Here is a 115,343-nt window from a genome sequence, read left to right on the forward strand (position 1 = left end):
TGGAATTCGCCTATGCGGGCGAAGCGCATATTGCGCGCCCTGCCGATCCATCGACGCTTTCCGATGATCAATGGCGCGATTTCCTGTTCACGCGCTCCAATCCGCGCGGCACCCATTATGAACGCTGGCGGCATATCAACGGCTGCGGACGCTTCTTTAATGCGGTGCGTGACACGGTGAGCGACAAGTTTGTCACCACCTACAAGGCGGGTGAACCCCGTCCTGCCTTGGCAGAAACTCCGGCCGCGGAGACAAAATAATGACCGATATGCGTATTCATAACAAAGGCCGTGTTAACAAGGCCAAGTCCGTTCGCTTCACCTTCAACGGCAAATCCTATTCCGGTTTTGAAGGCGATACGCTGGCATCGGCCCTGCTTGCCAATGGTGAGCATCTCGCCGGTCGTTCGTTCAAATATCACCGTCCGCGCGGCATTCTTTCCGCCGGCTCCGAAGAGCCGAATGCGTTGATGGGCGTTTCGCGCGGACCGGGCCGGTTTGAGCCCAACACCCGCGCAACGGTTCTCGAACTTTATGACGGCCTGAAGGCTGAAACCCAGAACCATTGGCCGTCGCTCAAGCACGATGTCGGCGCGATCAATGATGCGTTCTATATGTTTTTTTCGGCGGGCTTTTACTACAAGACCTTCATGTGGCCGAAAAGCTTCTGGAACAAGGTCTATGAGCCTTTTATCCGTGGCGCGGCCGGTCTTGGCAAATCGCCATCCGAGCCTGATCCCGACACCTATGCCAGCCGTTATGCTTTCTGCGATGTGCTGATCGCTGGCGGCGGACCCGCTGGTCTGGCCGCAGCGTTAGAGGCTGCAAAAAGCGGTGCCAAGGTTATCCTCGTTGACGAGCAGGCAGAATTTGGCGGCTCGCTTCTCTCAGAACCAGAGCCGGTCATCAATGGCCGTGCAAGCTGGGACTGGCTGAGCGAAACCATAGAAGCGCTCAAGGCCAATTCCAATGTCACGCTTCTGCCGCGCACAACGGCAATCGGCTATTACCACCAGAACATGGTCGGTCTTTGCGAGCGTCTGACGGATCATTTGGCGAAGCCAGCGACCAATGCGCCGCGTGAACGTATGTGGCGCGTGCGCGCAAAGCAGGTGGTGCTGGCACAGGGCGCGATTGAAAAGCCGCTGGTTTTTGCAGGCAATGACCGTCCGGGCGTGATGCTGGCTTCCGCCGCACGAACCTATCTCAATCGCTATGGCGTCAAGGTCGGCAATCAGGCTGTTGTCGTCACCTCGCATGACAGCGCATGGCTGGCGGCCTTTGATCTGGCTGTTGCTGGCGTCAAGGTTCCGGCCATCATCGATGTGCGTGAAAAGGTGGCCGACAGCCTCATCAATCGCGCAAAGATGCTTGGCATTGAAACACTGACCGGATGGACCGTGACCGATACAGGTGGACGCCATCGCGTGTCATCCGTACGCGCCAATCCGGTTTCCAATGGCGCGGTCGGTGCTGCACGCATGATTTCCTGCGATGTGCTGCTAATGTCTGGCGGCTGGAATCCGAGCGTGCATCTGTTCTCGCACACGAAAGGCTCTCTTGTCTGGGATGAGGCGCGTCAGATCTATCTGCCGGGCGAACCCACCGAGGAGAGCCGTTGTGCGGGTGCTGGCAATGGCAATTTCGACCTGCAGGCCGCTCTGCGTGAGGGGGCGGAAGCAGGCGCTGCCGCCGCCAGAGATGCGGGACACAAGGCCAAGGCATCTGAATATGCGGTCGCCGGTGATTTCGTTTGCTATGGCGTGAGCTGCCGTGAGTTGCCGACCGATCGCGATCCGGGCAAGGCCAAGGCTTTCATCGATTTCCAGAATGATGTGACCGCCAAGGATATTCGTCTGGCCGTGCGCGAGGGCTTCCACTCCATCGAGCACGTCAAGCGCTATACCACCAACGGTATGGCGACCGATCAGGGCAAAACCTCGAACATCAACGGTCTGGCCGTTGCAGCGGATGCGTTGAAACGGCCCACGCCGCAGGTGGGGCTCACCACTTTCCGCCCGCCTTATATGCCGACAACCTTCGGGGCCTTCTGCGGTTATAATCGTGGAAAGCTGTTTGATGTCACGCGCAAGACGCCAATTGATAGCTGGGCCGAACAGCATGGCGCCGCTTTTGAGCCTGTCTCGCTTTGGCGCCGCGCATGGTATTTTCCGAAAGCCGGTGAGGATATGCATCAGGCTGTGGCGCGTGAATGTCGTGCTACGCGTGAATCATTGGGTATGTTTGACGCTTCCACGTTGGGTAAGATCGAAGTGGTCGGCCCCGATGCGGCAGAATTCATGAACCGGATGTACACCAACCCATGGACGAAGCTTGGTGTCGGGCGCTGCCGCTACGGTCTGCTGCTTGGCGAAGACGGCTTTATCCGCGATGACGGTGTGGTCGGTCGCCTCACGCAGGACCGCTTCCATGTGACCACCACGACTGGCGGTGCCGCGCGTGTTCTCAACATGATGGAAGACTATCTCCAGACCGAATGGCCGGAACTGAAAGTTTCGTTGACCTCGACCACCGAACAATGGGCCGTGGTGGCGATCAACGGTCCGAATGCGCGCAAGCTCATTGAGCCGATGGTGGAAGGTCTGGACATTTCCGATGAGGCTTTCCCGCATATGTCGGTTGCGGAATGCAAATTCCTTGGCGTGCCGGCGCGTCTCTTCCGCATGAGCTTCACGGGCGAGCTGGGCTATGAAATCAATGTGCCCGCTCGTTATGGTCTCTCACTCTGGAAGGCGCTTTACGAGGCCGGTCAGCAATATCACATCACGCCGTATGGCACCGAAGCCATGCATGTTCTGCGTGCTGAAAAAGGCTATATTATTGTCGGTCAGGATACTGACGGTACGGTCACGCCGGATGATGCAAGCCTTGGCTGGGCGATTGGTAAGCAGAAGCCGGATTTCGTCGGCAAGCGTTCGCTGACACGTCCCGATATGCTGAAAAAGGATCGCAAGCATCTGGTCGGGCTTCTGACCAAAGACCCGAAGCTGGTGCTGGAAGAAGGTGCGCAGATTGTCGCCGACCCAAAGCAGGCCTTGCCGATGACCATGCTTGGCCATGTCACCTCGTCTTATTGGAGCGAGGCGCTTGGCCGGTCTATCGCCATGGCACTGGTGTCAGGCGGCAAGGATCGTATGGGGGAAACGCTTTATATGCCGATGCCGGATGGCAGCGTGCACGAGGCGGTTGTTTCGGGCATGGTTTTCTATGATCCCGAAGGCAAGAAACTGAACGGATAAGGATTGAACCATGCTTGTTGAGACAAAACCTTATTCGAACCGTAAGGTCGTGATTCCGGGTCGTCTGGAAATCCATGCAGCCGACGACACAGCGCGCTTCATCTTGCGCATTGCGCCGGCAAAGCTCGCTTTGGCGGAAGCGGCTCTGGGCGCAAAAATCCCGGCTAGGATCGGCGATCTTAACCGTTCTAATGATATTGCGGTTGCCTGCATCGGGCCGGATGAATGGTATATCTGGGCCGAGGAAGCCAGGGGTGCCGCCATCCTACAGGCTTTCGCCAAGCTCTATGAAACCGAGCCGCACAGCTTGACGGAAGTAAGCCATCGCGAAACCGGCATCGACATTTCCGGCCCAAAGACGGAATGGCTGTTGAATGCCGCATCCCCGCTTGACCTTTCGCAGATGAAGTCTCCCGGTGCTGCCCGCACGATCTTTGATCATGCCCAGATCATTCTATTGAAGTGGGATGCCGACCATTACCGGATCGAAGTGTGGAACTCATTCGCCGATCACGTCTGGACCTTGCTGGAAGTGGCAAGCAACGAAGTCTAACACGCAAGCCCAGAGCGTGTCGCGCTTAATCCTACCCATAGCGCTCGCTCTAGGTTCTTTTCATTGTCTCATGTTCGCGAACGCTCAATGAGTCCATTTAGCTGCGACATGCTTTATTTATCAAATCGGGACTGAGAACGCCGCCCAATCGGGCGGCGTTTTCGCGTTCTGAGCCCAATTTCAGCCTTGCCTTCCATTAATCCATATGTGAAGACTGTATTCACATAAGAAATTCACGAGGAGGGAATTTTCCGATGCCGGAAAGCGAACTGCCGCTGAGCGGGCTGGTCGTTGTTGATATGAGCCAGTTCCTGTCGGGGCCTTATTGCTCGTTGCGCCTGATGGATCTGGGTGCGCGGGTCATCAAGATTGAGCGGCCCGATGGCGGCGATCTCTCGCGCAGGCTTTATCTGAGCGATACGGAAATCGGCGGCGATTCCACGATTTTTCATGCAATCAATCGCGGCAAGGACAGCCTTGCCATCGACCTGAAAAACCCTGACGATCTGGCGGCGCTGAAAAAACTTCTCGCTCAGGCCGACGTGTTGATTCAGAACTTCCGTCCCGGTGTCATCCAGCGTCTTGGTCTTGATTACGACGCCGTTCAGCAAATCAATCCGCGCCTCGTCTATGCATCGATCAGCGGCTATGGCGAGGAGGGGCCATGGGTCGGCCGTCCGGGGCAGGATCTGCTGGCACAGGCGCGCTCCGGCCTCATGTGGCTCAATGGTGATGAAGGGCAGGGGCCGGTGCCATTTGGTCTCGCCGTTGCCGATATGCTGGCAGGCGCGGCAGCAGCGCAGGGTATTCTTGCAGCACTGGTTCGCCGGGGTGTGACGGGCAAGGGCGCGCATGTGGAAACCAGTCTTCTTGAAGCGCTGGTCGATTTCCAGTTTGAGGTGCTGACCACGCATCTCAACGACGGGCGCCGTTTGCCAAAACGTTCGGATTTCCGCAGTGCCCATGCCTATCTTGCAGCACCCTATGGCGTTTATCCGGCAGCGGACGGTTATCTGGCGATTGCCATGATGCCGATTGCGAAACTGGCAGCATTGCTTGAAACCGACACGCTGGCACCTTTTGCGGATGATCCGAAAACAGCCTTTGCCAAGCGTGATGAGATCAAGCGGCTGATCGCTGAGCGCATTGCCGAGAAAACTGTCGATGAATGGCTCGCCATTCTGGAGCCTGCCGATATCTGGTGCGCCCGCGTTCTCAATTGGGAAGAGCTTCTTTCGAGCGAAGGCTTCTCGGTTCTCGATATGCTTCAGACGGTGACACGTGAAGATGATGTTTCCATCACCACCACGCGTTCACCGCTGCGTATCAACGGACAGCGCCCGAAGGTGGCACGCGCCGCACCGCGCATTGGCGAAAACAGCGTTCAGATTCGCGAGGAGTTCGGACTATGAGCACGATCAGGCTTAAGGGCATGACCTGGAGCCATCCGCGCGGCTATGACCCGATGGTTGCGGCCGCCGAACAATGGCTCAAGCAGAAGAACGTCGAGATCGAATGGGAAAAGCGCTCGCTCCAGGATTTTGAAACCTTTCCAGTCGAGGAATTGGCGCGCAATTTCGATATGATCGTGATTGATCATCCGCATGTAGGACAGATCACCAAGGAAGGCTGTCTGTTGCCGCTTGACGTGGCGGGTCGTGAGATCGAACTCAAGGCGCTTGCCGATGGTTCGGTTGGACAATCTTTCCCGAGTTATAACTGGCGGGGGCGGCAATGGGCATTTCCGCTGGATGCCGCGACGCAAGTTCAGGCATGGCGTCCCGATCTGATGGATATGCCTGCAACTTCGTGGGCTGAAGTGCTGCGTCTTGCCCGTGCCGGGAAAGTTCTGCTGCCACTGCGCTCGCCCCATTCGCTGATGAGTTTCTACACACTCGCCGCCAATAACGGTACGCCTTGCTCGGTGGAAGGAGAGCTGATCTTAGTTGAGGATGGCTCACAGGCTTTCGAGCAGTTGCGTGAGCTTGCGTCATTGGTGAAGCCCGAATGTTTTAGCATGGACCCGATTGCCGTGTTTGAGGAAATGGCAAAGCCTGAATCCGGGATTGCCTGTTCGCCGTTGATTTACGGCTATGTGAACTATGCCATGCCCGGTTTCCGTGATCGCCTGATCCGCTTTGCCGATATTCCATTAGGTCCGGCGGGTTTTGCCGGGTCGGCTCTGGGCGGTACGGGCATTGCTGTTTCAACCTTCAGCAAACACCCGCAAGCGGCTATCGACTTTGCTTATTGGGTTGCAGGCGGGGATGTGCAGAAGGGGCTTTATGCGGCGTCCAATGGTCAGCCGGGACACGCGGCAGCCTGGGAAGACGACGGTGTGAATGCGGTGACGTCTGACTTCTATCGCGACACGCGCGCGACGTTGGAAGGCGCATGGGTGCGTCCCCGTCACGATGGCTATATGCCGTTTCAGGAAGCGGCCTCCGAGCGCATCAACAAGGGCTTGCTGGACAATGAGAAGGCAGAAAATGTCGTGGCCGACCTCAATCGGCTTTTCCGCGAAAGCTTCTGATTTATATGGAAAGGCTGGCGGCTTGCCGCCAGCCTGATCAATGTCAAAGTTTCCAAAGACGCGTTGCATTCTCGGAAAGAAGCAGCGCTCTTTCATCTTCGCTGCACCCTTCAAGAAGTGCGTGGGTTGTCGCCACCCATGTCGAAAGCCCGGCATCTACATTGCTTGCTAGTGTGCAGACCGGCCAGTCGCTTCCCCACACAATGCGTTCCCAGCCGAATGAGTGAATAACATGCTCCACATAAGGGCGCACGGTGTCGACGGTCCAGTTTTCAGGATTGGCATAGGCAACCACACCGGAAATCTTTGCCGTTACATTGTCGCGCCGCGAAACTTTGGTAATGCCCATCTTCCAGCTTTCCAATGCGCCTGACTTGATGTCGGGTACGCCGCAGTGATCGAGCACGAATTGCACGTGCGGGGCGAGATCGGCAAGTGCCGTCACCTTGTCGATCTGGTGTGGAAGTGTGCAGAGATCAAAGGTCAGGCCGGTGCCTTCCAGCCGTTTGATATTTTCCCGAAACAACGCGCCTTCTGAAAGTTCATCCGGTACGACGTGCAGCACACGGCGAAAGCCTTTGACGAAAGGATTGCTGCGGCTTTGTTCCAGATATGCGGCAAATCCCGGCTCTTCCGGGCGACAGGAAGCAATGGCACCCTTGATAAAACCGCCCGATCTTCTGGAAATCTCCTGAATGTGGTCCGTTTCAGCCTGAATGGCATCGGTTGCCACATCCACTTCCATATGCAGCGCTGCGTTAATGCCACAGCGTTCAGCCTGTTGTCTGTAGGTCTCAAACAGAAAGTCACGGTTGAGTGCCGGAACGCCGTCAAGCCATGGATAATTGAGCGCGCTTTTGTCGATCAGGTGCAGATGGGTGTCTATAATCATGAATTTCTCCTCGTCTTGATACTTTCAAAAAAGAAGAGAGTTTTCAAATAAGAATTATGGCTTTCGTCTAATCTGTTGCTCCAATGTCTGAGCCGACCAGTTTGGACAGGTCTTTGACCGTCTTTTGCAGCAGATTGATTGTCTGCGTGATGTCTGGTGCCGAGGCCGAGTTTACCAGCGTAACATAAGGGCAAGTCAGTGCTGCGATGCAGGTGCCTTCAGGTCCGAGGATCGGTGCCGAAAGATTGTAAACGCCAGCAACCTGCGCACTCGGCATCATTTCATAGCCGCGCTCGCGGATCTGGTCGAGGCGTTCGTAGAAGCTATCGTCAAGTTTCACGCTTTCGCCGCCTTTTACATATTCCGCAATCATCATCTTGCGTTCTTCCGGTGAGCGAAACGCCAGAAGTATGTGGCCTGACCCCGTATCAAACAGGCTGATATGCGAGCCGACGCGGATTGAAATACCCCAGTAATCCGGCGCTTCCTGCTGCGCAATCACGACGACAGATCCGCGATCAAACACCGCAAGTTGGTTGGCTTGCCTCGAGCGGTCGGCAAGTTCGCGCATGAAAGGTGTCGCGAAAGACGCAAGTCTGCGCACCGGCGCATGAAGATGCGCAAGACCGAACAGTTTGAGTGTCAGCGAATAGCGGTCGCCTTCAAGCTTTGTGACGTAACCGCGCTTCACCAGCCGGTCGAGCATACGGTAAAACTCGTTGGGGCTGCGATCAAGATATTTGGCAATCTCGGCCTGGCTCAAGCCGCCATCGACGCTTGCCAGCAATTCGAGAATATCCAGCCCTTTGTCCAGCGCGGGTGCGCGGTAGCGATCATCCGTTTCCAAGCTGACCCTCCTTTATGAATAACGTACTTCATATACGAACATCGCAGCAGATGAAAGTCATGAACTCAGCGAAAGCGCCTTGACCGACTGTGAATAATATGTTTGCATATAAATACATAATTTACAATTGGGTGCGGACACGGGAGATGTCCGTCATGAGGAGGAAAGTATGAGGTATTTTACGACGTCTGTGCTGGCAGGTTCAGTTCTGCTAGCGCTGGGTATGGTTTCTGCGGGGGCAGCGGACCTTCCGGGTAAATTTGAAGGCGTGACGATAAACGCCAAGCTGATCGGCGGTCAGCAATATGAAGCGCTTTATTCGCGCATTGCCGAATGGGAAAAGGCGACCGGTGCCAAGGTCAATATCCTGTCCAAGAAAAACCACTTCGAACTGGACAAGGAAATCAAGTCGGACATCGCTTCTGGTTCGGTCAACTGGTGTGTTGGCTCCAACCACTCGTCTTTTGCGCCGCAATATCCTGTTCTCTATGCCGACCTGAATGGCTTGCTTCCAAAGGAAGAAATCGAAGGTTTCGTGCCATCGGTGATCAAGGCATCGACACTTAACGACAAGCTGGTCATGCTGCCGCGCGCGCAGTTTGACGTCTCCGCGCTTTACTATCAGAAGAGCCTCTACGAGGATGACGCCAAGAAGGCGGCATTCAAGGAAAAATACGGCTACGATCTGGCGCCGCCAAAGACATGGAAAGAAGTTTCCGATCAGGCTGTGTTCTTTGCGGATCCGCCGAATTTCTACGGTACGCAGTTTGCGGGTAAGGAAGAAGCGATCAATGGCCGCTTCTATGAAATGCTGGTTGCTGAAGGCGGTGAATATCTGGATGGGGAAGGCAGGCCAGCCTTCAATTCGGAAGCCGGTGTGCGTGCGCTGGATTGGTTCGTGAATGTCTATAAGGCCAAGGCTGTCCCTGCCGGTACAACCAATTATCTCTGGGATGAGCTTGGTGCAGGTTTTGCATCGGGTACGATTGCGCTCAATCTGGACTGGCCAGGTTGGGCGAGCTATTTCAACGATCCAAAATCGTCAAAAGTTGCAGGCAATGTCGGTGTTGTCGTGGCCCCTGAAGGTTCGGCTGGCAAGCGCACTGGCTGGTCGGGTCATCATGGTTTCTCGGTGACGGAATCCTGTGACAACAAGGATGCCGCTGCATCGCTCGTCTGGTTCCTGACCAACGAGGATTCGCAGAAGCAGGAATCGGCTGCTGGTACGCTGCCAACCCGCACTGCTGTCTGGGATTATGTCATCGAACAGGCTGCTTCCGACCCATACAAGAAGGAAGTGCTCTCGGTATTCCAGGAAACGGCCAAGACCGCTTTCCCGGTCCCGCAGACCCCGTCCTGGATCGAAATTTCAAACGCTGTCTACCCTGAGCTTCAGGCTGCGATCCTTGGCGACAAGACTTCGCAACAGGGGCTCGACGATGCAGCCAAGAAAGCAACGCAGATTCTCGAGGATGCTGGCGAACTCTAAGCACGCCGTTTGATTTAAACTATGACTTCATGGCCCGCTCTGAACGGGGCGGGCCATTTTGCGCTTATCAACGCACCGCTTCGGAAGAACAATGTTTAAACGAATTTCCCCGCCGGTTCTGCTTTTGCTTCCGGCCTTCATCATTCTCGCGGCGGTGGTCCTGTTTCCCCTCGCGCTGTCGCTTTACTCAAGCTTCACGCCGTTCCGGCTGACGCGACCTGACAGCCTGTTCACCTTCATCGGTCTGCGTAACTATCAGCGCATCATGAGTGATTGGGTGTTTTGGGCAGCATTCATTCGCACGGTGATCTTCCTCACCATTGCGCTCAATCTGGAAATGCTGCTGGGCCTTGGCCTGGCGCTGCTCATCAACAAGGCCACCCACGGCCAGCGCGTTTTGCGTACCTTGATGATGTTCCCGATGATGTTCTCGCCGGTTCTGGTCGGCTTCCAGTTCAAGTTCATGTTCAACGACAATATCGGTCTGGTGAACAATGCGTTGCAATCGCTGGGTATCACCGACACCGCCATTCCATGGCTGATCGACGGCAATCTGGCGCTGTTTGCCATTTTGATGGCGGAAGTCTGGATGTCGACCTCAGTATTTGCGATCCTCATTCTGGGCGGCCTTCTGTCCATGCCGCAGGATCCGGTCGAGGCCGCGCGGGTTGATGGCTGTACGCCGTGGCAGACGTTCCGCTATGTCATCTGGCCCTATCTGATGCCGTTCGCCTTCATCGCAATGACCATTCGTTCGCTTGATGTGGCGCGCGCCTATGACATCGTGAAGATCATGACCGATGGCGGGCCGGCACGGCGAACCGAGCTGATCTGGACGCTGGTCGGCCGTACCGCCTATTCGGATGCGCAGATGGGCTTGGCCAATGCCATGGCCTATGTCGCGATCCTGCTCTCGATCCTCTTTACTGTAATGTTCTTCCGCAAGCTTGCAGCCGCACGCGCGCAAATCGGAGCGGAGTGGTAATCATGGCTTCCAAAACCCTCTCTAATAATCAGCATCGCGTGCTACGCCGCGTCAAGAAACTCGCCTATCTCATCGGCCTGTTTCTCGCGATGACAATCATCTGCCTTCCGGGTTTGTGGATCGTGCTGTCTTCGCTGCGTCCGCCGGTCGAAATCATGGCAAAGCCGCCGGTCTGGATCCCGCAGGAAATCACGCTTGATGCTTATTACGCGATGTTCTCTGGTGCGGGTGGCGGCGGTATCCCGGTATGGGATTATTTCCGCAACTCGCTGATCATCTCGGTCACATCCACCATTATTGCGCTGATCGTCGGCGTGTCGGGCGGCTATGCCTTTGCGCGCTTCCGCTTCTGGGGCAAATCGACAACCTTCCTCGGCCTCATGCTGACACGCTCGGTGCCAGGCATTGCCCTGTCGCTGCCGCTGTTCATGCTCTATTCGCGCATCGGCATCATCGACACGCATTTTGGTCTGATTGTCACCTATGTGGCCCTCAACGTGCCTTTCACCATCTGGCTGATTGACGGCTTCTTCCGTCAGGTGCCCAAGGACCTGGCGGAAGCGGCCCAGATTGACGGCTGCACACGCTGGCAGGCCTTTTGGCAGGTGGAATTTCCACTGGCCGGTCCGGGCATCGCGACCGCAGGCATTTTCGCCTTTCTCACTTCATGGAACGAATATGCGCTGGCTTCCCAGCTTACCCGTTCCGTAAATTCCAAGACCCTTCCTGTCGGTCTTCTCGATTACACCGCTGAATTTACTATCGACTGGCGCGGCATGTGCGCACTGGCGGTTGTGATGATTATTCCAGCACTGACCCTCACATTCATCGTCCAGAAGCATCTTGTTGCTGGTCTGACGTTCGGCGCTGTTAAAGGTTGATATAAAATGGCTCAGCTTTCCATTAAAAATCTCGTCAAGCGTTATGGCACCGTTGAAGTGGTGCATGGCATCAATCTTGAAATCGCCGACAAGGAATTTGTCGCTCTTGTTGGTCCGTCCGGCTGCGGCAAGTCCACGACGCTGCGCATGATTGCGGGTCTTGAGAGCATCTCCGATGGTGCGCTCGAAATCGGCGGCAAAGTGGTGAACGACCTGCCGCCGCGTGATCGCAACATCTCCATGGTGTTCCAGTCCTATGCGCTCTATCCGCATATGTCGGTACGCGAAAACATGGGCTTTTCGCTGAAAATCGCCAAACAGTCACAAGCGGAAATCGACCGTCGCGTCAATGAGGCATCCGCTATTCTCGGTCTCGAAGCACTGATGGAGCGGCGCCCGGCACAGCTTTCGGGTGGTCAGCGCCAGCGCGTTGCCATGGGACGCGCCATTGTGCGTAACCCGGAAGTGTTTCTGTTTGACGAACCGCTTTCCAACCTTGATGCGAAGCTGCGCACACAGATGCGTACCGAGATCAAGAAACTGCACGCCAAGGTGCAGTCCACCGTCGTTTATGTGACGCATGATCAGGTGGAGGCCATGACGCTGGCGGACCGTATTGTCATCATGCGTGACGGTCATATCGAGCAGGTCGGAACGCCCGATGAAGTGTTCAAGCGTCCTGCCACAAAGTTCGTAGCTGGCTTTATCGGTTCGCCGCCGATGAATATGGCTGAAGCAACTGTGCAAGCGTCAGAGCTGGTTTTTGCCAATGGTGAGCGCCTGCCGGTGCCAGCGCAGTTTAAGGCCAAGGTCAGCGAAGGTGCTAAAGTTACATTTGGTCTGCGCCCGGATGATCTGTTCCCGAAAGGCCATGGGCTTTCGTCGGGAGACGCCATTCACGAAGGCAGCTTGCGCGTTTCCATCACCGAGCCACTCGGCAATGAAACACTGGTCTTTGCGGAGTTCGCAGCTAAGGAATGGGTCGCACGTATGCTCAACCCGCGTCACCTGCAACCGGGCGAGACTGTTCTTATGCAATTTGATTTGTCGCAAGCGCATCTCTTTGATGCTGCAAGCGGCAAGAGCTTAGCGGTGTAACTATGGCACGGATTGAAAAAGTCGAACTGCGCATGGTTGACCTTCCGCCGAAGATCAAGCGCACCGATGCGATCCAGAGTTTTGTGAGCCAGGAGACTCCAATCGTCACCATTACTGACAGCGATGGTGCAGTCGGCACGGGCTATAGCTACACCATCGGCACTGGCGGTTCATCTGTCATGCGGTTGTTGAGCGATCATCTGGTGCCATTGATTCTTAATGAGGATGCGGATTGCATCGAGGCGATTTGGCGCAAGCTCGAATTTGCAACCCATGCCACAACCATCGGCGCGATCACCGCTTTGGCGCTCGCTGCCATTGATACGGCCCTTTGGGACTTGCGTGCCAAGAAGCAGAACCTGCCATTGTGGAAACTTGCTGGCGGTGCCAAGGACCGTTGTCCGCTTTACACGACCGAAGGCGGTTGGCTGCATATCGAAAAAGAAGCGCTGGTCGAGGATGCACTGCAAGCCAAGGCCAAGGGCTTCTCCGGCTCCAAGGTGAAGATTGGCAAGCCGCATGGTTCGGAAGATTATGCGCGGCTTTCCGCTGTGCGTGCAGCCGTCGGTGATGGTTTTGAAATCATGACGGACTGCAATCAGGGCTTTAGCGTTGACGAAGCCATTCGTCGCGCAGAACGCTTGAAGGAGATTGATCTTGCCTGGATTGAAGAGCCGCTTCCGGCGGATGATCTTGACGGTCATATCCGCCTGACGCGCTCCACCCCGACGCCAATTGCGGTGGGAGAGTCGATCTATTCAATCCGCCATTTCCGCGAATATATGCAGAAGGGGGCTTGCTCCATCGTGCAGGTGGATGTGGCGCGCATCGGCGGCATCACACCATGGCTGAAAGTGGCGCATGCGGCAGAAGCTTTCGATATTCCGGTCTGCCCGCATTTCCTGATGGAACTGCATGTGAGCCTCACTTGTGCGGTGCAGAACGGGCGCTACGTTGAATATATCCCACAGCTTGATGATCTCACCACGAAGGGAATGGAAATCCGCGACGGCCACGCCATTGCGCCATCAGAGCCGGGCATTGGTATCTCATGGGATTGGGATGCTGTGCGTGCGCGTTCGGTTTCCGAGTTCACCCGCGAGATCGTGAGGTCATAATGGCTCAGAGCCAGAAACAAAGAATGGGGATGGTGATCGGGCTGAAGCCTGAGAAGATCGCAGAGTATAAAAAGCTGCACGCGAGCGTGTGGCCGGAAATTCTGGCGCTCATTTCCGAGTGTAACATCACCAATTACACGATCTTTCTCAAAGAGCCTGAAAACCTGCTGTTTGGCACATGGGAATATGTCGGCACGGACTTTAGAGCTGACATGAAGAAAATGGCCGACGATCCTAAAAATCAGGAATGGTGGTCGGTCTGCATGCCGTGCCAGAAGCCGCTCGAAACCCGCAAAGAGGGCGAGTGGTGGGCCATGATGGAGGAGGTTTTCCATCATGACTGAAGCCTTCGATCCGAAATCCCTGCGCCAGTGGTGGGCCAAGCCCGCACAGCCGAAGCCCATCGTGATTTTCGGCGCGGGCAGCATTGTCGGCGACGCGCATATGCCAGCCTACAAACAGGGTGGTTTTCCGGTTGCCGGCATTTTCGATCCCAATCTGGACAAGGCGTCAGCGCTTGCAGACCAGTGGGGTGTAAAGGCTTTTGCAAGCCTTGAGGAAGCGATTGCGGTTGAAGGCGCTGTCTTCGATCTGGCGACGCCACCGTCGGCCCACATGTCGATCCTGTCGCAATTGCCGGAAGGTTCTGCGTGTCTCATCCAGAAGCCGATGGGCAGCGACCTTGCTGCGGCCACGGAAATTCTGAAGGTCTGCCGTGCGCGCGATCTGAAAGCGGCGGTGAATTTCCAGTTGCGCTTTGCGCCGATGATGCAGGCACTTTACGACGCGGTCGATAAAGGCTTGCTTGGTGAAGTGGTGGATTTCGATGCGTGGCTGGCGCTAGCGACCCCTTGGGGGCTTTGGCCTTTTCTCAAGGGGCTGCCGCGTATTGAGATTGCCATGCATTCGATTCATTATCTGGATTTTGTGCGTGGGCTGCTCGGCAATCCGCAAGGCGTTCATGCCAAGACCATTGGCCATCCCGATCACGAAGTCGCCCAGACCCGCACGGCCGCAATCCTCGATTATGGCGACCGCGTGCGTTGCGCTTTGTCGATCAATCACGACCATGATTTGGGCCGCAAGTTTCAGGCCTGCGAGTTCCGCATCTGCGGTACCGAGGGCGCGGCCTACGTGAAACTTGGCGTCAATCTCGACTATCCGCATGGCGAGCCCGATGAATTGTGGATCAGGCCAAAGGGCGGTGATGACTGGGTGTCCGTGCCGCTGGAAGGCGCATGGTTCCCGGACGCTTTCCTCAATCGTATGGCACAGTTGCAGTGCTTTGCGACCGGCGAAGACGCAGAACTGATCGGCTCCGTTGAAGATGCCTGGCATACCATGGCACTGGTCGAAGCGGCCTATCAGTCAAGTGCAGCGCCCGCCACGCCGCTGGCTGCAAAACCGGAGTTTTGATCATGTCTGAACAGACGATCTATTTTGAAGATTATGAGCTTGAGGCTCAGCGTATTACCTATGGCCGCACGATCACCGAAACGGATTTCGTGGTTCACGCTGGTCATACGGGCGATTTCTTTCCACACCACATGGATGCGGAATTTGCCAAGACATTGCCGGGCGGCCAGCGTATTGCCCACGGCACAATGATCTTTGCAATCGGTGTTGGGCTGACTGCAACGCTGATTAACCCTGTTGCGTTTTCCTATGGCTATGACCGCCTTCGGTTCGTGCGTCCGGTACATATCGGCGATACGATCCGCACACGCGTGACGATCAGCGCTAAGGAAGACGACCCGAAACGCGCAAATATGGGCCGTGTAACCGAACGGTGTGAAGTGCTTAATCAGCGGGACGAAGTGGTGCTGGCATGCGACCACATCCTGCTTGTTGAACGGAAGGCATGAAAATGACGATACGATTTGATGGGAAAACTGCGCTGGTCACAGCCGCAGCGCAAGGCATTGGCCGTGCAAGCGCGCTTGCATTTGCGCAAGCCGGCGCAAAAATCTATGCGACCGACATCAACGAGACAGCCCTCAAAGAGATTGAAGGCATTTCGGGCATCATCACGCGCAAGCTTAACGTGCTGGATGACGCAGCCGTTAAGGCACTCGTCGCCGAAATCGGCCAGGTTGATGTTCTTTTTAATTGCGCGGGCGTAGTCCATGGCGGTTCGATCCTTGAAATGAAGGACGAAGATCTTGATTTTGCGATCAACCTCAACGTGAAGGCGATGATCCGTACCATTCAGGCCGTGCTGCCGGGCATGCTGGAAAGGCAGGATGGTTCGATCGTCAACATGGCGTCTGTTGCTTCGAGCGTCAAAGGCGTGCCGAACCGCTTTGCCTATGGTGTCACCAAGGCTGCCGTTATAGGTCTGACCAAGGCTGTCGCTGCCGACTATGTTGCCAAGGGCATCCGCTGCAACGCGATCTGCCCCGGCACAGTTGAAAGCCCGTCATTGCAGGATCGTCTGCGCGCGCAGGGCGACTATGAAGAACAGCGCGCCGCTTTCATTGCACGCCAGCCAATTGGCCGTATAGGTCAGCCGGAAGAGATCGCCGATCTCGCGGTGTATCTCGCAGGCGCAACTTACACGACGGGTCAAGCGTATAACATCGACGGCGGCTGGACAATTTAGAGTAGTCGATATTCAGGCTCTGGCGGCCTGCAAATGGCGGTTTTCTTCGCTTCCGGTGCTCATGTACCTTTAAGTACACCCCGCTCCGGTTCTCGAAAAACACCATCTTCGGCGCACCACAGGCAGAATCTCGACCACCCTTAGCCCCACTTTTTTCATCCTCACAAGGAGTAAGCGCATGAAATTTCTTCGCTATGGCGACACCGGCCAGGAAAAGCCGGGCCTTCTCGATGCAGACGGCAATATCCGTGATCTCTCTGCCCATGTCAGCGATCTGTCGGGTGCCGTTCTCAGCCCTGAAGCACTCGCCAAGCTCGGTGCGCTGGATGTCAATGCACTGCCAAAGGTCGAAGGCAACCCGCGCCTTGGCCCATGCGTTGCAGGCACCGGCAAGTTCATCTGCATCGGCCTCAACTATGCCGATCACGCAGCAGAATCCGGCATGGCTGTGCCACCGGAGCCGGTCATCTTCATGAAGGCCACCTCGGCCATCGTCGGCCCGAATGATGATCTGCTGATCCCGCGCGGCTCTGAAAAGACCGACTGGGAAGTCGAACTCGGCATCGTTATCGGCAAGACCGCAAAATACGTCTCGGAAGAGGACGCGCTGGATTATGTTGCTGGCTACTGCACGCTGCATGATGTGTCAGAGCGCGCTTTCCAGATCGAGCGCGCCGGTCAGTGGACCAAGGGCAAGTCCTGCGACACGTTTGGCCCAACTGGCCCATGGCTTGTCACGAAGGACGAAGTTGCCGACCCGCAGAACCTCAAAATGTGGCTCACTGTCAATGGCGAAACCATGCAGGACGGCTCGACCAAGACCATGGTCTATGGCGTGCGTTACCTCGTTTCCTATCTCTCGCAGTTCATGTCGCTACAGCCGGGCGATATCATCTCCACCGGCACGCCTCCCGGCGTCGGCATGGGCATGAAGCCACCGCGCTATCTCAAGGCTGGCGACACTGTCGAACTCGGTATTGAAGGTCTCGGTACGCAAAAGCAGAACGTGCGCGCTGACGTTTAATTTTTTTGAGCTTGATCTCTAAAACCGGTCTCCATTTTTGGGGATCATGCTCAGATCACGGAATCAAACATGACGAAAATTACTGATCTGCGCGTCTTCGATCTGCGCTTCCCGACTTCGCAAAGTCTGGACGGTTCTGACGCGATGAATCCCGACCCGGACTATTCAGCGGCTTATGTCATTCTCGATACGGATGACGAGGCGCTGAAGGGCCATGGCCTCACCTTCACCATCGGTCGCGGCAACGACATCTGCTGTCAGGCTATTCTTGCCATGCGCCACCTCGTTGTGGGTGCCTCGCTGGAAGACTTCCGCGCGGCACCTGGAAAATTCTGGCGCTATCTGACCGGCGACAGCCAGTTGCGCTGGATCGGTCCAGACAAGGGCGCTATGCATCTTGCCACCGGCGCTGTCGTCAATGCTTTCTGGGATCTGCTGGCAAAGCAGTCCGGCAAGCCCGTGTGGCGGCTTGTCGGCGACATGTCGCCGGAAGAAATCGCCGATATCGTCGATTATCGCTACCTCACCGATGCGCTGACACGTGACGAGGCTATTGAAATCCTTCGCAAGGCGGAATCCGGCAAGGCCGAACGTATCGCCAAGCTCGAAAGTGAAGGCTATGCCTGCTACACAACTTCGGCTGGCTGGCTCGGCTATGATGACGACAAGCTGCGTCGTCTGTGTCAGGAAGCTATCGACGAGGGCTTCAACCACGTGAAGATGAAGGTTGGCCGTGATCTCGAAGACGATATCCGTCGTCTGACCATCGCTCGCGAAGTGATCGGCCCCGATCGCTATCTGATGATTGATGCCAACCAGGTCTGGGAAGTCGATCAGGCGATTGAGTGGGTCAACAAGCTTGCCTTCTCCAAGCCGTTCTTCATCGAAGAACCAACCAGCCCGGACGATGTTGCAGGCCATCGCAAGATTCGCGAAGCCATTGGCGATGTGAAGGTTGCGACCGGTGAAATGTGCCAGAACCGCATCATGTTCAAGCAGTTTATCGCTGAAGGTGCTATCGACATTGTTCAGATCGACTCGTGCCGTATGGGTGGTTTGAATGAAGTTCTGGCCGTGCTGCTGATTGCTGCTAAGTTTGGCAAGCCGGTTTGGCCACATGCAGGTGGCGTTGGCTTGTGTGAATATGTGCAGCATCTGTCGATGATCGACTATGTCGCCGTTTCAGGCACCAAGGAAGGCCGCGTGATCGAATATGTCGATCATCTGCACGAACACTTCATCGATCCATGTGTTATCAAGGATGCGGCTTATATGCCGCCATCACTGCCGGGCTTCTCAATTGAAATGAAGCCACAGTCGATTGCGGACTATACCTTCAAGGGTTGAGAGCCGGTTTTCGGATGTCTTGAAAGGCCGCGCTGAAAAGTGCGGCCTTTTTGCTTTATAGAAAGCGGATCATAAGCGCGCCGGAAAGCAACAGAACAGCACCGGCAACGCGTCCAGCGGTGATCTCGCGCACGGCAACCCCCATAAAGCCAATACGATCGGCCAGCAAGCCAGCCAGCAGTTGCCCCGCAACGGCAAGGCCCATGACGGCGGCCGCGCCAATGCGAGGGGTCAACAGGATGGACGTCGTCACATAAATGCAACCGAGAGCACCGCCCACGACAAAGAGCCATGTGGGAGGAACATTGAAAGCAGGCAGCGTACCGGTCGCGCGTGCGGTAATTCCGGCGATGATGGCAAGGATGACGGCACCGGAGAGAAATGAAATCGCAGCCGCCGTTACCGGCGATCCCAATCCGCGAGCCAAGGCCGCATTGATCGGCGCCTGAATGGCAATACAGGCACCGGAAAGGATGCCGAACAACGTCCAGAGCATGGAGTTTTCCTCGTGTGGTGGATGGTTTGGTAGGAACTGGTAGAACTTTAGTCCTCGCAGAGGAAAACCGTCAGGTCAATATTTCGACCATCATCACGCGACCGGAGCACATTGCAAAAAGCGTGAAACGGCGTTCGGATAAGATACGCGATAAAACCAATAAACAGAGTATTCCCATGATTTATTGAAAACAGAAAATGCTCTGGAACAACAAGACAAACGCCTGACAAGGCAAACATAATCTCGGCTATTGCTGAAGATAAAGTGGTGCCCGGAGGCGGATTCGAACCACCGACACGCGGATTTTCAATCCGCTGCTCTACCAACTGAGCTATCCGGGCATCCGTAACAAGCGATTTACTTGTTCAGGGCGGTGTTGGTTCCCGCCGGAAGTGGGTGGGTTATAGCATTAAATTTCGCGCTGTCCAGCACCGTATCGCAATTTTTATCAGCTTTTCTCACTTCTTTGATAAATAGAGCATTTCCAGCAAAAGTGCGAAGCGGTTTAGCGTAGGATAATGCGTAAAAACAAGGAGATAGAGCAGCTTCATAGGTCCGGTCAAACGGAACTGCCAGCGCTGATTTTATTGGATGGGTCGCTCTGAGAGAGGTCTAGTTTCCGTCTTCTTCCTCTTCATCAATCGGCTTTCCCGGCAGCACATAACTGCCCGAGAGCCAGCGATTGAGATCGATGCTTTTACAGCGCGGCGAACAGAACGGGTAGGATTCGCGTGACGAAGGCTTGCCACATTCCGGGCAGGGGCGCGTCGGACGCAATGGCGTCACCCGTGCACCTGCGGCTGCCGATATGTCCTTCTTGTCGCTCATGCCTTTTCTCAGACTTTTCCGCTATTCCAGTTAGCGTAAACCGGGTAGTCGACATCGCTCAACAAGCTTATGGTCTCCTGTAGTGGCAGTCCCACGACATTTGTATAAGACCCAACCAGCTTGATGACGAAGCTGCCCGCCAGTCCCTGGATAGCATAGCCGCCCGCTTTACCGCGCCACTCACCAGACGAGAGATAGGCATCCATCTGCTGGCGAGATAACCGTTCAAAACGCAGGCGTGTTTCGACCAGTGTCTGGCGTAAATTCCCATTCGGCAAGACAAGGCTCACGCCGGTGAAAACTTTGTGCGTACGCCCGGAAAGAAGCCGCAGGCATTCTCTCGCCTCGTCGGTAATTTCCGTTTTTGGAAGAATTCGCCGACCAACGGCTACGACGGTGTCGGCGGCAAGAATGAAGGCGCTGCCGTAATTCGCGTCGTCCTTCAACTGTTCCTGTGCCTTGCGTGCCTTCTCCCGCGACAGACGCCGCGCCAGCGAGCGCGGATGTTCGCCACGCTGCGGCGTTTCATCTATATCAGCCGGATGGATGTGGTCCGGTTCGATGCCTGCCTGCCCCAGAAGCTCGATCCTGCGTGGAGAACCGGAGGCAAGAACCAGCTTGTGTTGAGCGCTCATCGAATAGACAGGTCCTGAACGGGAACGGGTTGCTTACTTGAAGCGGTAGGTGATGCGGCCCTTGGTCAGATCGTAAGGGGTCATCTCAACCAGAACCTTGTCACCGGCCAGAACGCGGATGCGATTCTTGCGCATACGGCCCGCCGTATGGGCGATGATTTCATGTTCGTTTTCGAGCTTTACGCGGAACATAGCATTCGGCAGCAGTTCCGTAACAACACCCGGAAATTCGAGGACTTCTTCTTTCGCCATGCGATACCTGTTTCTTTCTCTGATAAAATGCCGCTCTCGAGCGGTCTTTAGGTCGTAATTTGCGCGGAACCTATATGATTAGGCGGCATTTGTGAACAACGGAATTCCGTGAACTTAATGCCGGAGCATTTCCAGCAGAAATGCGAAGCAGATCTGCGTAGGATAATGCGACAAAACAAACAGTTAGAACTGTTCCGTCGATTCCGTACTAGCCGGAACCGTTCTTGTCAAAACGTTGGATGATCTGCCGCTTCAGACGGTCACGCACGTCGCGATAGGCTGCCATGATCTGGCTGCGGCTACCCGTTACCAAAGTTGGGTCCGGGGTCGGCCAGTACTCCACATCAACCGAGAACCCCCGCATCCGCTCCAGAACAGTATGATGGGCGAGCGGCGTCAGCGTTACAATGAGGTCGAAATAGCCGTCCGCAAGTTCTTCGAGGCCGCGCGGCTGTCTGTTATCCAGCGATAAGCCTTCTTCCTGAAGGACAGCATCGACAAACGGATCGCGCTCACCCCGCTTCACGCCAGCGGAAGCCACATAAATATTGGGTGGCAGGGCCTGTCTTGCAAGTAATTCCGCCATGGGTGAACGAATTGCATTCTTGCCGCAAACGAAAAGCAGGGATTTCGGCAAGCGCGATTTATGATCTTCGTCGCCGTCGGCGCTAAAACTCAAGGGAGAGGCATCGGTGATGGTCATCGATGTTCAACCTCTCCAATGCAAGACGCATACAAGTGTAAAAAGCCGCCGGGCTGTGTTGAAATCAACCTCGATCTTACCCTTCAACCGAGCCTGCAGGGTTTGCGACCCCTCATTGTGAAGGCCGCGCCGCCCCATGTCGATTGCTTCGATCTTGCTCGGCGTGGCTGACCGGATCGCCTGATAATAACTTTCGCAAATCATGAAATAATCGCGCACGACACGACGTAACGGCGTAAGCGACAGAATATGGGTCGCTACACCTTCGCCGGTTTCACGGGTGATGGCAAAGATCAGTCGTGATTCCATCAATGAAAGCTTCAGACGATAGGGGCCTCCTGTTTCGTCTCCGATCGGGTGGAAGGAATTTTCTTCTATCAGGTCGAAAATGGCCACCGCGCGTTCATGCTCAACATCAGGCGTCGAGCGCCCGATGGATTCATCGAGCTCGACGTCTACAAGGCGCGCATTTGGAACACCGGTGGTCATGTCACCTCATAGATTCAGCCGGATAGCGACAGACTGCGCGTGTGCGTCAAGACCTTCGGCGCGGGCAATCTCGATTGCCGCAGGTCCGAGCAAACGCAGTTGATCAGGGCCGAGTTTGAGAAGCGACGTGCGTTTCATGTAATCGAGAACAGACAAGCCGGATGAAAAACGCGCCGAGCGTGCCGTCGGCAGAACGTGATTACAGCCACCGACATAATCGCCGATCACCTCCGGCGTATAGCCACCTATGAAGATGGAGCCTGCATTGCGAATTTTGGGCAGCAATGCTTCCGGGTCGGCTGTAGCGATTTCCAGATGCTCGGCTGCAATGCGATTTGCAAGTGGAATGGCTGCCTCGAAATCCTCGACCAGAATAACGGCGCCGAAATCGCGCCAGCTTGCAGCCGCGGTTTCCGCGCGCGGAAGATTACGGAGCTGTCTTTCGACAGCTTCTTCGACAGCCTGAGCGAGACCCTCATCGTTGGTCATGAGGATCGACTGCGCAGCGGTATCGTGCTCCGCCTGGGCAAGGAGGTCAGCGGCGATCCAGTCTGGATTGTTGTCCTTGTCGGCAATGACCAGAACCTCGGAGGGGCCTGCGATCATGTCGATGCCGACTGTACCGAAGACGATGCGTTTTGCCGCCGCAACATAGGCGTTGCCGGGGCCGACGATCTTCGCAACAGGCTTGATTGTTTCGGTGCCATAGGCGAGGGCCGCGATAGCCTGCGCCCCACCGACACGGTAGATTTCCGACACGCCCGCCAGACGGGCTGCAACCAGAACCAGAGGATTGAGAATGCCGTCTGGCGACGGAACCACCATGACGATGCGTTCTACACCTGCCACTTTGGCAGGAACTGCGTTCATCAAGACGGAGCTTGGATAGCTTGCGGTGCCGCCTGGAACATAAAGCCCCACAGCCTCGATAGCGGTCCAGCGCGAGCCAAGCTCAACGCCAAGCGCATCCGTATAGCGGTCGTCCTTCGGCAGTTGCCGCGCGTGGTGCTTCTCAATACGCTCGTGCGCAAGCTTCAGCGCTTCGATTGTTGACGCTGGTGCTGTGTCAAACGCAGCATCAATTTCAGCTTCAGTGACCGCAATTCCGGTTTTATCGAGATCAATCCGGTCAAAGCGACGGGAATAGTCGATGAGCGCGCTATCGCCTTCCCGGCGCACGCGGTCGACGATTTCGCGCGCCGCACGATCAACATCCTCGGATGCTTCGCGTTTGCCTGCCAGAAATGTCGCGAAATTATTCTCGAAATCGGGATCGGTTTGTCTGAGCGTCTTGACCACGCTTCTATTCCTTCAAATATGCTTGCCTGAATGGGGCGCCGGCTGACGAAAGACGGTTTGTGGAACCTTTCAGACGTTATGGCGAGGAAGTGATTCAGTTTCCCATGCCGCGCCGAGGTCCGTCATTTGCGCCTCAATACATTCGACTTCAAGACGGATAGCCGCATTTGCCGAAAAAGTCAGTTCTATTGTTCCGGCCGGTGTTTCGCCAGCAGTGAACTGAATAGCCATCAGGGAAAGCACATCATCCGGCTTCTGACGGTCGATGCCGGTTGCCTTGGCTGCAATCACACGATTGAAATGCAGGGCGGTGCGCCTGCGCTGATACTGCGGCTTGCGCAGGAATTTCGGCTTGCTTTCTTCCCAGACAAAACGGTTTGCCGTCAGGACGAAACGCTTTTCGTTTGCGAGATACTGAAGGTCGGATACTTTTAAAACTGCGTCCTGAAGATGAGCGGACAGGACCTGCAAATCCTCCTCATCCAGCGCCACAAGCTTCAACATATCCATACTCCAGCACCACTTTCCGGTTGTTGGTCCATAACTGCGCCCGGTGGACAGAAAATCAATTGTCCGCTGGGTCAGCCACCAACTTGGCATGTCAAAGCAAAAAAATCGACAGGCTTTTCAAGCCCGTCGCCTTTGAAAAGGAACTTTGACTGTTTTGTTTTAACGCTCAACTTACCCGAAAATCGTTTCACACTTTTCGGGATGCGCTTCAGGCAAGAAAAAACCGGAGCGATGAAATCGCTCCGGCACGGTCATATCAGCCACTGATACGTTCTACTGTCGCTCCGCAGCGCGACAGTTTTTCTTCCAGGCGCTCGAAGCCGCGATCCAGATGATAAACGCGGTTGACCATGGTTTCGCCTTCAGCAGCAAGGCCAGCGATCACGAGCGAAACCGAGGCCCGAAGATCGGTTGCCATCACCTGTGCGCCTTTCAGGCGCTCCACACCTTCGACTGTTGCAGTCTGACCGGACAGAGAGATCTTCGCGCCAAGACGCGCCAGCTCCTGCACGTGCATGAAACGATTCTCGAAAATCGTTTCCGTGATATGCGACGTTCCCTTCGCCTTGGTCATCAAGCCCATGAACTGGGCTTGCAAATCGGTCGGGAAGCCCGGGAAAGGGTCCGTCGTGACATCAACGGGGTGAATACCATGCCCGTTACGCACAACGCGGAGACCGCTATTGGTCTCTGTGATTTCAGCTCCCGCCTGGCGCAAGGTTTCGAGAGCGGCGGAAAGCTGGCTCTCCTGCGCGCCTTCCAGAAGTACATCGCCCCCTGTCATGGCAACAGCCATGGCATAGGTTCCGGCTTCGATACGATCAGGAATAACGCGGACGCGTGCACCAGACAGGCTGGTGACGCCATCAATGTGGATGGTGCTGGTTCCCGCGCCGGTGATCTTGGCGCCCATTGCATTGAGGCAGTCGGCGAGATTGACGACTTCCGGTTCGCGGGCGGCATTCTCGATGATGGTTTCACCCTTTGCAAGGGCTGCTGCCATCAGCATGACATGGGTTGCACCCACGGAGACTTTTGGGAACTTATAACGTGCGCCAACCAGGCCGTTCTTGGCCTTCGCCTTGGCATAGCCGTTTTCGATTTCGATGTCGGCTCCAAGAGCTAACAAAGCTTCAAGCAGAAGGTCGACCGGGCGCGTTCCGATGGCGCAGCCGCCCGGCAGGGAAACATTTGCTTCACCCATGCGCGCGAGAAGAGGTGCGATCACCCAGAAGCTCGCACGCATCTTGGAGACGAGTTCATAAGGTGCAGTGGTGGTGACGATATTGCGGGCAGTGAAATGGATCGTACGAGAATAGGCTCCATCCTGATGCTCGCGACGGCCATTGACCGAATAATCTACCCCATGATTGCTGAGAATACGGATCAATTGCTCGACATCAGCCAAATGCGGTACATTTTCGAGCGTCAGCGTATCGTCGGTCAGGAGCGAGGCGATCATCAATGGCAAAGCGGCGTTTTTTGCACCCGAGATTGGAATGATGCCGTTGAGCTTGTTGCCACCCACGATTTTGATGCGATCCATACTATGTCACCTTCTGGGCCGATACCTTGCCCGATAAATTTCACCAAATCCGGCAGCCGATACGGCGCGGTGGCGTTGCGTCATGAAATTACGAGTCTTGCGGCCAAATTACGTCAAATACGAATCACAATAGGACGACATCGCTGCGAAGAACAGAAATGGGCTTTTACCGCAGAGCCCCCCTATCTTCAAGGAAGGCTTTGTTGTTACGATTTTCAGTCTTTATCGTCGCTGACAGCGGTGATGCCGTCATTTCGTTCATCCGCTTCGCCCGCGCGACGTGATCTTAATTGCGCTTTGCGACGCATCAGATTCGCGCGCAGCTCCTCGGCGCGGCGCCTTTTACGCTGGTCCGATTGGGTTTGTTTCTCTTTGTTGGTCGTATTCTCGCTCATGCTGTCTTCTACTACGGGAGAAAGAGCCGGAAAAGCGGCTTTCGAATGTGGGTCCGGCAGATTTCCACATTATGTGAAAAGAAATGCAATTGCTTGCTTGCGATTTGCGTAATGATGTGGCAGAAGTCCGCCGCACTCAAGAGATTGCTGCGGTAGCTCAGTGGTAGAGCACTCCCTTGGTAAGGGAGAGGTCGAGAGTTCAATCCTCTCTCGCAGCACCATTCTATCTTCTTGAATTGATAGAACTTCCTGAAAAACAAAGACTTTTGGATGGCCTTCTGGTACACAGAGGTGGTCCACATGAGTTTGTCTATGCCTTCACCTGTAAAGCACCCGAAGACTGGAACCTATTACCTCAGACAGAGGGTTCCTGTTGATTTGAAGGAAAAGGCTAAGGGTAAGACCATCGCACTTCCGGTCAACGGGGGCATCAAGTCGATCACGATAGGCGAAAGCGTCAAGATTTCTCTTGCGACGAAAGACCCGGCAGAAGCCAAGGCCCGTTATAGGGAGGCCGATGCAGCCTTGTCGAAATTCTGGGGAGCTTTGCGAAATGGACCGATCAGGCTCACCCAGAAGGAAATTCAGGCCCTTGCCGGGATAGCCTACAAGGCTTGGACCGACGCCCACGACGATGAGCCGGGTAGCCCTGAACTCTGGCAGCGTGTCGTGGAAGACAATTCAGCAGCCATGCGCGGCAACTTTGGGATGTCTCAATTCATCATAGGTGATCCAGAGGACCGGACGTATGCGGCACTGAATAGTCGTTTTGGTGAAGCAGTGGACGGAATGCTTAGAGCAAAGGGCCTTGTCATCGATACGGACAGCCGTGACCGTCTGCTGGTGGCAACAGCGAAAGCCATGAACGAGATGGCACACGTCAACAAGAGGAAAGCCCAAGGCGATTACACGCCAGACACCGAGATACGCCAGCGCTATCCGGAATACCGACCTATCGTGGAATCGGAAGGCGAACCCGAGGCGACACCTAAGAAAGCGAACGAAACGAAGCTCGACCTATTCGACTTGCTCGATCACAAGTTCAAGGACAGGGGAACGTCTAAGACGCACCGGGCTTACCGCAGCGACTTGAAACTGTTTGTCAAATTCATCGGGCACAGTGACGCCCAGCGCGTCACAAAGGACAACGTTCGCGAGTGGAAAGACGCTCTGATCAAGCAAGGCTTGTCTGCCAAGACGATCAATGACAAGAAGCTGTCTGCGGTGAAAGCTACAATTGCCCATGGCGTCAACGAATTTAGCTTAACACAAAACGTTGCGGCTTCGATTCGGGATAAGCGTGAAGCGCCAGCGCCGATCGGTTCTCGCTCATACACTCACGAACAGGCCCTAGCGATTCTTCAAGCAACCTTCCGTGGCACTGAGAAGGACCTCGATTCGCATCACCAAAGGGCGATCTTCTGGGTTCCATGGATTTGCGCCTATACCGGGCTTCGCGTTTCTGAAGCCGCGCAGCTACAAGGTAAGAATGTTCGTATTGAGAAAGGGCATCCGATCTTTTTCATCGACCCAGCAGACGGCGGAACAAAGAGCAAGGCGGCTTGGACTACGGGCATTCATGAGCATCTAATCGAAATGGGCATCCTTGATATGTTCAGGGCTGTAGGTGATGGGCCAGCATTCTATCGAGCTTACCCTGAAGGCACCGACATGCGGGGAATGGAGGAGACCCACAGGGCGAAGTATAGCGGCTCACGTGTTGGAGACTGGACGCAAAGCGTTCTGACCGAACCGGCACCCGGCGGACGACCTAACCACGCATGGCGGCATCTCTTCACGACCCTATCGCGACGCTTCAAGATGACCAAGGAGAACCGGGATTACATGTTGGGCAGTCGAAAGAAGACCGACGCCCGAGAAGGCTACGGCGATTTCACTCCGGATGTTGTCTGTGGTGAAATCAACAAGCTCCCCCGGTTCGACGTGAAAGACACCGAATACCGCCCGACGCTGGAAGTGTTGAAACCTGAACCCGTGAAGGATCGCCCGAGAAAGCCCCAGAAGACAAAGGAGGGGAAGCTAATTCTCGCACCGCCAAGAGGCTAGTGTTCGACAGTTAACATAAAGTTCCACAGCTGGGGAGCAAATTGTGCGCCTCAACGTGGCTCCGGCTTATCGTTCTGGCTTTCATGAGCATCTCTAAGACCTTCATACAGCCTCCCCGGTCCCAAGAGGATATCCTTCAAACCATCGCGTATCTTTTCTGAAGCCAGTGCCTGCTTACTCATCGTCTCATGTGCAGCAAACGCATCCATGATGGCATCCACGATGGCATGCTTGAGATCGGGGGAACTTGCGAACTGCTCCTTGCTATTGTTTCCAGCTTGCTGAACAAGAACAGGCGATTGCAGCAGCTTTCCCTTCAGGACGTTATTCACGTAAACAAGTTGGTCATCGTCGGTGAGATCGCCATCGAACAAATCGTTGATCTTATCGATAATATACTGAAGGAGCGCCTTTTCCTTATCCTGAACAGATCCTGAGCCTGTTTCCGTCACCGGCTGCAATAACGGCTTGTCGCCACCTCCGAGCGTCAACGGCTTCTTTCCAAGATTTTTGAGATTATGATGGGTCAGCACAATCTGAGACAGGTCAACGCCGTCGCGGTCTCTGCCGAACTGGAGAAGAGGGATCAGGCGTTTGTAAAAGATAGAACGGGCCTCGATTGCCGAGTTTCCATAGTCAAATATCTGAGAAAGGAAAGCGTACAGACGCTGAAACGCCTGCATGTCACCCTTGAACAGCAGAAGAGCGTTCATTTCGTCCTTGGCAGCTTCAATGACCTTCTCGTTAGCTTTGCTCTGCGCAGCTTTCAACTCGTCCTGCGCCTGCTTGTACTTCTTCAAGATCCGGTCAGCGACAGGCTCAATTGCCGCGATAAGATCCCCTTGTTTCGACTTGGGATTGAGCTCAACGGCCACGACGCGATCAACTTCAAAATCATCGTAGTAGCCTTGCGCGTCCAGTTTTGCGCGAATATCGAAGATCAGATTCGGGTCTGTCGTGGCGGCCAATTCCGCCGTGTCGAAGTATGTGAGGAATGCATCAAGGATCTCGTCGGCATTGTTCGCAAAATCGAGAACGTAAGTCGTGTCCTTGCCCGGATATGCTCTGTTCAGGCGCGACAGGGTTTGCACCGCCTGAATGCCAGCCAAGCGCCTATCAACATACATTCCACAAAGCAGCGGCTGATCGAAGCCTGTCTGGAACTTATTGGCGACGAGCAGAATCTGATACTCTGGCAGCTTGAACGCTTCCCGTATATCGCGACCTCTCAGATCCGGGTTCAGAGATTTACTCGCCTCGGTGAACGGATCGGGACCGCTCTCGGTATCATCCACCTCGCCCGAGAATGCCACCAGCGTATCCATCTGGTAACCCTTGGACTTGATGTACTTCTTGATCGCTAGTTGCCAGCGGACGGCCTCTAATCGGCTTCCTGTGACGACCATCGCTTTCGCCTTGCCATCCAGCAGCGGTGCTACATTAGCAAGGAAATGCTCCACGACGATTTCAACCTTCTGGCTGATATTGTACGGATGCAGCCTTACCCATTTCATGATGTGTTTGAGGGCAGAACTGGCTTCGACTTCCGTATCGGTGAGTTCCTTTCCGTCGTTAGCGAGTTTGAACGCCAAGCTGTACGGAGTGTAGTTCTGAAGCACGTCGAGGATGAAACCCTCTTCAATTGCCTGCCGCATCGAGTAGACATGAAATGGCGCTGGTAAATTGTGAGGGCCACTTGGCTGCTCTGGCTCAGGTTTGCGTCCGAAGAGTTCCAAGGTCTTGGCCTTGGGTGTTGCCGTAAATGCAACGTAGGTAATCCCTGCATCATCTGCACGGGCACCCATTCTAGCGGCCAAGATGTCCTCAGCGCTCAATTCTGCACCGTCAGCCAAGGCTTGCAATTCATCAGCAGCAAGCAGTTCCTTCAGCTTCGACGCGGCTTCTCCAGTTTGTGAGCTGTGAGCTTCATCAGCAATTACCGCAAAGTGCTTGCCTTGGGTTGCTGTAAGCTTTCGTACGGCTTCAATTGCGTAAGGGAACGTCTGTATCGTGCAGACGATGATTTTCTTCCCTTCATCGAGCGCCTTGGCCAGCGATCCGCTCTTGCTGCCGTCCTCGTTGCGAATTACTGCGACTACGCCCTGTACACGCTGAAAATCGAAGATAGCTTCCTGAAGCTGGGTATCGATCACGTTGCGATCCGAGACAACGATGACGCTGTCAAAGATCTTGTTATGGTTTGTATCATGAAGATCCGCGAGGAAATGCGCTGACCAAGCGATAGAATTGGTTTTTCCTGATCCTGCCGAATGCTGGATGAGGAACTTTCCGCCGACACCCTCGCCAAGAACCGCTGCTTGAAGTTTCCGCGTGGCGTCCAACTGATGATAGCGTGGGTAGATGACTGAGGTGATGTTCTTCTTGGTATCGCGCTTCGTGACCATGTAGCGCCCGAGGATTTCGAGAAAGCTTTCGCGTTCCCAGACCTCTTGCCAGAGATAAGACGTTCGGTGGCCATCTGGGTTCACGGGATTACCCTTGCCGCCGTTGTCACCCTTGTTGAACGGCAGGAAGCGCGTCGACATTCCTTCCAGCTTTGTCGTCATCATCACTTCGGAATTGCTGACCGCGAAGTGTACCAGCGCCCCACTTGGAAAAGTCAGCAGAGGTTCTGAGGATTTACCTTTCGGCTTTGGATCCCGGTCGAACCTGTACTGATCAATCGCATCGGTCACGCTCTGGGTGAAGTTCGTCTTCAGCTCGGTTGTTGCGACAGGGATGCCGTTCAGAAACAAAACAAGGTCGATGCTGTTCTCGTTATGCAGGGAGTACCGGACTTGGCGGACTACCCGGAGACGGTTGGCGTGATACTTCGCCAAGATTTCAGCATTCATTGCCAATGCTGGTTTGAACTGTGCGAGGCTCAGTGGTGCCCGAAGGCCGATCATTTCGACGCCATGACGTAGAACGTCGAGGGTTCCACGGTCGTCAAGCTGTTTGCGCACCCGGTCGAGCAGAACGGTTTCAGCGTTGGGACCGTGGGTCTTCTGAAGGCTGGCCCATGGCTGCGGCTGGGTGTCCCTGAGCCATTCTACGAGATCAGAAGGAAAGAGCGCTCGGGCACGATCATAATGGACGGCATCGCCGGCATTGTAGATCCAGCCGTTCCCAGACAGATGAGTACATATCTCGTCTTCGAAGCTGATTTCCTTGTGAATACTCATTCCCACGCCCCCTCGCTGGAATTATTCGGCAGCCGCTTGATCCGACGTCAGACTGCGCACATCAATCTTGCCGGTTACTGCAGCGGATATCAGAGCTGACCGGCGCTCTCCCAAAATCTGTATAGATCGAATAATGTCATCTATAAGTTTATCAGCGTTCTTGAGCTCTTCGTCGATATAATGGCAAATTTCAATCTGTTCATTCAATGGAGGTAACGCGAATTTTACTGGATTGATATGCTTATTATTTATCTGAGGAACAGTGGAAACATCCGCCAACTCCTCAATTCTGCGTGCTTTGATTGAATAAGCTATAAATCTGAGAAAATTTGTTGGATCAATTTTCCAACCCATCAGATTTGGATCCAAAACACTTAGCGTATTTACTATATTTACCTTATTCAATAAAATTGCAGCCCCTCTTTTTGGGAAAACTATAAAGTCTTTTTTTGGTTTAATGCTTGATAATTTGTCATTATTTACAAACCACTCTAGACTCTTAACTTCAAAATCAAATTCTGACAAAGATGAAACCTTAATGAAGGAGACTTCTCCGTAGTCACACACGTCTTCGTCGCCGATTTGTTCTGATCCGAATAGACTTCCCAACGATCCCGCTTTGCGAATATCCCAATGCTCCGGCACGTCACCCAGCCATTCCACACCGGACGGCTTCATTTTGACATTCGGATCGAGCCCTTTGGTAACCGCATGAGAAATGACCGCTTGGCGCTTCTCCTTGAGGAGTTCGATCAGGCGTTTCTGCTCGTTGACCAAGGCGTCGATTTTGGCTGTCTCACGGTCGAGGAAGGTGGTTATTGCGGTTTGCTCGGGGAACGGGGGAAGCGGTAATATGATGCTCCTCATCTCAGAGTAGTTGGTACTCCAAAGATCCGCTACAATCCCCTTCCCGAACTTATAATACTCCTCTTGAAAAGGCACGCTCCTCAATAAATAATGACTGTAATCTATGGAAATATCATCACTCGGATGTATAACAGTATTAATAAGAGAAACCGATCCATCAAGAACTGATTTCCCAGATGAACCTTTACGGTCAGAGCGGCTATTTATCACAAAATCGCCTATACATACTTTCTTCCTATTATCACCATCATCTGTCTTTGCTGCTGTATCCAATTGAGGGACAACACCATTTTTTGTCACAGATAACGGAGGATAATCTCTATCATTAACTTTTTCTCGCCGCTCAGTGAAGAGAACTCCCAAACGTTTTGCTGCCCAATGCGTAGGAATTGCGCCCATCCAAGTGGCGTCTAGCATCTTATATTCAGCATATTTTCCTATGCTCATGCGTGTAGCCCTCCGATCATCTCAAGGATCCGCCCGGTGACCTGCTTAAGATCAGCGTCGATTTCCTCCAATGAGCGCGGCGGCTCGAACACATAGAAATGCCGATTGAATGGGATCTCGTACCCAACCTTTGTCTTCTCGTGGTCGATCCATGCATCCTTCGCAAAAGGCAGCACTTCACGCTTGAAATAGGTTTCCACGTCTTCTGACAGCGGAACATTCTCGGTATCGCGCAAGGCCGTATCCGGCTGTAGTTTGCCCTTCTGTTTCCCACGAGTACCAAGGATCGGCTTACCAGCGTCATCGACTGCTGGGCGCTCAACGGTGATCGTACGGTACCCAAAGGTCTCATTCGGGAATATCCGAGACATTGGAGCAAACTTTACCTTGCCGCCTTCCGGCGCGACTGGTTCCGGCTCCCCTTCACGCACGACCCGCTTACCGATTTCCTTATCGTCTGCGTCAAATGTCGTTGCCAGCCGTGCTTCCGTGAAGCTCCCAAACAGTTGCGTAACAGCCGTAATGTCGGCTTCGCTCATCTCCTTGCGCTTGGATCCAAGGCTCTTCCGCATCTTCTGCCAAAGGCTCGACGCATCGATCAGCTGAGTCTTGCCCTTGCGATGAGCCGGTTTGCGGTTTGACAGGATCCAGACATAGGTTGAGATGCCGGTGTTGTAGAACATGTCCGTCGGCAGAGCGATGATAGCCTCGACAAGATCGTTCTCGAGCACGTAGCGGCGGATCTCGCTTTCGCCACTTCCTGCCCCGCCAGTGAACAAAGGAGAGCCGTTCAGGACGATGCCAAAGCGACTACCCCCTTCTGACGCTGGTCGCATCTTCGACTACAAATGCATCAGGAACAGGAGCGAACCGTCCGACACCCTTGGCAACCCCGGGCCGAACCTTCCGTTGAACCCTTGAGCCTCATGTTCCTTGCGGACTTCCTTCTCGACCTTCTTCCACTCGACGCCGAACGGAGGATTGGAAAGCATGTAATCGAACTTGGTATTGGGATGGCCATCGTCGGAAAGCGTGTTCCCTGCGATGATATTGCTGACATCCTGCCCCTTGATCAGCATGTCCGCCTTACAGATGGCGTAGCTCTCGTCGTTCAGCTCCTGTCCGTTCATAATCAGACGGGCTTGCGGGTTGTGTTCGCTGAGGTACTCGTCGGCCACGGAAAGCATGCCGCCAGTGCCAGCGGTGGGATCATAGATGCTGCGTACGACTCCGGGCTTGCTGAGAATTTCGTCATCTTCAACAAACAGCAGATGCACCATCAGCCGGATAACTTCACGGGGTGTGAAGTGTTCACCTGCGGTCTCGTTGGACAATTCCGAGAACTTGCGAATGAGCTCCTCGAAGATCAGACCCATCTGCATGTTGCTGACGTTATCAGGATGCAGGTTAATCTTGGCGAATTTCTCGGTGACCTGATAGAGCAGTCCTGCCTTGGCCAGACGATCGATCTGCGTATGGAACTGGAAGCGCTCGAAGATGTCTCGTACAGCTGGAGCGAATGCCTGAATGTAGCTGTAGAGGTTGGCGGCAATATTGTCCTGATCACCCATCAACGTCTTCATGTCGAGCTCGGACGTGTTGTAGAACGTCTGACCGGCTTTACGAAGCAAGAAGGGTTCAGGATTGATATCCAGCTTCTGCTTCTCGGCAAGTTCTGCCAGAACAGCTGCCTTGGTATCGGCAAGAACGCAATCGAGACGACGCAGAACCGTAAATGGCAGGATTACTTTGCCATAGTCTGCCTGCTTGTAATCGCCCCGCAGCAGATCTGCGACCGACCATATAAATGCTGAAAGTCCCTGCTGGTTCATGCGTATGATTATCCCCGATAATGCCTGGATCCAATCTATGGCTGCCGTAGTGGGCATAATCAAGCTGATTTAATGGCTGGTACAACTGCCGCTCTGACTTGACGACAATGACATCTGAGACCGGGTACAGCATGGCTACGAGGTATTATCTCGAACGCTTTCGTTTCACTGATCGGGCCATCAATCGAGCGTCCTTCGAGTGGATTGTAATGAATACCTTAGATCATCCCTACGTATGTAGGTTCTTCCTAAGTATCTTATTACCGAAACCCAAATATAAATATCTATTGAGAAAGATACGGAATTATTAAAAGGCGAATCCGAATGTTGAGTGATCGTAATTCTATCTTCGGATTACCTTCGTTACGAAGACAGACCGAAGGAAAGCTTACGTGCACCTTGCGATGGAAAGACCATATTCTTCGTCGCGAGACGGAGCAAAGCGAACACTCACCTTATTGAACAGGCTCAGGATCGTCTCATGCCAATTGTAAGCTGGTCTTACGACACGATGAGAACAACCTGAGGAACACCCCAATCGATAGTTCTTCGCTTCTCGCTCCGAAGTCTCTTCACCCTAAGGGCATTCTACGTAAATGGGTCTTCAGTCAAGTCGAGCGAAGCGAGGACCAACGAGAGGTTCCACTATAGTTATAGCGGAATGGTTTACGCTGATCCCCGTATATCCGGGTTTTTTTGTCGATAACGCTTTGAGCAGTTACAGCGGGTTGGTTTACGCTGCGATTGGCATTATCGTTTCCTCGTCGCCGTCATCTTTCCATGATCCCCTGATAGGCCAGTCCGTCAATCGGGGTGGCAATTTCGCTAGACGTTTACCCACAGCCTGTTTGCTACACCCAAGCCGATAGCCGATTTCGGACAGTGAAAGCCCCGCCGCTCTTAGCTTCTCGACTTCGGTTTCAGTCTGGTTCGTTGCCTCGAGGTTGGTGACGATGTGCACCATTCCATCGGGCAGAATCAAATCATAGAACAACGTGGGCTGGTCCTTGCGTCGTTTCTGGTAAACTGTCCCATAACACTTCCTGATGGCGGCCTCGGTCAATCTGTGCCGCTCTCCCGTGTGCTCCACGATCCCGAGCAGTTTCAGGCGGCGCATAAGGTCGGCTGTAGTCGTCCCGATCATATTCGCAAAGTCGCTGTAGGACTTAGTGCCGGTGTGCCATCGCCCGGTGTGATCGCGAACTTCACCAAGGACGGTGCTGGCGCAGCGCAAATCATTATTCGTGCGTTTCATGAGCGCACCTCATGCGGAGTTACGGACGCTATCGAACTGCTGCCGCTGACGGACTCCATGTCATCACCAAAGAAAGCTGCTCGTTCACGCTCGGCTCGTGTCCTCTTGGCTTCCAAGGCAGCACTCTTCCGCTTGGCAATTTCCACGCCATAGGAAATGAACCCGGTCGGATAGACGATGTCCCAGAGTGCCCTGATGGTCTTCGGCGGTGTTTCCCTGAAACGGCTGCGTTCCATCTTACCGTTGCGCCACTGGTATTGCGCTTCACGCGGATTGAGGCGCAAAAGCATGCGTATGGTCTGAAACTGGAAACCTTCGTCCAGCCTCCAGAAACGCGGGTTGTCCTGATACCAGAAGCCCATGGCAATCAGCAGCACACCGATGGTCTCGGCGTTCTGTTCACGGTCTAGCGACAGGATGGCCCGATGGGCCTGCATTTCGTAGCTGATAAATGGATGCCCTTGGTTGGCTCGATCAACGAACCGGTGGGCGTCCTTAACGACACGCCCCCAAGCGTCACTGATGACGGCCTGAGCTTTGCCCTGATGGTTGCTCTCTAGAAAAGCGCGAATTTCCCCAATATAGGGCTTCAGGTCGGCCTTCTTGATACCGATCTGGTACGGGTGCCCATGACGGGCGAGATTGCGCTTATGCTTGTCGCAGTACGAGCTATATCCGTGTGCCTGCATGTAGCAGTTGCTGGCTTTGCATTCTCTCATGATGGATTCTGTTCTTCTTCAAATTCATTTTGGTCTCCTTTCAGGCGTCAAGCCTGCTAGCGTTTCCGTACCTAGACCTACAGGCACGGACGTGGTCTTAGTTGAAGGCTTCGGCGTCAGCGTGTCCGAAGCAGGTGGAATGTATGCTCGCGCTTTCAGATTGCAAGTCATTTTTTCAAATGAGCCAACAATATCAGTGGCTTGGTCACTAAATCCGTTAGCGCAAAATAATATAGGTTCTAGTGCGGATGCCTGTATTCTCAGGGTGTTACCGGCGAAATTCCCACACGAATTGTCACATGGTCACAACATCCGTCGGCGTGAAAAAAAAGAAACACGGTCATGCCATTTGTTCGCACATGCTGTCGAATTTCGCTTTACGACCACAACTATGTCGTCTGCTTGGCTCCCATACCCCATTTGGTGAGCATAGTTTCGGCTGCTGCTGGGTCGCTCTTGATCCTGATCACCGTCTGCCGCGTTAATTTCGTCGCTCTCGCAATCTCAGACGTCCCGGCATTATTCGACAGCAGATCCAGAACCAGCATCAGCTGCTTCCTATCATAACTCGGTTTCCGCCCGAGATACGAAAGCGGCTTCTTCGGTTTGTCCTTGGCCGCCAAATCCTTGGCATGGGCAATACCAGCCTTCTGAGCTTCCTTAGTCGCCTCTGCCTGTGCCTGTGCAGTTGCCGCCATGAATGCAATGAGAGCGTCACGCACGGCTTGCTGAACGGGGTCTTGCGTCGAGCCGTCGAATGTCATGTTGTTAATGACGGTACGGATAATAACGCCCTGTCGCATGAAATGCCGAATGGTATCTGTCACGTCCTGATAGTTGCGCCCCAGCCGGTCAACCCAACGGACAACCAGAATGTCACCCTTACGCAGCACGTCAAAGAGGCGCTTACCCTCCGGTCGATTGGTCATTGCCATGTTTACGCCCGACACGCCATGGTCGGCAATTACCTGATCGATAACGAAACCGGCGGCCTCAGCTTGTGTCTTCTGATGGTCAAGGTTCTGGTCCTCGGTTGAAACTCGGGCGTATAGAATGGTCTTCATATCGGGCGTCCATGGGTGTCCGTTTAGGTTGTGACCATATGAATGCATGTCCGTATAACAAAAGTCAACCCGTACGTACAGTAAGACAGGCACCTTCTGATGTGTACGCTGGGCTATAGCCTTACGTACAAAAAAGGCATCCCGAGACATCTCCCTTTTACTCATTCGAAATGCTAGGAACGCAAACCGTCATTGCAAAGGGGGATGTGTTGAGAGTTTATCGTTTGGACCCAAAGACTGGATCAAAGCAGTACGCGCACACAGAGGATGGACATTACGTTCTAGGTGACCCCAAGCACGGGGGCCGAAAGCATACAAAAGCGAATAAAGTACTGGTTCGCACCGAGCAGGAGATGATCGATTTAATCCATCAGGGGTTCTCTGTACGTGTTATTACGGATACAGCCCCTTCTCTTGTTCGGCGCAACATCTTCATTGATAACAAGAAAATTACATAGCCCCCCCGCGTCGCCAAACCAAGGGCGACCGTTCGTCGCCTCAAGCCCTTAAACCACCGGGCTCAAGTCCGGAACGCACGGGATGCCTTGGCCGCTGGGCAGGCATTCTGACTGCATATAGGTGAAGAAGAAGGGGGGCGGGGGGATTGCGAAACTCTATTAAATCAGATGTGGCTGACGTAAATTTCTATTAAAAATTTGGGGTGTCCCTCCGTCCACCTACTTTATTCAAAGCGCGAACGACAATCATTCAGTAGAATTCAGCGCATTGAGAGTTGCGCAGGAGCGATATTTCGAGTTTAGCTTCGAAGCTTGGCATTGTTGGGGGCAGGGCAGTATGGAAAGTGATAAATCAGCGGTATTGAAGAGACTGGTGAATGTGGTTTACTGGGCTTGTTGCATAGCCGCAGCTGTTCTGATTGCAGTCATGCTGTTGCTTTCAACAAAAGAAGGCGCTGGTCCGCTTATCGCGGCTGTATTCTGGGGGCCTTTAATCTACGCGGTCGGCTGGTCCATTCGTTACGTTTCGACCGGGATTACTCGCATCGGACCATAAACGTATGCCGAACGGCAAACTTCAGGCGTTAGCGTCGCGGCTACAGACGTCGGCGTTGCAAAAATACGTAAATCCGTAACGGACACGCGAATAGCCATTGCTTATTGAACTCTCACCAAGCAGGCCGTGGAGGATATCAATAGGACAACGTTCGGCTTGAACGTCGATGCCGCCTCTGCCAGCCTCGTATGATTCCGATGGGTTGTGTTTATGGATGATCCGAACAAGTCTATATGGGTCCACGACTGGACTGACGAAAAAACACGTGAACGCTATCTTTTTCACGTCCGAGAACACTACGAAAAATACAAATCGTACAGAGATGCTTCATTTCAAAACCACGTTGGTTATGCCAAATGGCTCTTAGCGTCCTTGCTAGCGGTACATGGCGGTGCAATCTATGCAATCAGCAGCCTACGAGATACTGTCCGTCCAGATCAAATAGACGGACTCATAACTGGTGCGGGATGGAACTTAATTGGAATTGGTTGCACGCTAATCACGGGTTTCTGCGCTTGGCTCAACTTCCAGTATGCGTGGAGCTCATACGATAAGTGGGCAGATCCAGCGATGTTGTATCGAACTGACCAGTCCCCCAGCTCCAAGAACAGGGAGAGTAAGACGGATATTATTTCGGCTACACTGTATGCTGGCGCCGGGTTTGGCTTGGCGTCAGCTTTCTGCTTTGCAGCCAGTGCAGCTACAATTATTTCCACCCTGAGACTGGCAAAAATTGTGCCCTAATGGGAGCGTTGTGAAAATAGAAGCACATCCAAAGAATTGCCGTTAACGGCTTGTCGTGGAGTCACTTAGGTGGTACACAAGACTTACAACGGTCCCAAAAGGTTCTTTTGTTTTCAAATGGTTATGATTTGAGATGGAAAATTCAATCCTCTCTCGCAGCACCATTATTCCCAATAAAATCTGAAAACTTGTTGGCACGTAGGTCCAATAGTGCGCTCCATTATGGAAAGCGCCGAGCTGTGCCAATTTGATATCCATTCGAGCGGGTGGAATATCATCGGGCCGCTTTTCTTTCGTGACCGGTCTTTTCGATGTATACTGTTTATTGAACCGTCAGACTTTGGTCTGATGAACTGGCGTCACGAAAATCGGACTGACCCGATGACCGTGCGGAAACCAGAAATTGCGTGCAGGCCGTGTCCTGACCGCTGCCCTTGCTGTCAGGACTGCCTAATCCGCAGGAGGAGCGTCATGGCACAGTTTCATGTTATCGCAGGCAGAGACCAATCAGCTTTCTATCCGGAAGTTAAACGCATCCGCATGGCGGATGTTTTGGAGGCCTTGCGTTTGGGCTTCAACGACTTCTGGGCAAAGCCATCGCATTATGTTTTCCTTTGTCTCATATATCCGCTGGCGGGATTGCTCATCACTTATTGGAGTGCGAACGCAAACTTATTGCCACTCTTGTTTCCCTTGATGTCAGGCTTTGCCTTGGTCGGGCCAATTGCTGCGTTGCCGCTCTATGAAATGAGCCGACGTCGTGAGGAGGGGCTGGACCCGTCCTGGAGGCGCGCGCTTGATGTGAGCCATTCTCCGGCATTGCCATCTATCCTGGCCGTTGGTGCTTTTCTCTTCGCAGTTTTCATCGTCTGGCTGCTGGTGGCCCAAAATCTCTATGTCCACTATTTCGGACCAATGCCGCCCGAGAGCTTCTCGATGTTGATGAACCAGGTATTTTCAACGGAAGAAGGACGCAGTCTGATTTTCGCTGGTTGTGGCATTGGCCTGCTATTTGCAATCGTCGTCCTGTGCTCGACGATTGTGGCTTTCCCGATGCTGCTTGATCAGGATTGCGGTGCGGCGGCGGCAATAGCGACTTCGTTGCGTGTGGTCATGCGCAATCCAGTGGAATCCCTGCTCTGGGCCGTAATCGTGACCGCGATGCTCGTCGTCGGCTTTGCCACGATGTTTGCCGGGCTGGCTGTCGCAATACCCATCCTCGGACATGCGACCTGGCATCTGTATCGGAAAACGGTTACGCATCCGGCAACAAGGCGCGCCTGAAGCATGTTTCCCAAAAAGGGAGCCGATATTGCGTAGATACAAAGCGATAGATTGTTCCTGACCGGTCAAATCCCTTTGAAGTAAAGCTTTGACAGGATGATCGGGGTGCTTGATGAAATTTTTCAAACCTTCCAAGATGTGGCGGTATCCCGCCGCACCAGTTCCCCTTGTGCGAACGGTCCCGCTTTTGAGCGCATCCCGAAAATTGTGAAACGATTTTTGGACAAGATGCGCCTCAAAACAAACGGCTAGAGTACCGATCTGATTCAATCAGATCGAAAATCGCTCTGGAAGGGCAATAAGAGATTCGCACGGATGACAATAAATAACAATAAGTTAGCGGGCCTCTCCTCGCAGCGCGTCAATGGGCTCGGTCGGCTTTCGATACATTACAAGGACGGACGTTCCCGCATTTCCAGGCTTTACCAGGAAGGCGCGGCCAAGATTCGCATGCCGCATGTTGGAGGCGATCCACTGGAAGCAATTCTGATCAACACGTCAGGAGGGCTGACCGGTGGTGACCGGCTGCAATGGGATGTGGAGCTTGGCGAAAACGCCTCGGCTGTTATCACCACGCAAGCCTGTGAGCGAATCTATCGCTCAGGAGGCGGAGAGGCACGCATCGCCACTCGTTTGAAAGCGGCAACAGGCACGCATCTTGCATGGCTTCCACAAGAAACCATTCTGTTCAATCAATCCGTGTTGTCGCGGACATTGGATATAGAGCTGGAGGAGGGGGCAGAAATACTGGTGGTGGAGGCGACTATATTCGGACGCCTTGCGATGGGTGAGCGCGTTGACGAGGCAAAGTTCAGCGATCGTTGGCGCGTGCGGCTCGGCGGGCGGCTTGTGCATGCAGAAGAATTCAGGCTTGGTCCAGGCGTTGGAGCCGAATTGCAAGCCCGTCCGGTGACCAATGGGGCTTTTGCCGTCGCCAGCGTGCTTTTGATTTCAGGGGACGCCGGGAAACATCTGGATGCTGCCCGGCAGATCACAGGAGAGGAGGGGGGCGCCAGTTTCTGGCAGGTTGGCGCCGCGAGCAAGTTGATGGTGCGTTTATACGCGGAGGATGGTTATACCTTGCGCAGACGTCTGGGGCCACTGCTTGTCCTGCTTAATGGCAAGGCAGGCCTGCCTAAAGTTTGGACATTTTAAGTGCGCGGCAGTCCTGCCGCTTTTAACACCAGCGGAATGATTACCGCTTTGAAGACATGAAGTTTGGAATGAAGTCATGAATTTGACGCCTAGGGAAAAAGACAAGCTTTTGATCGCCATGGCTGCCATGGTTGCCCGTCGCCGTCTGGAGCGCGGAGTGAAACTCAACCACCCGGAAACTATCGCACTGATCAGCGATTTTGTCGTTGAAGGCGCCCGCGATGGACGAACGGTTGTAGATCTCATGGAAGCGGGCGCCCATGTCGTCACCCGCGAACAGGTGATGGAAGGTGTGGCCGAGATGATCCACGACATTCAGGTCGAAGCGACGTTCCCCGATGGTACGAAGCTCGTCACGGTTCACGAGCCAATCCGCTGATTTTCCGGTTTGCCGAGGCGAACTTGCTTTTTGAAAGGTACGATAATGAAGAAGATTACGGTCCTTGCCGCGGTAGCGATGGCGCTCACCGCAAGCCCTGCCTTTGCTCATCTCAATCCGGCTGAACACGGCTCGTTTGCGGCGGGCTTCACACATCCGCTTTCGGGTGTGGACCATATTCTGGCGATGGTTGCGGTTGGGCTTTGGGCAGCGATGCTGGGCGGGCGGGCTTTTTTCCTTGTGCCAGCAGCGTTTGTCGGCGTGATGTTGCTCGGCTTTGTGGCCGCACTTCTGGGTATGTCTCTGCCCTTCGTTGAACCGGTCATTCTGGCTTCGGTTGTCGTGCTGGGGCTCATGGTGGCGCTCGCTCTCCCTGTCTCTCCGGTTGTTGGTGCGCTTATCGCCGGATTCTTCGCATTTTTTCACGGACATGCTCACGGTGGAGAAATCGGAAGCGCAACTTTCCTTTCCTATGCGGCTGGATTCGCGCTTGCGACCGCATTGCTACATGCCGCTGGCATGGGGGTCGGCCTTGGTGCGGGCCGCCTTATGGCGGGCAAGACGGGTCGTTTCGCCATGCGTGTTGCCGGTGGCGCCACGGCGCTTGGCGGCCTGATGCTGATGGCCGGGTGAGGTGTGACATGATCCCCGGCGAAATTATTACGCAGGACGGCGATATAGAACTCAACCAAGGACAACCGACCATCACGATCAAGGTCGCCAATACCGGCGACCGCCCGATTCAGGTTGGCAGCCATTTTCATTTCTACGAGGTGAATGCAGCGCTTTCCTTTGATCGTGAAAAGGCGCTTGGGCAGCGGCTGGACATTGCGGCGGGCACCGCCGTGCGCTTCGAACCCGGTCAGGAACGCGACGTGACATTGATTCCCGTGGGCGGCAGACGTGAGATCTATGGATTTCGTCAGATGGTCATGGGCAAGCTTTAGAACGGGTGACGGAGATATTTCATGCCAGCCAGAATTAGTCGCGCCACCTATGCGCAGATGTTCGGTCCCACTGTTGGCGACAGGGTGCGCCTTGCCGATACGGAACTTTTTATCGAGGTCGAACGCGATCTTACCACCTATGGTGAAGAGGTGAAGTTCGGTGGAGGGAAAGTTATCCGGGACGGTATGGGGCAAAGCCAATTGTCCCGCGCCGATGGCGCTATGGACACGGTTATCACCAATGCCCTGATCCTCGACCACACCGGTATCTACAAAGCCGATGTGGGACTGCGCGACGGGCGCATTGCCCTTATCGGCAAGGCGGGCAACCCCGACACGCAGCCGGGGGTCTCGATCATCATCGGCCCTGGTACGGAAATCATCGCCGGTGAGGGCAAGATCCTCACCGCGGGTGGTGTCGATACGCATATCCATTTCATCTCGCCGCAACAGGTGGATGAGGCACTCAATGCGGGTATCACCTGCATGGTGGGTGGCGGCACCGGGCCTGCGCATGGCACACTTGCAACCACATGCACGCCCGGTCCCTGGCATATTGCGCGGCTGATCCAGTCGTTTGACGGTCTGCCGATGAACATAGGCGTGTTCGGCAAGGGAAACGCTTCGCTGCCGGGCGCGCTGGAGGAAATGGTCCGTGCAGGTGCGTGCGGCCTGAAACTGCATGAGGACTGGGGGTCGACTCCCGCCGCCATCGACAATTGTCTTTCGGTTGCGGATCGGTTCGATGTTCAGGTCGCGATCCACACCGATACGTTGAATGAAGGCGGCTTCGTTGAAGATACGCTGAATGCATTCAAGGGGCGCACGATCCATTCCTTCCATACCGAAGGTGCGGGCGGTGGCCACGCGCCAGATATTATTCGCGTCTGCCAATACCCGAATGTGTTGCCGGCTTCGACAAATCCGACCAGGCCTTACACGGTCAATACGATTGCAGAGCATCTCGATATGCTGATGGTGTGCCATCATCTGTCCCCGGCAATCCCGGAAGATATTGCCTTTGCCGAAAGCCGCATCAGGAAGGAAACCATCGCTGCGGAAGACATCCTCCACGATATGGGAGCGTTCTCCATCATTTCCTCCGACAGTCAGGCGATGGGCCGTGTCGGCGAAATGATCATTCGCTGCTGGCAAACGGCAGACAAGATGAAGAAGCAGCGCGGCAGTCTTCCAGACGACAAGCCGGGCAATGACAACTACCGCGCCCGGCGTTATATCGCGAAGTACACGATCAACCCTGCCATCGCCCATGGCATGGCGCATGAGATCGGTTCTGTGGAAGTGGGTAAACGCGCTGATCTGGTGCTGTGGAACCCTGCATTCTTCGGCGTCAAGCCAGACATGGTGTTGCTCGGCGGCTGGATCGCGACCGCACCGATGGGTGATCCGAACGGTTCGATTCCAACGCCGCAGCCGATGCATTACCGTCCGATGTTCGGCTCGTTTGGGAAAGCCCGCACCAATACGTCCATTACCTTTGTTTCGCAGGCTGCGATGGATGAAGGGCTTCGAGAGAAGATTGGGGTCGACAAGCAGATGATTGCAGTGGCCAATACCAGAGGCGGTATCGGCAAACATTCCATGATCCTCAACAATGCGATGCCGCAAATGGAAGTTGACCCGGAAACCTATGAGGTGCGAGCCGATGGTGAACTGCTCACCTGCGAGCCTGTTGACGTCGTGCCAATGGCGCAACGCTACTTCATGTTTTGAGCTTGAAAGGCGAACAAATGTTTCGTGCTACTGCCATTCTTCGTGCAGATAAGGTGATCGATGCCGTGCCTGCGGGCCACGCCGTTCTCGAACGCGATGAACGTCATTTGCGGCGCAAGGCCATTGCTCTGGAAGGCGGCGAGAAGGTGCTCGTCGATTTTGCAGAGCCAATTGTGCTCGAACACGGCGACAGGCTTATCCTCGATGACGGACGCGAGATCGAAATCCGTGCCGCCAGCGAGGAACTTTACGAAATTCGTGGACGCGATCCGCTGCACATAGCTGAGCTTGCCTGGCATATCGGCAATCGGCATCTTTCAGCTCAGATCGAGAATGATCGTATCTTCATTCTGCGGGACCATGTCATAAAGGCTATGCTTGAGGGGTTGGGGGCGACGGTTACAGATGTAACGGCAATTTTCAGTCCCCTGCGCGGTGCTTATTCCGGTGCTCATTCGCATCATGACCATCATCATGGTCATCACGAACACGACCATGAACATCATCACCACCACCACGACTGATACCACCACTGCTTTGCTGCGGTTGATGGCGTGGCTGTCGCCCGTCTTTCCGGTGGGGTCGTTCAGTTACAGCCATGGACTGGAGCGGGCGGTCCATGACGGCCTTGTCACGGACATGGCCACGATGAGCGATTGGCTGCGCTGGATTGTGACGCGTGGCTCCGGTTGGAACGATGTCGTGCTTTGCGCTGAAAGCTGGCGGCGTGGGGTTGCCGAAGGCGATCTTGTTGAAATTGCGGAACTGGCCGAAGCACTGGCGGGCTCGCGCGAACGCCATATGGAGACGATGCTGCAAGGCGAGGCATTTCGGGTTGCGGCCCGAAGCTGGCCCAGCTCCGTCTTCGACCGCCTGCCAGTCGATTGTCCCTATCCGGTGGCAGTCGGTGCTATAGCGGGCGGCAACGGAATATCGCTTGGATTGACACTCGCCGCCTTTCTGCAAGCCTTCTGTATCAATCTTTTGCAGGCATCCATCCGTCTTTCGGTCATGGGGCAGAACGGCGTGACTGCGACAATGGCGGACCTGGAACCCGTTCTCGCGGAAACAGCGGCGCGAACAGAAAAAACTTCATTGAGTGACCTTGGTTCCGCGACTTGCATCAGCGACATCATGGCCATGAAACACGAAACCCAACATTCAAGGCTTTTTCGCACATGACACAGAAAAACGGACCCTTGCGTATAGGCATCGGTGGACCGGTGGGATCGGGAAAGACGACGCTGACCGAAAAGCTTTGCAAAGCGCTGCGTGATAAATACTCGGTCGCCGTGATTACCAATGATATCTACACGCAGGAGGACGCCCTTATTCTCGCACGTCGTCAGGCCTTGTCAGAAGACCGGATAATGGGTGTCGAAACGGGCGGATGCCCGCATACGGCAATCCGAGAAGATGCCTCCATCAATCTGCAGGCGATTGCCGAAATGAACCGGCGATTTCCCGATCTGGACATTGTCTTCATTGAATCCGGTGGCGACAATCTCGCTGCCACCTTCTCGCCAGATCTGGCGGATCTGACGCTTTATGTCATCTCTGTTTGTCAGGGTGAAGAAATTCCGCGCAAAGGTGGTCCGGGTATCACGCGGTCAGACTTTCTTGTGATTAACAAGAGCGATCTTGCCCCGCACGTTCATGTCGATCTCGATATTATGCAAGGCGATGCGGCACGCATGCGTGGCAAGCGTCCTTTCGGCTTCACCGACCTTCATCGGGGCAAGGGGGTAGCGGAAATCATCGAATTTATCGTTGAGAATGGCGGGCTGGAATCGCGCTGATTAATCTTCATTGTTAAGCCGCTTGCGCGCTTCGCGTTGCGATGCCTGCAAATCAATGATTGGCTTGGGGTAAGTGCTACCCAGGATGACTCCAGCGCTGGAAAGCACCTCCTTCGGTGCCTCGAACGGCTTGTGTAGCCATTTGCCCGGCAGATTGGACAGTTCCGGCACCCAGTGCCGGACGTAACGCCCATAGGCATCGAATTTCTCGCCTTGCAAGATCGGGTTGAACACCCGGAAATAGGGTGCTGCATCCATGCCGCAGCCTGCTACCCACTGCCAGCTACCCGGATTGCTGGCGACATCACCATCCACGAGTGTGTCCCAGAACCATTCTTCACCTTTCCTCCAGTCAATGAGCAGATTTTTGCTGAGAAAAGAGGCAACAAGCATTCGCACACGATTGTGCATCCACCCCGTGGCCCAAAGCTGACGCATACCGGCATCAATGATGGGAAAGCCCGTCTGCCCGCGACGCCAGGCTTTGAACGCAAATGGATCATCACGCCATCCGATGCCGGATAGTGTGTCACGCATATCGTACCGGCTGATGTCCCGGCGGTGATAGAGCTGGTGGTAATTAAAGTCGCGCCAGATCAGTTCGGATAGAAACTTTTCACCACTCGCCCGCGCCGAATGATGCTCGTCCATAAACGCCAACGTGGCATACCAAGCCTGACGGGCACTGATTTCACCGAACCGCAAATGAGGTGACAGTCTTGAAGTTCCATCAGTGCCGGGAATATCCCGATCCTCGGCGTAAGTTGACAGTGTGCTCTCCAGAAAGCGTGTCAGGCGGTCGCGCGCCGCGTCTTCTCCAATATTCCAAAGCCCGTCGAGTTTTTTGGCCCAAAAAGGAACGCTGGGCGAGTGGCGGGCTTCCAGTGTTGGTTTGATGCCCCATGACCTTCGCGAAAGCGGACGTGGAATATGGTGGTGGCGCAAGGCTTTGGCGAAAGGGGTGAAAACCTGGTAAGGTGTCTCGCTAACCGTCTTGAGCTCCCAGGGTTCAAGAAGAAGGTTGCCGGAAAATGACGTTACATTGGTTCCGCTTTCCTTGAGCTGTGCCTTTAGCTTTGCGTCCAATTCCCGTTCAGCCGGTGCATAGCGACGGTTCCAGAACAACTCCGTGACAGCCAGTTTTGCGGCCAACCGAGGGAGGATGTCCCTCGCGTCGCCAGTCTCAACAAGCAATTCGATACCGCGATCAGCCAGCTGTCTTCCTATCGCTTTCAGGCTTTGATCTAGCCACCAGCGCGCTGCGTCACCGGGCGCGCGAATCTCGGCGCTCGTCTCATGAACGTAAACCGCTGTTGTACGGCCACCTGTTTCAGCGGCTGCGTCGAGTGCCGGATTGTCGTTGATACGAAGATCGTTACGCAGCCAGACAAGCGCGTGATGCTTCATGAGAAAAATTCCACTGCAGAAATGTGATACCGGTATTTCGAACCACATATAGCGGAGAGAGCAGAAACGTCACGAGGCCGAGACAACGCAATTCAGCAAAAAATGCAAAGCAACGCATAGACATGCCCGTCATGCGTTGAAACAAGCTTCTGAACTGTTTTTATCGACTGACACGATATTTGGTCTCTGGGATCAGTTTAACCCATTGAGAATCCTGAGGTTAAATCTGACAGTTGCAGCTAAATGGCCTTTTTGCCACGGCATGTTGTTCTTGAAGAGATCAGGACACCCAAGCGGTGTGCAAGCTTAACTTATTTGTCGCATAGGAGTGACGGAAGTTAGATACTACCGGCGGCGAAGTCTCAAAAGAGGTCATCAACCCGACGACAGGCTGCGCGTATCTCAATGCGTCGTACGATTTTGATGATGATATCGTCTCTGCATAGACGTCTTGCCTGAAGGTAAAAAAGTATAGCTTAGCTAAGAAGCCCGCAACTGCGGGCTTCTTAGTGTTCCCTGATTCAGCTTAATCGAGAAATTCCGTCAGGATCCGTCGAAATTGTCGACTGCATTCAACCGGGGCCATATGGGTTTGCCCTTTGAGGAGCTGCAGCGTAGCGTGGGGGATACCATTTTGGGCGGCCTCCAATGTGCCGTCGCCGAAAAATTGATCGAGTTCCCCTCCAACAATCAATGTCCTTGCTGCGATCGAGCTTAGATCGACTGGCTCAGCCTGCATTATCAATTGAAGATACCGGACAATAACTTCGCCGGAATTCATTTTTTCTGGAAGTTTGTTACGGTCCACCCAGAGATTTATCTTCAGTAACAAATTCAGTAAAGGATTGCGGAATATTGCCGCAAAGTCATTGATCAGCTCGTAGTACTGTTCCTGTTCAGCGAACTGGATTTGTCGATGTATCCTGATTTCGCCATTCTCGCTGAACTTGTGAGCACTCGCCACCAAAATCAGCTTCTTAACCCATCCTTCGCGCGCCATCGCAAGCCTTGTTGCCAGCAATCCGCCATAGGATATCCCCATGAGCGTAAATGCCGGGACATTCATTGGCTCGATCGCGCGCTGAATATCTGACACAATAGTTTCAATTGTCGCCTTTGCATCGGGCTGCTGATCGTAGCCGATCAGGATAAAGCCCTGTCTTGGCGGCAACATACGTGCGACTCGCTTTGCGTCACGCATCATCCTGTCAAAGCTGTGTTTGCGTACAAAGCCTTGCCCGCCATTGATCACGATCACGGGGTCAGTTTGATCTCCCATGCGAATATAGGGAATTCTTCCAAGCAAAAAGCCGGTTTCAAATTTGGTCATGATAATTCCTCAGCAGCAATAGCTGCTTTCGTCAGCACATTAGCTGTTGAGTTATTTATTAGTGATCTGGCGGGCAATAGCTTGCGCTAGAGGTGGCATCGGCAGCTCCATGCGGAGGTAAACACTGCCATCCCGTGTTCTCGATACCAAACCGGCATCACAGATTTCGCGACGCAGCAAGGCGTGATCTCCGAAACTGTGCCAGGATTTCAACAGCGCGTTGACTTCGACTTCCGTGAGATTTTTGCGGGCTGGAAAACGAGACCAGATCACCCATAGAACCGATATCTGATCCGAGCGTTTGCTCGGAAAGCGCGTAAGAACACCATCTTTATCAAAGCAACGGACCACACGCTCCACACTCGCTTGACTGATAACAGGATGTTTTTCTTCCTTCACAGGTTCTTTCGCGCCGCCTCGCATTTGCTGGAAATTTTTGTATCCTGCGCCTTTTGCAAGGATATTCAAAATTTCGACGTGAGAAGGCGGCTTGTCGCGTTCGGAATAGGCATTACGGATACTGCGCGCTAAAGCCGAAATGTCATTGACATGCAATGGTATTAATTCCCGGGGCATAGTCCCTTATCCTTAAAGCGTGCCTGTCAAATTGAGATCGGTGATCGCCGTTCCGACGCGGCACGAACAAGGTGGTCGATGCGTCAAGGAGATAAATAAGCAGGTTTAGCTTGCCCAGAGGGCGGCGATGCCTAGGTGAACTGCGGACCGGCCGCTCGTGTAGCAGAAGGATAAATCGCATTCAAGAGCAATCTGACCTTTCCCCGCCTGTAATCGATGACCATGCGCCGCGCGTTCGTCTCGGTAGCCGCCAATAGCGGGTATGTGGGGCATGCTCTTCAAGACGACGCCCGCTAAACTGCACCTGGCCCGAGCGGCGATGGTAAAGCCGGAAACTTAGTTGGCCGATCTATGCACCAAACTAGGCATCTCTCACTAAACACTTTATTGGTTCGTCGGCCTGAAATGCGAACTTCGACACGATGGTGAATGGCTCTTAAAGCGAAAAAGGTGGCCCGATAATGTACGGTTCAAGAATGCCACAGTTGCCAATTGTTGGTGACATTCACGGGTTCCTCCAAACCTTTGTTGAGCTATTGGATGTTGGATGCCTTGAGTATAGTGTTTTACAATTGGCCGACCTGAGCGGTCGTTCCGGTCTGCGCGGAGACGACCTTCACGATCACTCGTCAACAAAGACGGCATGCGATACGGGCAACTTCGCGAGATCAATGGACGCTCATGCTTGGGAATAGGTTTCAGTTATGGGGGAACTTGATTCGCATCGGCCAACTGATACCTGGAATGAAGCTATTCCGGGATGTTGCGAAATTTACGCCGGCAAGCAGCACGATTTTACTGTATTGACGTACTTGCGCCCAACTCCCTTTGCGAAGAGATATCGGCGTTTTCATTGAGGGCATTTCCCCGTTACATAGCGGCGTTTCCGCATCAGTGCTAAGCTAAGGTTGATCCCACACACTGGAGAGGGAAAAATCGCATAAGCTCTGAGACGCTGTCCCGAAACTTGCGATAGCTATTCTGGTCGGAATACGCGAAACGGTTGGGAACGGTTAGTCGTTCTGACTGCAGGGCAGTATAATTGTCAAAAAGCCTAAATATCGTGTTATTCGACATTTTTGAAAGAATGGCGCACCCGAAAGGATTCGAACCTCTGACCCCCAGATTCGTAGTCTGGTGCTCTATCCAGCTGAGCTACGGGTGCTTGCCTTGTGTGCCGCTCGCTGCGGCGATGGGCGGTTGATAATCGGACATATCGCTAAATGCAAGCGTCTTCTTAGAAAAAAATGTGGTTCTGTGAAGATTTCTTTTCAGGCCTTGCATTTCAGGGGCTTTCCAATCGCAGGCCGATACAATGGCAGATCGCCTAGACGTTTTCTTCTGTGCGCTGGCTGTCGCGGTCGTCCCGTTGCGTTGGCAAATCAGGAATACGAATCTCGAAATGCGCTCCAACCGGACGGTCTTCCCTAAGCTCGATTGTTCCGCCATGTGCGCGGATCAGCTCTTGTGCGATGGCGAGTCCAAGTCCGGTGCCGTCGCTGCGCGTCGATCCCTTGAAAGCCGTGAAAAGGTTGTCACGCGCCTTTTGCGGCAGGCCGGGGCCAGTGTCCTCGACGCCAATGATAGCAGTCGTCCCAATTTTGCCGGCTGAAATCGTGAGGCGTTTCACTGTTGCGTCATCATTGGCCTGATCACGCTCCATCGCCTGAACAGAATTGCGGCATAGATTGCTGAGTACGCGGAATAGCTGTTCCGAATCGACATTCAGCTCGAAATCGTCAGGAACAAGATTCTCGAATTCGATGCTGCTCTCTGAACTTGGACTCAAGGTTTCCTGTACGTCTGAGATAACCGTACGCAGGAGGACCCGGCGCGGACGCGGTGGCGCCTCTTGCGAGCGGCCATAGGCCATGACACTTTCAGAATAGCTGATCGCGCGGCTGAGCGTGCGAATGAGTTTGGGTGCAAACCGCTGCACCATCGGGTCTTCGGTATCGGCTAGTCTATCCGACATCAATTGCGCGGACGCAAGAATATTGCGCATGTCATGGTTGATTTTGGAAACGGCTAGACCGAGATCGGCCAGATGTTTCTGTTCCTTGAGTGTTCGTTGAAGGTCGCTTTGGATATGGGATATCTGGCGCTGGGCAACGCCGAACTCGTCCGTGCGGCTCTCAGGTACGAGGATAAGCGCGGGATTGTCCGGGGATGAGGCGAAATCGATCATGTTGCGGTGCATGATACGCACCGGCCGCAGAAGCATTTCGTGAATGATGAGGTAGATCAGGCTCGCTGCGATCACAGAAATGATAAGGGAGATAAAAGTCACGTTGCGCGCATAGACGAGCATGGCATGACGAAGCGGCGCGTCCGAGGTCACGATTTCAATGATACGACCCGGTGAACTGTTCGGTGAAGCAGAACCATAGATTCGGAGCGTTCTGTCTCCGCCGTTGAACAGCGTTCCGAATGCATCCCATATGGCAGCGGCTTCGCTGATATTGTTAAGATCGATAACCTGATCAATCTTGCCGGGAACTTCCGACATGGCTAGCAGACGCGACGCACCGGCTTCACGCACGGCGATAGCCTCTGTGCCGGTCGCGAGAAGCACCTTGTCCTGAATGTCGCGCGGCACGTCCATGTTGCCGCCAGCGGCGAGAACCTCGCTGACCGCGCCCACTGTATCAAGACGCGAACTCATCCAGCGCACACGCATATTGGCGACGGAGGGGACAAAAATCAGAACCTCGGTGATGAGCACGGCAAGGGCAGTCAGCAGCAGCAGCTTGCTTGAAAGCCGGTTGCGCCATGGTAGTCGTGTGAATTGCGTTGGAGAGGGCCGCTCAATGGTCGCAGCCTGAAAGGCCGCTTCAGGAGACGGCGCGTCCGTATCTGTGGTCTTTTCAACAACCGCCATAGCCTGTTTCCAACTCGAGGCGAACCGGCCCAATTGCCGCGGTGCCTCAACCGGTGTGCCGTCGAAACGCAATTCACAAAGGTAGCTTCCTATATATGGAGCCGGTCGATAAATCCAACAGCCTTTGTTCAATCGGTTAAGAACGCATTCGTTTGTGCGATCTTACAGCGGAGTATTACCGAAATTTAACTCGACGCCTTAAGATCGTGTGTGCAAAGTCTTAGGTGGAAAAATCCATGCATCCTTATGGGATAGGTGATTTGCGCAATGTGAAGGCAATCATCGTTCTGATACTATTTGCTGGCATTTTCCGCGTCCGACATAATGGTTTCGAATATGAGGGCCGTCACGTTGACGGCGAGCCTTGCCGGAGAGCTGAATGAAATCCTGGAAGCAGATTGCCTTGTGCCTGCTCATAGCTGTAGCCGCCGTCGGCGGCTGGTATGCATATAAGAACAAGACCGACGTGGTGAAAGCCGTAGCAACAGGCGAAGAAGCGCCCAAGAGCGGCGGCAGACGGTCGGCGCCACTCGTTGTTGTCGAGGCTGCTGGTGAAGAGACCATCAACAATCGTTTGACAGCCATCGGTTCGGCGCGGGCTCTCAGCACTGTGTCGATAACGCCATATTCCAGTGGTTACATGACGAAGCTCTACGTCAAGGCTGGCGATAGCGTGAAGGAAGGAGATTCGATTGCCGAACTCGATGCCGAGACAGAGAAGATTGCCGTAGCCAAAGCCGAGACCGCTTTGAAAGACGCGCAGACCACCCGGCAGCGTATCGCAAAATTGCGGGCGACGAACACTGCAACAGAAGTACAAGTGGTCGAGACTGAACTGGCGGTTGCCAATGCGCAGCTTGCTTTGCAGGACGCTCAGCTTGCATTGAGCCGACGTACGGTTCGCGCGCCAATCACAGGTATTGTTGGTATCCTTCCTGTCAATGTGGGTAACTACGTTACCGCACAAACATCTATCGGACGTATTGATGACCGATCAAAAGTGTTGATCGATATATGGGTGCCGGAACGTTTTGCACCGCAAATCAAGGTTGGACAGCCGTTGACTGCGGAATCGACCGCTTTCCCGGGTGAAATCTATCAGGGCGAGATCAATGCGGTTGACAACATGCTGGATGAGGCCAGCCGTACGTTACATGTACGCGCAGAGGTGGCGAACCCGCAGGATCGTCTGCGTGCGGGCATGTCGTTTTCCGTCACGGTTCTGTTTCCGGGTGACCGCTATCCTTCGGTTGACCCACTTGCCATTCAGTGGGGAGCGGACGGTTCCTATGTCTGGCGCGTTGAAAACGGTGTTGCCAAGAAAATTGACGCTCGTATCGTTCAGCGCAATTCAACCAATATTCTGATCGATGGTCCGGTGAAGCAGGGCGACATGATCGTTACGCAGGGCGTTCAAACCGTACGGGATGACGCGCCTGTACGCGTCAAGGACGAACAGGGCACGGCCTTGGCTGACCCCGCCTCTGCAAAACCTGCTGCGTGATGAGGTAAGCACGTGACAAGTCACAACTCCTCATCCGGCAATGGCGGATCGACGGCCCTTTTCATCCGACGCCCGGTTTTTGCTTTCGTTATCAATGTTCTGATTGTCGTTGCAGGTCTTGCTGCTTTCACGGGTGTTGATATTCGCGAACTGCCGGACGTTGACCGGCCTGTCGTAACAATCAGCACGGATTTCAGTGGTGCCTCCGCTGAAACCATAGACCGTCAGTTGACCCAGGTTCTCGAGAACGCAGTCGCGCGCGTTTCGGGCGTGAAGTCTATTTCTTCGACTTCGTCGTTTGAGCGCAGCCGTGTCACGGTGGAGTTTAACGATGGTGTAGATCTCAACGTTGCGGCCGCCGATATGCGTGATGCAATATCTCGTGTCGCCAATACTGTGCCTGAAGAGGCCGACCCATCGCGGATCATTAAAGCAGACTCCAATGCCGATCCGGTAATGCGGCTGGCTGTCACCTCCGATACCATGCCGGTAGATGACATGACGGTGCTGGTTGAAGATCAGATTGAAGATGTACTTTCGGCGGTTCCAGGTGTGGCCGACGTGCAGATCTACGGTGATCGAGATAAGATTTTCCGCATTGATATCAATCAGGCCCGATTGGCAAGTTATGGTCTGACGATTGCCGATCTTTCCAACGCACTTTCCTCTATGGGGCTGGATGCTCCGGCGGGTTCGTTGCGCAGCTCGGACCAATCCATTGTAGTTCGTGCTACCGCCAATCTGGAAAAGCCGGAGGACTTTGAAAATGTCTATATCAAAGGCCGTACGCAAATCCGCGATGTCGCGACGGTTACACTTGGACCGGATATAGAGAGCTCGGCAGTCCGATCTAACGGCAAGACGGCAATCGGTCTCGGCATCGTGCGTCAGGCACAGTCAAATACGCTCGATATCTCGGAAGGTATCCGCACGGCAGTCGCCAATTTGCAGAAGACCTTACCTGCGGGCGTCAACATCGCCGTCACCAGTGACGATGCGAATTTCATCAATGGTGCAATCCACGAGGTGGAAATCGCGCTGATTGCATCGGTGATTATCGTTGTTGCAATCATATTCGTGTTCCTGTGGGATCTGCGCGCCACGCTTATTCCAGCTGTATCCATGCCTGTTGCTCTTATCGGCACGATAGCAGCCATTTATCTAGCAGGTTTCTCGGTCAATATTCTCACCCTCCTGGCATTGGTTCTGGCTACCGGTCTTGTCGTCGACGATGCCATTGTGGTGCTGGAAAACGTCGTTCGTCGGCGTAACCAGGGTATGGGACCACGCGCAGCGGCAGTGCTGGGTACGCAGGAAGTCTTCTTCGCCGTGATCGCTACCACGCTGACTTTGGCGGCAGTCTTTGTTCCTATTTCGTTTTTGCCGGGGCAGGCGGGTGGCCTGTTCCGTGAATTCGGCTTCGTGCTGGCGATTGCAGTTCTTCTGTCGTCAGTTGTTGCGCTGACGCTTTGTCCGATGCTTGCCTCGCGCTTCCTCAAGGAAGGAAGTGGCGAAGATGGCGGTCACGGTCCGCTTTTTCTGCGTCGTATCGGCGGCGGGCTCGCGACCTTCTACAAGAAGACTCTGCACGTCTGTCTGTCGGCACCATTCGTTGTTGTGCTCGTCGCCGTAGTTTTCGCAGGCGCATCCTATGTCGGCTACGGTATGATCCGTCAGGAACTGACACCTTCGGAAGACCGTGCCGTGGCGCTGCTGCGTATCAACGGGCCGCAGGGCATCAGTGTGGAGTTTCTGCAGTCGCAACTCGACCAGATTGAAGAGGCGATCAAGCCGCTACGTGATAGCGGGGAAATCACGACTACCTATGCCATCGCGGGCTCTGGCGGATCGTCGAATAACGGTTTTGTTGTCCTGACGCTGGCACCATGGAAAGAACGCGCGCGCAGCCAGCAGGAAATCATGGCTGACATTACCCAGCGTATCAAGGGCATAACGGCGGTGCGCATCTTTACCACTCAGCCGAACAGTCTTGGTATTCGCGGCGCAGGCAACGGCTTGCAGTTTGCCATCGTTGGCAATGACTATGCCAAATTGCAGCCCGCTGCTCAGGCGGTCGTGGCCGCGTTGGAAAAGGATTCGCGCTTTGTCCAGCCGCGCCTTTCGGTAGAGCCGACCCAGCCTCAGCTTTCCGTTGAGATTAATCGCGAGCGGGCCTCTGATCTCGGTATCGATATCACCGGGCTTGCAAATGCCGTCCAGTCGGTTCTCGATGGCCGCAAGATCGGATCGGTCTATGTCGGGGATCGCAGCTTCGATGTGAAACTCGTTTCCACCACAAACCCGATCAATGATCCGACGGACCTTGAGAACATATTCATGAAAACGGCAGACGGTCGGTACGTGCCGATGTCGTCCATCGCGACGGTTGTCGAGAAAGCCGTCCCACCACAGCTCAATCGCGAGACACGCCAGCGTTCTGTTTCGATTACGACAAATCTGCGCGACGATTTTGCCTTGGGCGATGCTTATAAAGCGGCACAGGAAATCGCAGCGCCTTTATTGCTGCCGGGAAGTCATATCATTCCGCTGGCGGAAGCCTCGACGCTCAGCGAAACGTCAAGCGGCCTGGCAATGGTGTTTGGCTTCGCGATCGTCATCATTCTTCTGGTGCTGGCGGCGCAGTTTGAAAGCTTTGTCAGTGCGCTGATCGTGATGGCGACGGTTCCTCTTGGACTTGGTTGTGCCGTGTTCGCCATGCTGCTCACAGGCACGAGCCTGAACGTCTACAGCCAGATCGGTCTCGTGCTTCTGGTGGGCATCATGGCCAAGAACGGCATCTTGATTGTCGAATTCGCCGATCAGTTGCGCGATAAGGGCTTGAGTGTTCGTGAAGCGATCGAGGAAGCATCCAACATTCGTCTTCGCCCTGTTTGCATGACGATGATCTGCGCTGTCCTTGGCGGCGTGCCGCTGGTGCTGGCGAGCGGCGCTGGGGCGGAAGCCCGTGTGGCTCTGGGTTGGGTAATCGTTGGCGGTCTCGGCCTTGCAACGATTGCTACGCTCTATGTAACGCCGGTCGCATATCTTGTGCTGGGACGCTTTACGCAGCCCAAAGCGGAAGAAGAGGCGCGGCTTGAGCGGGAACTCAACCGTGCGCTCCAGGATAAATCGCAAAAAGGCGGTACGGCCGAACCGGCGAAATAGACTGAAAGCAGAAACCGACCTTTGGGGTCGGTTTCTTTTTCTCATTTTTATCGGATTACTTCTTCAGAGCGTCGGTAATCTTCGCAGTCCAAGCGCCTTCCGGCTTCTTGGTGATGACCGGATCAGAACCGCCTCCAAGCAGCGTTTCCACCGTGCGCTCAGCCGCTGCTACGTCAAGAGTCCCATCGGAACCGTCAACCAGCTTCCCGATTTCCTTGACCATACGTTCCTGAACTTCCTTGGTTTGTGCACCGGAAGCATCATTTTCGAGTATGATGTCCGCTGCTTCCCCTGGATTGTCAGAAGCATATTGCCAGCCCTTCATTGAGGCGCGCACAAAACGGGCCAGCTTGTCGACCATCGCCGGATCGTCGAGGCTCTTTTCCAGCACATAGAGCCCGTCTTCCAGCGTTGCGACGCCTTGCTCTTCATATGGGAAGACAACAAGCTGATCGGCGGGAATGCCCGCATCGATCACCTGCCAATATTCATTGTAGGTCATGGTGGAAATGCAATCGGCCTGCTTCTGGATCAGGGGATCAACGTTGAAGCCCTGTTTCAGAACGGTCACACCGTCCTTACCGCCTTCGGTCGGGATTTTCAGGTGGCTCATCCATGACAGAAACGGATATTCATTACCGCCAAACCAGACGCCGAGCGTGCGGCCCCGGAAATCTTCTGGCTTGGTGATATTGGTGTCCTTGCGGCAGGTCAGCATCATGCCTGACTTCTTGAAGGGCTGGGCGATGTTGACGAGCGGGACGCCTTTTTCACGGGTTGCAAGCGCCGACGGCATCCAGTCAACCACAACATCTGCGCCGCCACCGGCAATTACTTGCGGTGGAGCGACGTCCGGTCCGCCCGGCTTGATGTCGACGTCGAGATTTTCTTCCTCATAGAAGCCTTTGTCCTTGGCTACGTAGTAACCGGCAAATTGTCCCTGCGTCACCCATTTGAGCTGCAAGGTCAGCTTGTCGGCCGCCATCGCCGAACTGCTCATGAGCGCGAGCGCCAGTCCGGCTGTTCCAAGGCATAAAGAAATTGCCTTTTTCATTTCAGTTCTCCTCTGGTTCTTTTTTATTGCGCGCATTTTACCCGAAAACCGGTTTCCACTTTTCGGAATGCGCTTTGGTCTACCTTATTTTTGCAGATGCCAAATATTCAGGCTTATGCCCTCCTGTATGAAGGGTGCCAGAATGTCATTCTGCGCTCGATCAGCGCGATCAGCCCGTATGAGAGCGACCCCGCAAGAGCGGCTACGAAGATTTCAGCCCATACCATATCCACATTCATGCGCCCGATTTCCGCGGAGATACGGAATCCCATGCCGACAATCGGCGTGCCGAAAAATTCCGCTACGATCGCTCCGATAAGCGCGAGGGTGGAATTGATCTTGAGAGCGTTGAAGATGAATGGCATGGCCGCTGGAAGACGCAGCTTGAACAATGTCTGCCAGTAGCTTGAGCCGTAGGTTTCCATCATGTCTCGTTCCATCGATCCGGTGCTGGCAAGGCCCGCGACGGTGTTCACAAGCATAGGAAAGAAGGTCATGATGATGACGACTGCGGCCTTCGACTGCCAATCGAAGCCAAACCACATCACCATGATTGGCGCAACACCCACGATGGGAAGTGCCGCAGCCAGATTGCCGAGCGGTAACAGCCCTTTGCGCAGGAAAGGGATACGGTCGGCGATAATGGCGGTTATGAAACCCAGACCGCATCCCGCGACATAGCCGATGATGACGGCCTTCAGAAAGGTCTGCCTGAAATCCGCCCAGAGAATTGGTACGGACGCCGCTATGCGTGCCCAGATTGCCGATGGTGCCGGAAGAAGAACCTGAGGAATGGCGAAAAGCCTTACGGTTACCTCCCAGAGCATCAGCATTGCGATGCCGAAGAGCGCCGGCACTACAATATCCAAAAGCTTTTGGCCCAAAGGGTTACGGGTCTTCAGACCTGCGACCCAGCCCACAAGCAGCCATGAAACTGCTATTAACGCTGCGACGGATAGGATGCCTGTCATCATGTGGCTGCCCTTTCCGGTTTTACGCCCATGCGTCGGTTTACAAGCTGTGCCGCGACGCCTATCAGCGCAACCAGCACCGCAGCCATCAGAGCGGCTGCAACGAGTGCTGCCCATATCTGTACGGTCTGGCCGTAATACGAACCTGCAAGCAACCGGGCACCGAGACCGGCGACTGCGCCGGTTGGCAATTCACCGACAATCGCGCCAACAAGGCTGATCGCGACGGCGATCTGCATCGATGTGAAGAGGAACGGCAAGGCCGCAGGCCAGCGCAGTTTCCAGAACACCTGCGATCTCGATGCATTATAGGTACGCATGAGATCGAGATGCATCACATCAGGCGACCTTAGTCCCTTCACCATCCCCACTGCCACGGGAAAGAAGGAGAGATAGGTCGAGATGATGGCTTTGGGCAGCAAGCCCGATATGCCAATGGCATTCAGGACCACGATAATCATCGGCGCGATGGCGAGGATCGGGATTGTTTGTGAGGTGATGATCCAAGGCATCAAGCTCTTGTCGAGCGTGCGGGAATGCACAATTCCCACGGCGAGAAGAACCCCCAATGCCGATCCCAACACAAAGCCGAGCAGGGTAGACGATAATGTGACCCAGCCGTGATAAATCAGGCTGCGCTTGGAACTTGGCTTCACTCCGAAGACGGTTTTCCAGATTTCTTCAGCTACCTGATGCGGCGCGGGCAGGACCGGACGATCCTGATGCATCGTATTGGCGACAAGTGTCGAGAAGGGGATCTCTGTTCCCGCGCGTGTTGCCTGATCCCGCTCGAACGGCGCGTTGAGTACTACCGCGAGGCCGTACCAAAGCGCAATAATAGCGGCAAGTATGGTTGCCACCGGAATGAATCTGTCGTGCAGAAAGCCTTTCATGGGCGATCTCCACCACGATGTGGTTTCTGAGTATCCTCAATCATGGATATGCCCCAGACGTAACCCCTCACGGACCCGATGGGCAATTTTCAGGAATGCTTCAGATTCGCGAATCTCAAGAGGTCTGTCCGGGCCAAGATCGCAATCGATGATTTCATGAATGCGGCCCGGTCGTGGGCTCATGACAACGATCTTGGTCGAGAGAAACACTGCTTCCGGGATCGAGTGTGTGACGAAAATCACTGTTTTGCGGGTTGCGGCCCAAAGCTTGAGAAGCTGTTCATTGAGATGGTCACGCACGATTTCGTCCAGAGCGCCAAAGGGCTCGTCCATCAGCAGCATGTCCGGGTCGAATGATAACGCACGAGCTATCGATGCGCGCTGTTGCATGCCGCCGGAAAGCTGCCAGGGATATTTCTTGCCGAAGCCTGACAGATTGACGAGCGCGAGGTTCTTTTCAATCCGCTCGCGCCTCTTTGCCTTGGAAAACCCCATGATCTCCAGTGGCAGGCTGATATTGTCTTCGATAGTGCGCCAGGGAAACAGAGCGGCCGCCTGAAACACATAACCGTAGGATCGGTCGAGACGGGCTTGTTTCGGCGTCTTTCCGTTCACCGTCACGGAACCAGATGTCGGCTGTTCCAGGTCGGCCACGACGCGCATCAGTGTCGTCTTGCCGCATCCCGAAGGTCCGATGAAGGAAACGAACTCGCCGCGTTTAACGGCAAGATCAATATTGGACAGCGCATGCACCGGCCCGTCACTCGTCTCGAAGACGAGTGACAAGTCTTTGATGTCGATCACTGTCTGCGCATTTGCCTCACCCCACTCCGGGGCCATGCTGTCATTCAAACTCATGCGCGGTTCCCGAAGCTGGACGATGGCCATGTCTCAGACCCCAATCGGCATATGTTCGGCGCTGCGCTCGACTTTGCGCGGCGCAACAATTTCCTTCCATTGTGACAACGCCCGATTGACAGCGCCATTCGGCTCGCGCTCGATGAAACGTCCGTCGCCGGGCTGTGCCGTGACATGGCCTTTATCGAAAGCGATACGCCCCCGCGAAAGCGTCATCTTGGGCAGGCCTTTGAGTTCAAAGCCTTCAAACACGTTGTAATCAATGGAGGAATGCTGTGTTTTTGCAGAAACTTTCTTTGTGGCTTCTGGATCCCAGATGACAAGATCGGCATCCGCCCCCGGCAGTACTGCGCCTTTTTGCGGGTAGATGTTCAGAATTTTGGCAATGTTTGTCGAGGTGACGGCGACGAACTCATTTGGCGTCAGGCGCCCTGTACGCACACCGCGCGACCACAAGACTGGCATACGTTCTTCGAGCCCACCCGTTCCATTCGGAATCTTGGTGAAGTTTCCGATGCCATGACGTTTCTGCTCGGTGGTGAAAGCGCAATGGTCGGTTGCTACGCATTGCAGGCTTCCGGCCGCAAGACCGGCCCACAGACTATCCTGATTGGCCTTGTCACGGAATGGCGGCGACATCACGCGGCGTGCCGCATAGTCCCAGTCGCGATTGTGATATTCGCTCTCATCCAGCGTCAGGTGCTGGATCAACGGCTCGCCGAACACGCGCATACCCTTTTGCCGGGCGCGGCGGATCGCTTCGTGGCTCTGCTCACAGGAAACGTGCACGACATAAAGCGGAACGCCTGCCTGATCGGCAATCATGATCGCACGGTTGGTTGCTTCCCCTTCCACTTCCGGCGGACGGGAATAGGCGTGGGCTTCCGGCCCGTCATTGCCAGCGGCGAGAAGCTTTGCCTGCAATTGTGCAACAATATCGCCGTTTTCAGCGTGGACGAGCGGCATGGCGCCAAGTTCGGCACAGCGTTGAAATGATGCGAACATCTCGTCATCATTGACCATCAAAGCACCCTTATAGGCCATGAAGTGCTTGAAAGTATTGATGCCGCGTTTCACCACTTCGGCCATTTCGTTAAAAGTGCGCTCATTCCAGCCGGTGATTGCCATGTGGAACGAATAATCTGTGCGCGCCTTGCCTGCCTTCTGGAACCATTCCTGAAGTGCGTCGAGCAGGTTACCTTCCGGTCCGGGCAGAACAAAATCCACAACCATTGTCGTGCCGCCGGAAAGTGCTGCTGCGGTACCGGTGTCGAAATCGTCAGATGAATAGGTGCCCATGAAGGGCATTTGCAGATGCGTATGCGGATCGATGCCGCCGGGCATGATGTAGCAGCCCGAAGCGTTGATTGTTTCATCGCCGGTCAGATTGTCGCCCACAGCAACGATTTTCTCGCCCTCAATGAGAACGTCAGCTTTAAAGGTGCGGTCGGCAGTGATAACTGTGCCGCCCTTGATTACTTTACTGGCCCCAGAACTAACCATGTTCGTCGTTCCCCTTTTTGGTTTTGTTCGAACAGTCAGCAATATTGGCGGGTCTGGAAATTAACTCACAATTTCAGCAGTCTCCAATACGGCATGAAGAAGCACATCAGCACCGGCCGATGCCCATTCCTTTGAAATATCTTCGTCTTCGTTGTGGCTAAGACCGTCCACACATGGGCACATGACCATGGCGGTCGGTGCTACGCGATTGATCCAGCAGGCGTCATGACCTGCACCTGAAACGATGTTGCGATGGCTGTAACCGAGCCGTTCGGCAGCATTGCGGATGGCGGTAACGCAGCCTTCGTCGAAGGTGACGGGATCGAAATGTCCAGCCACTTCAATCTCGATGCCGATGCCAAGTTCTTCAGCGATTTTCGGCGCTTCGGCTTCGAAGCGTTCTTTCATGGCATCAAGCGTTTTCTGATCCGGTGAGCGGAAGTCGACGGTGAAGACGATTTGACCCGGCAGCACATTGCGCGAGTTTGGCGACACTTCAATGTGTCCCACGCCGCCAACGGCATCGGGCTGATGTGACATGGCAATCTCGTTGACGAGTTGCAGCAACTTGCCAAGGCCCACGCTTGCATTCTTGCGCATTTTCATCGGCGTCGAGCCGGTATGCGCTTCTTTGCCGGTCAGCGTGATCTGCAGCCACCACAGTCCCTGGCCATGGGTGACAACGCCAATATCCTTGCTTTCACTTTCGAGGATTGGCCCTTGTTCGATGTGAAGCTCAAACATGGAATGGATCTTGCGCTTGCCGACCGGCTCGTCGCCTTTCCAGCCAATGCGCTCCAGTTCGTCTCCGAATTTCTTGCCTTTGGCGTCTGTGCGCTGATAGGCCCAGTCCTGCTCGTGCACACCGGCAAACACACCGGATGAGAGCATCGCCGGGGCAAATCGCGTGCCTTCTTCATTCGTCCAGTTGACGACGACGATAGGCCGTTTCGTCTTGATATTCATATCGTTGAGCGTTCGCATGACTTCGAGGCCCCCAAGCACGCCCAGTACGCCATCGAATTTGCCGCCTGTTGGCTGCGTGTCGAGGTGGCTGCCCATATAGACCGGATCGGCATCCGCATCTTCGCCGGGGCGAAGGAAAAACATGTTGCCCATCGTGTCAACGGTCATGGACAGTCCAGCTTGCTCACACCATTTCTGGAAAAGTTGGCGGCCTTCTGCGTCTTCATCAGTCAGTGTCTGGCGATTATTGCCACCGCGAATACCAGGACCGACCTTGGCCATGTCCATCAGGCTGTCCCACAGCCTGTCGCCATTGACCTTGAGATTACTGGAGAGCGCCATATGCTCTGCCTCCGCATTATGTATGGGCGTTCAAATTCGGGCCATCATGCTGCTAGCCCGTATCCACCCGCCAATATATGTTCCCACGACCTGGCTCTTTGGCCACAATACTCTTGCCTTGCGAGCAAAAACTTGACTAGTTGGTCAAATTGCAGGCTAGAAGAGCGTTTGAATATGGTCAAGCGCTTTTGAAAAATTCTACACTGCTGAAAGGTGTCAAATGGCCACAGCTCCTTCAGACGCACGGACCGACACGGTCGGAAACGAGAAAATGTCGAACGACAAGTCGGAAGGTGCGACGCGCATCCAGGGCATAAATCGCAGGCTGATCCTCGACGCAGCGCTGGAGGTTTTTTCCGCTTACGGCTTTCGCGGTTCGACGGTTGATCAGATCGCCGAGAAGGCGGGAATGTCCAAGCCGAACCTGCTTTATTATTTTCCACGCAAGCAGAACATTTACGTAACGGTGCTGGAAGATACGCTCGCCACCTGGCTCGAGCCTTTCGAGCAGATTGACCCGGACGGCGATCCTCTGGATGAATTGCGGCGCTACATTGCTGTGAAGCTGGAAATGTCAGCGAGAAAGCCTGAAGCCTCACGTCTTTTCGCCAATGAAATTCTGCATGGCGCCCCGGCGATTTCCAACTTTCTCAAAGGGCACCTGAAACAGTTGGTCGATGAAAAGGCAGCGGTCATTCATCGGTGGATTGCTGAAAAGCGCTTGGCTCCCGTCGATCCATATCATCTGATTTTCACCATATGGGCGGTTACACAGCATTATTCGGACTTTTCCGTGCAAGTTGGGGCCGTTCTTGGACGGCGCTCCGAGGAAGCCGGATTTTATGATGAAACGGCCAAAGCGTTAAGCGCCATCATTCTTGACGGCATTCGCCCGCGAAACGAAACTTAGCCATCATGAAAACGATTCGAATTTCAGCGGCTATTGTCCGCGATGAGGCGGGCCGGTTCCTTCTCGTGCGCAAGCGCGGCAGCGAGATTTTCTTCCAGCCCGGCGGCAAGATTGATGCGGGCGAGCAACCTCAAATCGCGCTCATCCGTGAGATCGAGGAGGAACTCGGCATTCTCATTGATGAGAGCCAGTTGCGCTATGCAGCAAAAATGGCAGCCCCTGCCGCCAACGAAGTCGATGCAACGGTTGAGGCGGAGTTGTTTCACCTCAAGCTGAAAGATGATCAGGTTCCGACTGCATCCAGCGAAATCGAGGAGCTTTTATGGAACGCGCCGGGTGATACAACGCGTCCGGTAGCACTTCTGTCACAGAGCATTCAAGCGCGCTTTGCTGCAGATTATTGAACCACTTGCAGCTCTACACGGTTCCCTTCTCCATCGAAAAGATGAAGGTGTTGTGCCGGGAAACTCACCTGAACTGAACCTTGCGAATGAAGCGCATCGCGGTTCAGTGTGAAAATCTTGAACGGCAGCCCATGCAGGCTGAGATGCAGGATGATGCCGAAACCGGTCGGCTCGACAAGATCGACATCAGCCGTCAGGCCTGCTGAATTCTCGATAAGCACGTGCTCGGGACGAACGCCGAGCGTGGTTTTTGCGCCATGCTTGAGTTTCAAGGGCTGCGGCAATGCGATGAGTGTGCCGTCCTTGAGTTTCAGACGCGGACCACCATCCTGTTCAAGATAGGTCACATCGAGGAAGTTCATGGCGGGTGAGCCGATGAAACCTGCCACGAAGAGATTGGCCGGGCGGTTATAGAGCTCAAGTGGAGAGCCGACCTGCTGTACCACGCCGCCATGCATGGCGACGATACGGTCGGCCAAAGTCATGGCTTCGATCTGGTCATGTGTCACATAGATCGATGTGGCTTTCAGCTCGCCATGCAGTTTCTTGATCTCCGCGCGCATCTGCTCGCGCAGGCGTGCATCGAGGTTGGAAAGCGGCTCGTCAAAAAGGAAGGCCTTGGGCTGGCGCACAATCGCGCGTCCCATGGCAACACGTTGGCGCTGGCCACCGGAGAGCGCCTTGGGGCGACGTTCCAGCAAAGGCTCAAGGCCGAGCTTGGCGGCGGTCGACTTGATGGCGCTTGCGATCTTTTCCTTGGGCGTTTTACGCAGCCGCATGCTGTAGCTCATATTGTCAGCCACACTCATATGCGGATAGAGCGCATAGGACTGGAACACCATTGCGATATCGCGATCTTTGGGTGCCAGTTCGTTGACCCGCTTGCCACTGATCTGCACTTGTCCTGAAGTAATGTCTTCAAGGCCTGCAATCATCCGAAGCAAAGTGGATTTGCCACAGCCCGATGGGCCAACCAGAACGATGAATTCACCGTCTTTGATCTCAAGGTCAACGCCGTGCAGAACAGCATGTTCGCCATAGCTTTTGCGGACTGACTGAATATCGATGGAAGCCATAGGGAAAAGTCCTTTCAGCCTTTGACTGCGCCAGCCGTAAGGCCCTGCACGAGGTATCGTTGAATAAGGAAAAAGAAGAGACAGGCGGGGATCAGAGCGAGCACACCCGCTGCCATCATCTGCCCGAAATCGACCGAGAATTTTGACACGAAGCTTAAAAGCCCGACCGGGAAAGTGGACGAATCATTGCCGGAAATCAGCATCAGTGCGAACAAAAGCTCGCTCCATGCTGCGGTGAAAACAAAGCCGAGCGTTGCAGCAATCCCCGGCAGGGTCAGTGGCAGAATGATCTGGCGGAAAGCCATGAACTGCGTCGCGCCGTCGATTTTGGCGGCTTCTTCGAGATCCTTTGGAATGCCGTCGAAGAAAGACTGCATCAAAAAGGTGGCAAAAGGCACATTGAATGCCGAATAGACGATGATCAGACCGATCAGGCTGTTGGTTAGACCAAGCGGCGCCATGATCTTGTAGATCGGCGCAATCAGCATCACGAGAGGAAACATCTGTGTCAGCAGCATCAGCGCGACAATCCAGTATTTGGCGCGGAAGTTGAAACGTGAGAGCGCATAGCCGGAGAGCGACGCAAGCAGCGTGACAATGATTGCGGTGGAGCCGGACACGATCAGGCTGTTGCGGAAGAACAGCGGAAAGGAGCTGTTGTTCAACACATGGCTGAAGTGATCAAATGTCATGCGCGATGGCCAGAGCCGCACGCCTTCACTGTACAGGAGATCATCGGGTGTGACGGAAACCTTCACCAGCCAGAAGATCGGAAACAGCGCAAACAACACGAACAGAAGAATAGCAACGCGATGTGTGCCAACGAGCAAGAGCTTACGGTTGGTCATGGCCTCAATCCTTGTTCAGAAGCGTCTGGCGCAACAGCACGATCAGCATTGAATAGACCATCAGTAGGACAAGCAGGACCATTGCAATCGCAGAGGCATAGCCAAAATCGAGCCGTTTGAACGCCTGCGTAAAGATGTAGCTGGCGACGATCTGCGTCCGGTCGGCAGGACCACCGCCCGTCATGACGACAATCAGGTCGGCGCTGTTGGCAATCCAGACTGTGCGCAGCAAAATGGTGATGGCCATGGTCGGCGCAAGATAAGGAAGCGTGATGGAGAGAAAACGCTGCACGGGGCCTGCGCCGTCGATCGCCGCTGCTTCGTAAAGATCGCGTGGGATGGCCTGCAAAGCGGCCAGCATGGTGATGGCGAAGAACGGAATGCCCCACCAGACACCAGCGGTGATGATGCCCCATATGGCGAAATTGGGGTCTGACAGGATGTTGTCTGGGGAGCTCAGAATTCCGATTGCATGCAGCCAGTGCGGCAACGGGCCGATCACCGGGTTGAACAGCCACGCCCAGTTAAGACCGGTTAGAAAGGTGGGAACAGCCCATGGCAGGAAGATCAACGCCTGTGCGATGCCGCGTCCGGCAAACGGTTTATCGAGCAGAAGGGCCAGAATAAGTCCAAATACGAATTGCAGCAGCACGGAGCAGCCGGTCCACCAAAGGGTGTTCTTCAAGGAACGATAGAAAGCCTGGTCCGTCGCAAGCTCCCGGAAATGATCAAGCCCGACAAAGCCCCCAGAGAAAGGATTGAGCAACTGGATATCGCGAAAGGCATAGGAGACGCCGAGGATCAGCGGAACCAGCATGATGGCACCGATAAGGATCAGTGCCGGGGCGCTGTAGAGATAAGGTTCGGAGGCTTGGGCAAGTCGCTGCAAAAAGCTGCGGCGGTCCTGTTTTCCACCCGGTACTTCACTTGGCACGTTGTTTCGTACCGGGGCCTTGATGGAAGCGGTGTCGTTCATCATTTTTCCCTTCGCGGGGCTGTATCATTCGCTTTGCAGGCGCGGTTGTTCCACGCCTGCAAGCTGTTCATGATGCTATTGCTTTGAAAGGTGCTTCTGCTGCGCCTTGGTCAGATATTCTGCCCACTGGTCGGCGAGCTGATCCGGCGTAATGTCACCGAGAAGCGCTTCCTGCGAGGTCTTGATGACGAGCGAATCCTTGAAGAACGCAAATTCTTCCAGATAGGTCGGCATGACGGTCGGAACGACGTCCTTGTCAGCCAGTTCGTCGAACCAGCCCTTGAACTGTTCCCCGCTGTAGAACGGATCGTCCTGGGCGGATTTGAGAACCGGCAAGGCGCCGGTACGCTTGTTCCACTCGATGTTGCCTTCCGGGCCTTCAAGCATCGAGATGAGTTTCCAGGAGAGATCTTTATTCTTGCTGGCGCTCATCATCGACCAGCCCGCAAAGCCGATCGTCGGGAACGTCTTGCCATCCGGGCCCTTTGGCATGATGGCAACGCCGAAATCTTCAGGCTTCATACGCTCGGCGATGGCAATCAGAGCGTCAGGGTCTTGATTGAGGAAAGCGCAGGTGCCGCTATAGAAGCCGGCTACGGTTTCATTGAAGCCCCAATTGACACTATCCTTCGGTGCGAGGCCGTTCTTGTAAAGATCGACCATCCAGGTAATGCCCTTTTTCCAGCCTTCGCTGTTCATGGTCGAGGTGCCGTCTTCGTTGAAGAACTTGTTGTTGCCCGCCATGGAGGCTGCGAAGATCACCCACCCATTGAGGCCACCAGGACCACCGCGCATGCAATAACCGGATTTACCCGGTAGAGCTGCGATCTTCTTGGACGCTTCGACAAATTCGTCCATCGTCTTTGGCGGCTCGGAAACACCTGCTTCGCTGAGCAGCTTTTTGTTGTAGAACATGGCGTTCAGATAAAAGCCGTAAGGCAGCGTATAGGCCGTGTTGTTGACACTGCGACCAAGCTCAAGGGCGCGTTCGGTCAGGTCGGATGTGGTTTCCCACTTTTCGAGATAAGGCTCAAGGTTCTCCAGCATGCCGTTATTGCCATAGAGCGAAACCCAGGTGTCCGGCATTTCCATGACGTCGGGAATCTCACCGGCCGAAACCATGGTTGCGAATTTCTGGAAGGATTCGCCCCATGGTAGAGAAATGATTTCAACCTTGGTGCCAGGATTGGCTGTTTCAAACTTGGCAACGATGGATTCAAGCGTCTTGGTGCGCTCCGGGCTGGTAATGACTTCAACAAGCTTCAAAGTGGTATCGGCGAGCGCCGTACCGCTCAAAAGCATGGTTGCGAATGCGGCTGCTATTAGTTTTTTCATTGCAGTTCCCCTTATTGCTCCTCACGATTTTAGTTCACCCTGTCGATGCTGCGAGCGCTCCTTCGATATCCCGCCACAGCGCCTCCGTTCCCTCCAGTCCGACATGCAGGCGCACGGAGCGCGGGTCGATGCCGAACGTATGTGCCGAATTTGGCTGTGCCTTCTGCTGCAGCACAACTTCGCCCGGTACAATCAGGCTTTCATGTCCGCCCCAGCTCACGCCGAGCTTGAACAGATTGAGATGATTGCAGAATTCGCGAATGTTCACGCCTTCACGGAAGATGACGGAGAACAGACCGGATGTACCCTTGAGACCCACAGGCAGACGATTGGCGAGCGCTGGGTGGCAGACGGCTTCAACCACATCCAGCGCCTGAAGACGCTTTGCAATTTCCAGTGCCGCAGCCTCATGCGCCTTCATGCGCGTCGGTAAGGTGCGCATACCACGCACCAGAAGCCACGCATCAAATGGTGAAAGCTTGCCGCCGAGATATGGATATGTTTCTGCGCGGATTGCATTGATCAGCTCTCTCGAACCGGTCACGACACCGGCCACGACATCGCTATGGCCGCCAAGATATTTCGATGCCGAATGCACGACAAGATCAACGCCAAGCGACAGTGGGCGCTGGAAGATCGGGCTGGCCCAGCTGTTATCGATGATGCTCAACACGCCATGCTGCTTGGCAATCGTTGCCAAGGCACCGACATCATGGGCTTCTATGACCCAGCTCGTCGGGCTTTCCATATAGAAGAGCTTTGCACCGGGCAGGGCTTTTGCAACCGCTTCCTCGTCGCGGCCATCGACGTAGTCTACCTGCACCTGCATCCGCTTCATAATGGTGCCGAACAGGCGGAACGCGTCGGGATAGACATGTCGCACGGCAACAATGCGATCACCCGGCTTAACAAATGCCAGCACGCTTGAAGAGATCGCAGCCATGCCGCTGGCAAACCCCAGCGCGTCTTCGCCGCCTTCAAGTTTTGCCAGCATTTCTTCAAATGCCCGCACGGTCGGGTTCAGGCCGCGCGTATAGATCGGGCGAACCTTTTCGCCGCGATAGGAGGCGACCATGTCGTCATAGCTTGGGAAGGTGAAAAGCGACGTCTGAACGATGGGTGGAACCACGGCGTCGAAAGCATTGCCTTCATCGTGGGCAACCGTGAGCGCTGCGAAATCCAGTGGATCCATCCCGTCGGTCATTTGGACATTTCCTTGATGTCGTCCTCGACGATGTCGAGGATCTTGAGTGTTTCCTGCCGAGCGGCTTCAGGGTCTTGGGCCACGATGGCGTTGAAGAGTGTGCGGTGGAACGGAAAAGTCCTCCGCGCGAAGTCGATCCGCTCGAACGGATGATCCCAGAAGCGCAGAAAGGCTTCGCGCATCTGTTCAAGCAATTGTCTGAAAAGCGGATTGTGGGTCGCGTCATAAATGGCGAGATGGAAAGCGAGATCTTCCGGGCCTGACGTGCCTTCCGCGATATGAACGCGCTCCATCTCATTGAGATTGCGTTCGATGATGACGAGGTCTTCCGCCGTGCGTTTGCGGGCGGCGACCATGCTGGCCTCGGCTTCGATGCCACGGCGAACTTCAAGCGATTGCAGCAAAGCATCGCGCAATTGCGCAGGATCGAATGAAAGCGGCATGTGTATGGTTGCAGCCGAGATAGGTTTGAGCAGATATGTGCCGCTGCCTTTGCGGGCTTCGATCACACCCAATGCCTGAAAGTGTCGGATCGCTTCGCGGATAGTGGAGCGTCCCACAGCGAGCGCGGCCATCAATTCGCGTTCAGCGGGGAGGCGATCTCCCGCCTTGAGATGCGCCGTCGCGATATAATTGGCGAGCGCTTCTGTTACCTGCCGGGCTCGATCCATCGGCGGTAGTGGCGCAATCTGCAGCAGCCTGCGATCTTTCATTCTGTCTCCATTCCACAGACTGGTCCAGGGAACTGAAGCGCGGTCGGATCAGACCTGGTTCCCTTATTGGTTTTTAAATTGGTCTGACATCATAGTAATATCGGTAGGAATTCGGTGCTGTCAAGGATGGATCATTTGCAAGTGAAGATACTGTTCGCATGTGCATGTTTTTATGATTGCGCTTGAGCAAGCTTGCTCCTATCAATCGGCAGAAGAGGCGTCTGGCATGTTGCATGCCGCGATGGAGGAGATATCCATGCAATTGAAGGCATCCGAGAAACGGACGCTTGGCCGTACTGGCCTGACTGTAACGGCGCTTGGTCTGGGAACCGCGCCTTTGGGTGGGCTTTATGCGCCTGTTTCCCGCGCAGATGCGGAGGCTTTGCTGGAAGCCGGTTGGGACAGCGGCATCCGTTATTTCGACAGTGCGCCGATGTATGGCTATGGTCGATGCGAGCACCTTCTCGGCGATATGCTGCGTGAAAAGAGCGAGCGCGCTGTGGTCTCAACCAAGGTCGGGCGCTTGATGGCAAATGAGCGCGCTGGTCGTGTCTTGCCTCCGCCACTGCCGAAAAATCCGTTTGATTCAGGCTGGCACAATGGCCTCAATTTTCGCGAGATCTTTGATTACAGCTATGACGGCATTATGCGCAGCTTCGATGATAGCCAGCAGCGTCTCGGCTTTCCTGAAATCGATCTGCTTTATGTCCACGATATCGGCCGTGTAACGCATGGTGACAGGCATGAGCTTCACTGGAATGCGCTGACCAAGGGCGGCGGTTTCCGCGCGCTGACCGAGCTGCGCGCGGCAGGCAATATCAAAGGCTTCGGGCTAGGTGTGAATGAATGGCAGATCATTCGCGATGCGCTCGAAGAGGCGGATCTTGATTGCTCGCTTCTGGCTGGGCGCTATTCGCTGCTCGACCAGGCTTCGGAAAAGGAATTCCTGCCGCTGGCGCAGAAGCGTGGCATGGCGCTGGTGATTGCGGGCGTGTTCAATTCGGGGATTCTCGCTGCACCGCGCGGCGGCGAACAGAAGTTCGATTACGCGGATGCGCCTGCTGAAATCATTGCACGCACCAATCAGTTGCATGATATTTGCGATCAGTTCAATGTACCCCTTGCCGCTGCCGCCATGCAGTTCCCGATGATGCATGCGGCCGTCAGCGCCATTCTGATCGGTGTCCGTTCGCCAGAACAGATCAGACAGAATGTCGTCTGGTTCGAACAGTCAATACCGGGTGAATTCTGGCAGACCTTACGTTCTGAAGGCATTATTTCCTGATCATGACGTCCAAGATCCTCTGCGTCGGTGCCCTCACTATGGACACCATTCTCCGCCTTGATGAGCTCCCACACGCGGCGGGTAAATATCTGCCGCGCGAGGCGGTCGAGATTGCTGCTGGCATGGCTTCAAGTGCAGCAAGCGCCATTGCACGCCTCGGCGGTGATGTGGGGCTCTGGGCTTCTGCGGGAATTGATCCTGTGGGTGATCGCGCCGTGGCAGAGCTTGAAGCCGAAGGTATTGACTGTTCCTGCATCCGGCGGCTCGATGGCGCACGCACCGCATTTTCTTCGATCCTCGTTGATGCGGGCGGTGAACGCATCATCGTGCCTTTTTATGATCGCAGGCTTGCAGATCCGGCTGAAGCGGTGCCACCGATTGCGACAGGAGCCTTTGCGGCTGTCATGGCTGATGTGCGCTGGCCATGGGCGGCTGAAACTGCACTTCGCGCGGCGCGTGAAGTCGACATTCCAGCCATTCTCGACGCCGATACGGCACCCGTTGAACTTCTGGAAAAGCTGCTGCCGTTGGCGACCCACATTGTAGCGTCGGAACCCGCGGCAATCAGCGTGGCTGGGACGGCGGATTTGCGCGAATGCGTTCGTATTCTTGCCAATCGCTATGATGTTTTTACGGCTGTTACCGCCGGAGCGGATGGCTGTTATTGGGTAGAGCGCGCTGGCCAACCCGTATCGCATGTCGCTGGTTTCAAGGTCGATGCAGTCGATACGCTTGCAGCAGGTGACGTGTTCCATGGCGCTTTTGCACAGGGTCTGGTCGAAGGCAAACCAATGACGGACATCATCCGATTTGCCAATGCCGCTGCCGCCATCAAATGCGCACGCTTCGGTGGACGTGCTGGCTCACCAAGCCAAAAGGACGTTGTTTCCTTTATGGAAAGCGGTATCGTTCCCGCTCAATGAGCTGAAAATCTCCTCCAGAAAAGAGCGTGCAGGCGCTGAGAACGAATTGACTATTTACTAACATGTTAGTATGTGCAAACTTAAAGTTCAAACTTGGGAGGAGCCAGTTTTGGCACATATTCATTCGGGGCAGGGGCGCTTCGGGCTCTCTGCAGCGCTTACGACGCCATTTGATGCCGATGGCAATATCGATGTCGGTCGTGCGTTGGAGCACGCGCGCGCACGTCTTGATAATGGCTGCTCAAGCGTCACTTTGTTCGGCACCACCGGCGAAGGTTCGTCGATTGCCGATGCCGAACGCGCAGCACTTCTGGATGCATTCATTGCTCAAGGCTTCCCTGCTTCCAGCATTGTTGTCGGCGTTATGGAGAATTCGGTTGCTGATGCTGTTGTGCAGGCAGGCGATGCGCTGCGTCGCGGCTGCAAGGCCATTCTTCTCGCGCCACCTTCTTATTTCAAGAATCTCTCCGATGACGGCCTGTTCAACTGGTTTTCTGCTGTCTTCAAAGGTCTTGGTGGTGATGCGCGCAGCATCATTCTTTACAACATTCCGTCGGTTACTGCGGTCGAGCTTTCCGTTGATCTCATCAGCCGTCTGCGTGTGGCCTTTGGAGATATCATCAGCGGTGTGAAGGATTCATCAGGCATCTGGGCCTATACGGAAAAGCTGCTTGCAGCGCACAAGGACATTGCGATCCTGATCGGTGATGAGCGTGATCTTGCTGCTGGTGTACGTCTCGGCGGACAGGGTGCGATTTCCGGCATGGCCAATCTGTTTCCCGATCGTCTTTTGCGCATGGTCAATGATGGCCAGGACGATGCAGAACTGGTCGGCGCTGTAGAGCAGTTGCTGAACTATCCGGTAACGCCCGCAGTCAAGGCTATGGTTGCCCGTCATACGGGTGACATGGAATGGCGTCGCGTGCGTGCACCGCTGATTTCGTTGAATGACGCGGAATTCGATGCAATTGGCAGTGTATTCGACCGTTTGCATATGGCAAAAGCAGCTTGAGGGTGAAATAAGCCCGAGAGGATAGAGAGGAACGGCTTTGGCGGAAGATCAAAACGAACCAGTGAAATTGCGGGATAAAGCTTATCAGAGCTTCACCCAGCATTTGCTGGCGCGCGATTTTCATCCGGGCCAGTTCGTTTCACAGCGCCAGCTTGTCACCATGACAGGCTTGCCATTGGGCGCGATCCGCGAGCTTATCCCGCGCCTTGAAGCCGAAGGTCTGATCAAGACCGTGCCGCAGCGTGGACTTCAGATCGCGCATATCGATCTCAATCTGATCCGCGAAGCGTTTCAGTTTCGCCTTTTCATTGAAAAGGAAGCGATAGCGATTTTCTGCCAGTCGGCTTCGGATGAATTGCTGCGCGCGCTGCGTGCCGAGCATGAGCACACGCTCAATCGCGCCATGAGCGAGGGCGAAACCCCGGAGTTGGAAGAGCAGGCGCAAAATATCGACTGGAGTCTGCACGACACGATTGTCAGCTCGCTCGATAATGAGATCATCTGGCGCGCCTATCAGACCAATACGATCAAGATGCGCCTGATCAATCAGGAGCGCTTCCGCATTACCGGGCGCGTTATCCCGGTCATGCAGGAACATCTTGCTGTGCTGACGGCTATCGAGACACGAGACCCGCAGACAGCCATGGATGCCATCACCGTTCACATCAACAATGCGCGGAAGCTGGCTTTGCATATTTGAGAATAAAGGTGGGCGAGAGGAGCCGCCGCACCGCAACTAAACATAGGGGAGGAGTATGTAATGAACTTATTACGTCCAACACGTCGCCAGTTTCTGGCGGGATCAGCAGCAATCGCTGTTTCCGGCGCTGCTTCCGGTATGACGGGTATCAGCCCATCATTTGCCCAGTCAAATGTAGACTGGAAGAAGTTTGCCGGAACCACGCTTGAGGTCAATCTCATCAAGAGCCCACGCGGCGACATCCTTCAGAAATATCAGAAGGAATTTGAAGACCTCACCGGTATCAAGGTGAATTCCGAACAGATGCCGGAACAGCAGCAGCGCCAGAAAGCCGTTATCGAGCTGACTTCGGGCCGCCCGAGTTTCGATGTCATCCACATCAGCTATCACGTTCAGAAGCGTCAGTTCGAAAAGGGCGGCTGGCTGGCTGACCTCAACCCGTTCCTGAAAGACCCGACGCTGACGGATGCGTCGCTGACGGAAGATGATTTTGCAAGTGCCGGTCTGACTTTCGCCAAGGATGCCAATGGCCGTTTTGGCGCACTGCCATTCTCGGTGGATTACTGGATCATCTACTGGAACAAGGACCTCTTTGCTGCCAAGGGCATTGAATATCCAAAGACCTTTGAAGAGCTGGTTGCTGCCGCTGAAGCGCTCACCGACCCATCGACCAAAACCTATGGTTTCGTCGCTCGCGGCATGAAGAATGCCAACGCACCAGTCTATACCAGTCTGCTGCTTGGCTATGGCAAGCAGTCGGTTGATGCTGATGGCAATCTCCAGACGGATTCGCCTGAAGGTATTGAAGCTGCCAAGCTCTATCAGCGCCTGATGACCAAAGCCGCACCTCCCGGCGTGGCCGGCTTCAACTGGGCTGAATGCCAGTCGAACTTCCTGCAGGGCCGTGTCGGCATGTGGCTCGACGGTATCGGCTTTGCACCGCCACTCGAAGATCCGAACAAGTCGCGCGTTGTCGGCAAGGTTGGCTATGGCGTTATGCCGGCTGGTCCGAATGCACAGGCAGCACCAACGACTGGCGACGGTATCGGCGTGACCGAAGCCTCGAAGAACAAGGAAGCGGCGTATCTTTATTGCCAGTGGGCGATTTCCAAGGAAATGGGCGCGCGTCTTCTGCAATCGGGATCGGGCGTTCCGTTCCGCAAGTCGATCATCGACGATGAAGCCGTGCGCAACGGCGTCACCATGCCGGAAGGCTGGGTGGAAGCACTGTCGAAATCCGCCCCGATCAGTCAGCTCTGCCTGCCGGTCATCGTGCCCGTCACGGAATTCCGCGACATTATCGGTGTCGGCCTCACCAATCTGCTGAACGGCGCTGACGCAGAAACCGAAATGAAACGCGCGGCGGAAGAATTCCGTCCGGTCCTCGCACGGAGCGAAGGAAAATGACATCTGCTGCCCCGATAGGAGCAAAAACGGAAGCTGCTGCTAAAGCAGCCTCCTCCATCAAGCCGGTCACAGGTCGCTTGCGTCCCAGTTACTGGCCATTTGTTCTTCCAGCCTTGATCACTGTCGGGGCGGTGATCGTTTTCCCATGGGTGTTTACACTCTGGATGAGCGCCAACCAGTGGCAGCTCGGCGGGGAGCAGAGCTTTGTCGGTTTCGACAACTATCTGCGCCTGGCAGCCGATATGCGCTTCTGGGAATCCATGTGGCATACGGTTGTTTATACGGTTCTATCGGTCGTGGCTCCGATGATTCTGGGCACGATTGCAGCACTGGTCTTTGACAGCAAATTGCCGATGCGCGGACTGCTGCGCGGGATTTTCGTTATGCCGATGATGGCAACGCCGGTTGCCGTCGCCCTTGTCTGGACGATGATGTATCATCCGCAGTTGGGCGTTCTGAATTATCTCTTGTCGCTGGTCGGCATTCCGCCGCAGGAGTGGATCTTCAATCAAAGCACGGTTATCCCGTCGCTGGTGGTGGTTGAAACCTGGCAGTGGACGCCATTGGTCATGCTGATTGTGCTCGGTGGCCTTGCTTCCATGCCGCGCGATCCGTTTGAAAGCGCGGAAATTGACGGAGCCAATGGCTGGCAGAAATTCCGTTACATTACGCTGCCGATGATCCTGCCTTTCATCATGGTGGCCGTGATTATCCGCTCGATTGATGCACTCAAAAGCTTCGACATCATCTACGCGATGACGCAGGGCGGTCCGGGTACGGCATCGGAAACCATCAACATCTATCTCTATAACGTGGCGTTTTCCTATTACGACATTGGCTATGGTTCGGCGATTGCCGTGGTGTTTTTCATTGTCATTATCGCCATGTCGATGGTTCTTCTGGCTCTGCGCCAGCGGACCAAGTGGAACGCCTGAGGACCGACCATGGCACGCAAGTCAGTTCTTTCCAAGCTTGGCACGGCACTCATGGTTTTCGTGATTGTGTCGCCTGCTATCTTTTTCTTCGTCTGGATGCTGTCGCTTTCGCTGAAATATGAAATCGACAATGGCGCCTATCCGCCAATCCTGATCCCTGAACGCTTTGCTTGGTCGAACTATACCGATATTTTTGCGACCAATGATTTTCTGCTCTATTTCTGGAACAGTATCCTTGTCACCGGAGCAGCGACCTTGCTGGCACTTCTGGTCGGTGTTCCGGCTGGCTATGGCATTGCGCGACTGCGCGCCAGCAAATCGGCAATCGTCATCATGATTGCGCGTATGACACCGGGGCTTTCTTACCTGATCCCGCTGTTCCTGCTGTTCCAGACGCTCGGTCTGCTTGGAACCTTATGGCCGCAGATCATCATCCATCTGGTCGTCACCGTTCCAATCGTGATCTGGATCATGATCGGCTATTTTGAAACAACACCGTTGGAGTTGGAAGAAGCAGCCATCATCGATGGGGCATCCTCATGGCAGGTGTTCATGAAGGTGGCACTGCCCATCGCCAAGCCCGGCGTTGTGGTGTCGCTCATCCTTGCAGTGATCTTTTCGTGGAACAATTTCGTTTTCGGCATCGTACTCGCAAGTCGCGAGACACGCACCCTGCCGGTTGCGGTCTACAACATGCTGTCCTTTGAACAGGTCAGTTGGGGTCCGCTTGCCGCTGCAGCTCTTGTGGTCACATTGCCGGTTCTGTTGCTGACCGTTTTCGCACAGCGCCAGATCGTTGCGGGTCTGACTGCAGGCGCCGTCAAATAAGAGTTGAGGTTCAAGATGGCATCTGTATCCATCCGAAATGCAATCAAGAAATACGGCAATGTCGGCGTTCTGCATGGCGTGTCAGTGGACATTCAGGACGGAGAATTCGTCGTGCTGGTTGGTCCATCGGGCTGTGGCAAGTCCACGCTTCTGCGGATGATTGCAGGGCTCGAAGAAATCAGTGATGGTGAAATCGCCATTGGTCCGCGCGTGGTCAATGACCTGCGCGCCAAGGAACGCGATATTGCCATGGTGTTCCAGAATTATGCGCTCTATCCGCATATGACAGTGGCCGACAATATGGGCTTCGCGCTCATGCTGAAAAACGCACCGAAGGAAGAACGCGACAGCCGTGTTAATCGGGCGGCGGAAATTCTGGGCCTCAACAAGCTGCTAGATCGCTTCCCGCGTCAGCTTTCCGGTGGTCAGCGTCAGCGTGTCGCTATGGGCCGCGCCATTGTCCGTGATCCGCAGGTCTTCCTGTTCGACGAGCCGCTCTCCAACCTTGATGCCAAGCTGCGCGTGCAGATGCGCGGTGAGATCAAGGGCCTGCATCAGCGCCTGAAAACCACAACGATCTATGTGACCCACGATCAGATCGAAGCCATGACCATGGCCGACAAGATCGTTGTCATGCGTGATGGTCTGGTGGAGCAGATCGGTGCGCCGCTTGATCTTTATGACCGTCCGGCCAATATGTTCGTAGCTGGTTTCATTGGTTCGCCATCTATGAACTTCGTCAACGGCAAGATTGAAGAAGGATCGTTTGTGGCTGATGGCGGCTTCCGTATGCCCTTGCCTCAAGGCGATTATGCAAATCTCTCGGGCAAGGCCATTTATGGTGTGCGCCCTGAGCATATGAAGATTGCCGAGCAGGGCGTGCCGGTGACAGTCGAAATCGTTGAGCCGACCGGTTCGGAAATTATGGTTATGGGCAAGCTGGGGGACCAGCCGATCACCTGCCTGTTCCGCGAACGCCTGACTGTGCGTCCGGGTGATGTGCTGACCATTGCGATTGATCCGGCAACGAGCCATGTGTTCGAGCCGGAAAAAGGCAAGCGCGTGAGCCGTTAAACATAAAAACGCCGGGGTTTCCCCCGGCGTTTTGATATTTGTTTTACGCGCATCTTATCTGATCGGAGCGGGAACAGAAATTAGTCCGGTGGACTAATTTCCCCGCGTAGGCGGTTCCCACTTTTCGGGCTGCGCTTTATTCGGCGGCTTCCTTGACAGCCATCGGATTATTCGGATGGGTTGTCCAGTTGGCATATTCTGCCGGGATCGGTGCCTTGGTGCGGGGATCGTAATTTTCGATCTGCTCCATGGTTATGCAGTCCTCGACCGGGCAGACATTGACGCAAAGATTGCAGCCAACGCATTCCTCATCGATTACCTCAAAATGGCGCGCACCATCAACCATCGCTGTGATTGCCTGATGCGAGGTGTCCTCGCAGGCAATATGGCAGCGACCGCATTTTATGCACAGATCCTGATCAATGCGAGCCTTGGTGACATAATTGAGGTTGAGATATTGCCAGTCGCTGACATGTCCCACGGCCATGCCGCGGAAATCATCCAGTGTCTGATAGCCCTTGGAGTCCATCCAGTCGGAAAGACCGTCGATCATTTCCTCAACGACCTTGAAGCCATAGGTCATGGCCGCCGTACAGACCTGAACCGTGCCACAGCCAAGCGCAATAAACTCCGCCGCATCGCGCCAAGTGGTAATGCCACCAATGCCTGAAATCGGCAGGCCGTGTGTTTCTGGATCACGCGCAATCTCTGCCACCATGTTGAGTGCAATCGGCTTGACCGCTGGTCCGCAGTAGCCGCCATGACTGCCGCGACCATCAATCGACGGAACCGGTGACATGCTGTCCAGATCAACCGACACAATCGAATTGATTGTGTTAATCAGCGATACGGCATCGGTGCCATTGGCTTTTGCGCCCCGTGCAGGCTTGCGAATATCGGTGATGTTGGGCGTCAGCTTGGTAATCACCGGCATCCGGCTATATTGCTTGCACCATTTGACGACCATGCCGACATATTCAGGCACCTGACCAACAGCAGCACCCATGCCGCGTTCGCTCATGCCATGCGGACAGCCGAAGTTGAGCTCAATACCGTCTGCACCCGTTTCTTCGACCAGAGGCAGGATGGCTTTCCATGCTTCTTCTTCGCACGGCACCATGATCGAAGCGATCAATGCGCGGTCGGGCCAGCGCATCTTCACTTCTTTCATTTCGCGCAGGTTCACCTCGAGCGGTCGGTCGGTGATCAGCTCAATATTGTTGAGACCGAGCAAGCGTCGGTCAGCACCATGGATCGCGCCATAGCGCGGACCATTGACGTTGACGACCGGCGGCCCTTCAGCGCCGAGTGTTTTCCAGACCACGCCACCCCAGCCAGCCTTGAAAGCGCGCTCGACATTGTAAGCTTTGTCGGTCGGTGGTGCCGAAGCCAGCCAGAACGGGTTTGGAGACTTGATGCCGAGGAAGTTCGTTGAAAGATCAGCCATGTTTACTCTCCTCAGCCCTGTTCCTGGCCCAAAGGCACACTGCGGTCACGGTGAGCATATGGGGTGGGCGCATGAAGCGCACCGCCCGACAACACCGCATCGGCAAAGCCGTCAATTGCTTCGGGACGTTTGCTTAAAGCTGCATGGATGGATTCTGCGGCAACCTTGCCGTCTTCCACCGATGCAACGGTTAGGTCCTGACCACCTGCAACACAGTCGCCCCCCGCCCATATGCCCTCAACGGATGTGCGACGCTCGTGATCGACGCTGATGCGTCCTTTGGAAAGTCCGATGCCTGAACCTGCAATTGGCTCCGGTTCAAATTTCTGGCCAATAGCCTTGAAAACCTGATCAGCTTCAAGAATGTGATATTCACCGGTGCCGGAAAGCTTGCCGTTCTCGGTGGTAGTATATTCAAAGACCACGGCATTGACCGTGCCATCTTCATTCCGTTCCAGTGCATGCGGCTGCAACCAGTGACGGATCACTACGCCATGAATTTGCGCCAGTTCTTGTTCATAGGCACTGGCATTCATGCTTTCCTGACCGCGGCGATAGACAATAGTCACGTTTTCAGCGCCGAGTTTCTTGGTCTGGATGGCGACATCGACTGCGGTCATGCCACCACCGATAACCACGATATTGCGGCCAACAGGCAGAGACGAGAGGTCTTTTGCCTGTCGTAGATTGGCAATGTAGTCCACGGCGTCGATCACATTTGGCGCGTCTTCGCCGGCAAGTCCCAGATCATTGACGCCCGGCATGCCCATGCCGAGGAATACTGCATCATAGCCAGCTTTCAGGGCTTCAATGGTAATGTCCTGACCGAGTGTCTGGTTATATTCGATATTGATCGCGCCAATCTTCAGCACGAATTCGAGTTCGCGCTGTGCGAAATTATTGACCGTCTTATAGGCGGCGATACCATATTCATTGAGACCGCCGCCTTTGGCGCGGGCTTCGAAAATTGTCACCCTGTGGCCATGCATGGCCAGACGATGCGCGGCCGAAATACCCGCCGGCCCTGCGCCAACAACAGCAATATGTTTACCGGTTTCAGGCGCGCGCTTGAATGGGTGATTGCCGGTTTCCATCAAAACATCGGTTGCATAGCGCTGCAATTCGCCGATCTTGACCGGCTTACCTTCCGACGTCTCGCGAACGCAGACTTCCTCGCAAAGCGTTTCTGTCGGGCAAACGCGGGCGCACATGCCGCCGAGGATATTTTCCGAGAGAATTGTTTTCGCCGCACCCAGCGGATTGCCTGCATTGATCTGGCGAATGAACAGCGGAATGTCGATGCTTGTGGGACAAGCATTCATGCAGGGCGCGTCATAGCAAAAATAGCAGCGGTCAGATTCAACGATGGCTTCATGCTTGCTTAGTGGCGGATGCAAATCATCGAAAACATGCACATAGTCAGCCTTTTCAAGCCGCGAGCCATGAATATCAGGCGCGTTCGCATGTTCAATTGCATCAATAGGCGAATTATCTGCTGATCGCATGGATCGCATCTCCCATTTTTGCTTGCGTTACGGCGCGGGTTCCCTTTGCGCACCTTAACTCTGTGTTCCGGGCTGCGATCTTTGCCGTCGCGTGGCGCCCGTTACTGACAGGATGACAGATTTTTACAGAAGGTCAAATTTTTTATCATCTGGTCAATTTATGAGCGCTAGATGTGATGTGAAATCAGAGTGTCTCTGACTTGAGAAGGTCGTTCTCAGAGGCTTCGTCTGTTAGCAAATCCGTGAAGGTCTCGGTTTCAAGCGGCAATGTGGGGCGCGAACTCAGCACCAATGCGCAGCCTGTGATAATCACCGCAGCACCCACAAACTGGATCATGGAAAGCTGTTCTTTGAGAAACACCGCACCGACCAGAACTGCGATGACTGTCACGACGAATTCAACGCTGATGGCTTTTGTCGGTCCCACATTTCCGACCAGCCGGAAATAAAGAACATAGGTAAGCGCGCTCATCACGCAGGCAGAGATAAGTAGATAAACAAAATCAATCAGCCCCGGCATGGCTGGCACGGGGACGGCGAAGATCAGCGGCAAGCTGAGGACGCCACCAAAGACGAAAGCACCGATCGTCGTCTCCCAGGAACCTGTGCCGGAAAGCCTGCGACTGGCGTAATTGCTGCCGAACGCAGCTGAAAAGCAGGAGAAAAGCACGGCTACGCAGCCCATGATGAAGGCAGGCGTGACTGCGACTGCGGGAAAACCAACCAGCAGTACGATGCCGGTCACACCGAGCAACAGGCCAACGAGGCCGCGTGACGTGATGCGTTCAAGGCCCCAGAGCTGGCTGATGACCATCGAGAAAAGCGGAATCGACGCAACGCAGATCGCAGCCATTGCTGTTCCGATCAGCGGCGTTCCGTAAGAAAGGCCAATAAGCTGACCTGCAACCGTGGTTGCACCAACCACGGCGAAAGGCTTCCAGCCCGCATGAAAATCGAGCTGGCGTCCAGAGAGTTTTGCAATTGCGAAAAGCGTTCCGGCTGCAATGAAAGATCGAAATGCCACCGCACCCGCCCAGCCAAAGGCTTCGACCACGCGCAGGACTACGAGGAACGATAGCCCCCATGCTATGGCAAGGAAAATATACGTCGCGATATCTCTGGGTTTCATGCCGATAGGCCTTGTTGCAGGTTACGCGATATCGACTATCTCATAAGGATGAAAAGAGAATACGCTTTCACATTTTATCCGATACCATTTTGGCCGATACCATCTTGGAATGAAATTATGCCGTTTTTGCAGCGGCATTATCGAGCGCTTTTTGCGCCGCAGCAGCGCCGATATTGGCAAAGAACCGATCCGCAATCTTGCGCGCCACCGAGCCAAGCAGTTTCGAGCCGAGCTGGGCGATCTTGCCGCCCGCATCGCCCCGGATCACGTAAGAAAGAATCGTATCATCACCGTCCGTGGTCAGGGTGACATCCGTATCGCCATGGGCAAAGCCTGCAATCGAGCCTTCACCACGTCCTGAAATCGTATAGGAGGCGGGCGGGTTCATGTTGGAGAGCTCCAGCATACCGTGGAAGCGAACATTGATCACACCAAGGCTGACTTTGAGCGCTGCGCGTATTTCCTTTTCTGAGAGGCGCTCCAAATCCTCGCATCCAGGAATGCAGTTCTTCAGCGTTTCAATATCATTAAGTGCATCCCAAACGGCCTGCCGGGGTGCTGCGATTCTCTCTTCTCCGACGAGGTCCATGCTTTACTCTTCTCCCAATCAATCTAAATTGATGCATATCCCGATATGGAACCGCAGAAAATGGAAAATTTTTGCAATTTAACGGATGCAATTCTCTAATAAACTGCTTAATTGTCCGCAATTAAATCGATTTGATTTACTGGAGTATGATCATGGCTAGAGACGCGGTGAAGCTTGAAGCAACGGTCGCAAAGCTGAAAAAGCACTGGGCAGAAGCCGCACCAAAAGATATGCGTGCAGCATTTAAGGCTGATCCGGGTCGTTTTGAGCGCTATTCGCTGTCGCTTGACGATCTTTTGTTTGACTGGTCGAAAGCCCGCATCAATGAAGAGACGATGACGCTTCTAAGCGAAGTGGCCAAGGCCGCTGACGTCGAAGGTCGCCGCAATGCAATGTTTGCAGGCGAACACATCAACAATACGGAAGACCGCGCGGTTCTTCATGTGGCACTCCGTGACACCACGTCCAGTGAAGTGCTGGTTGATGGCCATAACGTCCTGCCGGACGTGAAGGAAGTGCTTGACCGTATGGCCGCCTTTTCTGATGGCATCCGCTCAGGCTCAATCAAAGGAGCGACCGGCAAGAAAATCACTGATATTGTCAATATCGGCATTGGCGGCTCCGATCTTGGCCCGGTTATGGCGACGATTGCGCTTTCGCCTTACCATGACGGTCCACGCGCACATTATGTCTCCAACATTGATGGCGCACATATCGCCGATACGCTCAATGTGCTTGATCCGGCAACAACGCTTATCATTGTGGCCTCCAAGACCTTTACCACCATCGAAACCATGACCAATGCGCAGACAGCCCGCAAATGGATTGCCGATGCACTGGGTGAAGACGCCGTTGGCGCACATTTTGCCGCTGTTTCCACAGCTCTCGACAAGGTTGCGGCATTCGGCATTGGCGAAGAGCGCGTCTTTGGTTTCTGGGACTGGGTCGGTGGTCGCTATTCGGTCTGGTCGGCTATCGGCCTGCCGGTGATGATCGCGATTGGTGCAGATAATTTCCGCAAGTTCCTTGCAGGTGCGCATTCTATGGATGTGCATTTCCGCGATGCGCCCTTGGAAAAGAATTTACCCGTCTGGTTGGGCCTCATCGGGTACTGGCACCGCGCGATCTGTGGTTATGGCAGTCGTGCAATCATTCCTTACGACCAACGTCTTTCTCGACTGCCAGCGTATCTGCAGCAGCTGGACATGGAATCGAACGGCAAGAGTGTCACGGTTGATGGCAAGCCGGTTTCCGGTCCAACCGGCCCGGTTGTTTGGGGTGAGCCAGGCACGAACGGCCAGCACGCCTTCTTCCAGCTTCTGCATCAGGGCACCGATACCATTCCGCTCGAATTCATCGTTGCGGCAAAGGGCCATGAAAAGCACCTTGATCATCAGCATGAAATGTTGCTTGCCAATTGCCTTGCGCAGTCGGAAGCGCTGATGAAGGGGCGCACGCTCGATGAAGCTCGCGCGCAGCTCAAGTCTAAGAATCTGCCGGAAAGCGAAGTCGAACGGATCGCGCCGCACCGCGTTTTTTCCGGCAACCGTCCGTCGCTGACGCTTATTCACGACAAGCTTGACCCCTTTGCATTTGGTCGCCTGATCGCCCTTTATGAACATCGCGTGTTCGTTGAAGCGCAGATTTTTGGCATCAATGCTTTTGATCAATGGGGCGTGGAACTCGGCAAGGAGCTGGCCACCGAACTTCTGCCGGTTGTTTCCGGTGCGGAATCTGCCGCAGGCAAAGACGCTTCCACCGCTGGCCTTGTTGCCCATTTGCATGCGCGCCGCAAAGCCTGATATTAAGGCAAATCAATAAGGCAAGCCGGGCGCTCTGCCCGGCTTTTTTTGTGGCAAGTGGGAACTGAAATGAAGACCGAGATTATTGAGTTCGCCGGCGATGTTCCGGGTAACGCCATTGAACTGCGCGTGCTACGTTTTACAGGCAGCAACAGCGATGCGCCGACCGCCTATCTGCAATCTTCACTGCATGGTGGTGAATTGCCGGGGCAGGCAGCTTTGCATTTTCTCGTTCCGATGCTGAAAAAGGCCGCCGATGAAGGCCGTGTTCTCGGTAATATCACGCTCATCCCACAGGCCAATCCGATTGGCTCGAACCAGTGGCAGGCGCATCAGCATCTGGGCCGCTTCGAGTTCTTCTCGGCCGTCAATTTCAACCGCGCTTTTCCGCTTCTGCCAGATTTCGACACGAGTGAATTGCCTGGTCCTGACGCACCGATTGCCCTTGCACAGCGCCTCAAGGCAACGCTTTTGAAGCTCGCTCTTGCCAACGATATCGTGCTTGATCTCCATTGTGATGATGAAAGCGAAAACTACGTCTATATCGCCAAGGAATTCGTTGAGGACATGAAGGATCTGGCCGTTGCGCTTGGTTCGACCGCGATCCTCGCATGGGACACGACGGCAGATGCGGCTTTCGAGGAAGCTTGTGCACATCCGGTTCTGCAATTACCAGCGGACAAGCGCAACATGAAGCGCCGCGCGGTTACCACCGTTGAATTCCGTGGCTTAGGCGATGTCTATGCCGATATGGGCAAGGGTGACGCGGAAGGGCTTTATAAGTTCCTTGTTCATCGTGGAGTGATCCGAGATGAAAGCGTGAAGCTTGACCTTGATTACAAGGGATTGATTACGCCGCTGGAAAACGTGGAAATGCTGCGTGCGCCCGAGGGCGGCATGGTGCTTTACCATGTTGCTCCCGGTGATGTGGTTGAAGCAGGCGCTAAGCTTGTCACAGTTGTAACGCGTCCGGGGGAACCGGAAGGTGATGTCACTCTGACCGCGCCGCAGGCAGGCCGCATCCTTACGCGTCGCACGCTGCGTTATGTGCGCCGTGGAGATGATCTTCTCAAGTTGTTGGGGGCGAAGCCTTCTGCTGTGAAGAAGCGTGCCGGTGCGCTCGAAGCATGAGTGCTAGGCTTTCCGCAGAGCGTATTAAGTCAATCCGTGCTGTCCTTTTCGACAAGGACGGCACTTTGATCGATTTCGACCGCACCTGGTTTGCAATTTCGTGGCAGCTTGCGCAGCGCGCAGCTAAAGGTGACGAGATAAGGGCCCGTGCACTGCTCGACGCGGGAGGCTATGACTGGCTGACCGGGCGTTTCCGAGCCAGTTCGGTCATTGCCGCTGGTACCGTCGAAGACATTGTTTTGCTTTGGCATCCAGATATTGGGTCTGAGCATGCGCGCAAACTGGTCGAAGAGTACGATGCTTATTGCGTCACAGAGGGAGCGCGTTCGGCAGTAGCAATCGAAGCTGTTCGCGAAACGTTGGAAGAGCTTCGCACAATGGGCTTCCGGCTAGGTATTGCCACCAACGATTCCGAAGCCGGTGCGCATGCCACTGCCAAAGCTCTGGGTATCCACGGGTTCTTCGACGTCGTGATCGGCTATGACACTGCGGCGCGCCCAAAACCCCATCCCGATCCGCTGCTCTATTTTGCAGAGAAGTTGGGATTATCACCCCACGAAATTGCAATGGTCGGCGATAATTTGCATGACCTGGAAACGGCACATGCGGCTGGGGCAGGCCTTGCAGTCGGTGTTCTATCGGGCAATTCTCCTCATGAGGCGTTGGAGCCGCGTGCCGATGTGGTGTTGACGAGCGTGGCTGGATTGCCTGAACTGCTGAAGAAGTAAGCGCCGGCTTCCATTCAACGAATTGAATGGAAGCATCAGGATAATTCATCTGCGATACTCTTGCGGTGTGATTGGTGTGGAGTAGCATGACGGAATGTTCAACTTTCCGGGTTAGATCCATGATCCTGATCGGCCAGTATGACTCTCCTTTTGTGCGGCGTGTTGCCATTGCCATGCGCTTCTACGGCCTGCCATTCGAACACAAACCATGGTCGACGTTTGGTGATCGTGACAGGATTGCCGAGTTCAATCCGCTGAGCCGGGTGCCGACGCTTGTCCTCGACGATCGTGACGTGGTGATCGAAAGCGCGGCGATACTCGATTATCTTGATGAGATCGCAGTCGATATGCCTCCACTGATCGCGCAAAAAGGTGCCGAGCGCCGTCAGGCATTGAAGATATGCGCGCTTTCTACAGGTCTTGCCGATAAAGCCGTCAGCCTTCTCTATGAGGGTTTGCTGAGAAGCGAAAAATCCGACATCTGGGTGGAGCGCTGCGAGACACAGATCGCACGGGTGCTGACTGTTCTTGAAGAGGATCTTGCGGAGCGGAAATCAGCATACTGGTTTGGCGACAACATCGGGCACGCCGATATTGCCGCAGCTTGCGCGCTGCGCTTTGTGGGCGAGGCGCACCCCAATCTCTTTAATGCGCAAGAATATCCGGCGTTGGCTGGTCTGGCGGCTCGATGCGAAGAGTTGGTTCCTTTCAAGGAAATCGTCCAGCCTCTGGCTCCGCCTTCTGCATGATCCCGAATGAAACAGTTATGACCGGATGCAATGTCCGGCCACAATTGTTTTTAGATAGCAACGTTCTCAGTCGCGCAGTTCGCGCCGCAAAATCTTGCCGACATTGCTCTTTGGCAGGCTTTCGCGAAATTCGACTTCGCGCGGGCGCTTGTAGTTGGTGAGACGTTCGGCGCAATAAGCTTTGACTTCATCTTCGGTCAGGTTGAGGTCGCTGCGGACCACAAACAGTTTCACGACCTCGCCCGAATGTTCGTTCGGTATGCCAATAGCAGCCGATTCCACAATGCCGGGATGGCCAGCGGCGACTTCCTCAATTTCATTGGGATAGACGTTGAAGCCGGAAACCAGGATCATATCCTTCTTGCGGTCGACGATTTTGGTGTAACCACGTTCGTCCATGAACCCCATGTCACCCGTGCGGAAGAAACCATCGGGCATAATCGCGCGCTTGGTTTCATCGGGACGCTCCCAATAGCCCTTCATTACCTGCGGTCCGCGTACGCAGATTTCTCCGACTTCACCGAGTGCTAGGTCATTTCCCTCATCGTCACGAATTGCAACATCGGTCGATGGCATGGGCAGGCCGATGGTTCCCGAGAATTCGGTCGCATCAAGCGCATTGGCGCTAGCGACAGGCGAAGTCTCCGAAAGGCCGTATCCTTCCGTGATATGACAGCCGGTCATCTTCTGCCAGCGTTCGGCAACAGGACGTTGCACAGCCATTCCACCGCCGAGCGTCAGGATAAGAGGTTTGAAATCCAACGTCTGGAAGTCGGGATTGTTCATGAGGCCATTGAACAGCGTGTTGAGACCCGGGAAGATATGGAAAGGGTATTTCTTCAACTCTTTCACAAAACCGGAAATATCACGCGGATTGGGAATGAGTATATTTCGCGCACCAAGCTTGATGCCAACCATCGCGTTCACGGTAAGAGCAAAAATGTGGTAAAGCGGCAAGGCACAGACGAAATTCAGCGCCTTAGGTTTGCCTTTGTTGCGGAACGCAACCTCCATCCAGGCATGCATCTGCTCCACATTCGCAAGAATGTTACTGTGGGTCAGCATAGCACCTTTTGAGATGCCCGTCGTGCCGCCTGTATATTGCAGAAAGGCAAGATCGGAACCTTGAACAGGAACAGGATTGAAGGATTGGGCGCGGCCTTGAGCCAACGCATCTTTGAAGCGGATATATCCCGGAATGTTCCACTCCGGCACCATTTTCTTCACGCGGCGCACGACCAGATTGATAATGCCGCCCTTGAAGCCGTGCATGTCACCCATTGAAGCGACAATGATATTGGGCAGGTTGACGGCGTTGAGGGTTTTCTCCACCGTCGATGCGAAGTTCTCCAGAACAATCAATGCCTTGGCACCTGAATCGTTCAATTGGTGTTCCAGTTCGCGCGGCGTATAAAGTGGATTGACGTTTACAACCACGAAACCGGCGCGGAGAATAGCAGTAAACGCAATTGGATAATGCAGGATGTTTGGCATCATCACTGCGACGCGATCACCTTTGACGAGGCCACGTGATTGGAGAAACGCTGCAAGTGCGCGGGAATGCTCGTCCAGCTCCTTGAAAGAAAGGTCCTTCCCCATGCAGGTGAAGGCAGGATTGCCGGGGAACTGTCGGCAGGAAGCCAGAATCATATCGCCAATGGAGGACGTCTTGCTGAGATCAATCTCATGCGGAACGCCTGCCGGGTATGACTTCAACCAAATTTTTTTCTGCCAAGACGCGCCTTTACCGGCTGCGGCTGTCGCGACGGATTCAACTACAGATGCACTTTGCCCAGTCGTTTTCTTTGCCATTTCTTCTCCCCGGATTGCTCCGTCCTAAGTTGGGCCGTGGAAGTGCCCGCCGTCTCCCAAGCCGCCCGCTAGCGGACAGCCTCCTCATGCATAAATGTGGTCGAGTTTTACTCTCTTCGCAAGAGTTACATTGACGTAAGCGTAAATTAAAAAAGAGTCGAGCGTCTTTCCCAATTTTTAATTCTAACAATCACAATAGGTTGAAAGAAACTCTGGGGGAAGCAAAAGCGGAAAGGCTATTTATGTCGCAGTTTCGTCTGAGCCTTGCGACCCATGAGCTTCTGATACCCGATTTGTCAGGGATCGAATGAGTACGGAGATAGCTTTTCCGCCATAGGTTACGAGATCGTAGCTCCGATCGCCCCGCAACCATTCATTGAGGAGACCGCTTAGCATGGAAAGCAGGATCGATGCGGCAGTATCCGCAGTCCAGTCTGTTGACAGCTCTCCACGTCTCGCCGCCACGTCGAGCAATCCTGTGAACAATGACAGGACATTGGATCGGGCTTCCCTGAGACGGTCTTCGAGTGGAGCCATTTCACCAACGAACTCGCACCGCTGATTGATAATGATGAAAATGTTCTGCTGTCGCTCGTCGCTGGAGAAAAGCTGTAGCGCCTCGATAATCGATTGTTCGAGAACATGCATGGGGTTGGGGTGATTGACAGCCGCTGCCCGCAACATGATTTCTTCTTGTGGAAACCGGGCACTGCCTATGATTGTGCGGACAATTTCAAGCTTATCGTGAAAGTGGAAATAAATTGCCCCCCGAGTCACTCCGGCGTGACAGGCGATTTCCATCAGTGTAGATTGATTGACACCGCGCTCGAGGAAAACCTGCTCGGCAGCCACCAGAATGGCTTCCCGGGTTTCGGCTGCCTCGGCTTTCGTTCTTCGCATGATTTCTCTCGGGTGGATGCGGGCTAATGGCCCGGTTTGCCACTGAAACTGGATAACTCATTCGTGATCTGTAATATTAGGTGATTGACTATAGCACGGTAGTTCGTGTTTACAAACACTTGTGTATGTTAAATTGGCAGCACCGCGCGACAGCAAGGGCACTCCCATCATGACTATAAACCGTTCTATTCGGCTTTTTGCGGCAGGCGCCGCATTTCTCGTCTTTGCGGGGCAACCCGTTCTGGCGCAGGCACCGGGGGGTGCAACACCGCCTCCGCCACAGGTATCCGTGACGGTGGTTAAACCGCATGATGTGCCTGTTACCTATGAATATGCGGCGCGCATCAGTGCCTATCGTGATGTTCAGGTTCGAGCGCGTGTGGGTGGGATTTTGCTTCACCGCAACTTCATTGAAGGAACAGAAGTCAAGGCCGGCGATGTTTTGTTCGAAATAGACCCGGCACCCTATCAGGCCGAGCTCGAAAAGGCTCAGGCGCAGGTGGCGCAGGCCGAAGCGCAGTATCAGCAATCCATCCGCGATGCTGAACGCGCTGAACAACTCGTCCTGCAGAAGGTGCAGAGTACGGCCGTGCGTGATTCCGCTTTTGCCACGCGCGACCTGAACAAGGCGTCGGTTGCTGCGGCCAAGGCGCAACTTCGCACTGCGGAACTCAATCTGGGCTATACCAAGGTCACCGCGCCCATCAGCGGAATCACTAGTCTTGAGCAGGTGAACGAAGGTAGCCTTATCGGCACAGACGCATCTTCCAGCCTTCTGACCTCGATCACGCAACTCGATCCGGTCTATGTGAATTTCTCTTTCACAGACACCGAAGCAGCAGAAATCGACCGTTTGCGCGCTGAGCGCGGCGCAACAGGCGAAGATGCCGATCGCCTCAAGATCAAGGTTCTTTTCGGTGACGGACAGGCTTATGATCATGAAGGTACTATCGACTTTACTTCGTCGTCGCTTGATACGGAAACAGGCACACTCGGTGCGCGTGCGGTCGTAGATAACCCGAACCGTCGCCTTATCCCCGGCCAGTTCGTCCGTGCTGTGATCCTTGGCATTCAGGTCAAGAACGCGATCACGATTCCGAAGGCTGCGTTGCTGCAGGGGCCGCAAACGCAGTTTGTATACGTCGTCAACAAGGACAATGTTGTCGAGGTGCGGCCGATCACGGTTGCTCGTGAGCTGAGCGACGCATGGCTGGTCTCTGAAGGTCTCAACCCCGGTGATCGGGTCATCACGGAGGGCCTTATCAAGGCAGCTCCGGGTAAGCCCGTAAACCCGGTCGATGCAGCGACCGAAGCAAGCAAGCAAACATCGCCCGACAAGGCGGGCGCTGATGCTGGCAAAGAACAGGCGGCGGGCAAGCAATGAATAGATTCTTCGTCGATCGCCCCGTTTTCGCGGCGGTCATCTCGATTGTGCTCGTGCTGGCTGGCCTGATCTGTATCCGGATTCTTCCGATTGCTCAGTACCCTGAACTGACACCGCCACAGGTCGTCGTCAGTGCGACCTATCCTGGCGCAAGCGCGGAAACGGTAGCGCAGACTGTTGCAGCGCCATTGGAACAGCAGATCAACGGCGTCGAGAACATGCTTTATATGCAGTCCTCGAGCCTTGGTAGCGGTACGATGCAGTTGACCGTGACGTTCGCTCTGGGCACCGACCCGGATCAGGCCACCATCAACGTCAATAACCGCGTACAGCGTGCGACCTCGTCGCTTCCGCAGGAAGTGCAGCGTCTCGGTGTCACGGTGGACAAGCGTTCCACCACGATTCTCGGCATGGTCGCCATGTTCTCCGACAGCGATCGTTATGACCGCACCTATGTCGGTAACTACGCGCTTCTAAACGTGGTCGACGACCTCAAGCGATTGCAGGGCGTTGGCGATGTGCAGTTGCTTGGCAACATCGATTATTCGATGCGTATCTGGCTGCGTCCAGACAAGCTGGCGCAGTATAATCTGACGCCAAGCGATGTATCTGCGGCTATTCAGGAACAGAATGCGCAGTTTGCGGCGGGCCGCTTCGGCGACCAGCCTGACCCGCAAGCCGGACCGTTCACCTATACGGCGACCACGCAGGGACGATTGCCGGATGCTGCGGCATTCGAGAACATCATACTGCGCTCAAGTTCCAATGCAGCAACGCTCCGTCTTAAGGATGTTGCCCGCGTCGAGCTTGGTACGGAAAGCTATCTCGTCGACAGTAATCTCAACGGTACGTCTGCTGTTCCGATTGCAATCTATCTGCAGCCGGGAGCAAATGCACTCAATACGATGGAACTCATTCAGAACCGTATGAATGAGCTGAAGGCGAGCTTCCCGGCCGGTATCGATTACTCGATCCCGTTCGATACGACGAAGTTCATCAAGGTCTCTATCGAGGAAGTGATTCACACCTTCATCGAAGCGATCATTCTCGTCGTGCTGGTGGTTTTCATCTTCCTGCAGAACTGGCGCGCGACGCTCATTCCGATCATCGCAGTGCCGATCTCGATCATTGGCACATTCGCGGGCATGTATGTGCTTGGCTTCTCCATCAATCTCCTGACGCTTTTCGGGCTGGTGCTGGCAATCGGCATCGTGGTCGATGACGCCATCGTGGTTCTGGAAAACGTCGAACGTATCATGACAACCGAAAAACTGTCGCCGCGCAAAGCCGCCATCAAGGCTATGGGCGAAGTGACGGGACCGGTGATTGCGATTGTTCTCGTGCTTTGCGCCGTGTTCATTCCGGTGGCGTTCATGGGCGGTCTTGTCGGCGAAATGTACAAGCAGTTCGCCGTTACAATTGCGATTTCGGTGACGTTGTCAGGTCTTGTGGCTCTGACATTGACACCGGCGCTGTGTGCGCTGATTTTGAAGCCCGGCCATCATGAGCCAATGCTGCCGTTCCGCATCTTCAACCGCTTCTTTGAGCGGGTGACAGACGGCTACTCTCGCGGCGTTCGTTTCTTTTTGAAGCGTGCCGCAATCGGTCTGGTCATTTTTGCGGGTCTTCTTGGCGCTACCTATTATCTCTTTGAAAGGGTTCCGGGATCGCTGCTGCCTGATGAGGACCAGGGCTTCCTGTTCAGCGTTGCGGTACTTCCCCCTGCTGCCTCTTTGGAGCGTACAACGGCTGTTCTTGATCAGGCGAGCGCAAACATTCGGAAAAATCCGGCTGTGGAAAGCGTTTTCGCGGTATCCGGCTTCGACCTTCTGTCCGGTGGCCTGAAAACCAGCGCGGGCACGATGTTCATCATGCTTAAGGACTGGAAGGAACGTACGACGCCCGAGACCGATGCGCGTAATCTTCCCGGTGCCATCATGGGAATGAATGCGGGCATCAAGGACGGGCTTGTTCTTGCGTTCAATCCACCCCCGATCATGGGTCTCAGCACGACTGGCGGCTTTGAACTTTATGTTCAGGACCGTACAGGCGGTGGTGTGGATTCGCTGACGCGTGCGACCAAGCTCATTACCGAAGCTGCGGCCAAGCGGCCGGAATTGCAGGGCGTCCGCACAACGTTCGATCCGAACGTCCCGCAGTATGACATCCAGCTTGATCGCGAAAAGGCGAAGGCTATGGGTGTGCCGATCAACTCCGTTTTCACAGCAATGCAGGCGACGTTCGGCAGCCTCTACGTCAACGACTTTACGCTGTTTGGACGCAACTATCAGGTCAACCTGCAGTCGGAAGCTGAGTTCCGTCGCGATCCAAGCGATCTCAAGCACGTCTTCGTGCGTGCCAATTCCGGCAGTATGATCCCGCTCGATGCCCTTGTGACTGTCAAGCGTATTGTCGGCCCCGATCAGCTTGAACGCTTCAATGCTTTCAACGCTGCGAAGATTACCGGTAATCCTGCACCGGGCTTCACCTCTGGTGATGCGATCAAGGCAATGCAAGAAGTCGCTGCGGAAGTTCTTCCGCAAGGCTATCAGATTGCATGGACTGGCTCTGCCTATCAGGAAGTAACGACGAGCGGCACAGGCACACAGGCCATGATCTTTGGTCTTGTCATGGTGTTCCTGATCCTTGCTGCACAGTATGAACGCTGGAGCCTGCCGCTCGCCGTCATAACCGCAGTGCCGTTTGCAATCTTTGGTGCATTGCTGGCAACTGATCTGCGCGGGCTGACCAACGACGTGTATTTTCAGATTGGTCTGGTGACGCTCATAGGTCTGGCCGCGAAGAACGCGATTCTGATCGTGGAATTCGCAGTGCTTGAACGAGAGACGGGTAAGTCTGCCATCGAGGCGGCGGCATCGGCGGCTCGTCTGCGTTTCCGTCCGATTGTGATGACCTCGCTGGCCTTCATTCTCGGCGTGGTTCCGCTCGCGATCAGCACGGGTGCAGGTTCGGCAAGCCGTCACTCGATCGGTACAGGCGTTATCGGCGGCATGTTGGCGGCAACGTTCATCGCCACGTTCTTCATTCCGATGTTCTATAGCCTTATAGCGCGCAAGCCTCCGAAGAAACCGGAGGACGAAGACTTGAATGAAGCCACCGGTCCGGCCGAACGGGCGGAAAAAGGAATCTAGTCGGCATCGAACTCTAAACAAAAGCCCCGCCTTTTTGGCGGGGCTTTTGCGTCAGACTATGCGTGTACGCATAAAATAGAGCGGTTCTCCGCTTTCGTGTTAACCGCTATGGCTCTAGAACAGTGATGTGATACTCTGAATTATTGCCCAGCCCAAAAAAATTGCCGGTACGCTGAGTGCCGCGAGCATGATGCCAAGAAACACATAGGCAGCCTCATTAGGCGAGCGCTTTGTTTGTTCTGGAGTCTTGTGCCATTGAGCAGGTACGCCGTCGAACATTGTATAAATCCTCCTTCTCCCTCAATTTGATTATTGATGAGAGGGTGATTTGTTCAAGTGAAAATAAATAGATGTATTTGTTGAGGGTTTTATGTTAGAAGCGGCGCAATTCATGCTTTCTGGTGGGGATGTTTGCGATTTTATTATGCCGATTTATTCTTATGTATATGATAAAAAATAATTTTACTTTTTTACTGTAAGTATCGACAAATCAGAAATTTCAAGAATATCTGAAAATTCGTTTAGTAGTAACTCTTCTCTGCGTCAAAATGGCACGCAACCGATCCGATTATATCGCCCAAGTTCGACGGATTCCTAGCTTAGTAGAAGCTGTTGGGGAAATAGCGCAAATAGAGTTCAGTCAATGTGCCTTTCTGCTCCAATACCTGAAGAGCATTGTTAAAAACGTTGACGAAGGGGGCATTCTTTTGCGCGACAGCAATGCTGAGACCGGCACCCAGATATTGCGGCGCGAGGTAGGGGCCACCAGCAAAGGAGCAGCAAGCGTGGCCTTCCGCGCTGTTCAACCACATGGAAAGCCACATACCATCGTGGAACACAGTGCTAATCTTGCCGCTCTTAAGGTCGGCGAGCATCAGGGAATCATTTGCATAAGACTTGGCGACTGCTTGTGGAAAATAGACCTTTAACAATTGCTGATGCGCCGTACCTGCAACCACACCCACGGTTTTGCCCTTAGTGGCTATAATTGGATCTTTGCTGAAAGTATCTGAATTGGTTGTCGCAAATCGCGCAGGCAGTCGCATATAGGATCGGGAAAAGGCGAATTGCTCCCGGTTGAGTTCGGTTGGCTTCCATCCGGCTATGATGGCTTCTGCCTGCCCGCTTAGCAGTCGCTCTTCGAGTTCACTCCAGGGAACAGCTTCGATCTGACAGATATCCTGGACGCCCAATTGACGGCAAAGTGCTTTGGCAAGGTCAATATTATAGCCAGAAAGCTGTCCCTGATCGCTCAGCATGTTGAACGGGGGAAAGTCGACGGTTGTAATGAATCTCAGCCGGTTGAGTGCCTGTAGGGAAGGCAATGGTAAGCGCTCCTTCTGGTTGATGAAGAAAGGAGCTTCCGGCTGTGTCTCTGAAGCCTTGGCGTTATGAATGCCGCATGCAAATCCTAGCGCGATCAGCAGTCTCGGAAGGTAGGGTTTCATGACTCGATTGTGCCTTGGTTTCCCATAATTTCGCGTTAACTGAACAACAGAACGATGCGCATTATTTAACGAAGGTTCGATGAAAATAAAGGTTGCAATTCTTTTGGAGTAAATTACCTTCCGATTGTAATTTTACTGAAATAACTCTCTAATAAAGAGGATGGTAAAATTATAAAAAAGTAAATTACTAAGTAATGATAAAACAAAAAATGTAAGTATTCAGTAGTGCGGGGGTGCTATGAGTAATCGATCGATTGTGTTCGATCTGGAGATATGCAGTGCCATATCAGCCAGATTGGAACAATGTGGCGTGTCTAGAGATGCGTTGTTAGCGGCCTTTAGTACGGCTACTCACCATGGAACATCTTTTTGTGTGGAGTTGATTCAGCGAGGAGATGTGGCAGAAACGACCATCTATGCCGCTATCGCAAATCTTCTTGGGTTGGAATTCACAAACGAGGCTTTGCCGTCGCGCATTTTCGTATCGGGCGAGGAAAAGCCGTCCGCTTTCATTGATGTTGGACAGGTTATGGTACTCGGCGCAGATGGAGGTAGTTATCTCTACGTTGCTCCGTCTGAAAATCGTATACGAAAACTTCGAGATCGTATCCTTGCAGCACCGCACTTGAAGAGCCGAATACGAATCTGCACGCCGACGCTTCTGAAACAGATCATGCGGCAACGACATCAGAAAGATCTGATTGCGCGGGCCCACGAAATGACACCGCAGTCGCTTTCAGCGGCGCGCGTTCTGGATACGCCACAGGCATTTATCATTGCTATGGCAATATATGCATTTTTTGCATGCATGTTTAACTGGCCGACCATGACACTTCTGGTGCTTCATGTTGGGCTGTCGGTTTTCTTCTTTGGATGCGTACTGATCCGGCTGTTTGCGGCTGCTTCTGGACGCAGGTTGAAGTTTCTTGAAATCAGGAAATGCAATCCGCGTGACTTACCGAACTATTCAGTCCTGGTCCCGTTATATCGGGAGCAGGAAGTGATCGGTCAGCTCGTCACTAGTTTGAAGCGGTTAAACTGGCCCGCCAGCAAACTCGATATCAAGCTTGTTTGTGAGAAGGATGATTTTGATACAATAGCAGCAATACGTCGTCAGCGGCTGCCGTTGAACTTCGAATTGGTTCTCGTGCCCTCGGGCGGCCCCAAGACGAAGCCGAAGGCGCTGAACTATGCATTGCAATTTGCGCGAGGCGAAATTGTTGCGGTCTTCGATGCGGAAGACCGTCCACATCCAGACCAACTTCTGGAAGCGTGGCAAACCTTCCAGGCAGAAGGTCACAAGCTGGCCTGTGTACAGGCACCGCTGATTATCGGGAATTTCCGCCACAACTTGCTGACACGAATGTTCGCCTTTGAATATGCCGCACTATTCCGCGGGCTCCTGCCTTGGCTCGCGTCTCGTGGACTTGTCATTCCGCTCGGGGGTACTTCTAATCATTTCCGCCGATCCTGTCTGGAACAGGTTGGCGGCTGGGATGCCTATAATGTCACGGAAGATGCTGATCTCGGTGTGCGGCTCGCTCGTTTTGGCTACCGCATTGGCGTTATCACGCGTGGAACTATTGAGGATGCACCGGTAAACTATGATGTCTGGCGCAAGCAGCGAACACGCTGGCTCAAAGGCTGGATGCAGACATGGCTCGTACACGGACGCCAACCACATAATACATGGCGCGAGCTTGGCTGGTTCAGATTTGCTATCAATCAGATCTACACATTAGGCATAATCAGTTCGGCGCTTCTGCATCCATTCATGTTGGCCATGTTCGCGATCTTGTTGATCAGCATGTTATTCGGCCCCCTCACGACGCACGGTATATGGTTATTGGGGATCGATGTGACGAACATACTGCTGGCTTATCTGAGCTTTTATCTTCTGGGTGCAAGAACCATGGAACCGACGGAGTTGGGAGGTTATGCATACCTGTTCTCGATCCCGATATACTGGGTGTTGATATCGATCTCGGCCTGGCGTGCACTGTGGCAGTTGGTGCGTGTGCCTCATCTATGGGAAAAGACACCGCACCAACCAAGCCTTTTTTACATCTCCGCGGGGGACGACGTGAGAAATGTAGAGCCGCGCCCGATGATCGATTGATCCTCGGCTCCAATCGCCTCAAGGTCCCTTCCTTCGTAAGGCAGAGTCAAAAGGATGCGCCGGATTGCAGCCAGTCTGGCGCGCCTCTTGTCATTCGATCGAATGATCGTCCAGGGTGCGTAACCTGTATCGGTCCTTTCAAGCATTGTGTGCAGGGCCTGGGAATACTCATCCCAGCGTGAGATGCCCGCCACATCCATCGGTGAAAACTTCCAGTTTTTGAGCAAACTATGGCGACGTTCATGAAAGCGCTTGAGCTGCATTTCCTGGCCTATATCCAGCCAGAACTTGAAGAGGTGAATACTGTCCGTGACGATCATGCGCTCGAAATCGGGCGTTTCAGTCAGGAAGATCTCAAGCTGCGTCGGAGTGCAGAAACCCATCACTCGTTCGACGCCAGCCCGGTTGTACCATGAGCGGTCAAATGTCACGAACTCGCCGGCCGTTGGAAAATGCGCGACATAACGCTGAAAATACCATTGACCCTGCTCGGTTTCGGTTGGCTTTGGCAACGCAACGTTCCGCGCGGTTCTGGGATTCATGAATTCACGAATGGTGAAGATGGTTCCGCCTTTACCAGCGGCATCGCGGCCTTCGAAAACGCTGATGACGCGCCCGCCTGTATTTTGAAGCCAATATTGAAGTTTGACGAGTTCGATCTGAAGCCGTTCCAACGTTTCTTCATACTCATCCGACTTCATCTTGGAGGGGTAAGGATATCCGCCCGATTGCAGTGCATTGTCGTCAATCCATTTCGGCAGCTTCGGATCGTGTATGTCAAACGACCTCGTCTTACCTCCAATTTTCAGCTTTATCGGCTTTTCGGCTGGTTTCGCTTGGTCATTTTTGTCTTTCTTTTTGTTAGCTGTCTTTGAACTGTCACCCACGGCAATTCCCTTTCGTTTATATCAAAGCATGATATGGGCTGTTTGGAAGCCGCGTAAAGGACGTTCAAACATTTCCGGATAAAGTCTATTGCCCCAACTTCAGAAGGAAGCAGCATGAGCGAAGAAGGCAACCGCACCGATCCAGAACCACAAGTGGAGAAGTCGATTTTCGAGCCGCTGCTCCGGGTCAAGGGCGTTTTGATTGCCAGTATGGTTCTTGCGGTCTGCGTTCTGGCCCTTGATCTTCCCTTCTGGTTTCGTGCTGGTCTGTTGGCTGTTGTTGTGCTTGGCGCTGTGTGGCTCGCAAGCGAAGTTGCGAATACCGAACCAGAGGATGTGCCGGTAAAGAATTTAGCGCCAAACGAAATGGCGGGCGTGTCCGGCGAGCGTCTGGCCGATCTCCTGAGCGATCCGATGGTCGTCTTCGATCACAGTGGCACTGTGTTGTTCACCAACTCTGCGGCCGTCGAGGCGTTCCAGTCGCTTGAAACCGGCACAGCGCTGTATCTGCGGTTCCGTGCGCCGGAAATGCACGCGCTGATCCAAGGGGTCATCGCGGACGGCGAAGCGCGAAGTATTGACTATTTTGAACGTGTCCCGATCGATCGCTGGTTCAAGGCTATGGTCAAGGCTTTGCCAGATAGAGATGGTAGGCCTGAACTGTTCGTCCTTTTGTTCCGCGATCAAAGCGAGACGCGCCGCATTGATCGTATGCGTTCGGATTTTATTGCGAATGCAAGCCACGAGTTGCGTACGCCGCTCGCCTCCCTTCGGGGGTTTATCGAGACGCTGCAGGGGCCCGCTCGAAACGACGCGGCCGCGCGCGACCGCTTTCTGGATATCATGCAAAAACAGGCCGAACGTATGTCGCGACTGATCGATGATCTTTTGTCACTGTCACGCCTTGAAATGCGGGCACATTTGGCGGTCAATGAATGCGTGGATATGACGTCCATCCTCAATCATGTTGCCGACACGCTGACACCATTGGCTGCCGGTCTCGATATCAGTATCGAGCGCCAACTGCCGGATCATCCCGTTACAGTCACGGGCGCGCGTGACGAGCTTATCCAAGTGTTTCAGAACCTCGTCGAAAACGCCTGCAAATACGGGCAGGCAGGCAAGCGCGTCATTGTAAAACTGGACGAAGACAAGAGCGGCACTTCTGGTGAAGTGGTAGCGTCAGTTCAGGATTTTGGTCCGGGCATCGCATCTGAGCACTTGCCGCGCCTTACCGAACGTTTCTATCGTATTGACGTCGAAACGAGCCGGGCTCAAAAGGGCACGGGCCTTGGGCTTGCCATCGTCAAGCATATTCTGGCTCGTCATCGCGGTCGTCTGGTTGTCCGCTCACAATTGGGCGAAGGATCGACCTTCACCGTGCGGTTGCCAAAGCGAGTAGCGTAAGCGCTATCGAAATTTGCGCAACAATCGCCATTTCAACGGGCGGAGCTTTTTATAGAGCGGGGTTGCACGAATTCTTTCCAGTACATGGGCAAGGATCAGGGATATTCGTCCTCGGACTGTCCGTGGGCGAATATAATCGCGCAGGAGCGTTGTCTGGTCGCAAAGTCCCTTTTTCCAGGGTTCGTCGCCGTAACCCAAATCTAAAGAGGTGTACCCTTCCGCTTTCAGGCCGGATAGCAGGCGCAACATCAGTACCTTTCCAGGTGAAAACCTCTTCCAGTCACCACCCTCGAAAGTTGTCATCATCGCACAATAGTGGCCATTACGGACGATACTCCACATCGTGGCCACTATCGTTTCGCCAACTTTCAGCGCTGAAAGATGCAAGGCACCACGCCGCGCAAGCTCTTCCGTCGCCGCCTCGAAAAAACGCTGCTTTTCGGGATGGGCATCGAAACCTGGCACTCTGGTTTCTTCAAAACGCCGTTGTTTCTGACGCAACATGACGTCCAGAATCAGTCGCCTTTCATCTGCGGTTTGCGCGATCAAGAACTGGCATCCCTTCATCTGTCGAAGTGCCCGATCCCGTTTCCTCAAATTGCCGATACTTCGTATGGAGCGTTCTATCTCGTCTATGGGGCGGGTGAGGGAGATGGCATGTGCAGATGCGTCCGAAGGCTGGTTTGTCACCAGCCACAGAGGATTTGCAAAGCTTTCAATGCGCTCTGGCATTTTGCAGAGGGCAATGACGTCATGCGGAGGGACTGCTGCGACAACAGCCTCGAGGAGACGCAGCGCAGTTTCGTGTGAAACCTTCGCTGCTGCTGGAAATACGATGGGCGCGTTATAATCACTCACGCCGCCATCGATGAATGAAAGCGTCCGCGAACCGTATTTATGTGTAATAGAGAGCGGTAGAAACAGAAGCGGCTGGCCGTCAGATTGGCGGACTTTGATCAGGCATAACTCTACACCGGGCCTCCGCCCATAGGTTGCCTCCCAGGCTCGCAGGAAGGATTTAGCTTGAAAAGCAAAAAATGCGGCACCGGTCTTGTCATCGGCATCCGGCCAGTCTGCAGATAGCTGTTCCGTACTGCTAAAAACTCGAATATCAAAATCATTGGTCAGCATGAAAGTCTTCCAGAATCCCTCGGTTCAGGAAAATTCAATTATGTAAGTGCATCGAATCTCATTTTATAGTTGAAATGCTTAGTAGATTTGAAACCTAAGAAAACTATGAAGGACCGGCCTGATCGGCTCCTGCCAGTTGATCGCTTCGCACGTGCTTTCTTGCAAATAGGGCAACGATGTCTGTTTCGATTATCATCAAAACTCTGAACGAGGAAAAGCGTATCGCTGCGGCTGTGGAGAGTGCCTTGAAGGCTTTCCCCGGCGGAAAGGTCGAAGTAATCGTGGCGGATAGCGGGTCCACGGACCGTACCATAGAAATCGCGCGATCCTATCCGATCAGGGTCGTACAGATCGAGCCACCCGCGCAGGCGAGTTGTGGTCTTGGCCCGCAACTGGGCTTTCAGTATTCGACACAGCCTTATATCTGCCTGATCGACGGCGATATGATACTCGAGCCGGATTTTTTGTCAGCAGCGCTCGGTTATCTTGAGAAACACCCGGATGTCGGTGGTGTGACGGGGCATGTTGTGGACCAGATTTTAGAAAGTTTGGAGTTCCAGCGTCGTGCGAAGCGGCATTCACCTGAAGCGCGAACTGGTGACATTGACCGCATGAACGGGGGCGGGCTTTACAGGCGCAGCGCGATTGAGCAGTCGGGATATTTTTCGGACCGCAATCTTCATGGCCATGAAGAGTTTGATGCAGGCGTTCGTCTGCGTAGTAATGGCTGGAAGCTCTATCGCTTGGATCGGCCTTTCGTACAGCATTTTGGCTATACAATGAACGCCTATAAGCTTTTGGTCCGCCGCTGGAAAAGCAAGTATCTGCGTGGAACTGGCGAAGTGTTGCGTGCTGCAATGGGGCAACCGCATCAGAAAAACTTGTTCCGTGAACTGCCGGAACTACGGCTTTGGGGCGCAGTCTATCTTTGGTGGCTGGCAATCATAGCGGCGTTTTTTTTCCTGCCGGGATGGCCGCTGGCAATCCTGACAGCGGTGATAATTGCCGTGGCTCCATTTGTGGCCATGTCTATCCGGTCACGTAGTATCGAGCTCGGCGTCTACGCGGTGGTTGCATGGATTTTCCACGCAGCAGCACTACCGCTTGGCTTTTTTCAGTCGCGTCGCAAACCGACCGACTGGATCGAAAGCAAGGTTATAAGAGAGCCTTGATGAAAATTCTGCGACTGGCCATATCCGCATCACTTCTGGGCCTTGCAATGCCCAGGGCTGTTGCTGAGGAATGGCTGCCGGTCAAAGAAACTAATCTCGAAATTTCCGCAGGAAGCCCACTCGATTTTTCAGGATTTCTGCCCAATACCTCGATTGAAGAAAACAATCGTTTGATCGCAAATGCCGATGGGCGTCTCGCACAGGCCGACAAGCCGGGCCAAGTCATGCGGTTACAATGTGCGGCGATTGCCTGGGGGCCTCCATCCTCCGGCGTGGTAGATCATGCCTTCATTGATCGATATGTGCGACAGCTTCGTCTGCACGGCTACAATATAGCCCGGTTTCACTTTGTGGATGCTGATCTGATGTTGGGACAGGCAGGCGATTTCGATTTCCGCCCCCAAGCTCTCGACCGGATGCGCTACCTGATGGCGGCTCTCAAACGAGAAGGGATTTACTGGATCATTGACGGACTTACCTCCGAAAGCGGTGCTTTCGGAGGAAAAGACATTGACCGCTGGGGCCCGGAAGGCAATCTGAAGCGCCGGACCTATGTGGACGATACTGCGTTCGATCACTGGCTTCGCTTCCAGAAAGAGGTCTACGCCACAGTCAACCCGTATACAGGCCTCGCGCCCTTGCAGGACCCTGCGCTTGCGCTGGTTATTCCGTTCAACGAAAATGGCATCGAATTTACGAGTTTTGTGCATGAGAACGGTGACGGGACCACGTTCTGGCCGGGCTATCGTCCGGCGTTCAATGCATTTCTGAAAAAGCGCTATGCAGACAGTGCTGCCTTGTCGCGAGCCTGGGGTGAGTTGGCTCACGATGAAAATCTGGAACGACAGACTGTCCAATTGCCAGCAAGCCGTAGCGGCGGTGGGAGACGCCTGCGGGATTTTCAGGCATTCCTCGTTGAGAGTGAACGTTCGCTGGCTCGAAGGATGGAACGGGCGTTACGCGACCTTGGTTATCGCGGTCTTGTCGCGCCCTATAACAACTGGTTCACCGTCCAAACCGCTCTTTCAAGGCAGAATCAGAGCGCTTTGGTTGCCAACACCTATCAGGATTGGATCGGAACCCTTACCCCGGGAACGGAAATCAAACATACGAGTTCGATCGGCGACGCGGCTTCCTATGTCAGTGAAATCGCTGCCGGGCGCTGGCTTGGGCGGCCTTTTCTTGTAACCGAATACGAGCATCTGTTCTGGAACCGTTATCGATATGAGGCGGGTCTCGTGTTTCCGGCCTACGCCGCATTGCAAGGCTGGGACGGCATCTGCCGCCACGGACAGGGACCGATAACCCTTGCATTTGATGAGGCAGCACCATTCCGTCAGCGGATCGTGCCTTACACTTTTGCCGTAGACCCTGTTGCGCGGGCGGGCGAAACGCTGGCGTCGCTTCTGTTTCGTCGGGGCGACGTCCAAACCGCGGATGTCAATTTGCCGTTCATGATGCAAGGTGAGGCGAGCCTTGGTGAATCGCTTGAGTTTCGAGAACCGGTTCGGCTCAAGCCACTGGCGCTTGTCAGTGGGACCGGTCTCGCCGCGGAAGAACTGGCTTGGCCGAGAGGCTTGCAAAGAAAAGTCGTGATCGATTATCGAAATGTATCACTCGATAACGTGCTGGAACGTCTGAAGGCAGCAGGACTGCTTCCGGATGACAACGTAACCAATCCTTCGCAGGGCTTGTTTGAAAGTGTGACAGGGCAAATCCGGCTCGATCGCAACAAGCTGCGGATGCAGATCGTTACGCCGAAGACAGAGGCGGTTGCTTTTGCCGAACTCAAAGATCGCTTGACTTTGAATGAGCTGTCCCTCGGCCGCGCCGAAGAGCGGGGATTGTTCGCTGTTTCAGCACTGGACGAGAAGCCGCTGAAGAATAGCGAAAAGATGCTGATAATTTTCGTGAGCGACGCTCGCAATAGCGATATGCGTTTCCGCGACAAAGCCGAGAAAATCATTGAGGATTGGGGGCACCTGCCCGTCACTTTGCTACGTAACCGAGTAGATGTGAAACTTTCACGGAACACGATTTCATGGACACTATCGCCTGTCGGGCTTGATGGAACGATTCATGAAAAGATAGCTGCCGGTTCTGGCCCCATTGCTTTTCGACTGGATAATGGCGCTGGCAAAGCGGGACCGACGACGTTCTTCCTTCTTGAACGCAAACTTGCAGATCAATAGAAATCTGTCGATAGCCTGCTCCAGCTTTCGCCAGCGAGCCCGCCAATAAAAATATCGTTACGCTGAACCGCGTTCAGCATCTCGGTGTTTGCTGTGGCTACGCAGACATTGGCTTTCAGGCGAAAGAACATGATCGATTGCTGCGAAAGCGCATTGAGATAACGTGGATCAACCCTGCCTTGTGCTGCAATATGTCCTTCGTCCTGTAGATGGAGCAGCATCGCATCGACGGCATGTTTTTCCATTCCGGCTTTTACGAGGATGTTCAGAACTTCTGCGATGCCGTTGGCACGAACGTAGTAGCAGAAAAAGCCACTTGGATTGCCGGTGTGGTCATTGACTACACAAAAACGCAAGGTACCAGCAGCCTGATTGTCGGATGCCATCAGGAATAGCCAGTTTATGTCGCTTTCTGTCCAGGCTGGATGTGCCGAATAGCTTTGAAGGTAACCGGGAACGAGAGATATGGCTTCGTCCTGCGCGATTTCCTTCACATTCACTCGGGGTTTGGCGGCTCTTTTGATCATAGGAACAGGAAAAAGCGGGTTGAGCATTCTGCCCATTGAACTAGTAGCCCATCCGCCAAGGATCGGACGCCGTTCGGCGACGTAACTAGCTACGTAGCTGGCAGCCTGGAATACGCGGGTCCATCCGAGCCCGTGTGTGCTGAGTGTGATCCCTCCTATCGCTTCGGAATGTTTGAGGCTCACCGGCGCAGCGCTGTCGGTGAAATTGAGTATCTTTTCACTTGGACGCAAAGTGAGTGTCAGTTCGGCAGCGCCGCGCGGTGACATTTCCGGCTTCATCATGAAAGCGCAAAGCAATCGTCCCATGATCGATTGGCCGTTGACCCTATACGGAATAGGAAGGACCGAGATCGCACTATCGATCTCACCGTGCTCGTCTTCATGGACCACGCTGCCAATCGCAGGGTCGTAATGGGGGTTTTCAAAAAAGAACTTCTGAAAATACTGATCGAAAGTCTTGTCGCATGACTTTGAATGGGGACGAAAAACTCGCTGGAACAGCGTGCGGACCGCAGGAATATCGTCAATATGCATCGCGCGAACACGTCGCGACTTGATCTCACGTGCTGGTGTAGAGATATGCGTCATCTAAGCCCCCGCTTGCTTGAAACCGCTTTTTTCTCTTCTGCGTCACGACTCCGGCGAACGAGATAGATAACGCATCCCCATGATGCCAACACTATACTGATTTCAATTACGTAAATGGCTGCGAACGTTCCTGTAATAGGTGCGTACCAGGTAGCTAGTGCCAGAAGCGGCGCGCCGAGAATATTGCCTGCATTCAGGACTGCCGTTCGATAGCTGTGCTGGCTCGCAGCGCCCAGAAGATCGACAGCTATCGACCACAGGGCAACAAACACGGTAATCCAGCAAAGCGTTCGGCAGAAGGAAACCAGCGTGTCATATTCACTGCCGAACAGATAGGGCAGATATGGCGCAATGATAAAGACGGCGAGCGAGGTGAATATGCCTATGGCGAATGCAGCGCCAAGCAGACGCATCGTGATCGGTAGCGCATGATGGATGCCGTTTGCGCTGGCACGAGCCAGATGCGGGTAGACGAGACGGTTCATAGCCTCGACGGTCAATGTGCTGCTGTCTATGATGCGGCGCGTAACGCCATAACTGCCGACGACGCTTGGCGGCATCAAGGTTCCGAGTAGCAGAAGGTCGGCGTTCTGCCGTACTGCCTTGAAGATGAATTGCGATGCGAACATCACGCCAAGCCGCAGTTCGTCGCGCACGATTGTATATTGTGGCCGGCCGAGCCTGCGCAGAAACAAGGTATAAACCACTGCAACCAGTACATGGACGCCAAACTGCCAATAGGCCCATCCGACGACAGTAGAGACGCCGAATACAAGGCACGCGATTGCAGCGGCAATAGTGCGCGCAATAGCAAACCCGACAACGGAAAGATTGGCGGAGACGAAGTCAGTATGTGCGATGTAAATCTGCTCGACCAGCAGGATGAGACGCACCAGTACAATATTTGTCACAAGCAGCAGGAATAGCCCAAACAGATTTCCAGCAAATTCAGGAGTGCTGTTCAGCCAGAATGGCAAAATCAGCATTCCGGCCGCGACGAGGATGACTCCGGTTATTGCGATGAGAATGAGATTGTGGCCGAGCATTGCCGCATAGATCGCCCGATCTTGCGCCACACGACGGACGAGACATTCCGCTCCGCCAAGGCCGCAGATGAAGGTGGCGATGCTGGTTACCGCCATAACCGTCACGAACAGACCAAACTCGTGAGAGCCAAGATAACGCGCGAGAATAGCAAATGTAAAAAGCTGCGCGATGTTTGCCGCAAAGAGGCTGCCGCTAGAAGCTGCATAGGACAGTAATGTCGACCAATGGCGTTTCAAGTTTCCATACCGAATTTCCGGAGGCTGCTCTGGTCCAGCGTGTCTCTGGGAGGATGAAAGACGCATGGAATTTCAAGAGAAGGTTATGGCAGAGAACCGGATGATTTTCCGTAAAGTTTTTCGTTGTGGGACAGATGTTCCATTTTCTCTTAATCCTGAAAAACCTGCGGTGCAAAGCATAGCGAGCGAAAATTATTGAAAACCGCAGGAGTAAATGACCGTCATTTGCATTTTGGTGACACTCATTGCGGGTGATTGCCTTTTCATTAACCGAATTTTTTAATCTTTAAGTCTAATGAGAACACTAGCGCCATGTTTGCGCTATCAAGTGAGATTTAGGGACAACTAATGTACACCTTGCGCGACCTCGCTTCGAAAGCACAGGTAACGGAGACTGCCAGTGAAAATCTGGCTCCCACCGATGACCAGCTGCGTGCTGTCCGGCGCGAAAAGCATATCGTCCGCGGAGAAGAAAGGATTACTGAAACAGGCGCTCCCGTAAACAAAGGGCTGATGCTGCCTGAGCTTGATCTTTTCGAGGCACTTGCCTGGATGCGCGCACGCTGGATTTTGATCGCGGCGCTCGCAATAATCGGCAGCTTGGTAGGCCTTTCTTATGGCATAACGGCAAAACCTCGCTACACAGCCTATACCGATTTGCTGGTCCCGCCGTCCGGGCTTCAGTTGCTACCCAACGATGTCTATGCCCAAAGCCTGCAGGCAGACAGTCAGATTCTCGACATTGAAAGCAAGATGCGCATCTTAACCTCCGGCAATGTCTTGCGGAGGGTTGTGACGGATTTGCAACTGAATGAGGATAAGGAGTTTGTCCCACCGCCGCCCGCTTTTGATCTCCGGGCCCTGTTGGGCCTCAGCAAATCGGCAGGACCGAAAGACGACATGCTGACTGCGGTTCGCGCATTGTCGGAGCGGATCCGAGTTACGCGTCCTGAACGCTCTTATCTGGTCACGATTGCGGTATGGACCGATAACCCCGAGAAATCGGTGGAAGTTGCAGATTCTCTGGCCAATGCTTTCCAGGAAGAAGTTGCACAAGCAGATGCCGACGGTGCAGGGCGCGCTGCTTCGGCCCTCTCTGAACGATTGGCCTCCCTGCAGAAGGCAGCAACCGAAGCGGAGGGAAAAGTCGCAGCGTTCCGCCGGGCACATGGTCTGCAGACCGCAGGCGGGGAGCTTGTCAGTACCCAGTCGATGACCCAAATCAACTCCAAGCTGGTCGATGCCAAGGCGCGACTTGCCGAAGCAAGTACGCGTTACGAAGAATTGACTAAGGACACCGGGAGTGCTGTCAGCCCGGCGAGCACCTTGCAGTCGCCCACAATGACAAACCTGCGTGGACAATATGCTTCGCTTAAGCAACGATACGATGCTTTGGCTATGACCTACGGGCCACGCTATCCAGAATTGATAAATGCAGAGCGCCAGCTTGCTGGTCTGGAGCAGCAGATGAAGCAGGAACGAGCACGTATCCTGCAAGCGGCCAAGGTCGATCTTGATCAGGCAAACGCCGTCGTAGCTGCTCTCAATGCGCAGGCGGCCTCCGCACGTTCCGCCGTTGCGCTCGATAATGATGCGCAAGTTCAGCTTTCCGACCTCGAACGTGACATGGCGGCGAAGGTGTCGATTTATAACACGTTCCTGACCCGCTCCTCTGAGACGAGCCAGCGCCAGCAGCTTGATGCTACCAACATTCGGATCATCTCGACTGCCATTCCTCCGATCGGTCGCAGTTGGCCACCCAAGACCGTTGTGCTGGGGGCCGCGGGCGGCATCGCCGGAATGGGGCTCGGTGTAGTTCTTGCGCTTAGTTTGGGCTATCTTGGTGCGTGGCGTCGAAACCGTGAGGGGCTGGCCTGACTTGGGTGAACTGTCGGTTCATCGCCACAAGGAGAAGCTGCCGCCAGCCATCGGGTCGCTCTTTTCTCCTATATGTCCTCAGCATCTGGAGAGGTGCGGTTTCCCATCCAGACATCAGCGCCGTTAAGGGCACGGTTCATCGGCGTAGGCGGTGACCTTCTTGTACGTAGATTGCTGGTGTTACTGGTTTAGTTCTAACGCTTATCTAGAGAATGATCCTGCCACTTCGTGATATTAAGGAAGCGGAAAATACAGATAACGACCTTGTATTAGCGCTCCTTTATATTTGCCTTTGGCTTTACGGATTATACATGTCTTGTATGGAAAGTACGTTTTTCAGAACGGCGGGTCATTGTGGTTCTGCATGATGGTTGCTGTCTTCGAATTGCGCTTACAGGCAAAGGCAAGACTTGTCTGAAACGGCTTTTGGGGGAGCTGGGGGCACAGGTGGAAATGGATAGTCTCGACAAGGTGCGCAGTCGCCTGGAATGGTATGCTATTCGGCTGAACGATAGTGTCAGTCGTCGGTTCCCATTGCGCCCATTCTGCTTGCCCAAAAACGAGCGGATCATCACGTTCACATTCGATGATGTGCCTGACACGGCGGAAAGTGCCGGGGGCGCTATTCTGGACAAGTACGGGGTCCATGGCACGTTTTATATTGCCGGTAATCTGGTGGGCACGAAAGAAGCCAAAAGGAACCTGATCACGCAGGAAGGGTGCCGGAAGCTGGTCGAGCATGGGCACGAGTTGGGCTGCCATACCTATAACCATCTCAAGGTTCCTTACTTCGGGGCTCGGACGATAGTGTCCGACCTTGCTCGCAACACTGCCTACCTCGATGCATTCGAGCCAGACCGTGCCGAGCCTCGGAATTTCGCTTATCCTTATTGCGCATCTTCCATGATGTCGCGTCGGCTTTTTGCCGATCGTTATGCGACATGTCGCGGTGGCGGCAACCGTATCAATCGTGGCATGATCGATCTCGCCTTTTTGCAAGCCGTGGAAATCAGGCAACCTGATGAAGACGCTGCACGCCAGATCCGCTGGATCGATGATTTAAGCGCCAATCCCGGCTGGCTTATTTTCTACACTCACGATGTCAGCGACAGACCGACAGAATTCGGGTGCAAGCCTGAAACCTTTGAGCGCCTCGTATCTCACGCGGTGAGAAGCGGAGCGACTGTTCTTTCCGTTCGCGAGGCCTTGGCGCGCCTTGGCGTACAACGAGGTGCCGCTTGACGCATGTAAATGATAAGGAACATCGCCTGCTGGCGATCAATAACTATTTTTATCGACGCGGTGGCGCCGAAACTGTTTTTCTCGACCACATCAAACTGTTTTCTGATATTGGCTGGCAAACTGCTCCTTTCGCTATGCAGCACCCTGATAATTTTGCAACCGATTGGTCTTCCTATTTCGTTTCGGAAATTGAATACGGCCGGAAAAGCAGCCCGTTCACCAAAGTCGTACAGGCGGGCAAAATCATCTACTCGTGGGAGGCGCGTGACCGGATTAAGGCGCTGATCGAGCGCTTTCGCCCGAATGTGGCGCATGCACACAATATCTATCATCATTTGTCGCCGTCGATTTTTCCGGTGCTGAAGCAAGCCGGTGTGCCAACAGTTATGACGGCACATGACCTGAAACTGGCCTGTCCGGCTTATAAGATGCTGTCACATAACCACATATGCGAACGCTGCAAGGGCGGACGCATCTACAATGTGGCGCTTCATAAATGCATAAAGGATTCCACTGCGCTCAGCGGGCTGGTTCTCGTCGAAACGGCAATCCATCGGATGCTTGGCCTCTACCGCAATACACTTGACCGTATCGTCGTACCGAGCCGCTTCTATATTGCCAAGCTGGCCGAGTGGGGGTGGCCGGAGGAGCAGCTGGTCTATATTCCAAATTTTGCTCATACTGATGATCTGAAACCCTTTTCGGACGAAGGCCAATACTTCGCCTATGTCGGAAGACTGGCACCCGAAAAGGGGATCAGTACCCTCATTCGCTCAGCTGCCATTGCGGGCCAGAAACTCGTCATTGCGGGTACTGGACCCGAAGAGCAATCGTTGAAGGCGCTCGCGAATGAGGCGGGAGGCGATGTCATATTTACAGGCTATGTTTCGGGCGAGCGGTTGCATCGACTTATCGGTGAGGCGAAGGCGCTCGTTCTGCCGTCTGAATGGTATGAAAATGCCCCGATCAGCATTCTGGAAGCCTATGCTCTTGGAGTGCCGGTAATTGGCACCGACATTGGTGGAATTCCCGAAATGATCATCGGAGGCGAGACCGGAATGATTTCCCGTGCGGGCGACGTCGATGATCTGGCCCGCGTCCTTGGCGATGTTGCAAGGTTATCTCCGCAGGCACGGCGCAAGATGGGAAATGTGGGGCGGGTCTGGGCCGGTAGCGAATTCTCGCCACAGGCATACAGAACCCGGACATTGGAACTTTATGCCGAGTTGGGTGCACTTTGATGGTCCGAAACGGTAAACGGCCTCGCGTCATGATGCTCGGCCTGCGCGGTGTTCCAAACGTGCAGGGTGGGGTGGAAAAGCATGTCGAAGAGCTGGCTCGGCTTTACGTGACGAAAGGATGGGACGTCGAGGTCATCGGGCGCAGTCCTTATCTGGAAAAGAAGCAGCCTTATGTCTGGGAGGGTGTGAGGGTGACGCCGATATGGGCGCCCACCTCCATGAAGTTCGAGGCGATTGTCCATACGATATTGGGCGTTTTGCAGGCAGGTTTCAAACGTCCCGACGTCCTGCATATTCATGCAATTGGCCCGGCTCTTGCCGTTCCGCTGGCGCGCCTGTTGGGGTTGCGCACGGTGGTGACGCATCACGGTTTTGACTATAATCGCCAGAAGTGGGGGCGTCTTGCGCGCGCGATGCTGAAGCTTGGTGAATGGTGTGGAATGCGTTTTGCAAATGCGCGTATCGCAGTGTCCAACGACATAGCACAAACCATTCAGCAGCATTACCATGTGCCGATCACTTTCATACCGAATGGCGTTACGCTCCGTCCTGTCTGTCGAGATAAAGCTCGGCTGGAGAAGTACGGCTTGTCACCGGAGCGGTATATTGCTTTGGTAGCGCGGATTGTCCCAGAAAAACGCCAGCTTGATCTCATTGAAGCCTTCGCAAAGCTGTCCGATCCTTCTGTGAAGCTAGCTCTGATCGGTTCGGCTGAGTACACCGCTGAATATGCCATGGCTGTTCGCGCCAGAGCTGATGCCGTGCCGGGTGTCGTTCTGACAGGGGCCCTTCAGGGGGATGAGTTGTCGGCCTTGTTCAGTCAGGCGTCACTCTTCGTTCTACCATCCAGCCATGAAGGCATGCCGATCGCGCTTCTGGAAGCGATGGGGTATGGCTTGAATGTGCTCGCAAGCGATATTACCGCCAATGTCGAAGTGGGGCTTGCGAAGGATAGCTATTTTCCGCTTGGTGATGTCGATGCATTGAAGGATGCGCTGCGGAAAAAGCTAGATGGGCCGCTGAGCAGCGAGCAGTCGCAGGAAATGATCAACTGGATTGCGCGAGACTATAGCTGGAGCGGGATCGCCGACCGTACGTTGGAAGTCTATACATCCATTTTGAAATGAATGTTGTCCGTTAAAACAATGGCCCCAGAGTTTTGAGCTCCGGGGCCATTTATAGTAAATCTCATGCAGATATTAACGAGCGCGGCGGCGCTCCGCCGTGGGCTGAAAAGCCATGCGCGAATGATAGCTGCAATAAGGGCTCGATTCACCGGATTCATGCCCGCAGAAATGGAAATCTTCGTTCAGCGGATCGCCGATCGGCCACTTGCAGGTGCGCTCACTCAGTTGCAGCAGCGAGAGACGGCGCGAAATCGGCACTACGACATCGGAAGCGGGCTTCACTACGGTTTCTGCAACGACATCTACAGCGTAATCCATCTGAAGGGCCGTTGCACCAACCGTCTTGGTGACCGTAGCTGTGCGCATCGTCGTCGTATGTACGCCGGTTGAATGTTGTGCTGCAGGACGTGGCGCTGCGGCAACCGTATTGACCTTCTTGCTGCGCGGAGCAGCGGTCGTGGTTTTGCCACGGCCCGAAAGCTTCAAACGGTGCACTTTTCCGATCACTGCATTGCGGCTCACGCCGCCTAGCTGCGCTGCGATTTGGCTTGCACTCAAACCTTCGCTCCACAGTTTCTTCAGTAGTTCGACGCGTTCGTCTGTCCAGTTCATCGCCCTGGGCTCCAATCATTTTCGTTATCCGGAATCCACCAGTGTTCTCGGATTGCTCCAAGCGCAAACACCATATCTATCCGGGTGACTAGGTCCGCCGCACGAAATGTAGCTTTAATCTCTAAAAAGAAACTACAATATCCAACGACTCCATGACAAGGGATAGCCCTGTCAGGCAGATTCCATTTTTATGGTTTTCCCCAACTTGGGTGGTAAAGACGGTTTTTCTTTGATCCGCGCCGAAATTTTGCACACAATTGCTTCTGCACTGAAACCCCGGATTGTTTCAGAGTGGAACATTGCGAACTTGCAGAACGGATCTGCCGTCTGGCAGCCTCAATCGAGGGAGGCCTTTCTCTATATAGTCTCGACGCTCCCGTAAAGTCGCCTTTGACCTCTGAATGTCACCAGAACGCGAAAATGCATGAACTCATGCAGAAAGATGGCCTTCAAACCTCGTTTGCTTTGATTGACATTTTTTCTATGAACGCCAATATACGCGCGAGATAAATATGCCGCCCTGGGGGCGGTTTTTTATTTCTGCCGGCGGCTCAGGCACGGAGCTTGAGTTAACCGGGCCATTCCTCTCATGTCTCATTATAGTTTTGGCAGTTTGGAATGGAGTATCGGCGTCATTCGAAAGGTGGGAACCATTTCGGGCGCTTGAGGACTGTTTATGGGAAACACAGCTTTGCCGGTGTCACCGAGCGAGCTGCTAAAAGGGCTTTGGAGGCCTGATGCTATGACCGACGCTACGACCGTGCAACCGCTTTACGACACCTATAATCGTGCGGCTCTGCGCTTCGAG

At 54.2% G+C, this 115,343-nt stretch carries 102 protein-coding genes, 3 tRNA genes and 1 pseudogene (2 of these 106 running past the window's edge); 57 read left to right on the forward strand and 49 right to left on the reverse strand.

What is annotated here, in order from left to right; genetic code table 11:
* The 5 genes from FJQ48_RS00520 to FJQ48_RS00540 all read left to right on the forward strand — a co-directional run.
* Positions 1 to 260 carry the 3' portion of a sarcosine oxidase subunit delta gene (locus tag FJQ48_RS00520; RefSeq protein WP_139973268.1) on the forward strand. 46 nt of this gene lie to the left of the window's left edge, so 260 of the gene's 306 nt are visible here — the last part of the coding sequence; the start codon falls outside the window, past its left edge; its stop codon occupies positions 258 to 260.
* Positions 260 to 3,259 carry a sarcosine oxidase subunit alpha gene (locus FJQ48_RS00525; RefSeq protein WP_139973269.1) on the forward strand — a complete coding sequence of 1,000 codons (3,000 nt, stop codon included), beginning with the start codon at positions 260 to 262 and terminating at the stop codon, positions 3,257 to 3,259. The genes FJQ48_RS00520 and FJQ48_RS00525 overlap by 1 nt, the downstream gene beginning before the upstream one ends.
* Before the next feature lie 10 nt (positions 3,260 to 3,269).
* Positions 3,270 to 3,812 carry a sarcosine oxidase subunit gamma gene (locus FJQ48_RS00530; protein WP_139973270.1) on the forward strand — a complete coding sequence of 181 codons (543 nt, stop codon included), beginning with the start codon at positions 3,270 to 3,272 and terminating at the stop codon, positions 3,810 to 3,812.
* Between the two features lie 254 nt (positions 3,813 to 4,066).
* Positions 4,067 to 5,224 carry a CaiB/BaiF CoA-transferase family protein gene (locus FJQ48_RS00535; protein WP_139973271.1) on the forward strand — a complete coding sequence of 386 codons (1,158 nt, stop codon included), beginning with the start codon at positions 4,067 to 4,069 and terminating at the stop codon, positions 5,222 to 5,224.
* Positions 5,221 to 6,345 carry an extracellular solute-binding protein gene (locus FJQ48_RS00540; RefSeq protein ID WP_139973272.1) on the forward strand — a complete coding sequence of 375 codons (1,125 nt, stop codon included), beginning with the start codon at positions 5,221 to 5,223 and terminating at the stop codon, positions 6,343 to 6,345. The genes FJQ48_RS00535 and FJQ48_RS00540 overlap by 4 nt, the downstream gene beginning before the upstream one ends.
* A gap of 43 nt (positions 6,346 to 6,388) precedes the next feature.
* Here FJQ48_RS00540 and FJQ48_RS00545 read toward each other — a convergent pair whose 3' ends face one another.
* The gene (locus tag FJQ48_RS00545) at positions 6,389 to 7,237 is read right to left on the reverse strand and encodes an amidohydrolase (RefSeq protein WP_139973273.1); all 849 of its coding nucleotides are present in this window, start codon (positions 7,235 to 7,237) and stop codon (positions 6,389 to 6,391) included.
* Between the two features lie 67 nt (positions 7,238 to 7,304).
* Positions 7,305 to 8,084 carry an IclR family transcriptional regulator gene (locus FJQ48_RS00550; protein ID WP_139973274.1) on the reverse strand — a complete coding sequence of 260 codons (780 nt, stop codon included), beginning with the start codon at positions 8,082 to 8,084 and terminating at the stop codon, positions 7,305 to 7,307.
* Between the two features lie 169 nt (positions 8,085 to 8,253).
* On the opposite strand from FJQ48_RS00550, the gene FJQ48_RS00555 reads away from it, so the two are divergent.
* The 11 genes from FJQ48_RS00555 to FJQ48_RS00605 all read left to right on the forward strand — a co-directional run bounded on the left by FJQ48_RS00555 (position 8,254) and on the right by FJQ48_RS00605 (position 18,628).
* Positions 8,254 to 9,573, forward strand: coding sequence for a sugar ABC transporter substrate-binding protein (locus tag FJQ48_RS00555; RefSeq protein ID WP_139973275.1), 1,320 nt, complete (start codon positions 8,254 to 8,256; stop codon positions 9,571 to 9,573).
* A gap of 91 nt (positions 9,574 to 9,664) precedes the next feature.
* On the forward strand, positions 9,665 to 10,558 hold the full coding sequence (locus tag FJQ48_RS00560) for a sugar ABC transporter permease (protein ID WP_139973276.1): 894 nt from the start codon (positions 9,665 to 9,667) through the stop codon (positions 10,556 to 10,558).
* Between the two features lie 2 nt (positions 10,559 to 10,560).
* Positions 10,561 to 11,439 carry a carbohydrate ABC transporter permease gene (locus tag FJQ48_RS00565; RefSeq protein WP_139973277.1) on the forward strand — a complete coding sequence of 293 codons (879 nt, stop codon included), beginning with the start codon at positions 10,561 to 10,563 and terminating at the stop codon, positions 11,437 to 11,439.
* A gap of 6 nt (positions 11,440 to 11,445) precedes the next feature.
* Positions 11,446 to 12,537, forward strand: a complete 1,092-nt coding sequence (gene ugpC / locus FJQ48_RS00570; protein WP_139973278.1) for a sn-glycerol-3-phosphate ABC transporter ATP-binding protein UgpC — start codon at positions 11,446 to 11,448, stop codon at positions 12,535 to 12,537.
* Between the two features lie 2 nt (positions 12,538 to 12,539).
* Complete coding sequence (locus FJQ48_RS00575) at positions 12,540 to 13,655, forward strand: mandelate racemase/muconate lactonizing enzyme family protein (RefSeq protein WP_139973279.1); 1,116 nt, start codon at positions 12,540 to 12,542, stop codon at positions 13,653 to 13,655.
* Entirely contained in the window at positions 13,655 to 13,999 is a 345-nt protein-coding gene (locus FJQ48_RS00580; RefSeq protein WP_139973280.1) for an L-rhamnose mutarotase, read from the forward strand. The genes FJQ48_RS00575 and FJQ48_RS00580 overlap by 1 nt, the downstream gene beginning before the upstream one ends.
* Complete coding sequence (locus tag FJQ48_RS00585) at positions 13,992 to 15,071, forward strand: Gfo/Idh/MocA family oxidoreductase (protein ID WP_139973281.1); 1,080 nt, start codon at positions 13,992 to 13,994, stop codon at positions 15,069 to 15,071. Before FJQ48_RS00580 ends, FJQ48_RS00585 begins: the two co-directional genes overlap by 8 nt.
* 2 nt (positions 15,072 to 15,073) lie before the next feature.
* Positions 15,074 to 15,520, forward strand: a complete 447-nt coding sequence (locus FJQ48_RS00590; RefSeq protein ID WP_139973282.1) for a MaoC/PaaZ C-terminal domain-containing protein — start codon at positions 15,074 to 15,076, stop codon at positions 15,518 to 15,520.
* A gap of 2 nt (positions 15,521 to 15,522) precedes the next feature.
* Positions 15,523 to 16,257, forward strand: a complete 735-nt coding sequence (locus FJQ48_RS00595) for an SDR family oxidoreductase (RefSeq protein WP_139973283.1) — start codon at positions 15,523 to 15,525, stop codon at positions 16,255 to 16,257.
* Between the two features lie 178 nt (positions 16,258 to 16,435).
* On the forward strand, positions 16,436 to 17,281 hold the full coding sequence (locus tag FJQ48_RS00600) for a fumarylacetoacetate hydrolase family protein (protein WP_139973284.1): 846 nt from the start codon (positions 16,436 to 16,438) through the stop codon (positions 17,279 to 17,281).
* Positions 17,282 to 17,350: 69 nt separating this feature from the next.
* Complete coding sequence (locus FJQ48_RS00605; RefSeq protein ID WP_139973285.1) at positions 17,351 to 18,628, forward strand: L-fuconate dehydratase; 1,278 nt, start codon at positions 17,351 to 17,353, stop codon at positions 18,626 to 18,628.
* 55 nt (positions 18,629 to 18,683) lie between these two features.
* Here the strand turns inward: FJQ48_RS00605 and FJQ48_RS00610 are convergent, their stop codons facing one another.
* The 11 genes from FJQ48_RS00610 to FJQ48_RS00660 form a co-directional block, all read right to left on the reverse strand.
* Complete coding sequence (locus FJQ48_RS00610) at positions 18,684 to 19,124, reverse strand: DMT family transporter (RefSeq protein ID WP_139973286.1); 441 nt, start codon at positions 19,122 to 19,124, stop codon at positions 18,684 to 18,686.
* Positions 19,125 to 19,389: 265 nt separating this feature from the next.
* Positions 19,390 to 19,465, reverse strand: a tRNA-Phe gene (locus FJQ48_RS00615).
* A gap of 271 nt (positions 19,466 to 19,736) precedes the next feature.
* The gene (gene yacG, locus FJQ48_RS00620; RefSeq protein WP_139973287.1) at positions 19,737 to 19,952 is read right to left on the reverse strand and encodes a DNA gyrase inhibitor YacG; all 216 of its coding nucleotides are present in this window, start codon (positions 19,950 to 19,952) and stop codon (positions 19,737 to 19,739) included.
* An 8-nt stretch (positions 19,953 to 19,960) separates the two neighbouring features.
* Positions 19,961 to 20,587 carry a Maf-like protein gene (locus FJQ48_RS00625; protein ID WP_139973288.1) on the reverse strand — a complete coding sequence of 209 codons (627 nt, stop codon included), beginning with the start codon at positions 20,585 to 20,587 and terminating at the stop codon, positions 19,961 to 19,963.
* Positions 20,588 to 20,620: 33 nt separating this feature from the next.
* On the reverse strand, positions 20,621 to 20,839 hold the full coding sequence (gene infA, locus FJQ48_RS00630) for a translation initiation factor IF-1 (protein WP_002965531.1): 219 nt from the start codon (positions 20,837 to 20,839) through the stop codon (positions 20,621 to 20,623).
* 208 nt (positions 20,840 to 21,047) lie between these two features.
* Positions 21,048 to 21,542, reverse strand: coding sequence for a low molecular weight phosphatase family protein (locus FJQ48_RS00635; RefSeq protein WP_139973289.1), 495 nt, complete (start codon positions 21,540 to 21,542; stop codon positions 21,048 to 21,050).
* Positions 21,543 to 21,548: 6 nt separating this feature from the next.
* Complete coding sequence (locus tag FJQ48_RS00640) at positions 21,549 to 22,031, reverse strand: UPF0262 family protein (RefSeq protein ID WP_139973290.1); 483 nt, start codon at positions 22,029 to 22,031, stop codon at positions 21,549 to 21,551.
* 6 nt (positions 22,032 to 22,037) lie between these two features.
* Entirely contained in the window at positions 22,038 to 23,330 is a 1,293-nt protein-coding gene (gene hisD, locus FJQ48_RS00645; protein ID WP_139973291.1) for a histidinol dehydrogenase, read from the reverse strand.
* Positions 23,331 to 23,399: 69 nt separating this feature from the next.
* Positions 23,400 to 23,840, reverse strand: coding sequence for a DUF2948 family protein (locus FJQ48_RS00650; protein ID WP_139973292.1), 441 nt, complete (start codon positions 23,838 to 23,840; stop codon positions 23,400 to 23,402).
* 256 nt (positions 23,841 to 24,096) lie between these two features.
* Complete coding sequence (murA, locus tag FJQ48_RS00655) at positions 24,097 to 25,386, reverse strand: UDP-N-acetylglucosamine 1-carboxyvinyltransferase (RefSeq protein ID WP_139973293.1); 1,290 nt, start codon at positions 25,384 to 25,386, stop codon at positions 24,097 to 24,099.
* A gap of 215 nt (positions 25,387 to 25,601) precedes the next feature.
* Entirely contained in the window at positions 25,602 to 25,781 is a 180-nt protein-coding gene (locus tag FJQ48_RS00660; protein WP_139973294.1) for a hypothetical protein, read from the reverse strand.
* Between the two features lie 146 nt (positions 25,782 to 25,927).
* Between FJQ48_RS00660 and FJQ48_RS00665 the strand changes: the two genes are divergently transcribed.
* Together FJQ48_RS00665 and FJQ48_RS00670 are read left to right on the forward strand one after the other, a co-directional pair.
* Positions 25,928 to 26,002, forward strand: a tRNA-Thr gene (locus FJQ48_RS00665).
* A 79-nt stretch (positions 26,003 to 26,081) separates the two neighbouring features.
* A complete protein-coding gene (locus FJQ48_RS00670) occupies positions 26,082 to 27,848 on the forward strand; it encodes a DUF6538 domain-containing protein (RefSeq protein WP_139973295.1) in 1,767 nt (588 codons plus the stop codon).
* Positions 27,849 to 27,898: 50 nt separating this feature from the next.
* Here the strand turns inward: FJQ48_RS00670 and FJQ48_RS00675 are convergent, their stop codons facing one another.
* The 6 genes and pseudogenes from FJQ48_RS00675 to FJQ48_RS00700 all read right to left on the reverse strand — a co-directional run bounded on the left by FJQ48_RS00675 (position 27,899) and on the right by FJQ48_RS00700 (position 37,217).
* On the reverse strand, positions 27,899 to 31,033 hold the full coding sequence (locus FJQ48_RS00675) for a type I restriction endonuclease (protein ID WP_139973296.1): 3,135 nt from the start codon (positions 31,031 to 31,033) through the stop codon (positions 27,899 to 27,901).
* A gap of 21 nt (positions 31,034 to 31,054) precedes the next feature.
* Positions 31,055 to 32,347 (reverse strand): restriction endonuclease subunit S, encoded by a 1,293-nt coding sequence (locus tag FJQ48_RS00680; protein WP_139973297.1) that lies wholly within the window; start codon positions 32,345 to 32,347, stop codon positions 31,055 to 31,057.
* Positions 32,344 to 34,236, reverse strand: a pseudogene (locus FJQ48_RS22620) (class I SAM-dependent DNA methyltransferase). Before FJQ48_RS22620 ends, FJQ48_RS00680 begins: the two are co-directional and overlap by 4 nt.
* 676 nt (positions 34,237 to 34,912) lie before the next feature.
* Positions 34,913 to 35,434, reverse strand: coding sequence for a hypothetical protein (locus tag FJQ48_RS00690; protein WP_139973298.1), 522 nt, complete (start codon positions 35,432 to 35,434; stop codon positions 34,913 to 34,915).
* On the reverse strand, positions 35,431 to 36,153 hold the full coding sequence (locus FJQ48_RS00695; protein WP_139973299.1) for a hypothetical protein: 723 nt from the start codon (positions 36,151 to 36,153) through the stop codon (positions 35,431 to 35,433). The genes FJQ48_RS00690 and FJQ48_RS00695 overlap by 4 nt, the downstream gene beginning before the upstream one ends.
* Before the next feature lie 389 nt (positions 36,154 to 36,542).
* Complete coding sequence (locus tag FJQ48_RS00700; RefSeq protein ID WP_139973300.1) at positions 36,543 to 37,217, reverse strand: recombinase family protein; 675 nt, start codon at positions 37,215 to 37,217, stop codon at positions 36,543 to 36,545.
* A gap of 795 nt (positions 37,218 to 38,012) precedes the next feature.
* On the opposite strand from FJQ48_RS00700, the gene FJQ48_RS00705 reads away from it, so the two are divergent.
* The 11 genes from FJQ48_RS00705 (at position 38,013) to ureG (ending at position 46,273) form a co-directional block, all read left to right on the forward strand.
* Positions 38,013 to 38,231: a hypothetical protein gene (locus tag FJQ48_RS00705; protein ID WP_139973301.1), complete on the forward strand. Its 219-nt coding sequence runs from the start codon at positions 38,013 to 38,015 to the stop codon at positions 38,229 to 38,231.
* Positions 38,232 to 39,446: 1,215 nt separating this feature from the next.
* A complete protein-coding gene (locus tag FJQ48_RS00710; RefSeq protein WP_139973302.1) occupies positions 39,447 to 40,259 on the forward strand; it encodes a DUF2189 domain-containing protein in 813 nt (270 codons plus the stop codon).
* A 105-nt stretch (positions 40,260 to 40,364) separates the two neighbouring features.
* Positions 40,365 to 40,511 carry a hypothetical protein gene (locus FJQ48_RS22235; protein WP_180350080.1) on the forward strand — a complete coding sequence of 49 codons (147 nt, stop codon included), beginning with the start codon at positions 40,365 to 40,367 and terminating at the stop codon, positions 40,509 to 40,511.
* Positions 40,512 to 40,574: 63 nt separating this feature from the next.
* Complete coding sequence (locus tag FJQ48_RS00715; RefSeq protein WP_139973303.1) at positions 40,575 to 41,414, forward strand: urease accessory protein UreD; 840 nt, start codon at positions 40,575 to 40,577, stop codon at positions 41,412 to 41,414.
* A 76-nt stretch (positions 41,415 to 41,490) separates the two neighbouring features.
* A complete protein-coding gene (locus FJQ48_RS00720; RefSeq protein ID WP_139973304.1) occupies positions 41,491 to 41,793 on the forward strand; it encodes an urease subunit gamma in 303 nt (100 codons plus the stop codon).
* Positions 41,794 to 41,838: 45 nt separating this feature from the next.
* Entirely contained in the window at positions 41,839 to 42,426 is a 588-nt protein-coding gene (locus tag FJQ48_RS00725) for a HupE/UreJ family protein (RefSeq protein ID WP_139973305.1), read from the forward strand.
* Positions 42,427 to 42,434: 8 nt separating this feature from the next.
* Positions 42,435 to 42,740 carry an urease subunit beta gene (locus tag FJQ48_RS00730; protein ID WP_139973306.1) on the forward strand — a complete coding sequence of 102 codons (306 nt, stop codon included), beginning with the start codon at positions 42,435 to 42,437 and terminating at the stop codon, positions 42,738 to 42,740.
* A 21-nt stretch (positions 42,741 to 42,761) separates the two neighbouring features.
* Positions 42,762 to 44,474 (forward strand): urease subunit alpha, encoded by a 1,713-nt coding sequence (gene ureC, locus FJQ48_RS00735; RefSeq protein ID WP_139973307.1) that lies wholly within the window; start codon positions 42,762 to 42,764, stop codon positions 44,472 to 44,474.
* A gap of 17 nt (positions 44,475 to 44,491) precedes the next feature.
* Entirely contained in the window at positions 44,492 to 44,998 is a 507-nt protein-coding gene (ureE, locus tag FJQ48_RS00740; RefSeq protein ID WP_139973308.1) for an urease accessory protein UreE, read from the forward strand.
* Complete coding sequence (locus FJQ48_RS00745; protein ID WP_139973583.1) at positions 44,970 to 45,656, forward strand: urease accessory protein UreF; 687 nt, start codon at positions 44,970 to 44,972, stop codon at positions 45,654 to 45,656. Before ureE ends, FJQ48_RS00745 begins: the two co-directional genes overlap by 29 nt.
* Positions 45,653 to 46,273, forward strand: coding sequence for an urease accessory protein UreG (gene ureG, locus FJQ48_RS00750; protein ID WP_139973309.1), 621 nt, complete (start codon positions 45,653 to 45,655; stop codon positions 46,271 to 46,273). The genes FJQ48_RS00745 and ureG overlap by 4 nt, the downstream gene beginning before the upstream one ends.
* Here the strand turns inward: ureG and FJQ48_RS00755 are convergent, their stop codons facing one another.
* The 5 genes from FJQ48_RS00755 to FJQ48_RS00780 all read right to left on the reverse strand — a co-directional run bounded on the left by FJQ48_RS00755 (position 46,274) and on the right by FJQ48_RS00780 (position 52,467).
* Complete coding sequence (locus FJQ48_RS00755; protein WP_139973310.1) at positions 46,274 to 47,680, reverse strand: deoxyribodipyrimidine photo-lyase; 1,407 nt, start codon at positions 47,678 to 47,680, stop codon at positions 46,274 to 46,276.
* Positions 47,681 to 48,206: 526 nt separating this feature from the next.
* Entirely contained in the window at positions 48,207 to 49,010 is an 804-nt protein-coding gene (locus tag FJQ48_RS00760; protein ID WP_139973311.1) for an alpha/beta hydrolase, read from the reverse strand.
* Between the two features lie 51 nt (positions 49,011 to 49,061).
* Positions 49,062 to 49,565, reverse strand: a complete 504-nt coding sequence (locus FJQ48_RS00765) for a DUF2087 domain-containing protein (RefSeq protein ID WP_247870274.1) — start codon at positions 49,563 to 49,565, stop codon at positions 49,062 to 49,064.
* 1,109 nt (positions 49,566 to 50,674) lie between these two features.
* Positions 50,675 to 50,751 (reverse strand) — tRNA-Arg (locus FJQ48_RS00775).
* A 162-nt stretch (positions 50,752 to 50,913) separates the two neighbouring features.
* Entirely contained in the window at positions 50,914 to 52,467 is a 1,554-nt protein-coding gene (locus FJQ48_RS00780; RefSeq protein ID WP_139973313.1) for a HAMP domain-containing sensor histidine kinase, read from the reverse strand.
* Positions 52,468 to 52,846: 379 nt separating this feature from the next.
* Here FJQ48_RS00780 and FJQ48_RS00785 point away from each other — a divergent pair, with 379 nt between their 5' ends.
* Both FJQ48_RS00785 and FJQ48_RS00790 read left to right on the forward strand, forming a co-directional pair.
* Positions 52,847 to 53,971 (forward strand): efflux RND transporter periplasmic adaptor subunit, encoded by a 1,125-nt coding sequence (locus FJQ48_RS00785; protein WP_139973314.1) that lies wholly within the window; start codon positions 52,847 to 52,849, stop codon positions 53,969 to 53,971.
* A gap of 12 nt (positions 53,972 to 53,983) precedes the next feature.
* Positions 53,984 to 57,136: an efflux RND transporter permease subunit gene (locus FJQ48_RS00790; RefSeq protein ID WP_139973315.1), complete on the forward strand. Its 3,153-nt coding sequence runs from the start codon at positions 53,984 to 53,986 to the stop codon at positions 57,134 to 57,136.
* Positions 57,137 to 57,191: 55 nt separating this feature from the next.
* Here FJQ48_RS00790 and FJQ48_RS00795 read toward each other — a convergent pair whose 3' ends face one another.
* The 6 genes from FJQ48_RS00795 to FJQ48_RS00820 all read right to left on the reverse strand — a co-directional run bounded on the left by FJQ48_RS00795 (position 57,192) and on the right by FJQ48_RS00820 (position 63,723).
* The gene (locus tag FJQ48_RS00795) at positions 57,192 to 58,190 is read right to left on the reverse strand and encodes an ABC transporter substrate-binding protein (RefSeq protein ID WP_139973316.1); all 999 of its coding nucleotides are present in this window, start codon (positions 58,188 to 58,190) and stop codon (positions 57,192 to 57,194) included.
* Between the two features lie 113 nt (positions 58,191 to 58,303).
* Positions 58,304 to 59,164 carry an ABC transporter permease gene (locus FJQ48_RS00800; RefSeq protein ID WP_139973317.1) on the reverse strand — a complete coding sequence of 287 codons (861 nt, stop codon included), beginning with the start codon at positions 59,162 to 59,164 and terminating at the stop codon, positions 58,304 to 58,306.
* Positions 59,161 to 60,054, reverse strand: coding sequence for an ABC transporter permease (locus FJQ48_RS00805; protein ID WP_139973318.1), 894 nt, complete (start codon positions 60,052 to 60,054; stop codon positions 59,161 to 59,163). The genes FJQ48_RS00800 and FJQ48_RS00805 overlap by 4 nt, the downstream gene beginning before the upstream one ends.
* 36 nt (positions 60,055 to 60,090) lie before the next feature.
* Entirely contained in the window at positions 60,091 to 60,912 is an 822-nt protein-coding gene (locus FJQ48_RS00810) for an ABC transporter ATP-binding protein (protein ID WP_139973319.1), read from the reverse strand.
* A gap of 33 nt (positions 60,913 to 60,945) precedes the next feature.
* Positions 60,946 to 62,415 carry a dihydropyrimidinase gene (gene hydA / locus FJQ48_RS00815; protein ID WP_139973320.1) on the reverse strand — a complete coding sequence of 490 codons (1,470 nt, stop codon included), beginning with the start codon at positions 62,413 to 62,415 and terminating at the stop codon, positions 60,946 to 60,948.
* Positions 62,416 to 62,475: 60 nt separating this feature from the next.
* Positions 62,476 to 63,723, reverse strand: a complete 1,248-nt coding sequence (locus FJQ48_RS00820) for a Zn-dependent hydrolase (protein ID WP_139973321.1) — start codon at positions 63,721 to 63,723, stop codon at positions 62,476 to 62,478.
* A gap of 220 nt (positions 63,724 to 63,943) precedes the next feature.
* Between FJQ48_RS00820 and FJQ48_RS00825 the strand changes: the two genes are divergently transcribed.
* Together FJQ48_RS00825 and FJQ48_RS00830 are read left to right on the forward strand one after the other, a co-directional pair.
* Positions 63,944 to 64,633, forward strand: a complete 690-nt coding sequence (locus FJQ48_RS00825; protein WP_139973322.1) for a TetR family transcriptional regulator C-terminal domain-containing protein — start codon at positions 63,944 to 63,946, stop codon at positions 64,631 to 64,633.
* 5 nt (positions 64,634 to 64,638) lie between these two features.
* On the forward strand, positions 64,639 to 65,037 hold the full coding sequence (locus tag FJQ48_RS00830) for an NUDIX domain-containing protein (protein WP_139973323.1): 399 nt from the start codon (positions 64,639 to 64,641) through the stop codon (positions 65,035 to 65,037).
* Here the strand turns inward: FJQ48_RS00830 and ugpC (FJQ48_RS00835) are convergent.
* From ugpC (FJQ48_RS00835) to FJQ48_RS00860, 6 genes are all read right to left on the reverse strand, one after another.
* Positions 65,031 to 66,113 (reverse strand): sn-glycerol-3-phosphate ABC transporter ATP-binding protein UgpC, encoded by a 1,083-nt coding sequence (ugpC, locus tag FJQ48_RS00835; protein WP_139973324.1) that lies wholly within the window; start codon positions 66,111 to 66,113, stop codon positions 65,031 to 65,033. The two genes, FJQ48_RS00830 and ugpC (FJQ48_RS00835), sit on opposite strands and share 7 nt — an antisense overlap.
* A 14-nt stretch (positions 66,114 to 66,127) precedes the next feature.
* The gene (locus FJQ48_RS00840) at positions 66,128 to 66,961 is read right to left on the reverse strand and encodes a carbohydrate ABC transporter permease (RefSeq protein ID WP_139973325.1); all 834 of its coding nucleotides are present in this window, start codon (positions 66,959 to 66,961) and stop codon (positions 66,128 to 66,130) included.
* A gap of 4 nt (positions 66,962 to 66,965) precedes the next feature.
* Complete coding sequence (locus FJQ48_RS00845) at positions 66,966 to 67,937, reverse strand: sugar ABC transporter permease (RefSeq protein WP_139973584.1); 972 nt, start codon at positions 67,935 to 67,937, stop codon at positions 66,966 to 66,968.
* A gap of 75 nt (positions 67,938 to 68,012) precedes the next feature.
* Positions 68,013 to 69,272, reverse strand: coding sequence for a sugar ABC transporter substrate-binding protein (locus tag FJQ48_RS00850; protein WP_139973326.1), 1,260 nt, complete (start codon positions 69,270 to 69,272; stop codon positions 68,013 to 68,015).
* A 34-nt stretch (positions 69,273 to 69,306) separates the two neighbouring features.
* Complete coding sequence (locus FJQ48_RS00855) at positions 69,307 to 70,476, reverse strand: PLP-dependent transferase (RefSeq protein WP_139973327.1); 1,170 nt, start codon at positions 70,474 to 70,476, stop codon at positions 69,307 to 69,309.
* Positions 70,473 to 71,189, reverse strand: a complete 717-nt coding sequence (locus FJQ48_RS00860; protein ID WP_139973328.1) for a FadR/GntR family transcriptional regulator — start codon at positions 71,187 to 71,189, stop codon at positions 70,473 to 70,475. The genes FJQ48_RS00855 and FJQ48_RS00860 overlap by 4 nt, the downstream gene beginning before the upstream one ends.
* A 256-nt stretch (positions 71,190 to 71,445) precedes the next feature.
* Between FJQ48_RS00860 and FJQ48_RS00865 the strand changes: the two genes are divergently transcribed.
* The 8 genes from FJQ48_RS00865 to ugpC (FJQ48_RS00900) all read left to right on the forward strand — a co-directional run bounded on the left by FJQ48_RS00865 (position 71,446) and on the right by ugpC (FJQ48_RS00900) (position 79,353).
* Positions 71,446 to 72,474: an aldo/keto reductase gene (locus FJQ48_RS00865; RefSeq protein ID WP_139973329.1), complete on the forward strand. Its 1,029-nt coding sequence runs from the start codon at positions 71,446 to 71,448 to the stop codon at positions 72,472 to 72,474.
* Positions 72,475 to 72,476: 2 nt separating this feature from the next.
* Positions 72,477 to 73,397 carry a PfkB family carbohydrate kinase gene (locus FJQ48_RS00870; RefSeq protein ID WP_139973330.1) on the forward strand — a complete coding sequence of 307 codons (921 nt, stop codon included), beginning with the start codon at positions 72,477 to 72,479 and terminating at the stop codon, positions 73,395 to 73,397.
* A gap of 109 nt (positions 73,398 to 73,506) precedes the next feature.
* Complete coding sequence (locus FJQ48_RS00875; protein ID WP_139973331.1) at positions 73,507 to 74,409, forward strand: dihydrodipicolinate synthase family protein; 903 nt, start codon at positions 73,507 to 73,509, stop codon at positions 74,407 to 74,409.
* Positions 74,410 to 74,446: 37 nt separating this feature from the next.
* Positions 74,447 to 75,109, forward strand: coding sequence for a GntR family transcriptional regulator (locus tag FJQ48_RS00880; protein WP_139973332.1), 663 nt, complete (start codon positions 74,447 to 74,449; stop codon positions 75,107 to 75,109).
* 60 nt (positions 75,110 to 75,169) lie between these two features.
* On the forward strand, positions 75,170 to 76,516 hold the full coding sequence (locus FJQ48_RS00885) for a sugar ABC transporter substrate-binding protein (protein WP_139973333.1): 1,347 nt from the start codon (positions 75,170 to 75,172) through the stop codon (positions 76,514 to 76,516).
* A complete protein-coding gene (locus FJQ48_RS00890) occupies positions 76,513 to 77,451 on the forward strand; it encodes a sugar ABC transporter permease (protein ID WP_139973334.1) in 939 nt (312 codons plus the stop codon). The genes FJQ48_RS00885 and FJQ48_RS00890 overlap by 4 nt, the downstream gene beginning before the upstream one ends.
* A gap of 9 nt (positions 77,452 to 77,460) precedes the next feature.
* Positions 77,461 to 78,279 carry a carbohydrate ABC transporter permease gene (locus FJQ48_RS00895; protein WP_139973335.1) on the forward strand — a complete coding sequence of 273 codons (819 nt, stop codon included), beginning with the start codon at positions 77,461 to 77,463 and terminating at the stop codon, positions 78,277 to 78,279.
* A 15-nt stretch (positions 78,280 to 78,294) separates the two neighbouring features.
* Positions 78,295 to 79,353: a sn-glycerol-3-phosphate ABC transporter ATP-binding protein UgpC gene (gene ugpC / locus FJQ48_RS00900; protein WP_139973336.1), complete on the forward strand. Its 1,059-nt coding sequence runs from the start codon at positions 78,295 to 78,297 to the stop codon at positions 79,351 to 79,353.
* 136 nt (positions 79,354 to 79,489) lie between these two features.
* Here ugpC (FJQ48_RS00900) and preA read toward each other — a convergent pair whose 3' ends face one another.
* The 4 genes from preA to FJQ48_RS00920 all read right to left on the reverse strand — a co-directional run bounded on the left by preA (position 79,490) and on the right by FJQ48_RS00920 (position 84,023).
* Entirely contained in the window at positions 79,490 to 80,800 is a 1,311-nt protein-coding gene (gene preA, locus FJQ48_RS00905; protein WP_139973337.1) for an NAD-dependent dihydropyrimidine dehydrogenase subunit PreA, read from the reverse strand.
* An 11-nt stretch (positions 80,801 to 80,811) separates the two neighbouring features.
* Positions 80,812 to 82,314, reverse strand: a complete 1,503-nt coding sequence (locus FJQ48_RS00910) for an NAD(P)-dependent oxidoreductase (protein ID WP_180350081.1) — start codon at positions 82,312 to 82,314, stop codon at positions 80,812 to 80,814.
* Between the two features lie 175 nt (positions 82,315 to 82,489).
* Entirely contained in the window at positions 82,490 to 83,434 is a 945-nt protein-coding gene (locus FJQ48_RS00915; protein WP_139973339.1) for an EamA family transporter, read from the reverse strand.
* Between the two features lie 115 nt (positions 83,435 to 83,549).
* Positions 83,550 to 84,023, reverse strand: a complete 474-nt coding sequence (locus FJQ48_RS00920; protein WP_139973340.1) for a carbon monoxide dehydrogenase subunit G — start codon at positions 84,021 to 84,023, stop codon at positions 83,550 to 83,552.
* Positions 84,024 to 84,175: 152 nt separating this feature from the next.
* Between FJQ48_RS00920 and pgi the strand changes: the two genes are divergently transcribed.
* From pgi to FJQ48_RS00940, 4 genes are all read left to right on the forward strand, one after another.
* Positions 84,176 to 85,825 (forward strand): glucose-6-phosphate isomerase, encoded by a 1,650-nt coding sequence (gene pgi / locus FJQ48_RS00925; protein WP_139973341.1) that lies wholly within the window; start codon positions 84,176 to 84,178, stop codon positions 85,823 to 85,825.
* Between the two features lie 69 nt (positions 85,826 to 85,894).
* Positions 85,895 to 86,956 carry a succinylglutamate desuccinylase/aspartoacylase family protein gene (locus tag FJQ48_RS00930; protein WP_139973342.1) on the forward strand — a complete coding sequence of 354 codons (1,062 nt, stop codon included), beginning with the start codon at positions 85,895 to 85,897 and terminating at the stop codon, positions 86,954 to 86,956.
* Entirely contained in the window at positions 86,953 to 87,684 is a 732-nt protein-coding gene (locus FJQ48_RS00935) for an HAD family hydrolase (RefSeq protein WP_139973343.1), read from the forward strand. The genes FJQ48_RS00930 and FJQ48_RS00935 overlap by 4 nt, the downstream gene beginning before the upstream one ends.
* A gap of 119 nt (positions 87,685 to 87,803) precedes the next feature.
* Entirely contained in the window at positions 87,804 to 88,433 is a 630-nt protein-coding gene (locus tag FJQ48_RS00940) for a glutathione S-transferase family protein (protein WP_139973344.1), read from the forward strand.
* A 66-nt stretch (positions 88,434 to 88,499) separates the two neighbouring features.
* Here FJQ48_RS00940 and FJQ48_RS00945 read toward each other — a convergent pair whose 3' ends face one another.
* Both FJQ48_RS00945 and FJQ48_RS00950 read right to left on the reverse strand, forming a co-directional pair.
* The gene (locus FJQ48_RS00945) at positions 88,500 to 90,245 is read right to left on the reverse strand and encodes a long-chain fatty acid--CoA ligase (protein ID WP_139973345.1); all 1,746 of its coding nucleotides are present in this window, start codon (positions 90,243 to 90,245) and stop codon (positions 88,500 to 88,502) included.
* Positions 90,246 to 90,485: 240 nt separating this feature from the next.
* Positions 90,486 to 91,145: a TetR family transcriptional regulator gene (locus FJQ48_RS00950; RefSeq protein ID WP_139973346.1), complete on the reverse strand. Its 660-nt coding sequence runs from the start codon at positions 91,143 to 91,145 to the stop codon at positions 90,486 to 90,488.
* Between the two features lie 169 nt (positions 91,146 to 91,314).
* Between FJQ48_RS00950 and FJQ48_RS00955 the strand changes: the two genes are divergently transcribed.
* Together FJQ48_RS00955 and bepE are read left to right on the forward strand one after the other, a co-directional pair.
* On the forward strand, positions 91,315 to 92,529 hold the full coding sequence (locus tag FJQ48_RS00955) for an efflux RND transporter periplasmic adaptor subunit (RefSeq protein WP_139973347.1): 1,215 nt from the start codon (positions 91,315 to 91,317) through the stop codon (positions 92,527 to 92,529).
* Complete coding sequence (bepE, locus tag FJQ48_RS00960; protein ID WP_139973348.1) at positions 92,526 to 95,681, forward strand: multidrug efflux RND transporter permease subunit BepE; 3,156 nt, start codon at positions 92,526 to 92,528, stop codon at positions 95,679 to 95,681. The genes FJQ48_RS00955 and bepE overlap by 4 nt, the downstream gene beginning before the upstream one ends.
* Before the next feature lie 114 nt (positions 95,682 to 95,795).
* Here the strand turns inward: bepE and FJQ48_RS22240 are convergent, their stop codons facing one another.
* Both FJQ48_RS22240 and FJQ48_RS00965 read right to left on the reverse strand, forming a co-directional pair.
* Positions 95,796 to 95,960: a hypothetical protein gene (locus FJQ48_RS22240; protein WP_180350082.1), complete on the reverse strand. Its 165-nt coding sequence runs from the start codon at positions 95,958 to 95,960 to the stop codon at positions 95,796 to 95,798.
* A 320-nt stretch (positions 95,961 to 96,280) separates the two neighbouring features.
* On the reverse strand, positions 96,281 to 97,129 hold the full coding sequence (locus FJQ48_RS00965) for a transporter substrate-binding domain-containing protein (protein ID WP_139973349.1): 849 nt from the start codon (positions 97,127 to 97,129) through the stop codon (positions 96,281 to 96,283).
* A 238-nt stretch (positions 97,130 to 97,367) separates the two neighbouring features.
* On the opposite strand from FJQ48_RS00965, the gene FJQ48_RS00970 reads away from it, so the two are divergent.
* A complete protein-coding gene (locus FJQ48_RS00970; RefSeq protein WP_180350083.1) occupies positions 97,368 to 99,248 on the forward strand; it encodes a glycosyltransferase in 1,881 nt (626 codons plus the stop codon).
* Here FJQ48_RS00970 and ppk2 read toward each other — a convergent pair.
* The gene (gene ppk2 / locus FJQ48_RS00975) at positions 99,191 to 100,135 is read right to left on the reverse strand and encodes a polyphosphate kinase 2 (RefSeq protein ID WP_139973351.1); all 945 of its coding nucleotides are present in this window, start codon (positions 100,133 to 100,135) and stop codon (positions 99,191 to 99,193) included. The genes FJQ48_RS00970 and ppk2 overlap by 58 nt on opposite strands.
* 114 nt (positions 100,136 to 100,249) lie before the next feature.
* Here ppk2 and FJQ48_RS00980 point away from each other — a divergent pair, with 114 nt between their 5' ends.
* Positions 100,250 to 101,542, forward strand: a complete 1,293-nt coding sequence (locus FJQ48_RS00980) for an ATP-binding protein (protein ID WP_139973352.1) — start codon at positions 100,250 to 100,252, stop codon at positions 101,540 to 101,542.
* A gap of 3 nt (positions 101,543 to 101,545) precedes the next feature.
* Here the strand turns inward: FJQ48_RS00980 and FJQ48_RS00985 are convergent, their stop codons facing one another.
* Complete coding sequence (locus FJQ48_RS00985) at positions 101,546 to 102,673, reverse strand: GNAT family N-acetyltransferase (RefSeq protein ID WP_139973353.1); 1,128 nt, start codon at positions 102,671 to 102,673, stop codon at positions 101,546 to 101,548.
* 176 nt (positions 102,674 to 102,849) lie between these two features.
* On the opposite strand from FJQ48_RS00985, the gene FJQ48_RS00990 reads away from it, so the two are divergent.
* Both FJQ48_RS00990 and FJQ48_RS00995 read left to right on the forward strand, forming a co-directional pair.
* Complete coding sequence (locus tag FJQ48_RS00990; RefSeq protein ID WP_139973354.1) at positions 102,850 to 103,845, forward strand: glycosyltransferase family 2 protein; 996 nt, start codon at positions 102,850 to 102,852, stop codon at positions 103,843 to 103,845.
* Positions 103,845 to 106,037, forward strand: a complete 2,193-nt coding sequence (locus tag FJQ48_RS00995; protein ID WP_139973355.1) for a glycoside hydrolase — start codon at positions 103,845 to 103,847, stop codon at positions 106,035 to 106,037. Before FJQ48_RS00990 ends, FJQ48_RS00995 begins: the two co-directional genes overlap by 1 nt.
* Here the strand turns inward: FJQ48_RS00995 and FJQ48_RS01000 are convergent.
* Both FJQ48_RS01000 and FJQ48_RS01005 read right to left on the reverse strand, forming a co-directional pair.
* Positions 106,031 to 107,152 carry a hypothetical protein gene (locus FJQ48_RS01000; RefSeq protein ID WP_139973356.1) on the reverse strand — a complete coding sequence of 374 codons (1,122 nt, stop codon included), beginning with the start codon at positions 107,150 to 107,152 and terminating at the stop codon, positions 106,031 to 106,033. The two genes, FJQ48_RS00995 and FJQ48_RS01000, sit on opposite strands and share 7 nt — an antisense overlap.
* Positions 107,149 to 108,435 (reverse strand): lipopolysaccharide biosynthesis protein, encoded by a 1,287-nt coding sequence (locus FJQ48_RS01005; RefSeq protein WP_139973357.1) that lies wholly within the window; start codon positions 108,433 to 108,435, stop codon positions 107,149 to 107,151. The genes FJQ48_RS01000 and FJQ48_RS01005 overlap by 4 nt, the downstream gene beginning before the upstream one ends.
* A gap of 64 nt (positions 108,436 to 108,499) precedes the next feature.
* Here FJQ48_RS01005 and FJQ48_RS22815 point away from each other — a divergent pair, with 64 nt between their 5' ends.
* From FJQ48_RS22815 to FJQ48_RS01030, 5 genes are all read left to right on the forward strand, one after another.
* Positions 108,500 to 108,634 carry a hypothetical protein gene (locus FJQ48_RS22815; protein WP_273792113.1) on the forward strand — a complete coding sequence of 45 codons (135 nt, stop codon included), beginning with the start codon at positions 108,500 to 108,502 and terminating at the stop codon, positions 108,632 to 108,634.
* Between the two features lie 149 nt (positions 108,635 to 108,783).
* Entirely contained in the window at positions 108,784 to 110,313 is a 1,530-nt protein-coding gene (locus FJQ48_RS01010) for a GumC family protein (protein WP_139973358.1), read from the forward strand.
* 453 nt (positions 110,314 to 110,766) lie between these two features.
* Complete coding sequence (locus FJQ48_RS01020) at positions 110,767 to 111,555, forward strand: polysaccharide deacetylase family protein (RefSeq protein ID WP_247870277.1); 789 nt, start codon at positions 110,767 to 110,769, stop codon at positions 111,553 to 111,555.
* Positions 111,552 to 112,796, forward strand: a complete 1,245-nt coding sequence (locus FJQ48_RS01025; RefSeq protein WP_139973360.1) for a glycosyltransferase family 4 protein — start codon at positions 111,552 to 111,554, stop codon at positions 112,794 to 112,796. The genes FJQ48_RS01020 and FJQ48_RS01025 overlap by 4 nt, the downstream gene beginning before the upstream one ends.
* Complete coding sequence (locus FJQ48_RS01030; RefSeq protein WP_139973361.1) at positions 112,796 to 113,923, forward strand: glycosyltransferase family 4 protein; 1,128 nt, start codon at positions 112,796 to 112,798, stop codon at positions 113,921 to 113,923. The genes FJQ48_RS01025 and FJQ48_RS01030 overlap by 1 nt, the downstream gene beginning before the upstream one ends.
* Before the next feature lie 72 nt (positions 113,924 to 113,995).
* On the opposite strand, the gene FJQ48_RS01035 is transcribed toward FJQ48_RS01030, so the two are convergent.
* On the reverse strand, positions 113,996 to 114,535 hold the full coding sequence (locus tag FJQ48_RS01035) for a GcrA family cell cycle regulator (RefSeq protein ID WP_139973362.1): 540 nt from the start codon (positions 114,533 to 114,535) through the stop codon (positions 113,996 to 113,998).
* Positions 114,536 to 115,277: 742 nt separating this feature from the next.
* On the opposite strand from FJQ48_RS01035, the gene FJQ48_RS01040 reads away from it, so the two are divergent.
* Positions 115,278 to 115,343, forward strand: the beginning of a protein-coding gene (locus FJQ48_RS01040) for an aspartate aminotransferase family protein (RefSeq protein WP_139973363.1). Its footprint extends 1,146 nt past the window's final position; only the first 66 of its 1,212 coding nucleotides appear in the window; it begins with the start codon at positions 115,278 to 115,280; the stop codon falls past the right edge of the window.

It is taken from the genome of Ochrobactrum sp. CGA5 (assembly GCF_006345815.1).
Taxonomy (GTDB): Bacteria; Pseudomonadota; Alphaproteobacteria; order Rhizobiales; family Rhizobiaceae; genus Brucella.

Excerpts from the sequence above, each read along its gene's own strand:
- FJQ48_RS00525 (WP_139973269.1), top strand. The coding sequence starts at position 260 with ATGACCGATATGCGTATTCATAACAAAGGCCGTGTTAACAAGGCCAAG.
- FJQ48_RS00530 (WP_139973270.1), top strand. The coding sequence starts at position 3,270 with ATGCTTGTTGAGACAAAACCTTATTCGAACCGTAAGGTCGTGATTCCG.
- FJQ48_RS00535 (WP_139973271.1), top strand. The coding sequence starts at position 4,067 with ATGCCGGAAAGCGAACTGCCGCTGAGCGGGCTGGTCGTTGTTGATATG.
- FJQ48_RS00540 (WP_139973272.1), top strand. The coding sequence starts at position 5,221 with ATGAGCACGATCAGGCTTAAGGGCATGACCTGGAGCCATCCGCGCGGC.
- FJQ48_RS00545 (WP_139973273.1), bottom strand. The coding sequence starts at position 7,237 with ATGATTATAGACACCCATCTGCACCTGATCGACAAAAGCGCGCTCAAT.
- FJQ48_RS00555 (WP_139973275.1), top strand. The coding sequence starts at position 8,254 with ATGAGGTATTTTACGACGTCTGTGCTGGCAGGTTCAGTTCTGCTAGCG.
- FJQ48_RS00560 (WP_139973276.1), top strand. The coding sequence starts at position 9,665 with ATGTTTAAACGAATTTCCCCGCCGGTTCTGCTTTTGCTTCCGGCCTTC.
- FJQ48_RS00565 (WP_139973277.1), top strand. The coding sequence starts at position 10,561 with ATGGCTTCCAAAACCCTCTCTAATAATCAGCATCGCGTGCTACGCCGC.
- ugpC (WP_139973278.1), top strand. The coding sequence starts at position 11,446 with ATGGCTCAGCTTTCCATTAAAAATCTCGTCAAGCGTTATGGCACCGTT.
- FJQ48_RS00575 (WP_139973279.1), top strand. The coding sequence starts at position 12,540 with ATGGCACGGATTGAAAAAGTCGAACTGCGCATGGTTGACCTTCCGCCG.
- FJQ48_RS00580 (WP_139973280.1), top strand. The coding sequence starts at position 13,655 with ATGGCTCAGAGCCAGAAACAAAGAATGGGGATGGTGATCGGGCTGAAG.
- FJQ48_RS00585 (WP_139973281.1), top strand. The coding sequence starts at position 13,992 with ATGACTGAAGCCTTCGATCCGAAATCCCTGCGCCAGTGGTGGGCCAAG.
- FJQ48_RS00590 (WP_139973282.1), top strand. The coding sequence starts at position 15,074 with ATGTCTGAACAGACGATCTATTTTGAAGATTATGAGCTTGAGGCTCAG.
- FJQ48_RS00595 (WP_139973283.1), top strand. The coding sequence starts at position 15,523 with ATGACGATACGATTTGATGGGAAAACTGCGCTGGTCACAGCCGCAGCG.
- FJQ48_RS00600 (WP_139973284.1), top strand. The coding sequence starts at position 16,436 with ATGAAATTTCTTCGCTATGGCGACACCGGCCAGGAAAAGCCGGGCCTT.
- FJQ48_RS00605 (WP_139973285.1), top strand. The coding sequence starts at position 17,351 with ATGACGAAAATTACTGATCTGCGCGTCTTCGATCTGCGCTTCCCGACT.
- FJQ48_RS00610 (WP_139973286.1), bottom strand. The coding sequence starts at position 19,124 with ATGCTCTGGACGTTGTTCGGCATCCTTTCCGGTGCCTGTATTGCCATT.
- yacG (WP_139973287.1), bottom strand. The coding sequence starts at position 19,952 with ATGAGCGACAAGAAGGACATATCGGCAGCCGCAGGTGCACGGGTGACG.
- FJQ48_RS00625 (WP_139973288.1), bottom strand. The coding sequence starts at position 20,587 with ATGAGCGCTCAACACAAGCTGGTTCTTGCCTCCGGTTCTCCACGCAGG.
- infA (WP_002965531.1), bottom strand. The coding sequence starts at position 20,839 with ATGGCGAAAGAAGAAGTCCTCGAATTTCCGGGTGTTGTTACGGAACTG.
- FJQ48_RS00635 (WP_139973289.1), bottom strand. The coding sequence starts at position 21,542 with ATGACCATCACCGATGCCTCTCCCTTGAGTTTTAGCGCCGACGGCGAC.
- FJQ48_RS00640 (WP_139973290.1), bottom strand. The coding sequence starts at position 22,031 with ATGACCACCGGTGTTCCAAATGCGCGCCTTGTAGACGTCGAGCTCGAT.
- FJQ48_RS00650 (WP_139973292.1), bottom strand. The coding sequence starts at position 23,840 with ATGGATATGTTGAAGCTTGTGGCGCTGGATGAGGAGGATTTGCAGGTC.
- murA (WP_139973293.1), bottom strand. The coding sequence starts at position 25,386 with ATGGATCGCATCAAAATCGTGGGTGGCAACAAGCTCAACGGCATCATT.
- FJQ48_RS00660 (WP_139973294.1), bottom strand. The coding sequence starts at position 25,781 with ATGAGCGAGAATACGACCAACAAAGAGAAACAAACCCAATCGGACCAG.
- FJQ48_RS00670 (WP_139973295.1), top strand. The coding sequence starts at position 26,082 with ATGAGTTTGTCTATGCCTTCACCTGTAAAGCACCCGAAGACTGGAACC.
- FJQ48_RS00675 (WP_139973296.1), bottom strand. The coding sequence starts at position 31,033 with ATGAGTATTCACAAGGAAATCAGCTTCGAAGACGAGATATGTACTCAT.
- FJQ48_RS00680 (WP_139973297.1), bottom strand. The coding sequence starts at position 32,347 with ATGAGCATAGGAAAATATGCTGAATATAAGATGCTAGACGCCACTTGG.
- FJQ48_RS00690 (WP_139973298.1), bottom strand. The coding sequence starts at position 35,434 with ATGAAACGCACGAATAATGATTTGCGCTGCGCCAGCACCGTCCTTGGT.
- FJQ48_RS00695 (WP_139973299.1), bottom strand. The coding sequence starts at position 36,153 with ATGAGAGAATGCAAAGCCAGCAACTGCTACATGCAGGCACACGGATAT.
- FJQ48_RS00700 (WP_139973300.1), bottom strand. The coding sequence starts at position 37,217 with ATGAAGACCATTCTATACGCCCGAGTTTCAACCGAGGACCAGAACCTT.
- FJQ48_RS00705 (WP_139973301.1), top strand. The coding sequence starts at position 38,013 with ATGGAAAGTGATAAATCAGCGGTATTGAAGAGACTGGTGAATGTGGTT.
- FJQ48_RS00710 (WP_139973302.1), top strand. The coding sequence starts at position 39,447 with ATGGCACAGTTTCATGTTATCGCAGGCAGAGACCAATCAGCTTTCTAT.
- FJQ48_RS00715 (WP_139973303.1), top strand. The coding sequence starts at position 40,575 with ATGACAATAAATAACAATAAGTTAGCGGGCCTCTCCTCGCAGCGCGTC.
- FJQ48_RS00720 (WP_139973304.1), top strand. The coding sequence starts at position 41,491 with ATGAATTTGACGCCTAGGGAAAAAGACAAGCTTTTGATCGCCATGGCT.
- FJQ48_RS00725 (WP_139973305.1), top strand. The coding sequence starts at position 41,839 with ATGAAGAAGATTACGGTCCTTGCCGCGGTAGCGATGGCGCTCACCGCA.
- FJQ48_RS00730 (WP_139973306.1), top strand. The coding sequence starts at position 42,435 with ATGATCCCCGGCGAAATTATTACGCAGGACGGCGATATAGAACTCAAC.
- ureC (WP_139973307.1), top strand. The coding sequence starts at position 42,762 with ATGCCAGCCAGAATTAGTCGCGCCACCTATGCGCAGATGTTCGGTCCC.
- ureE (WP_139973308.1), top strand. The coding sequence starts at position 44,492 with ATGTTTCGTGCTACTGCCATTCTTCGTGCAGATAAGGTGATCGATGCC.
- FJQ48_RS00745 (WP_139973583.1), top strand. The coding sequence starts at position 44,970 with ATGAACATCATCACCACCACCACGACTGATACCACCACTGCTTTGCTG.
- ureG (WP_139973309.1), top strand. The coding sequence starts at position 45,653 with ATGACACAGAAAAACGGACCCTTGCGTATAGGCATCGGTGGACCGGTG.
- FJQ48_RS00755 (WP_139973310.1), bottom strand. The coding sequence starts at position 47,680 with ATGAAGCATCACGCGCTTGTCTGGCTGCGTAACGATCTTCGTATCAAC.
- FJQ48_RS00760 (WP_139973311.1), bottom strand. The coding sequence starts at position 49,010 with ATGACCAAATTTGAAACCGGCTTTTTGCTTGGAAGAATTCCCTATATT.
- FJQ48_RS00780 (WP_139973313.1), bottom strand. The coding sequence starts at position 52,467 with ATGGCGGTTGTTGAAAAGACCACAGATACGGACGCGCCGTCTCCTGAA.
- FJQ48_RS00785 (WP_139973314.1), top strand. The coding sequence starts at position 52,847 with ATGAAATCCTGGAAGCAGATTGCCTTGTGCCTGCTCATAGCTGTAGCC.
- FJQ48_RS00795 (WP_139973316.1), bottom strand. The coding sequence starts at position 58,190 with ATGAAAAAGGCAATTTCTTTATGCCTTGGAACAGCCGGACTGGCGCTC.
- FJQ48_RS00800 (WP_139973317.1), bottom strand. The coding sequence starts at position 59,164 with ATGATGACAGGCATCCTATCCGTCGCAGCGTTAATAGCAGTTTCATGG.
- FJQ48_RS00805 (WP_139973318.1), bottom strand. The coding sequence starts at position 60,054 with ATGAAAGGCTTTCTGCACGACAGATTCATTCCGGTGGCAACCATACTT.
- FJQ48_RS00810 (WP_139973319.1), bottom strand. The coding sequence starts at position 60,912 with ATGAGTTTGAATGACAGCATGGCCCCGGAGTGGGGTGAGGCAAATGCG.
- hydA (WP_139973320.1), bottom strand. The coding sequence starts at position 62,415 with ATGGTTAGTTCTGGGGCCAGTAAAGTAATCAAGGGCGGCACAGTTATC.
- FJQ48_RS00820 (WP_139973321.1), bottom strand. The coding sequence starts at position 63,723 with ATGGCGCTCTCCAGTAATCTCAAGGTCAATGGCGACAGGCTGTGGGAC.
- FJQ48_RS00825 (WP_139973322.1), top strand. The coding sequence starts at position 63,944 with ATGGCCACAGCTCCTTCAGACGCACGGACCGACACGGTCGGAAACGAG.
- FJQ48_RS00830 (WP_139973323.1), top strand. The coding sequence starts at position 64,639 with ATGAAAACGATTCGAATTTCAGCGGCTATTGTCCGCGATGAGGCGGGC.
- ugpC (WP_139973324.1), bottom strand. The coding sequence starts at position 66,113 with ATGGCTTCCATCGATATTCAGTCAGTCCGCAAAAGCTATGGCGAACAT.
- FJQ48_RS00840 (WP_139973325.1), bottom strand. The coding sequence starts at position 66,961 with ATGACCAACCGTAAGCTCTTGCTCGTTGGCACACATCGCGTTGCTATT.
- FJQ48_RS00845 (WP_139973584.1), bottom strand. The coding sequence starts at position 67,937 with ATGAACGACACCGCTTCCATCAAGGCCCCGGTACGAAACAACGTGCCA.
- FJQ48_RS00850 (WP_139973326.1), bottom strand. The coding sequence starts at position 69,272 with ATGAAAAAACTAATAGCAGCCGCATTCGCAACCATGCTTTTGAGCGGT.
- FJQ48_RS00855 (WP_139973327.1), bottom strand. The coding sequence starts at position 70,476 with ATGACCGACGGGATGGATCCACTGGATTTCGCAGCGCTCACGGTTGCC.
- FJQ48_RS00860 (WP_139973328.1), bottom strand. The coding sequence starts at position 71,189 with ATGAAAGATCGCAGGCTGCTGCAGATTGCGCCACTACCGCCGATGGAT.
- FJQ48_RS00865 (WP_139973329.1), top strand. The coding sequence starts at position 71,446 with ATGCAATTGAAGGCATCCGAGAAACGGACGCTTGGCCGTACTGGCCTG.
- FJQ48_RS00870 (WP_139973330.1), top strand. The coding sequence starts at position 72,477 with ATGACGTCCAAGATCCTCTGCGTCGGTGCCCTCACTATGGACACCATT.
- FJQ48_RS00885 (WP_139973333.1), top strand. The coding sequence starts at position 75,170 with ATGAACTTATTACGTCCAACACGTCGCCAGTTTCTGGCGGGATCAGCA.
- FJQ48_RS00890 (WP_139973334.1), top strand. The coding sequence starts at position 76,513 with ATGACATCTGCTGCCCCGATAGGAGCAAAAACGGAAGCTGCTGCTAAA.
- FJQ48_RS00895 (WP_139973335.1), top strand. The coding sequence starts at position 77,461 with ATGGCACGCAAGTCAGTTCTTTCCAAGCTTGGCACGGCACTCATGGTT.
- ugpC (WP_139973336.1), top strand. The coding sequence starts at position 78,295 with ATGGCATCTGTATCCATCCGAAATGCAATCAAGAAATACGGCAATGTC.
- preA (WP_139973337.1), bottom strand. The coding sequence starts at position 80,800 with ATGGCTGATCTTTCAACGAACTTCCTCGGCATCAAGTCTCCAAACCCG.
- FJQ48_RS00910 (WP_180350081.1), bottom strand. The coding sequence starts at position 82,314 with ATGCGATCCATGCGATCAGCAGATAATTCGCCTATTGATGCAATTGAA.
- FJQ48_RS00915 (WP_139973339.1), bottom strand. The coding sequence starts at position 83,434 with ATGAAACCCAGAGATATCGCGACGTATATTTTCCTTGCCATAGCATGG.
- FJQ48_RS00920 (WP_139973340.1), bottom strand. The coding sequence starts at position 84,023 with ATGGACCTCGTCGGAGAAGAGAGAATCGCAGCACCCCGGCAGGCCGTT.
- pgi (WP_139973341.1), top strand. The coding sequence starts at position 84,176 with ATGGCTAGAGACGCGGTGAAGCTTGAAGCAACGGTCGCAAAGCTGAAA.
- FJQ48_RS00930 (WP_139973342.1), top strand. The coding sequence starts at position 85,895 with ATGAAGACCGAGATTATTGAGTTCGCCGGCGATGTTCCGGGTAACGCC.
- FJQ48_RS00935 (WP_139973343.1), top strand. The coding sequence starts at position 86,953 with ATGAGTGCTAGGCTTTCCGCAGAGCGTATTAAGTCAATCCGTGCTGTC.
- FJQ48_RS00940 (WP_139973344.1), top strand. The coding sequence starts at position 87,804 with ATGATCCTGATCGGCCAGTATGACTCTCCTTTTGTGCGGCGTGTTGCC.
- FJQ48_RS00945 (WP_139973345.1), bottom strand. The coding sequence starts at position 90,245 with ATGGCAAAGAAAACGACTGGGCAAAGTGCATCTGTAGTTGAATCCGTC.
- FJQ48_RS00950 (WP_139973346.1), bottom strand. The coding sequence starts at position 91,145 with ATGCGAAGAACGAAAGCCGAGGCAGCCGAAACCCGGGAAGCCATTCTG.
- FJQ48_RS00955 (WP_139973347.1), top strand. The coding sequence starts at position 91,315 with ATGACTATAAACCGTTCTATTCGGCTTTTTGCGGCAGGCGCCGCATTT.
- bepE (WP_139973348.1), top strand. The coding sequence starts at position 92,526 with ATGAATAGATTCTTCGTCGATCGCCCCGTTTTCGCGGCGGTCATCTCG.
- FJQ48_RS22240 (WP_180350082.1), bottom strand. The coding sequence starts at position 95,960 with ATGTTCGACGGCGTACCTGCTCAATGGCACAAGACTCCAGAACAAACA.
- FJQ48_RS00965 (WP_139973349.1), bottom strand. The coding sequence starts at position 97,129 with ATGAAACCCTACCTTCCGAGACTGCTGATCGCGCTAGGATTTGCATGC.
- FJQ48_RS00970 (WP_180350083.1), top strand. The coding sequence starts at position 97,368 with ATGAGTAATCGATCGATTGTGTTCGATCTGGAGATATGCAGTGCCATA.
- FJQ48_RS00980 (WP_139973352.1), top strand. The coding sequence starts at position 100,250 with ATGAGCGAAGAAGGCAACCGCACCGATCCAGAACCACAAGTGGAGAAG.
- FJQ48_RS00985 (WP_139973353.1), bottom strand. The coding sequence starts at position 102,673 with ATGCTGACCAATGATTTTGATATTCGAGTTTTTAGCAGTACGGAACAG.
- FJQ48_RS00990 (WP_139973354.1), top strand. The coding sequence starts at position 102,850 with ATGTCTGTTTCGATTATCATCAAAACTCTGAACGAGGAAAAGCGTATC.
- FJQ48_RS00995 (WP_139973355.1), top strand. The coding sequence starts at position 103,845 with ATGAAAATTCTGCGACTGGCCATATCCGCATCACTTCTGGGCCTTGCA.
- FJQ48_RS01000 (WP_139973356.1), bottom strand. The coding sequence starts at position 107,152 with ATGACGCATATCTCTACACCAGCACGTGAGATCAAGTCGCGACGTGTT.
- FJQ48_RS22815 (WP_273792113.1), top strand. The coding sequence starts at position 108,500 with ATGGAATTTCAAGAGAAGGTTATGGCAGAGAACCGGATGATTTTCCGT.
- FJQ48_RS01010 (WP_139973358.1), top strand. The coding sequence starts at position 108,784 with ATGTACACCTTGCGCGACCTCGCTTCGAAAGCACAGGTAACGGAGACT.
- FJQ48_RS01020 (WP_247870277.1), top strand. The coding sequence starts at position 110,767 with ATGGATAGTCTCGACAAGGTGCGCAGTCGCCTGGAATGGTATGCTATT.
- FJQ48_RS01030 (WP_139973361.1), top strand. The coding sequence starts at position 112,796 with ATGGTCCGAAACGGTAAACGGCCTCGCGTCATGATGCTCGGCCTGCGC.
- FJQ48_RS01035 (WP_139973362.1), bottom strand. The coding sequence starts at position 114,535 with ATGAACTGGACAGACGAACGCGTCGAACTACTGAAGAAACTGTGGAGC.